The organism is Candidatus Pelagibacter sp. PS_31 (genome assembly GCF_059417865.1).
Genome location: NZ_CM182069.1, coordinates 805,368 through 920,710, shown reverse-complemented (window position 1 = coordinate 920,710; position 115,343 = coordinate 805,368). Strand labels below are relative to the sequence as shown.

The following is a 115,343-nucleotide window of genomic DNA, read 5'->3' as shown; positions in this document are numbered from 1 at the left end:
ATCTTTTTCATCAACAAGACCTGTTTTAAGAGTTTCATGTTTTAGTGTTGTCCCATTTTTTAAAGCTACCTTTGCAATTTTTGCTGCATTATCATATCCAATGTGCGGGGCTAGCGCTGTTACTAGCATTAAAGAATTATCCAGATGCTCTTTAATTCTTTTCTTGTTAGCTTTTATTCCTTTAACACAATAAATTGCAAAATTTTTAGTACTATCAGCAATAAGATCTATCGATTGAAGTACATTATGAGCAATCATTGGCTTAAATACATTCAATTCAAAATGCCCGTGCGATCCAGCAATTGTAATTCCAGTATGATTGCCTATTACTTTGGCACAAACCATTGTTACTGCCTCACATTGAGTAGGGTTAACTTTTCCTGGCATAATAGATGAACCAGGTTCATTTTCTGGCAATATTAATTCACCATATCCAGCACGTGGCCCTGAACCTAAAAATCTCACATCATTTGATATTTTCATTAATGCAACAGCACAAGTATTTAGTGTACCTGAAAAATTTACAATAGAGTCGTGAGCTGCAAGTTCTGCAAATTTATTTGGAGCTGGTTTAAAGGGGATTTTTGTATATTTAGCAATCTCTTTAACAATTTTTTTATCAAAACCTTTTTTAGAGTTTATACCTGTCCCAACAGCCGTCCCGCCTTGCGCTAAAAAATATACTTCTTTAAGTGAAAGCTCTACTCTTTCAATGCATTTTTTTAGCTGTACCTGGTAGCCTGAAAATTCTTGCCCAAGTGATAATGGTGTTGCATCTTGTAAATGGGTTCTACCAATTTTAATAATATTTTTAAATTCTTTAGATTTTTTTGCTAATTCTTTTTCTAAAATTTTTAAGTTAGGTAATAGTTTTGATATAGTCTCTTGAGCAACGGATATATGCATAGCTGTTGGAAAAACATCATTTGTTGATTGAGATTTATTTACATGATCATTTGGATGAACTGGTTTTTTTGAACCTTTTTTTCCACCCAATATTTCAATTGCTCTGTTTGCAATTACCTCATTAACATTCATATTAGTTTGTGTGCCAGATCCTGTTTGCCAAACCTTTAGAGGAAAATTTTCATCTAGTTTTCCTTTAATAACTTCATCTGAAGCTTTAATTATTGAATTAGTAATTTTTTTATTTATTTGCTTTTCTTTATAATGCACTAAAGCAGCAGATCTTTTAATGATCGCAATAGATTTTATTATAGAAATATTAACTAAAATTTTTCCAATATTAAAAAACTTATTAGATCTTTGAGTTGATGCACCCCAATACTTATCGTTAGGTACGTTGATGCTTCCAATACTGTCAAACTCTTTTCTTAATTTCATTGATTAATATATAATTAGTAATTTAATATACTTATATATTAATTATTAAAAACTTACAGGAGCTAAATGTCAAATTTTAACAAAGTAAAAACTTTTATGGAAACCTTTGGTCAAGAAGTCAAAACTAAGCCATCTTTTAGCACTGATAAGATCAATAGTCTTAGATATGATTTAATAAAAGAGGAATTAGAAGAGCTTAAAGAAGCAATGGAAAATAAAGATCTTTTAGAAGTTGCAGATGCTTTAACAGACATATTGTATGTAACTTATGGTGCCGGACATGCGTTTGGTATTGATCTTGATAAGTGCTTTGAGGAAGTGCAAAACTCAAATATGAGTAAGTTAGGTGAAGATGGTAAACCAATTTATAACGAATCTGGAAAAGTTATGAAGGGCCCTAAATATTTTAAACCTGATCTAACTAAATTTATAAATTAGTAGGGGCGTTCTGTTACCCGGTGCCCCAGACCGTGCTTCTATAATTAACCTAAGTTAATTATGCAGCAATAGCGTAACTTTCGTTAGCATTTAAAGTTTAGCCCGTTACGGTGGAACAATCCCGAACGAAAGAATAGCCTTTAGTCACCCGTCGATCCTATTTCACCCCCGTAAGTTGTAAATGGTGGAGGTGGTGGGTACTGCCCCCACGTCCGTAATGGTTATTACGAAATTCGTTTATCGTCGTAGTTGGCAAGCCAACACTATTAATATAAAAGCATTTGAAAGAGATTCAATAAAAAAAAATTCAAAAAAAATGAAATTAACTACAGAACAAGCGCAAGAGATCAAAGATCAACAATCTCAAGAAAATAAAACAAAAAGAGTTACCGCGCCTGCACTTGAAAACATTCTTTATGAGGCAATGCCTGCACTAGATCATGGCTTTGTAAGGGTAGTAGATTATATGGGTGATGACACATCAATTGTTCAATCAGCTAGAGTTTCTTATGGAAAAGGTACTAAAAAAGTTTCAACAGACGCAGGCTTAATTAAATATTTAATGAGACATTGGCACAGCACTCCATTTGAAATGTGTGAAATCAAATATCATGTGAAGCTTCCAATTTTTATTGCTCGTCAATGGATAAGACATAGAACAGCAAATGTTAATGAGTACTCAGCTAGGTATTCAATTTTAGATAAAGAATTTTATTTGCCATCTGCAGAAAATTTAGCAGCTCAATCTTCAAGCAACAGACAAGGTAGAGGTGATGTTATTGAAGGTGAACAAGCAAAAGAAGTTTTAGAACTTTTAAAAAATGATGCTGACAGAACTTATGATAATTATGAAATGATGTTGAATGAAAGATTTGACGGATCAACTATTGATGAAAATAAAAAAGGGTTAGCAAGAGAACTTGCAAGAATGAATTTAACTTTAAACACTTATACCCAGTGGTATTGGAAAACTGATTTATTAAACTTAATGAATTTTTTAAGATTAAGAGCTGATAGTCATGCTCAGTATGAAATAAGAGTTTATGCTGACATCATGTTAAACACTGTTAAGAAATGGGTACCTATAACTTATGATGCATTCATGGATTATAGAGTAGGGGGCACAGAAGTTTCAGCTAAAGGAAAAATTATCATTCAAAAACTTATTAAAGGTGAAGATGTTAATCCTGATAGTGCAGGCTTATCTAAAAGAGAATGGAATGAGTTGATGATTGCTTTTGATTTGAAAAATAAAGTTGTTTAAAAATTAATGAATTAAAATGATCAAACTTAAGTATCGTCCAGAAATCGATACATTAAGAGCAATAGCTGTATTAGCTGTAATAATTTATCACGCAAATTTTTATTTATTTGGTAATCTAGTTTTTTCAGGTGGATATTTAGGTGTTGATATTTTTTTTATAATCTCTGGATACTTAATAACTTCTATAATTTTAAAAGAGCTAATAGAGAAAGATAGTTTTTCATTTAAAAACTTTTATATAAAAAGAATTAAAAGAATATTACCAGCCTTATTATTTGTAATGCTGGTGTCAATCCCTTTCTCTTGGATCTATTTATATCCAACTGACCTAGTAAGTTTTTCAAAATCAATTTTATATTCTTTAGGATTTACCTCGAATTTCTATTTTCATTTTTCTGGCCTAGAATACGGATCTCCTGAGGGCTTATTGAAACCTTTTCTACATACCTGGTCCTTATCAGTTGAGGAACAGTATTATATTCTATTTCCAATTGGGCTAGTGCTTGTATTTAAGTTTCTAAAAAAACATCTTCTTTATTTTTTTTTAATTTGTTTTGTTATCAGCTTATTATTGGCTGATTGGGGTAGTAAAAATTATCCTTCAGCTACTTTTTATTTTCTACATACAAGAATCTGGGAATTAATTCTAGGTTCATTACTCGCATATTACGAAATTAAACTAGGTCATAGAGGGCAAAACAAAATTCTCTGTCAAATATTCCCAATTCTAGGTTTAACGTTAATTGTTTATTCATTTTTTTCTTTTGATGGCAAAATTTTTCACCCATCATTTTACACATTGATACCAGCAATAGGTGTTAGCTTAATTTTATGGTTTAGCTATGAAGACAATTTTATACTAAAGATATTATCCTATAAAGTATTTGTTAAAATTGGTTTAATCTCTTATTCCCTATATCTTTGGCATTATCCAATATTTTCATTTGCAAATCATTTAGAAATTTTTTTTAATAATAATTTAGAAAAATTTTTATTAATATTATTGACATTTATTTTATCAATATTCACATATTATTTTATTGAACAACCAGTTAGAAAAAAAGTTTCTCTAAAGATTATCATTTCTTCATTAACAATAATTTTTTTCATTATTGCGACTTATTCGGTATCCGTTATTACAATGGAGGGGTTTACTAATAGATTGAAAGTAAAAAATTACCAAAAGAAACATACCTTTCTTTATTTAGAGCAAGATAATAAAGCTTGTTTTGGCAGAATTTGCAATTTTGGATCAAAAGAAAAAAAAATAATTTTGTTAGGTGACTCACATTTGGGAAGTCTTGCATACGATCTTTATGATAAAACTAAATCTGACTATTCCTTTTTAAGCCTTACTAGTGCAGGATATTTTCATTTAAAAAATGTTAACCAAATAAACAAACATTCAAAAAAAATTAATATAGATTATGATAATTTAAGAATTAAAATTGATGAGATTTTAAAAAAATCTAAAGATAATATAATAATTTTAGGTGGTGCAACTTCGTTATATTTTTATAACAAAAGAATAGAAGATAGAGCTTTACATTGGGATAATCTTTTTGTTGATAAAAAATCTAAAAAACATAACCCACAAGTTGTTGAACAAGCTTTCATTGATATTATTGATGAATTATCAAAAAATAATGAGGTGATCCTCTTATACCCTATTCCTGAAATGGGTAGAAATTTACAGAAAAAAAAATTTGAAAATATGGTCAGAGTATTTAACTATAAGTATTCAGATTTTTTAAAGCAGAATAAAGAAGTAATTGAATTTTTTGATAGCATAAACAAGCCCAGAGTTCATAAAGTTTATTCATATAAAGCATTTTGTAACAAAGAATCTATGCCTTTATGTTCAACTCATGATAAAAATAACTTTTTCTTTTATGATGGATATCATCCTTCACTTATAGGTGCAAAAATGATTAATGATTTAATTATTAAAAAAATTAATTATCTAAATAAGTAGCTCTTATTTTTTTAGCAAAGTCTAAATATATTTTAGAGATTTCATGTTCAGGATTAGCTTCTACAATTGGTTTTCCTTCATCGCCACATTTACCAACTTCAGGATTTATTGGAATTTCTCCTAGGAATTCTTTTTCAAACTCTTCAGCAGTTCGCTTAACTCCACCTTCACCAAAAATTTTATATTTTTTCCCATCATCACCAGTGAAATAGCTCATGTTATCAACTAAACCTAAAATTTTAACTCCAAGCTTGTCAAACATTTTAATCCCTCTTTTAACATCAAGAAGAGCTACTTCTTGAGGAGTTGAGACAATAATTGCTCCATCCATCTTAATTTCTTGAGAAAAAGTTAATTGGGTATCTCCAGTTCCTGGAGGCATATCAACAATGATAAAATCTAAATCTTTCCAACCAACTTTTTGTGTAAAGGTTTTAATTGCACTAGTAACCATAGGTCCACGCCAAATCATTGGTGTTTGCTGGTCTGCAAGAAAACCAATGGACATACATTGAATGTCATATTTTGTAATTGGAGTTAAGGTTTGACCATCACTTTTTGGTTTTTCATTAATATCAAACATCTTTGGAATTGATGGACCATAAATGTCAGCGTCAAGTAAACCAACTTTACAGCCAATTTGTTTTAATGCTAAAGCAAGGTTGGTTGCAAAAGTTGATTTTCCAACTCCTCCTTTTGCACTTGAAACAGCTATTGTAAATTTTGTTCCTAAAATTGGGTTCTTTGTGAACTTTCTAGGTTCCAGTTTTTTTTTCATTGCGTCACTTAGTTCTGGCTTTTTATCTGTCATATTTTTATCATTACTTGTTTTTTGTGAGAAAGACATTATATACTTTGTCATATGTCAGACGATTTTCAAGGTAGAGGCGGAAGCCCATGGGGAACACCTCCAGGAGGAGGAAATGGTTCGGGAAAAGGACCTACACCACCTGATGTAGATGCAATTATTAGAGATATTCAAAGTAAAATAAATAAATTTTTACCTGGTGGAAGTTCATCAGGAGGAAAACCAATTATATTAGTTCTAATTATTTTAGCCTTCGTATGGTTAGCAAGTGGCCTATATAGAGTACTTCCAGATGAACAAGGTGTTGTCCTTAGATTTGGTAAGTTTATTAAAACTACACAACCAGGATTAAATTATCATATTCCTTTTCCAGTAGAGGCTGTTGAAACACCAAAAGTTACAAAAGTTAATAGAATGGATATTGGTTTTAGATCTGAAAGAGAAAGTGGTTTTTCACAAGGTGGAGGAGTGGCAGATATCCCTCAAGAAAGTTTAATGTTAACAGGGGATGAAAATATTGTTAATATCGATTTTTCAGTATTCTGGATAATTAAAGATGCAGGAAAATTTTTATTTGAGGTCCAAGACCCAGAAAGCACTGTGAAAGCTGCTGCAGAAACTGCAATGAGAGAAGTTGTTGCTAAAAGTAATATTCAATCAATTTTAACTGAAGGAAGAGCTAAAATTGAAATTGAAACACAAGAAATTATTCAAAAGATATTAGATGAATACAATAGTGGTATTCAGGTAACTCAAGTACAAACGCAAAAAGCAGACCCACCTAATCAGGTAATTGATTCTTTTAGAGACGTGCAAGCTGCAAGGGCGGATATGGAAAGATCAAAAAATGAAGCCGAGGCTTATGCAAACGACGTGATCCCAAGAGCTAGAGGAGAAGCTGCAAAAATTATGCAAGCAGCTGAAGCTTATAAACAACAAGTGGTTGCTCAAGCAGAAGGTGAAGCTAGCAGATTCGTATCTATCTATGAAGAGTATGCAAAAGCAAAAGAAGTTACTCAAGAAAGAATGTACTTAGAGACTATGGAAAAAGTTTTAGCTGATATTGATAAAGTAATTATAGAAAAAAATGCAGGTTCAGGTGTGGTGCCGTATTTACCATTACCAGAGCTAGGTAAAAAAAAGGCAAGTAACTAATGAAAGTACAAAAAATTTTATTACCAATAATTATTGCAGTAGGAGCGTTAGCGTTTCTATCTATGTTTATAGTTAAAGAGACAAACCAAGCGATTGTTCTTCAATTTGGTGATCCTAAAAGAATTATTACAAAACCAGGTTTAAATTTTAAAATTCCTTTTATTCAAAACGTAGTTTTTCTAGATACAAGAATTTTAAATTTAGATACACCACCAGAAGAAGTTATTGCATCAGATCAAAAACGTTTAATTGTTGATGCATTTGCAAGATTTAGAATTGTAGACCCTTTAAAATTTTATATTTCAGTTGGCAATGAAAGAGTTGCAAGATCAAGACTAGCAACAATTATTAACTCAAGACTGAGAAATGTACTAGGTCAGCAAGAATTACAAACTTTACTTTCAAAAGACAGAACTAAACAAATGGCTTTAATACAAGAAGGTGTAAATACTGAAGCTGAAAGTTTTGGAATTAAAATAGTAGATGTTAGAATTAAAAGAGCGGACCTTCCACAAGCAAACAGTGATGCAATTTATAGAAGAATGCAGACTGAAAGGGAAAGAGAAGCAAAAGAATTTAGAGCAAAAGGTGCTGAGATGGCAGTTACAATTACTTCAACCGCAGACAAGGATGTTTCTGTAATTTTAGCAAATGCTAATAAAGAATCTGAAATCATGAAGGGTCAAGGTGATGGTGAAAGAAATAAGATCTTTGCAGAAGCCTTTGGAAGAGATGCAGAATTTTTTGCTTTCTACAGAGCGATGCAAGCCTATGAAACTGCTTTAATTGGTGGACAGACATCTTTAATTTTATCACCTGACAGTGAATTCTTTAAATTTTTTGGTAACATAAAACCTAAAAATTAATCTAAAATAATGAGAGAGCTAATTATAGCTTTTGGACTTTTTCTTTTTATAGAAGGAATTTTATATGCCTTATTTCCATCAAAAATGAAAAGTATGTTAAAAAAAATGGAGATGATAAAAGATTCACAATTAAGAAGTGGTGGGTTAATTTTTGCAGTTATAGGTTTTATAATTATTTGGTATATAAAAAGTTAAAATGAACAGAATTAAAAAATTATTTATTATATTTTTTGCAATAAGTTTTGCATCACAAGTATTAGCAAAAGACGCACCAGCTTCATTTGCGGATCTGGCAGAAAAATTAATGCCATCTGTTGTAAACATTTCTACAACGACAACAGTTACTACAAATTCTAATCCATTTCCTGGTTTTCAATTTCCCCCAGGATCACCTTTTGAAGATATGTTCAAAGAATTTGGAACACCTCAAACAAGGAAGTCTGCTGCACTAGGCTCAGGATTTATAATAGAAGAGAGTGGAATTGTAATCACTAACAATCATGTTATTCAAAATGCAGAAGATATTTTAGTTCGAGTTGATGGTGATAAAGAATATAAAGCAACAGTTGTTGGTGCTGATCCCTTATCTGATATTGCAGTCCTTCAAATAAACTCAAAAGAAAAATTTGCACCAGTTAAATTTGGAAATTCTGATCAAGCGAGAATTGGTGATTGGGTTATTGCAATCGGTAATCCCTTTGGCTTAGGAGGAACGGTTACTGCAGGAATAATATCAGCAAGAAATAGATCAATTGGTCTGTCTCGTTATGAAGATTACATTCAAACTGATGCATCAATAAACTCAGGAAACTCAGGCGGACCTTTATTTGATATGAATGGTGATGTAATTGGAATTAACACAGCAATTTTGGGTAAAGGTGGCTCTATTGGGATAGGTTTTTCGATACCATCGAACGATGCAAAAAGAGTTGTAAATCAATTAATAGAATTTGGTGAAACTAAAAGAGGATGGCTGGGTGTTAGAATTCAGGTAGTTTCTCAAGAAATTGCTGAAGTTGAAAAATTAGATGAACCTAGAGGAGCATTAGTTGCTAGTGTTGCAGAAAATAGCCCATCTGACAAAGCAGGAATTAAAGCAGGAGACATTATATTAGAGTTTAATAACACTAAGATTAAAGAGATGAAAGAATTACCAATAATTGTTGCACAAACAGAAGTTGGTAAAACTGTAGATGTTAAAATCTGGAGAAATAAAAGAGAGATTACTAAAAAAATTAAACTAGGAAGGCTTGAAACTTCAGAGGATTTTAAAGTAGAAAAAAAAGAAACCAAAGAAGAAACACCTGAAATTTCTGAAATTAAATCTTTAAAAATAATTGTAAGACCATTGAACGATGAAGATATTGAGCAAAAAAAATTACCCAATCAAACAACAGGTTTAGTTATAACAAATATTGGAAAAAATAGCCCAATAGATTACTTAAATGTTGGAGATGTTATTGTTGAAGCTCAAAAGAAAAAAATAAAATCTACTAAAGATCTTGAAGATATTGTAGGCACTGTTTTAAAATCTAATCAAAAAACTATTTTGATTGTAATTTATAACAATCAAAACCAAAGAAGATATATTGGTGTTAAGCTAGATTAATAATGGACAAACAGTCCAAAATTATTCTGATTTCAGGACCGACTGCATCAGGTAAATCAAATTTAGCTGTTAAGATTGCAAAAAAAATTGAAGGAGAAATCATCAATGCTGACAGTATGCAGGTTTACAAAAAATTAAAAATATTAACTGCAAGACCCAACAAGCAAGAACAAAAAAATATTAAACATCATCTATATGGATTTGTTAATTTAAATGAAAAATTTTCAACTGGACAATGGTTAGAACTCACAATTAAAAAAATTAAAAATATTCAAAAAAAGAAAAAAATTCCAATTTTAGTTGGTGGAACAGGTCTATATTTTCAATCATTAATCAACGGACTAGTTAAAATTCCAGAGATACCCCTTAAGTTTAGAAACAAAGTTAGACTAATGTCTAAAAAAGAAGGACAAAAAAAATTTTATAAAAAACTTTTAAAACTTGATCCTAAAATTAAAGACAAATTTGATCCAAATGATACTCAAAGATCCATAAGAGCTTATGAGATTAAATCTTATACAAATATATCTATGTATGATTGGTTAGCTAAGACTAAATCTGAATTTAAAGATAGTGATTTTTTAAAACTCTATATTGAAACAAAAAGAGAAAAACTTGTTGAAAGAATTAATTTAAGAACTTCTAGCATGGTAAATAGTGGAGCCATTTCTGAAGTTAAAAAATTTCTTAATCTAAAAATTAAAAAAGATCAGAGTGTAAACAAGGTAATTGGGATTGCCGAATTGACACAGTATCTAAATGATGAAATTACCTTGGATGAAGCAGAAGAGTTAATATCAATTAAAACAAGACAATACGCTAAAAGACAAGCGACTTGGGCAAGAACTAGGATGACATCGTGGATTAAAATTGATCCAATCAAATTAGATGGTTATATAAAAAAATTAAAAAAATCTTCTCTTAAACTTGACCAATTAACATAAAGTCCGATAGATTGCCTGGATGCCAAAATTATATTCAGGAGCAGAGATAGTATTTAAGTGTCTTGAAGACCAAAAAGTTGAACATATTTTTGGATATCCAGGTGGAGCAGTTCTTCCTATCTATGATGAACTAAAAAATCATCCAACTATAAAACATATTTTAGTTAGGCATGAACAAGGAGCAGGTCATGCTGCAGAAGGTTATGCAAGATCAACTGGAAAACCAGGTGTTGTATTGGTTACTTCAGGACCGGGTGCAACAAATGTTGTAACCGCATTAACCGATGCATATATGGATTCAGTTCCTCTAGTTTGTATTTCAGGACAGGTACCTACACACTTAATTGGAACAGATGCCTTTCAAGAATGCGATACTACAGGAATTACAAGACCTTGCACCAAACATAACTGGTTAGTTAAAGATATAAATGATTTGCCAAGAATTATGCATGAAGCCTTTGAGGTTGCAACAACAGGAAGACCAGGACCAGTATTAGTTGATATTCCAAAAGATATTCAATTTGCAAAAACAAAATACTCAAAACTAAATAAAGATAAAAAAGTTGTTACTAAAAATTTAAATAGATTTAATCAAAAAGACATAGATCAACTTATTGATTTAATGAGTAAGTCTAAAAAACCAATATTTTATACTGGCGGTGGAGTAATTAACTCAGGACCCAAAGCAAGTGAATTATTAAGAGAACTAGTTTCTTTAACAGGGTTTCCTATAACCTCAACTTTACAAGGCCTAGGTGCTTATCCTGGAAATGATAATCAATTTTTAGGAATGCTTGGAATGCATGGAACTTATGAAGCTAATAATGCAATGCATGACTGTGACTTATTAATTAATATTGGTGCAAGATTTGATGATAGGATCACAGGAAAAATAGATGAGTTCTCCCCTAAATCAAAAAAAGTTCACATTGATATAGATCCATCTTCAATCAATAAGATAGTTAAAGTTGATTTATCAATAGTTGGTGATGTATCAGATGTAATCAGTTTAACGACTAAAACATTAAAAAAGAAAAAATTAAATCTAGAAAAATCTAATAAACAAAAAATTTCAAACTGGTGGCTACAAATTGAAAAATGGCGTACTAAGCAATCTTTAAGTTTTGTGAACAGCAATACAATTATTAAACCTCAGTATGCAGTTCAACGATTGTACGAATTAACAAAAAATAGTGACACTTATATTACAACTGAAGTCGGACAGCATCAAATGTGGGCAGCACAACATTATAAATTTGATAAACCTAATAGATGGATGACATCTGGGGGTCTTGGAACAATGGGTTACGGATTACCAGCAGCTATTGGTGTTCAGGTAGCTCATCCAAAAAAACTAGTGGTAGATATAGCAGGTGAAGCCTCAATTCTTATGAATATGCAGGAGATATCAACGGCAGTTCAGTATAATTTGCCAATAAAGATATTTATTTTAAATAACCAATATATGGGAATGGTTAGACAGTGGCAGGAGCTACTACATGAAAAAAATTATTCTGAAAGTTATTCAAAAGCTTTACCAGATTTTGTTAAATTAGCAGAAGCTTATGGATGTGTTGGTATTAGAGCAAAAGATCCAAGTGAATTAGATGAAAAAATTGAAGAAATGATTAACACAGATAGACCTGTTATTTTTGACTGTCTTGTAGATCAAGGAGAGAATTGCTTTCCAATGATCCCATCAGGAAAACCTCACAACCAAATGCTTTTAGGTCCAAAGGATCAGGATGCAAATAAAATTACAGGAAAAGGAAAAGCGTTAGTTTAAATGGTAAAATCTAAATCCGCATATAGCACACCAAGTAAATTTGGAAAAATTGATACACACATTATTGTTGTATGGGTTGATAACGAAGCAAGTGTTTTATCAAGAGTGGTAGGGCTATTTTCAGGTAGAGGATATAATATTGAATCCTTAGCAGTTGCTGAAGTTGACCATAAAAAAAATCTTTCTAGAATTACTATTGTTACAACAGGGACACCACAAGTTATAGAACAAATTGTATTGCAGCTCAAAAAATTAGTTCCAGTGCATAATGTTGTTAATTTTAAAAGAGAAGATAAAAAAGTGATATTTAAAGAAATGGCCCTATTAAAAATTGTTGCAAATTCTATCAAAATTAAGAAAGCTTTAAATGCTTGTAAAAAGTATAATCCAGTTATATTAGATCAGACAAATAAATCTGCTGTAATTCAAATTACAGCATTAAGAAGAGAAATAGATAGTATGATAAAGAATTTAAAACCACTTGGTCTTGTCAGCGCCTCAAGAACTGGAGCGGTAGCAATGACTAGAGGTGCAGAAATTTTAAATTAATTACCAATAGGAGAAAAAAAATGAAAATGTTTTATGAAAAAGATGCAGATGTAGATTTAATTAAAAGTAAAAAAATAGCAATTTTTGGTTATGGGAGCCAAGGACATGCACATGCACTAAATTTAAAAGATAGTGGAGCCAAAGAAGTTGTTGTAGCGCTTAGAGATGGTTCAGCAAGTAAAGCAAAAGCGGAATCAAAAGGATTAAGAGTAATGAATATGTCAGATGCGGCTGAATGGGCTGAGGTTGCAATGATATTAACTCCAGATGAATTACAAGCTTCAATTTACAAAAATCATATTGAACAAAGAATTAAAGAAGGCACAAGTTTAGCCTTTGCTCATGGATTAAATATTCATTACAAACTTATTGATGCTAGAAAAGATTTGGATGTATTCATGGTTGCACCAAAGGGACCTGGGCATTTAGTTAGAAGTGAGTTTGAAAGAGGTGGTGGGGTACCATGTTTATTTGCTGTTCACCAAGACGGAACAGGTAAGGCAAGAGATCTTGCATTATCTTATGCATCAGCAATTGGAGGTGGAAAATCTGGTATTATTGAAACAACTTTTAAAGACGAATGTGAAACTGATTTATTTGGAGAACAATCGGTTCTCTGTGGTGGACTAGTAGAACTGATTAAAAATGGCTTTGAAACTTTAACTGAAGCGGGCTATGAGCCTGAAATGGCATATTTTGAATGCCTACATGAAGTAAAGTTAATAGTTGATCTAATTTATGAGGGTGGAATTGCTAATATGAATTATTCCATCTCTAATACAGCAGAATATGGTGAATACGTATCAGGTAAAAAGGTTGTAGATAGCGAAAGCAAAAAAAGAATGAAAGAAGTTTTAGCTGATATTCAATCTGGTAAGTTTACTAAAGATTGGATGAAAGAATGCGAAGGTGGACAAAAGAACTTTTTAAAAATGAGAAAAGATCTTGCGGATCATCCAATTGAAAAAGTAGGTGCTGAGCTAAGAGCTATGATGCCTTGGATTGGTAAGAAAAAATTAATAGATAGCGATAAAAGTTAAGATAAAACTAGTCTACAATTAAAAACAAATAATGAATAAAATTTTTAACAGATTAAATTTAAATTCATTTACTTTAAGTTTATTAGTCATTGTTATTATTCCTTTAAATTTATCAAGAACTAATGATTATGTTTACCCTTTAGAATTATTTATATCTTTGATGTTAGTAGCTATAATTTTAAGTTTAATTTTAATCGTTTTTTCTATTTTAATTTTAAATATTCCCCCTAAGTATAATATTTATTCTACTTTTTCATTTTTAGTGGGATTTTTATTATTGTGGGTATTTATGATGGGAAATTTTTTTCCCGTAACAGGAGTACCTGGTCCATTTAGCTTAGATTTATCAGTTAGATTAAGATATATAATTTTACTTAAAGTAGTCTTTTCTTTTTTATTTTATTTTTTTTTAATAAAGAAAGATAAAAATAATTATTTTTTTAGGTTTATTTATTTTTTTGTTTTAGCAAACATAATATTTTTATTTTTAAATATTCAATATGATTATAAAAATAAAAATTATAAATATAGCTTAAGTGAATTTGGTAACAAAAACTTAATCGTTTTAAGTTTTGATGGAATTTCAGGCCATAAGATATATGAAGAAGTAATCAAAAATAAAGAACTTTATAAAAATCTAAAAGATTTTAAATTTTATAAAAATACTGTTACAGGAGCTCCACACACTCAGCCTTCAATAAACCTTGAGATTAATGGAAAATTAGAAAATAATTATTCAAATAATATTTTAAATCAAAAAGATATAAATACTCTAGTTTATGGCACCTATACCACTGCCCTTTCAGACAAAAGTAAAGGAGTTTCGGTGAGTTTATTGCAAGATTATAGTACAGCTTTCAAAGTAAATAATTTTTTCCAAAGTTTCATAATTTCATCCACTGGAAGATGGGGCACACCAGCATTTGTAATTTTAATAGAGCCATTAATATATACACAAATATATTTAGACTTTATAAATCTAATTTCTTTTAATAATAATAACAAGCCTAACCCGTATAACTTTTTTAAATCATTTTTAGGTGTAAATTTATACGAATACGACGAAATTTTTGACAATGTAACCTATAATGAAAATTTAGATAATGTTATACGTATGTATCATTTTAACTTTAGTCATTGGCCGATTAAAGTTAATGAAAATTGTAAAGAAGTAAAATCGCTTGATGATAGAATAAGTTCTTATGATCATGAGTCTATTGTGATAAAATGTATATCAAAAAAAATAATTAAATTTTTAAATAATTTAAAAAATAATAAAGTATACAATAACTCGATGATAGTTATTAAATCAGATCATGCAAAACCAAACTGTATAGAAAGAACTCATACAAAAGATAACATATCTGATTTTTTTGGACAAAGAAAATGTAACAAATACTATAAGGATTACCCTTATACAGAAAAATTAAATAATAATTTTTATTGGGGTTTTGGAAGATATAAGCCTTTCATTATGATAAAAGATGTCAATCAGACGAAAGATGAGGTTAAAATCTCAAACAAGCAAGTTTTTTTGCATGATTTAAGCCCAACTTATTGTAAGTTTTTTTTTGAGTCTGATAAATGTGATTATTTAAATAAAAATAACCTTGTAGAAGATGAGGAACAATTTAGCATAAATAGTTATGATATTTATATTCCAAAATTAGAATATCCATTTCTTACCACACAATCTTACGCTCTAAAAAAATATACAATGTCAAGTGATGCAACCTTTTTGGATTTTATAAAGTTAAATAAAATTAATTCAAATGATTAAAAATTTATTTAATATTGATTTATCAAAAAAAAGCATTAAAGATAAATTATGATAAATTGTAGAGTATTAACTTTAATCTTTGTATATCTATTTTGTAGCATATCAAATGCAAATGCTTATTTAGATCCAGGAACTGGAAGTATTATTTTGCAAGCAATTTTAGCATTTATTGCTGGAGCAGCTGTTACCGTTTCTCTATGGTGGATGAATTTTAAAATATTTATTAAAAAAATTTTTAGATTAGACAAAAAAAATATTAATGAAGACACTAAAGAGGATAAAAAATAAAAATATATATCAAGAAATTTTTATAAATTGCATAATTAATAACTTTAAAGATAATATTTTTAATTTGAGAATGTCTAAGCAAAATAATTAAACTAAATAATACAAGTGTTAAAAAATTTTATAGAATCATTAATAGGGTTAATAAAATTTATTAAACTCAGTAAAGAAGAAAAAGAATTCGTTTTTTATAGTGAGTCCAGATTTTATAGAAATTATTATTTTGATTTAATTTTAAATTTAAAAAAAATAAATCAAAATAATATAGTTCTTATTACATCAGACAAATATGATTTAAAATATTTTAAAAATGAAATAAAATGCATATATATAGGTAATTTTTTTATATTAACTTACTTTTTTAAAACTCTAAATTGTAAATTTATGATTATGACACTTACAGACTTGGGTAATCATTTTCATAAATCTAAATTATGTAAATATTACGTATATATTTTTCATTCAATGGGTAGCACTCATCAACAATACACTAATCAAGCTTTTAAAAATTATGATATAGTCTTAGCTAATGGAGCATATCAGTCTAAAGAACTAAAATTAACAGAAATAAAATCTGGCTTTCCTAAAAAAGAAATCATTAATTCAGGATATATATTTTTAGATAATCTAATAGCAAAAGCAAATTTAAACTTAAAAGAATCTAAACATATTTTATTTGCACCATCTTGGAATTATAATAAAGAAAATCTATTTGATGATTATAGTATTGATATTATATCGTATCTATTATCGGAAGATTTTAAAATAACACTAAGACCACACCCCGAACATTATAAAAGATCCATCAAAACAATTAATAAAATTAAAAATTTATTTTCAACTAATCAAAATTTTATTTTAGATAAAAACTCTAATAATTTAAATTCATTAGAAAAATCTGAAATTATTATAACTGATAACTCAAACATAGTTTTTGAATATATGTTTGTTTTTAAACGACCTGTTATATATGTAGACCATAAAAGAAAAGTACATAATATTGATAAAGATAAAATTAATATATCTACTATTGAAGAAGAATTTAAATCAACATTTGGTAATATAATTAATGCTAATGATTTAAAAAATTTACCACAATTATGCAAGCAACTAATAATAAAAAAAAATATATTTGATCAAAAAGTTGATATATTTGCTAAAGAATATTTATCAAACATTGGTAATTCTGCATTTTTTGCAGCAAATTATTTAAATAAAAAATCGAAATCCAAATAAATACTTCCTAACGTTTAAAAGTAAATTTTATTTAAGTTGTTTTGGAAATAATATTGTAAATGTCTTTAGCATCAATTTTGACTGGATTATTACCAAGTCTTAATAAATTTATGCCTTTGATTATTTCTTCAGAGCTTTGTTTTATATCTATATTAAGTTTTTGTAGATCATCTTCCAATTTGGCTTGTTTTTTAATTGATATTATTTTTGAACTAAAATTATTAATATTTTTTACATCTAACAAATTAAATATTAAATCAAATCTTTGTTTAAGATCAAATGAAGTTTCTGATCTTTGCACGTTTTCATAATTAAATTTAAAAAACTTTTCAAAAAATAATCCCACAGCATGGCCGTGACTTATATTAAATAAAGAAGTAAACGGATAAGATGTAGCATGTGGAACAGTAGTTTTGGATATACTAATTGCTTTTCCAGCTAAATTAGAAGCTATACTCATTTCAGTGGCATTTTTTAGATTAGGTTCATTTAAAAATGAAATATAGCTATTTACAGAAATTCTTAAAGATTTTGAAGCATATTCTACACTTTGATCGTTTGATTTTTTAGAAACTAATGACTCTAAAGCTTGTGCAATAGCATCAAAACCAGCTGATGCTTTTATTTTATTTGGTGCTGACATTAAAAACTCTGGTATTAAAAAAAAATTATCAGGTAATAAAATTTCACTCTCAAAAGAATGCTTAATACCATCCACATAAATAACAGCATTAGAAGTAACTTCAGCACCAGATCCAGCTGTAGTTGGTAATACAGCTAATTTCGTATACCTCTTTTTAAATGGATAGCTGTAGTTAACAATTAAATCAGCAAGATCATCTCTGACGTCTACAACGTTAGCAATTTTAGCGTAGTCTATGACCGCACCACCACCTACTGCCAATATCAAATTGGGTTTAAAATCTTTAATTGCATTTATAATATCAATTAATTCTTCTAAAATTGGTAGCTCTGAATTTTTATAAAATAATTTAGTTTCTTTGTTATTTAACAATTCTTTAAAAAAAATTTCTGCACCAGATGTAACAAAAGATTTTTTACCACACAAAACAAAGATCTTTCTAAAACTAGTGTCATTGATAAACTTTTTTATATCTTCAGTAGAATTAATCATTTATTTCATAAATAATTTTTTGATCTTGATTAGATCAGTTGGTCTAGGTAGTTTTTTAATTTTACTATTAGAAACTTTAACCTCTAAAAAACCTAAACTATTTCCACGTAAAAAATTCTTAATATCTTTTTTTAAATTTTTATCATTTTTGATAGAATAAAATTTTTTAAACCCTAGGCTTTTCGACAATTTTTCAAAATTTATATCATTTGCGTGTGTATTTTGACCTCCTACAGAATCGTGAGAATTGTTATTAAGTAAAATATATTTGAAATTTTTATTAGCAAAAGTTCCAGCAGTTTTAATAGCACCAAGATGCATTAAAATAGATCCATCACCATCAATACAAACAGTCTTTTTTTTACTAGATAAAGAATAGCCTAATGCAACAGAAGCTGCATGACCCATTCCACCAACCATATAGAAATCGCTACTATTCTTAATTTGATATTTATCTCTTAAATACATTAGTTCTCTAGAATTGTATCCTGTACTTGAGATAATTTTTGTATTTTTTTTTAATGTTTGTAATAAAGTTTTTAAGAAAAATTCCTTATTTAGATTGTAAAAGTCTTTTTTTTTATTTTTTCTTTTAATTTTTTCTAGTGTTCCTTGTTCAATTAAACATGCAACAATACAATTATTTCTTTTTGCTATTTTAATTTGCTTATCAAATTTTTTTAAATCCACACTGGATCTAACAATAGTATATTTGATATTCAAAAGTTTTAAAATACTTTCAGTAATTTTACCTTTTACATTATGTTGTGGTTCATCATTAACTCTAGGTGACCCTCTCCAGCCAATAATAAGAATAAGAGGTATTGAGTAAACTTTTTCATGTGCAATGGAAATTAATGGGTTTAAAGCATTAGACAGACCAGAATTTTGCATATAAATGCACGGCATATTTTTTGTTGAAAGATAATGGCCGATACCCAATGAAACAGCAGACCCCTCATTTGTAGCAATAATATGATCTTTCTTGGTTTTACTTTGTAGACGATATGAAAGTTCTTTTAAAACACTATCAGGAACACCTGTAAAAAAATTAACATTATTTTTATTAAGTAAGCTAATTAAAGAATTAACTTTAATCATTTTTAATTAAATTGATAATTTCTTTGATTGGAATTATTTTTTTTTCTATTTCAAAAGCTCTGCTATTTTCAAGAATTTTTCTTGCTGTAAATTGCATGGCGGGATAAGCAGCTCTTAACAACTGGTTTGCATAAATAACAAGTTTAAAGCCATTTCTAATTAAATCTTTTTCATAAACCTTAGAATATGTTGAGGGTACAGACACTAGGGGTATAAAATTTTTACTTTTTCTAAATTCTCTTGCGAATGAAAATATTTCAGCTGGAGTTTTTTCTTTACTATGAATTAAAATGGCATCAGCACCTGCTTTGGAGTATACCTCAGCTCTTTTTAGGGCATCTTTCAAGCCCTTACCAACTATAAAACTTTCAATTCTTGCTATCACCATAAAATCATTATTTTTTCTAGATTTACAGATTTGTTTAATTTTTTTAGCAAAAAGTTCTGGTTTATCCTGTTTTGTATCTCTTTGGTTTTTAAATAATGAATTTTTCTTTAGACCAATTTTATCTTCCATAATTACCGCAGAGGCTCCTAATCTTTCTAAAGATCTTACTAAAAAAGGAAGGTGTTCTAACTGACCACCATTATCGGCATCAAAAACTAATAGTTTAGACGTAACTTCCATCATGTTGTTTAATGAGGATAGTCTTGTAGAAAAATCTACAGATGAATTATCAGGTTTACCTTTAGTCGCAGAGTCAGTTAGGCTTGATGACCACATCCCATCAAATTCATTTTTTTTATTTTTTTTTATTACTGAAACATTCTCAATAATCAAACCTGTAAGAGAATTATGAGATTCAAGAATTCTTACTATATCTTTAGAATTAATTAGTCTTTTTAATCTTGATACTCGGTTTTCTGGAGAAAGAACTTCTGATATTTTATTTTTAATTATCGTTGATGAAATATTTTTTGTATATTTTGGTTCTATTAATTTACCAGACCATTTTTTCAATGCTTTAAGTACTCCATCTCTTGTTTTTTTTTGAATACCTGTTTTCCAGTCATCTCCATGAACTACATAATTGGGCTTGATAAGGTTAAGATTATAAACATAATCTAGTGTTTTTTGAGGAATAATTTGATTCACATACTTTATATTCTCAAGAACAACACTTCGCTGTTTAAAATTTAGATAAGGAATACCTTTATACGATGCAATAGCTTCATCTGTTAATAACCCAACTATTACATCACCGTATGAATTTGCTATTTTAAGTATATTGATGTGTCCCTCATGTAAAATATCTGCGGATAAACCGACATAAACTTTTTTTTTTTCATTTTTAAAATAATTTATTTTAATGTTTATATATTAATTATTACATACGTCCATAGATCACGATCAATATAAAACCAGTAGCTAGCCAATAATATTTCTGAGGTATATTGGATTTTCTCTTGCTTATTTTTGGCTCTTCTTCAAACACTCAATTGAATCAATAACTCCATGATAGTTATTAAATCAGATCATGCTAAGCCAAATTGTATAGAAAGAGCTCATACAAAAAATAAATTGTCTGATTTTTTTGGAAAGAGTTGTAATAAGTACTATAAAGATTATCCCTATACAGAAAAAATAAATAAAAAAAATATCGGAAAAGATGAGGGGTTATTTAGCATAAATAATCGTTCCTTTTTAGGAGAATTATGGCTGCTTATTTCTAAAATTGGGTCCATTTATAATTAATGTTCGAGTGACCTAAATTGATCATAAATTCTTGAAATTTTATAAATATTTTGCAATATCTATTATAGATTGTATTATGATTTTTCTATAATTATTGGCTATGAGCGACAAAGATAAAGTTTTTATATTTGATACTACGATGCGAGATGGTGAGCAGTCACCTGGTGCATCAATGAGTATTGAAGAAAAAATTCAAATTGCAAGAATTTTTGATGAATTAGGCATAGATGTAATTGAAGCCGGTTTTCCAATTGCATCCCCTGGTGACTTTGAGGCTGTAACTGCAATAAGTAAAATTCTAAAAAATTCTATTCCATGTGGATTATCAAGAGCTAGCAAAAAGGATATAGATGCATGTCATGAAGCATTAAAAGCTTCCCCAAGATTTAGAATTCATACTTTTATTTCCACAAGTCCATTACACATGAAGCACAAATTAAATAAAACTCCAGAACAAGTTTTGGATGCAATAAAAGAAAGTGTAACTTATGCAAGAAATTTAACAGATGATGTTGAGTGGTCTTGTGAAGATGGAACTAGAACAGACATGGATTTTATGTGTAAGATAGTTGAGACAGCAATCAGCAGTGGAGCCAAAACAATAAATATTCCTGACACTGTTGGTTATACAATTCCATCAGAATTTACTAAAATTATCACAACTTTAAAAAACAAAGTTCCAAATATAGATAAAGCTATTTTATCTGTTCACTGTCATAACGATTTAGGATTAGCTGTTGCAAATTCTTTGGCTGGAGTTCAGGCTGGTGCAAGACAAGTTGAATGTACAATTAATGGTATTGGAGAAAGAGCAGGTAATGCTGCACTTGAAGAAATTGTAATGGCGATAAGAACAAGAAATGATTTAATGCCTTTTACAACAGGAATTAAAACTGAATTATTAAGCAAAGCTTCAAAAGTTGTCTCTAATGCAACGTTTCCAGTTCAATTTAATAAGGCAATTGTTGGAAAAAATGCTTTTGCTCATGAAGCAGGTATTCATCAAGATGGAATGCTTAAAAATAGAGAAACTTATGAAATTATGACACCAGAGAGTGTGGGGGTTAAGAAAACTTCATTAGTAATGGGTAAACATTCGGGGCGACATGCTTTTAAAGAAAAGTTAAATGATCTTGGTTATGCAGATGTAACTGATGACGTAATCCAATCTGCTTTTGGTAAATTTAAAGTTTTAGCTGACAAGAAAAAACATGTTTATGATGATGATATTATGGCCTTAGTTGATGATAGTTTAATTTCAGACAATAAAATTAATGCAATAAATTTAAAGTCTTTAAAAGTTTTTGCAGGAACAGGTGAGCCTCAAAAAGCAGAAATGACACTTGACGTTTATGGAGAAGTAAAATCAACATCAGAAACAGGTGATGGTCCTGTAGATGCTATTTTTAAATGTATAAAAGTTTTATATCCACACGACGTTAAATTACAACTTTATCAAGTACATGCGGTTACTGAGGGAACAGACGCTCAAGCTACAGTAAGTGTTAGAATTGAAGAAGAAGGCAAAACTACAGTTGGACAAGCTGCTGATACTGACACATTAGTAGCGTCAGCTAATGCTTATTTAAGTGCTTTAAATAAAATGATTATTAAAAGAAAAAAAACTGTTCCAATGGAGCATGAAACTCAGAAAGTGAAGGGAATATAAGATGGCTAATTGGTTTAAAAGTATAACTAACGTTTGGAGTCAAGATATGGCGATTGATCTTGGAACCGCTAATACACTTGTTGTTTTAAAAGGACAAGGAGTAGTTTTAAATGAACCCTCTGTAGTAGCCATTGCTGAGAATATGGGAAAAAAAACTGTGTTAGCTGTAGGTGATGAAGCAAAGACGATGCTTGGAAGAACACCTGGTAACATTAGTGCTATTAGACCTTTGAGAGACGGAGTGATTGCAGACTTTATAGTTACCGAGGAAATGATTAAACATTTTATAAAAAAAGTTCACAAAAATAAAACTTTTGCAAACCCAAGAATTTTGATCTGCGTTCCAACAGGGTCAACACCAGTTGAAAGAAAAGCTATTCAAGATAGTGCGTTAGCAGCAGGTGCAAGAAGAGTACAATTAATTGAGGAACCTATCGCTGCAGCAATTGGTGCAGGTCTTCCAATCTCAGAAGCAACAGGATCAATGGTTGTTGATATTGGTGGAGGTACTACGGAAATAGCTGTTATGTCACTGGGAGGTCTTGTTTATTCTAAGTCATTAAGAGTAGCTGGAGATGCAATGGATACAGCTTTAGTTAATTATATGAGAAAAGAATACAACTTAATGATTGGAGATAGTACTGCTGAAAAAATAAAAAAAGAAATTGGTACAGCTATACCATCGAACAGCAATACTTATGCTGTTAAAGGTAGAGATTTAAGATCAGGAACACCTAAAGAAGTAAATATTACTGAAGAAGATACAGCAGAAGCTTTAAATGATATTTTAAAAGAAATGGTGAATGGGATAAAAGATGCTCTTGAAAATACTCCTCCTGAATTATCAGCTGATTTAGTGGATATGGGTTTAACTTTAACAGGCGGTGGGGCTTTATTAAAAAATATTGATAAAAGATTCTCAAAAGAAACTGGATTGCCAGTTTTTATAGCAGATGATCCGTTAGCATGTGTTGCAATTGGGACAGGAAAAGCGCTAGATCAAGAAGAAACATTCTCTACTATGTTATCTGAGTATTAGAAATAATGGAAACAAGCAGAGATGATTTTATAATTGCATTAAGATCTGCTTTTTTAAAAAAAGGAACACAGCAAAGATTCTCATTATTAAGTTTAATATTTTTTTCTATAGTTTTTTTAATTTTGGGCAGTTTTAATTTTAAAATTATAAACTATGTAAAAATAGGCATTAAGGAAGTAGTTTATAGATCGTCTTTTATAGTTTCTGTGCCAGAAAATTTATTAAAAGATAGTTATCTTACAATCCAAAATTACCAAAAATTTTATAAGGAAAATGAAAAAATTAAGTCTGAACTAGAAATTTTAAAAGCCAAAGATTTATTAAATAAATTTATAATTTCAGAAAACCAAAGGTTAAAAAATATTGTTGATGATTATTTGGTTAAATCAGACACTATAATTGCTAAAGTTTTAAGTGATAAAAGTAGTCCATACTTAAGATCAATCATCATTAACAAAGGCAGTAAACATAAAATAAACCTTGGAATGGTTGTAATAGATGGTGAATATCTTGTTGGAAAAATTGTTGAGGTTAACTATTCATCATCTAGGGTATTATTACTTTCAGATTTGAATAGTAAAATTCCAGTCATAGTAGAACCGAACACAGTATTTTCTATACTTTCAGGGACGGGTAAAGATTATGGGATAATTCAGTATAGCAAAAAATATGAGGATATCAAAAATGAGTCCGTTATTTACACTTCGGGAGCAGGCAGTTTATTCAAGGCTGGAATACCTATAGGAAGAATGAATATTAATAACTTGAGTGATGAAAAAAAAGTAGATTTTTTTTCAGATTTTTCTCAATTAAGATTTGTAAAAGTTGTTTCATTTAAAAAAAATGAGAACAAATGACAGAGTTAAGAAATAAAAATTTTATTAGAATAATATTATTAAAAGTACCCTTAATTATACTTTTCGTATCTGTTTTAAATGATTATGATTTTAATTATTTGGGTTTAAAATATTTTTCATTTAATTTTTCATATATTTTAATTTTTTACTACAGTCTAAAAAAAACTGAAAGTTTAGGATATACCTATATTTTTATTGCAGGTTTGTTTAACGATGTTGTGATAGGAACTCCAATTGGATTAAGCAGTTTAATGTATTTAATACTTTGTGGAGCAGCATCCTATCTTAGAAATATTACTTTAAGACCAAGTTTACTAAAAGATGGTATATTTTTTCTTTTAACAATTTTAATTATAAATTCATTATTGTTTTTATCTTTAAAATTTATTTTTAATTATGAGTTAAATTATTTTGAACAAATAATAAATATTGCATTCACTTTTTTGTTTTATTTTTTATTTTCAAATTTATTTAATTTTTTTGAAAATTATGTAGTGAGAAATAATAATGCTGGGTGAAGATTTTGGTGTAAAAAAAGTTCACACTATTAATAGAAGAATGTTCATTATTGGTGTTGCCAAGTTAGTTGTATTTACTGGAATAATTACTCGATTATTTTCATTACAAATTACAGAGAATAAAAAATATTTAACTCTATCTGACAAAAATAGGTTACGTGAGTGGAGATTACCTCCAATTAGAGGTGAGTTTTTAGATTATTTTGGAAATATTATTGCTGGAAATTTAAAAGTGTATCAATTGCACGTAATTCCAGAGGAAGTAGAAAACTTTAAATATTTGATGGTAAGGTTAAAAGATATTTTATCAATCACTAATAGTGATTTTAAAAAAATAATAGACCAAAAAAATAAACAAAAACCTTGGGAAACTATAATCATTTCTAAAAATTTAACATGGGAGCAGTTTACAAAAATAAATTATTACTTACACGATTTAGTAGGAGTCAAACCAGTTCTATCTGTATCACGAAACTATCCCTTTAATGAAAGTTATACACATGTTTTGGGCTATGTTAGTGAAGCAAGTGAAAAAGATATTCTAAATAATGAAATTATAAGAAGCACACATGTACCAGGACTCAAAGTAGGAAAAAATGGTTTAGAAAAAACTTTTGAAGATGAATTAATTGGTACGAATGGTATCCAAAGGTATGAAGTTAATGCCTATGGAAAAAGAATTAGCCAACTTGATCATACCGATGGATTAAATGGCAAAACAATTAAACTGACAGTAGATACAGAAATTCAAAAGTTTTGTAATGAGCTTTTAAAAGGTGTAGCTGGCTCAATAAGTGTAATGGATATTTATACGGGTGAAATAGTTGCTATGCAATCTTCACCATCATTTGACCCTAATCTATTTCTTTTTGGAATTAATCAAGATGATTGGCAGTTAATTAGAAATAATCCATTAAAACCATTAGTTAATAAAACTTTATCTGGTTTGTATTCACCAGGCTCAACATTCAAACCAATGGTAGCTTTATCAGCACTAGAAAATAAAATTATTGATGAAAATTTCAAAGTTAACTGTACAGGAAAAATTGAAATGTATGGACAAACTTATCATTGTTGGAAAAAAAAAGGACATGGCATTGTAGATTTAAAGAGCGCAATGAAACAGTCTTGTGATACATATTTTTATGAAATTGCGAGAAAACTTGGTGTAGATCGATTAAAAGAAACATCTATAAAATTTGGCCTTGGTGAAAAAGTTTTAAATGAAACATTTAGTATTGAGAAAAAAGGGTTAATTCCTGACACTAAATGGAAAAAAAATAATTTAGGAAAAGGTTGGGTTATAGGTGAAACATTAATCACAGGTATTGGACAGGGTTATACTCAAACAACACCTCTACAATTATGTCAAATGACAGCTCAGCTTGCAAATGGAGGATTTAAGATTTATCCAAAAATAACAGTAGACGAGGATAGTAAAACTGCAGAAGAAATTAGATTCATAATGAATAAAAACAAAAAACAATTAAATAAAAAAGACAGTGGATTAAAAGATACAACAGAAGAACTTTTAGAGTTTTTAGATAAAAAAGAACATGAAACTTTATTTAAAAGTTCTAAAAATATAAACTTAGTTCGTGAAGCGATGTTTGCATCTACAAATGAGGTCAGAGGGACTTCTTATAATTCACGTATCGAAGATCCCAAATACCAATTTGCTGGGAAGACAGGAACATCACAGGTTAAAAGAATAACTGAAGCTGCAAGAGAACTTGATTTAAGTACTTCTGAAATTCCATATAATGAGAGGGATCACGCTTTATACATAGCTTTTGGTCCATATAAGAATCCAAGATACGCATTAAGTATTGTTATAGAGCATGGTGGATCAGGAAGCTCGACCGCTGCACCGATTGCAAAAAAACTATTTAAATTAATTGTAGATAGACATGAGCTAAGAGAGAAACAAACTAAACAAAATGATTTAAAAATATAAATGCAATACAACTCATTTAGTACACAAACCACTTTTTTTCAAAAATTAAGAAATTTTGATTACATTTTGTTAATTTGTATTTTATTGCTTGGGTTAATTAGTGCTTTGTCCATGTTCTCAACAGATGGGGGGCAAATCTTATTTCATAGTAAAAGTCATATTTCAAAATTTTTAATTTTTTTCACAATGATGATTTTTATGTCATTTTTTAATATTAAATTTTGGCATTACTTTGCTTACTTTTTTTATATTGTAGTTTTATTTTTTCTAGTCTGGGCTTCTTTATATGGCATTAAAGCTTCAGGATCACAAAGATGGATTAATTTATATTTTATTAATTTACAACCATCTGAATTAATGAAAATTGCAATAATATTATGCCTTGCTAAATATTATCACCGTATACAATTGAATAAAATTAATAGTTTTCAAGTTATGTTTGTTACTTTGGTAATTTTAATTTTACCAATCATGCTTGTTATTACTCAACCTGATTTGGGAACTTCAATTTTAATTGCTTTAAGTGGATTAGTTGTCATATGGCTTGCAGGAATTAATATTAAATATTTTGTTTATTCATTTATAACTTTATTAATTTCAATGCCTTTTGCCATTGCTTTTTTAAAGCCTTATCAAAAGCTTAGAATTTTGACTTTTCTTAATCCAGATAGGGATCCTCTAGGTGCAGGTTACCAAATTATTCAATCTAAAATAGCAGTTGGATCTGGAGGTTTAACTGGTAAAGGTTTTTTAAAAGGAACTCAAAGTTATTTAGAATTTTTACCAGAAAAACATACAGATTTCATTTTCACTTTATTTGCTGAGGAGCATGGTTTTTTAGGTTCCCTAGTTTTATTGTTAATTTATATAATCATTATTTATAGAGTATTAAGAATTGGTGCAATCTCGAGGAGTTATTTCGCTAAACTTTTTTGCTACGGCTATGGGTCTGCAATATTTTTTTATGTAACAGTAAATATGTCAATGGTTTTAGGTTTACTGCCTATCGTTGGGTCTCCACTGCCAATTATGTCATATGGAGGGTCTTCAATGCTTGCAACCATGATTGGATTTGCAATTGTTATGAGTGCTAAAATTAATCATAAACAGCTAATAGCGTAAGTATTTTAATGTTTTACTTGTCGAATTTGTCGCGAGAATATTTAATTTTAAGAATTATATAAAGTGTCATGGAAAAAAATTTAAAAATTGGAATTGTTGGTGCTGGTATACAAGGTATTTCAAATGCTTTATTTTTACAAAAAAAAGGTTTTAGTGTAACAATTTTTGATAGAGATGAACCGGGAAGTCCTGCTGCATCCTACGGTAATGCAGGTCACTTTTCTCCATATGCATCTGTTCCTATAAATAGACCTGATGTATTAACTGATGTCCCTGCAATGCTTTTAAGTTCTACAGGTCCACTTGCTTTAAAATGGAACTATGTTCCAAAAATGATGCCTTGGTTTTTACAATTTATAAGAAACTGTACTACAAAAAGAATGATGCATACCGCTAAAAACATGCATCAAATTTTAGATTTAGCATTACCTGCTTATGATGAATTATTTGATGAAGTAGAGCTTGGAGGATTGGTTGAAAAAAAAGGTATTTTATATATTTGGAACGATCAAAGTTTAAAAAGTAGAGAACTAGAGATTAAAGTTAGAAATGAACTGGGGGTTGATCAACAAGTAATTACTCCAAAAGAAATTCATGACTTAGAACCGAATATAAAACCTATCTATCATGGAGGTGTTTATTATCAATATGGCAGACATGCGAGAAACCCTAAGAAAATTCTTTTAAAACTTTATGATCTTTTTTTGAAAAAGGGAGGTAAGTTTTTAAAAATGAATATTAAAGACATAAATTTTAATGATGAAAAGCCAGTTATAAAAGCTGAAACGCAAAGCTTTTTATTTGATAAAATTGTTATTGCCTGTGGTTCATTTTCAAAAAAATTAACAGATAATTTAGATGAAAAAATACCTCTTGATACTGAAAGAGGGTATCATGTGCACTTTAAAAATTGCGATCATCTTTTAAGTAGACCCGTAATTTTCCAAAATAGAGGATTTGGTATTACACCGATGGAACAGGGACTTAGAGTTGTAGGTACGGTTGAATTTGGTGGATTAGACAACCCATTATCAAAATCAAGAGTTAAAAATTTAATCAATAATGCAAAATACATGATGGGTGATTTACCCGAACATGAAGATGAGTGGCTTGGTTTTAGACCTACATTACCAGACTACTTGCCTGTAATAGGACCTTCAAAAAAATATAAAAATGTTTTTTATTGCTTTGGTCATCATCATTTAGGATGGACATTAGGACCTATTTCAGGGAAAATAATCTCTGGAATGATTGCTGAAGAAAATACAAACTTAGATTTAAAGCCATATAGCTCTCTTAGGTTTAGCTAAGTGATAAATAAAAATAATGTTGCTTATATTTTTTTATTTTTAGCAGCTTTATTTTGGTCAGGAAATTTTTTAGTTGGAAAATTTGCTAGTCAATATCAAGTACCTCCATTTTCATTAAATTTTTATAGATGGCTTTTTGCTTGGTTGATCTTAGCTCCATTTACAATTCAAGAACTATTTAACAAAAGAAGTTATATTTTAGAAAATTATAAATATTACACAATTCTCGGAATAACAAGCGTCACTATCTTTAATTCAATTGTCTATTATTCTTTAAACTTTACGCAAGTAATCAGTGGAGTGTTGATGATATCAACAATACCAGTGATGATCATTTTCATTTCTTCAATTTTAAAAATTGAAAAAACTAATACTTTTCAAATAATGGGCGTTACATGTTCTTTTATTGGAGTTGTTTTAATTATAACCAAAGCAAATCTTGGAATATTAATGAATTTAGACTTTAACAAGGGCGACATCACGATGGTTTTTGGAATGCTTTCTTGGGCTACTTATTCAGCTCTTTTAAAGAAAAAAAAACACGAACTATCTCAACTAGGTTTACTAGAAGTAGTAATTTCATTTGGCTTTATTTTTTTAATACCAATTTACTTTATAGAGTATCAAATGGGCTTTAGAATTGTTTTAAATCAAAACTTTTACATGATTTTATTTTATGTAGTTCTATTTCCAGGTCTTGCTTCTTTTATTTTTTGGATAAAGGGAGTTGCTTTAATTGGTGCTAACAGAGCAGGTGTTTTTTTACATATGATGCCTATTTTAAGTGCAATTATGGCAATGATTATTTTTAATGAAAAATTTATGTTTTATCATATGTTGGGCGCAATATTTATTTTAACAGGAATTCTTTTATCAAACAGAAAGATTAAAAATGCTTAAAGTTGCTATCTTAGATGATTACCAAAACGTGTCTCACGAATTTGTTGATTTAAAAAAATTATCTGGCAAATATGAATTTAAAATATTCAGTGAACTCTTTGAAGATGAAGCAGATGCCATAGAGCAATTATCAGACTTTGAAGCATTATTGATAATGAGAGAGCGAACTCCTATTACTAAAAATTTAATCGATAATTTAAATGATCTTAAATATATCATTACCAGTGGTTCAAGAAATAAAGCAATAGACTTAGCTGCTGCTAAAAAGAGAAAAATTACTGTGTGTGGTACTGACATTGATTTTGCAGGCACAACAGAATTAACCTGGGGTTTAATCTTAGGGTTAGCTAGAAATTTTAAAGAAGAAATTGACAACATGTACCAAGGTTACTGGCAAACCACTATTGGGTTTGAGCTTAAAGGAAAGATTTTGGGGTTAATTGGACTTGGAAGAGTTGGTTCACAAGTTGCTAAAATTGCTAAAGCTTTTGGCATGGAAGTTATGGCTTGGAGTGAAAATTTAAACTTGGATACCTGTAAAGAACTTGGTGTCCTTCCATGCAGTAAAGAAGATCTATTTCAAAATTCTGATTTTTTATCGATCCATGTGCAAGGTGGAGAAAGATATAAAGAGTTAATAAAACTAAAAGAATTAGACTCAATGAAAAAAACTGCTTTTTTAATTAATACATCTAGAGGATCAATTATTAATGAAGATGATTTAATTATAGCATTATCAACCAATGTTATTGCTGGAGCAGGACTTGATGTTTATGAAAAAGAACCTCTACCAGAAGGAAATAAATTAAGATTTTTACCAAATGCATTGTTGATGCCACATGTTGGCTATGTAACAGCAGAAAATTATAGTATATTTTATACACAGATGATTGAAGGATTAGAGGCTTGTGTTGCAGCTAAACCCTTAAGAGTGATAGAAAACTAATCTATAGGTCAGTTTTTATAATGAAAAATTCAAAATCTAAATTTCTTAATTTTGTAAAAAAATACCCATTATTTAAAAATTTTTATTATTTTTATAATATTTATATTAGAAATTATAAGTTTTTAAATAATAGCTCTCAGTTTGGAGAAGAAAAATTTATTCTAAGTTTTTTTAATAAAGCACATAAAGGAAAATTTGTAGATATAGGCTGCTTTCATCCAACAAGACATAACAATACATATAAAATGTATAAGAGTGGATGGCGTGGAATAAATATAGATTTAAATTCTTTAACTATAGACCTTTTTAATTTTGCAAGACCAAAGGACATTAATATAAATGCAGCTATATCTGACAATGAAGAAAATAAAACGCTATATTTTGTTGATGAATTGAATACACAAAATACTTTAGAAGCAAACCATCTCTTATTTTTAAAAAATCATCACAATCTTAAGAATGAAGAAATATCTAAGCTAAAAATAAGAACAAAAAGGCTAGATAAGATATTAGATAGCTATAATTATAATGATATTGATTTTATGAATATTGATGTTGAGGGACATGAATTAAATATTCTTAATTCAATTGATTTTTTGAAATATAAAATTAGATTTATTTGTATTGAAATGATTGATCATAATGATCAAGCAAAACTAATTAATGAAAAATTAAATGAAATATTAGAGAGAAATGGCTATATTCTTGAAAAAAAAATAGATTTTAATTTTATATTTAAAAAAAATTAATTATGATAAAAAAAATTAATAAAGATCTTTCTGCTGAACAAAAATTAATTTTGTTTGAAGATGGTACAGAAGCACCAGGCACGAGCGAATTAAATCGCGAGAAGAGAGAAGGAAGCTATCATTGTGCTAATTGTGGTGAAAAATTATTTGACTCAAATGCCAAATATGAAAGTGGTTCAGGTTGGCCTTCATTTTATCAATCGTTACCGGATGCATTTGAAACTAAAACAGATACTCTATTAGGTTATGAGCGGGTAGAATATCATTGCAAAAAATGTGGCGGACATCATGGTCATATCTTTGAAGATGGACCTAAACCAACTGGTAAAAGATACTGTAATAATGGTGTTTGTCTTACTTTTAAACCTAAAAACTAATTTATTTTAAAAGTTCTAATAATTTATTTTCTTTTTCAAGAGCCCTAACATCATCGTAACCACCAATATGATTATCATCAAAAAAGATTTGTGGGATAGTTCTTTTTCCATTAGCTTTAGTAATCATTTCATCCATTGCTCCATCTACTGTTGCAATGTTAATTTCTTTATATTCAACGTTGTTTCTAGCTAATAATCTTTTTGCTGCATCACAAAAATTACAAAGTGGACCTGTATAAATAGTTACAATTTTCATATCTTATAAATAATCATTCTTTTTAATTTTACTAGTAATTTCTTTTCTAGAGTATTCAAATTTTTTTCTATGTTTAATACTTTTTTGATTAACTCTTTTTCTCCACAATCTAAAAGAAACAGGTTTTATAGAGCGCCTCATAATCTTGATTACTTCGCCTTCTGTCTTTCCAGTTTTTTGCTCTATTTCTTCAAAGGTAATCCGGTCAGCCCAAGCAGCCCAGATGATCCAGTCAGGATCTGATACATGAGGTTCTGGATTTTTAACCCTAGTTATAGGGGTGTGACCTTTTTTTTTCATAAATACGTTATATTTGAAAAAAATGGTTAATGCATTTTATTTCAGCTCATGATATTATCATTTTTAAGATAGTCCTATTTAGCCATCTTTAGCTCCCGGTTTTATTTAGGACTATCCAAACAACAAAATGCTTCCCTTAAATTATTTTCTTTTTTTACAGATTATTTTATTTTTATTTATCACTCCTGGCACACCTAGAATTGTAATCATTTCATATTCCATGAATTATGGAGTTCAAAAATGTATCTGGACAGCTCTTGGAGATGTTACAGCAAATATTATTCAAGCCACTTTAGTAATTTTTGTTTTAGGATCTTTTTTTGTCGATAATCCAAACTTTCTAAATACTTTTAAGTGGATTAGTATAGCTTACTTACTTTATCTCGCTTATGATATTTATAATTCAAGACCAAAAGATATAAGTTCAAATAATATTTCGTCAAAAAGCTTCTTTTCTTTTTTTAAAGATGGTTTTTTAGTTGCAGGAACAAGTCCAAAAGCTTGGATGTTTTTTCCTTTAATATTCCCACAGTTTATAGATTTTAATTCAAATTATATTGTCCAATTTATAATTTTAATTACAACATATGCAGTTTTAGATTTTTTATCTTTAATTACTTATGCTGTTCTTGCTAGAAAATTAATTGTTTGGATAAAAGCAAACCCAAAAGTTATTAATACAATTTCAGCGTGTGTATTGATATTAATCGCTTTAATCATATCATTTATTCAAAACTATTAGGTCACACTTTTGTCTTAAGGACTTGCTTGTAATTACATTTAAGGGTTTAATATTTTTAAATTTAAAAAAACTAATAGAGGAAAATAAAAATGAAAATCAGAAATATAATTATTACTTTGGTTTCTGCAATTGCTCTTTTAATTTCAGCTTCAACAATATCTTTCGCGAAGGTTGTTGGGGATAAAATTATTTTAGGTGCAGCTATTTCATTGACTGGAAAATACTCATCAAATGGTGTTCATACTCAAAACGGCTATAACTTAGCAGTTGACAGAATAAATGACATGGGTGGTATTAAGGTTGGTGGAAAAACTTACAAGTTTGAAATCATTTATTACGATGACGAGTCAAACTCTGGAAGAGCAGCACAACTTGCAGAAAGATTAATTCAACAAGATGGTGTTCAATATATGCTTGGACCTTATAGCTCAGGTTTGACTAAAGCTATGGCCCCTGTAACTGAAAAATATCAAGTTCCTATGGTTGAAGCAAACGGTGCGTCTAGATCGTTATTCACTAAGGGTTATAAATATTTATTTGCAGTACTAGCTCCAGCTAACTTATATCTTGATGTAGCAATTGATCTTGCAGTTGAAAAAAATGGTGGAAAACCAGTTAAGATTGCAATGGCATTTGAACAAGACGCTTTCTCTCAAGATGTGAGATTAGGTATTCTTGATGCTGCTAAAAGAACAGGTTCTAAAATCATTATAGATGACAAGTTACCAAAAGAGCTTAACGATATGGCTGCTACTTTATCTAAAGTAAAAGCTACTAATCCGGACGTTCTTGTAGTTTCAGGTCATACTAAAGGTGCTTTGACAGCTGTTAGACAAATCTCAGAGATGAAAGTTGATGTGAAAATGTTAGCAATGACTCACTGTGATGCTGCTAAATTATCTAAGCAACATGGTAAAGCTTCTGAGTACGCGCTTTGTGCTTCTCAATGGCATAAGTCTCTATCTTATACGGATAACTTCTTTAAAGATGGTATGACGTATGATGCAGACTTTACTAAAGCTTTCGGATATGCACCGCCATACCAAGCTGCAGAATCTTCTGCTGCTTTATTAGTTTTTAAAGATGCGTTTGAAAGAGCACAATCATTTGATACTAAAAAAGTTAGAGATGCTTTAGCTGCAACTGACATGCAAACTTTTTATGGAAACATAAAATTTGCTGAAGGTGGTCAAAACGTATCTAAGCCAATGGTGCTTTTCCAAGTATCATGTAACGATGATGGTAGTAAGTGTGAAAACAAAGTTGTTGCTCCTACAAAATGGGCATCAGCTGAGTTGGTGCACCCAATTCCATCTTGGTCAAAAAGATAATACCTAATATGTAAAATGCTCCCTAGAAATAGGGGGCATTTTTTTATAAATAATAGAAAATAAAATTTATGGATTTTTTAATTTTCCAAGCCCCTATTTTAATGGTTCAAGCCTCAATGGACGGAATACTACTTGGTATTCTTTTTGCATTAATTGCTTATGGAATGGCTCTGCAGTGGGGAGTAATGAATATAATAAACATTGCTCAAGGAGAATTAGTAATCATGGGTGGATACATCGCTTACTTCATGTATTTATCAGGAATTCACCCAGCCTTTGGAGTAATTGTATCACCAATCATTATGTATTGTGTTGGTTGGGGAATGTACAAGCTTGTTATTAATAAAGTGGTAGACAAGGATTTATTTACATCAATTCTTGCAACTTTTGGAATTAGTATTTTAGCACAACAATTAATGAACTTTGCATTTGGTGCAGATGTAGTCGTTGCTCAATCAAATTTTGGAACAACAATGTTGTTTGATAATTCAGTGACACTACCTAATGCTAAGATATTTTCAGGAGCAATTTGTGTGATATCGGCAATCATTCTTGTCATCTACATGAAAAAATCAAAATTAGGCAGAGCTATTAGAGCAACCGCTCAAAATGCAAGAGCAGCTAAAATTTTAGGTGTTGATACTGAAAAAGTTTATGCAGCAACTTTTGGAATAAATGCAGCGCTATGTGGAATAGCAGGAGCATGTATTGCAATCACATTCACGTTGCACCCTTATACAGGACTACCTTACACAGTTAGATCTTTCATGATTGTAATTATTGCAGGACTTGGAAATTTACCAGCTGTTGCAATATCTGGTATGGGCCTTGGAATATTTGAGGAATGGGCAGATTATCTACTTGGAACAGAATTTAGAATAGCAGCTGTATTCTCGTTACTCGTATTAATCCTTGTTTATAGAAGATTTAAACTATCAAGAAAAAGAGAATATCTGAAATAATGAGTAAAAATACATTTCTATATGCAGGTTTAATAATTCTTGGTTTGGCTGGAGCATTCATATTCCCAGCTTATAAACTTCAGATGTCGTTTCTTTATATTTTAATTGTACTTGCGATGACTTGGGATGTTCAAGGGGGACAAATGGGTTACAACACATTTGGTAATATATTATTTTTTGGTGTTGGAATGTATGTTGCTTCAAGCACACAAATAGCAATGTTTTTTTCACTAGCTGAGTGGACAGATGCAGGGGGAGAAAAAACTTTTGTTCACACTATCCCACAATTTTTTCAAGGGTTTGGAGCTGGAATATTGTTAGCTGGAATTATTCCAACAATAATTGCAGGAGTAATTGGTTATGGAATTTTAGGTTTAAGAGGACACTACTTTGCAATTTGTACATTAGCTTTAGGAATAGCTGCTGGTGAAATTGCTGGTGGAATTGAAATTATTGGAGCAGGACAAGGTATGACAGTTCCAGTTTGGCCAAAAGGTTTTGGAACGAATGCATCATCATCACAGTTTATGTACTATTTAAGTTTTGGTTTAGCAGTTGTAACTTTTATTACTTTAAAGTGGGCTTACAGCACAAGATTTGGATTAGTTTTAAACGCAATCAGAGACAATGAAGATAAAGCTGAAGCAATGGGTATTCATACAATGAGATATAAAATTATAGGTTGGATGGTATCAGCTTTCTTTGTTGGAATTGCTGGGGGACTAATGGGTCACATCAATGGTTATATTGAACCTACAGAAATTGCTTTTGCAGGACCTACATTTGGAGTGTTCATGGTGTTAATGGCAATTCTTGGTGGTAAAGGAACTTTATGGGGACCACTAGTTGGTGCTGTTTTATTTCATTTATTTAAAGAAGGTTTTTGGACTTACTTCTTAGGCTGGCAGTATGTAGCTCTTGGAGTTTTAATTATTGTAATCGTTGTTTATTTTCCTGAAGGATTAATGGGATGGTTAAGAGAAAAATATCCTGAAAGATTTGGAGAAGTAATTGATGAAGCTGACCGAAAGGCACAGGTAGAATTAAAATAATGGCCATATTAGATATATCAAATGTAAGTAAATCTTTTGGCGGTGTTAAAGCCAACGTAGATATCTCTATGTCAGTTGAGCAAGGTTCAATTGTAGGACTGATCGGTCCAAATGGTTCTGGAAAAACTACTTTATTTAACTCAATAGTTGGAACCTATCCAATTGATGGTGGATCAATTAAATTTAACGATAGAGAGGTATCTGAGTTACCAGTACCCGTTATTGCTAAACTTGGATTACTTAGAACTTTTCAGCAAACTCGAATTTATGGAAAATTAAACTGTATTCAAAATATGCTAATCAGCCACAAACCTGAAAACGATGGGATTTTAACAGTTTTCCAAAAAATACCTTCAGATTTAACTGATAAAGCAGAAACATTATTAAAGTTTGTAGGACTTCATCAAAAAAGAAAACTTAGAGCAGGAGATCTTTCTTTTGGTCAGCAAAAATTATTAGAACTAGCAATGGCCTTAATGAATGAGCCTAAAATGCTCTTGTTGGATGAGCCAACAGCTGGAATTAATCCAACATTAATTAATGGAATTATAGATCGTTTAATTAGTGTTAATAAAGATTATGGGATTACCCTGTTAGTTATAGAGCACAATATGAAAGTAATTATGAATTTAGCACAAAGAGTTTTTTGTTTAGCACATGGTCAAATGTTGGCAAACGGAACTCCAGATGAAATTAAAAATGATAAGCGTGTGCTAGACGCTTACTTGGGAGCGCAATAATGTCAAATCAATATGATGTATTAGGAAAAGCACCAGGACCTGAAGAATTAAAAAAACTATCTCCAGACAATAATCATGTAACGATTAAAAATTTATCTGCTGGTTATGGTAAGATGGAAATTTTACATGATTTTGATTTGTGTGTAAGTAAAGCTCAATCCCTATGTTTAATTGGTCCAAATGGTGCTGGAAAATCTACAATTCTTCACTCTATTTATGGATTTACAAATATCTTTTCAGGACAAATAGAAATTGATGGTAAAGAAATTACGCATCTAACCCCAGCAGAAAAACTTAAGTCATGTGGAATAGCATATATCTTACAAGATAATTCAGTCTTTCCAGATATGACGGTTGAAGAAAATTTACTAATGGGTGGTTATGCTAAAGAAAATACAGACGAGTCATACCAAGAAGCAGAAAGAATTTTTGAAAAATATGAAAGATTAAGAAATAGAAGAAATCAACCAGCAAAAGTTTTATCTGGTGGTGAAAGAAGACTATTAGAAATTTCTAGAGCACTAGTTATGAAACCTTCTGTATTACTTGTTGATGAACCTTCAATTGGATTAGAGCCAAGATATATAGATATGGTTTTTGAAATATTAAGAGACCTTCAACAAACTGAAAAGAAAACTATTATCCTAGTGGAACAAAATGCAAAAAAAGGATTAGAGTTTGCAGATATTGGTTATGTTTTAGTATCAGGACAAACTGCTATTGCTGGCAAAGGGGATGATTTATTAAAAAATCCTGATGTTGGTAGATTATTCCTTGGCGGTTAATGATTAATAAAGAATTTTTCTTTAAAGGTTTCAAATCTATTTTAGCTCCAGACAGTCCGGCCCTTGCACTTGGATGCTGTTTTATAGCAATTGGGGCACTTCTTAAAAATTTAGGATTTAATATTCAAGAAAGTATTTTTTCAACGATGCTTACTTATGCTTTGCCTGGATCATTAGTTATGGCAGAGTCGTTATTAGTTGGAGCTTCATTATTAAATATTTTTTTAGCTGTTTGGTTTGTTAATGCTCGTCTTTATCCAATGGCTGTTTCTTTGTTTCCATTAATGATCCACAAAAGCCAACCAAAATGGAAATATTACTTTTCATGTCATTTTATAGCAGTATCTGCATGGCTAATTATGAAAAGTAATTACAAAAGTATTGAAAAAAAACATAGAATTGATTTTTGGATTGGAATTGGTTGTGCTACTTGGACTACAGCAGTAATAGGAACTTTTATAGGATTTTACGCATCTGATTATTTGGATAAAAATATGATGATGGGCTTAGCAATTTTAAACCCAATTTATTTTTTATGCATGATGGTTGGGGCAATGAAAACTATTCAAATTACAGCTGCAGTAATTTTAGGTCTGATATTAGGACCAATTTTTTATTTTCTATCTCCAGAGTGGTCAATTTTATTAGGAGGACTTGTTGGTGGAACAATTGCTTATTTTATAGGAGAGCTAAATGTCAACTAGTGTATTTCTTGCAATCTTAGTCACGTCCCTTGCAACTTTCTCTTCAAGGTTTTTAGGTGCAATTTCTTCACAAGGAATAAAAGAAACTTCAAAATTATTTAAATGGTTTAATTGTCTTGCCTACTCAACACTAGCTGCATTAATAGCAAGAACAATTATATTTCCGGTAGGTGTTTTGTCTGATGCTAGTTACTTAAGTAGAGTAACTGTTGTTTTATTTTGTTTATTTATATTTTTTATATCTAAAAGAAATTTTGTTTATCCTACTGTTATTTCTGCTATCATGATGGCGGTACTAAGTAATTATTTCTAATGGAAAATATCTCTGGAATAACAATAACAGAACATCAAAATTCAAAAAGAATAATTGACATTAGAATTGAAGATGAAATTTTAGATAAATTAATATTTCCATTCAATAAATTTGATATCACTGCCTTAGAGTACAAACCATTTACCAGATTTACTATTGCTAAAAGTTTAGATGATTTAACTTCTAATAAATTAAGCAAATTACTTAATTCAATAGTAAGAGATAGAGAAACAGGTTGTTTTATAATTGGACCAAAAAAAGTAAGTGCAAAAATTAATGATATCTTTTTAGTAAAGCTATCAACAGCAATTGCCTATTTAATTGGTAATCCAAATTATGATGCCATGGCTGGAAAATATTATGCAAGATTTTTTGTAAAGCATGAAGATAAAAGTGACTCGTACTTAAGAAAAGCTTACACAAATATGGATCTTCATACGGATGGGACATATGTTAAAGAGATCACAGATTGGCTTTTGATGACTAAAATTGAAGAACAAAATGTCCAAGGAGGAGAAACAGCAATGTTGCATCTTGATGACTGGGAACATTGTGAGGATTTATTCAATGACCCCATTGGAAAACAAAATTTTGTATGGGGGTCTCCTAAAAGTAAAAATATAGAATATAAAGTTGAACATCCAGTTTTCACAACAGATGATAACGGTAAGCCAAATATTTCTTATATTGATCAATTCCCTGAACCAAAAAATATGGATCAAGGAATTTTCTTACAAAAATTATCAGATGCTTTAGAGGAGAGTAAGAATAAAGTAATCACTAAATTAGTACCTGGATCAACCATTGTGGCTAATAATTATTTTTGGTTACACGGAAGAAAACCTTTCAAAGAAAATAAAGATTTAAGCAGAGAACTATTGAGAATTAGAGGTTCTTTTTTTATTAATTAATTCACTAATATCACTATAAAGTAACTATATTTATGAAATTAGGCTTTATAGGAACAGGTAAAATTACGTCTGCCGTTATCACTGGTATTTGCAGTTCCAGTATTTCGTATAACAAAATAATCATCTCTGAGAGAAATAAATCTACATCTAGTATTTTAAAAAAAAAGTTTAAAAAGATAACTGTTAGTAAAGATAACCAGGAAATTATTAATTCTTGTGATTGGATATTTTTATCAGTAACTCCAACAGTGGGTGAAAAAATTATTAAAAATTTAAAGTTTAGATCAAATCAAACTGTAATTAGTTTCATATCAACAATTACTTTAGCTCAACTTAAAAAAGGAATCAAAGTTAAAGCAAAAATTATAAGAGCGATACCATTACCTCCTATATCTTTAAAAAAAGGACCAGTACCCATTTGTCCACCCAATAAAAAAGTTAAAGATTTTTTTAATAAAATTGGCACAACCGTTGAAATTAAAAATGAAAAATCTTCAATCAATTTTTGGTCAACCTCTGGAATGATGGCACCCTTTTATGAATTACTAAGAGTAATGACAGACTGGTTAGTGAAAAGAGGAGTTAAACGAAATAATGCACAAAAATATATAACATCTTTATTTTTAGCATTATCAGAAGATGCAGTTGTAAACTCTAAAAAAGATTTAAAATTTTTAGTAAAAGAGTCTCAAACACCTAAAGGATTGAATGAACAAGGAGTTAAAGAATTAAGCAAAGCAGGTTTTTATAAATCTTTAGAAAAGACACTCAACAGTATACATAGAAGATTAAATAAATAAATTTCATGGATCAAGAACAGAACATCTTACAAATTGAAAATCTATCTAAATATTTTGGAGGTTTGGCTGCAGTGTCAGATTGTTCATTAAAGATTAAGAAAGGATCTATTACAGGAATTATAGGACCTAACGGCTCAGGCAAGACCACCTTGTTCAATCTAATAGCTGGAAATTTAAAATCCTCACAAGGAAAAGTATTGTTTAATAATGAGGATGTTACTGACGTTCCTTCATATGAATTATTTTCTAAAGGAATTTTAAGAACTTTTCAAATAGCACATGAGTTTACTAATCTTTCTGTGCTTGAAAATTTAATGATGGTTCCTGCAAATCAGTCAGGTGAAAATTTAATGACTGCTTTATTAAAACCAAGTTTAGTTAGAACGGAAGAACTTAAAGTTAAACAAAAAGCCCAAGACGTAGTTGATTTTTTAAATCTGACTCATTTATCAAATGAATTAGCTGGAAATTTATCTGGAGGCCAAAAAAAATTATTAGAACTTGGAAGAACCATGATGGTTGATGCAAAATTAGTATTACTTGATGAAGTAGGTGCTGGTGTTAATAGAACACTGCTTAAAGATTTAGGAACTGCTATTCTTAAGTTAAATAAGGAAGAAGGTTATACATTTTGTATGATCGAACATGATATGGAGTTTATAAGTAGATTATGTAACCCTGTTATTGTTATGGCAGAAGGTTCAGTTTTATTTGAAGGGACTGCTGAAGAAGCTAAGAAAGATGAAAAAGTTATAGAAAGCTATTTAGGCAGAGGATCAAAGATAAAGGATGAGAACTAATGGCTTTTTTTGAAGGTTTAAAAATGACAGGTGGTTATGGTAATGGACCTGATATCATCAACTCTTGTTCAGTTAATGTAAACAGAGGCGAAATAGTTTCAATTCTTGGACCTAATGGTGCTGGTAAATCAACAGCCATGAAAGCAATGCTTGGTCTTTTAAATTTAAAATCTGGTTCAGTTATAATTGATGGCAAAGATATTTCAAAACTTTCACCACAAGATAGGGTGAGAGAAGGTATTTCATTTGTACCACAGACAAAAAATGTATTTTCTGGAATGAGTGTTGAAGAAAATTTAGAGATGGGAGCTTATTTAAGAGATGACAATTATCAAAATATTATAGAAGAAATTTATGAACTATTTCCAATACTTAGAGAAAAAAGAAACCAATTAGTTGGTGAATTATCTGGAGGTCAAAGACAACAAGTGGCTCTTGGAAGAGCATTAATGATAAAACCATCTGTATTAATGTTAGATGAACCCACTGCTGGTGTTTCTCCAATAGTAATGGATGAATTATTTGATCATATCATCAAAGTAAAAAGAACTAATGTTGCAATTTTAATGGTTGAGCAAAATGCTAAACAAGCGCTTAATATTTCTGATCGTGGATATGTACTAGTTACAGGTGAAAATAAGTATTCAGGAACAGGAAAAGAATTATTAAACGACCCAAGAGTAAGAAGCTCTTTTTTAGGTGGATAGTATGGAATTCTTAAACGCAATTATATTATTATTAAATTATATTTTTATGCCAGCTCTTACGTATGGCTCTCAACTAGCACTAGGTGCAATATTTGTAACTTTAATTTATGGAATTTTAAGGTTTGCTAATTTTGCAACTGGGGACATGATGGCTTTTGGTACGATGGTCACCATATTATTTACTTGGTATTTTCAATCACTTGGAATTTCTTTAGGTGTTTTACCAACAGCGTTACTTGCCATCCCTTTTGCAATTGTTTTAACAATTGGATATATGCTCTTAATTGATAAATTTGTTTTTAGATATTATAGAGTGAGCAAAAGTCCTCCTGTTCAACTTGCAATGGTTAGTATTGGTGTAATGTTTGTAACTCAAGCTGTTGTTAGAATAATAATCGGTCCATCAGATCAGAGGTTTTTTGATGGAAAAAAATTTATTATCAAAGCAGGTGAGTTTAAAGAAATGACAGGACTTAATGAAGGTTTAGCAATTAAATCTAGTCAGGTATTAACTATATTTGTAACAATTGTATTGGTTTCTATTTTATTTTGGTTTTTAAACAAAACTAAGACAGGAAAAAGCATGCGTGCTTATTCTGATAATGAGGATTTAGCTTTATTGTCTGGAATTGATCCTAAAAGAGTAGTTATGATTACTTGGATTATTGCAGGAATTTTAGCGACAATTGGTGGAGCTTTATATGGATTGGACAAAAGTTTTAAGCCATTTACCTACTTTAATAACATGTTGCCAATTTTTGCTGCAGCAATTGTTGGAGGTATTGGAAACCCGTTTGGAGCATTTTTAGGAGGATACGTCATAGCATTTTCAGAAATATTCCTAACTTATGCTTATAAAAAATTCTTTATGTATGTTTTGCCAACAAGCATGGAGCCAGAAACCTTAGTTCAGTTATTATCAACAGATTATAAATTTGCTGTCTCATTTTCTATACTGGTGATTGTCTTACTTTATAGACCTAATGGAATATTCAAAGGGAAGGTACTGTGAGAAAGCATTTAAATGTAATTATAGCTTACGCAATCATGTTGGGGCTTATTATTTTAGTTGGAATATTTCAATCTTGGAATGTAGCTCTATCAATTTTTAACATGTGTTTAATTTCTGCTGTAATGACTATGGGGGCAAATATTCAATGGGGGTATGCAGGGTTAATCAATTTTGGTCTAATGGGATATGCGGCATTAGGTGGATTAGCTGCAGTTTTAATTTCTGTTGAACCTGTACAAGAAGCATGGGTTGCGGGAGGTTTTAGTATTCTAATGTCTTTATGGTTAATTGTTGCAATGGTCCTTGCAATACGTTTTGTATTAAAAAATTTTGAAAAATCTAAAATTAGAACTTATGGTATTGCTACAATTATTATTGCTGGAATTATAATTATAAGAGTTACATCAGAGACAAGTATTGAAGCTATTGAAAATGTTAACCCAGCAACAACAGGATTTCTTGGTGGATTAGGATTGCCAATTATGTTTTCTTGGATCGTAGGTGCATTTTTTGCAGCAGGTCTAGCATTTATAGTTGGTAAAGTTGCTTTAGGTTTACGTGCAGACTATTTAGCTATTGCCACACTATTAATATCAGAAATAGTTATAGCCATAATCAAGCATGAAGATTGGTTAACAAGAGGTGTTAAAAATGTAATTGGACTGGATCGACCAGTGCCTTATGAAATTGAACTCCAAACTAAAAAATGGTTTATAAATTTAGTTGCAAAATTTAATTCTGGGAAATTAGATTTAATCTCCAGTATTACTGATAAACAATCAGCTCTTAACCAATTAGTAATTGAGGGATCATCAGTTTTTGTAAAACTTTGTTATTCAGGTTTATTTTTAATTGTTGTTATAGCCTTGTTAATAGTAACTCAAAAAGCTCTTTACTCTCCATGGGGAAGAATGATGCGTGCGATAAGAGACAATGAAGAAGCTGCTAATGCAATGGGAAAAAATGTCGTCAAGCAACATTTATTAATCTTTATTTTAGGCTCAGCTATAGTTGGAATTGCTGGTGCTATGTTAGTCACTCAAGATGGTTTATTTACTCCAGGTAGTTACCAACCCATGAGATATACTTTTTTAATCTGGGTTATGGTTATTGTTGGAGGAAGTGGGAATAATTTTGGAGCAATTTTAGGAGGTTTTGCAGTCTGGTTTCTATGGATTGAGGCAGCGCCAATTGCATTATTTTTGATTAATTTATTTACAGCAGGTTTAGCAGATACACATTCATTAAAAATTCATTTAATTGAAAGCGTTCCTTACTTTAGATATTTAATGATGGGGATGGGTCTTCTGTTGATCATGAGGTATAGACCTAAAGGTATACTTCCTGAAAAAATCGAAATAAAATAAACTTTATTATGAAATATATTTTATTAGGGATGGCTCTAGGTTTTGCTCTTTATCTTAGTGATAAATACATTTTTTAATGAATAAAAATTTATGGCTGCTAATTTTAAGTCAAATTTTTGCTTTTACAGCAGCACCCGTAACAGTTTTCTTAAGTGGAATAATTGGCTCTCAGTTTAGTCCAGTAAAATCTTTAGCAACTTTACCGATGGCTTTATCAATTGTTGGTATTGCAATTTTTGCAATCTTTGCAGCAAAGGTTATGAGTATAATTGGTCGAAGAGCAGGCTTTATGTTTGCTTCTGTAGTGAGCTCCTTATCATCTGTTCTAGCGGCGTACGCAATAATTATTGAAAGCTTTATCCTTTTTAATTTTTCATGTTTTTTACTTGGTGCAGGAGTAGCCTTTAGTCATCAATATCGTTTTGCAGCAGTTGAGACTGTTAAAAAAGATATGGCACCAAAAGCTATTTCAATAATATTATTAGCAGGAATAGGTTCGGCTTTTATAGGACCAAATGTTGCTAATATAACAAAAGGTTTTATAGCCGAACATTTATATGCCGGATCTTATATTGCGCTTGCTGCTTTAACTCTTACTTCAACAATTTTTCTATTATTTTATGAGGATGGACATAAACCCAATCATGTTAACAAGAAAATCAAACGTAGTTATTTGGAGTTAATTTCTCAACCAAGATTTCTACAAGCATTAGTGGCTTCGGCATTTGCTTATGCAGTGATGTCATTTTTAATGACTGCAACTCCAATAAGTATGCATGTAATGGAAAAAATAAGTTTAACTAAAACAGGTTTTGTAATTCAACTTCATATCGTAGCTATGTTTTTACCTTCATTGATAACAGGTAATTTGATAAAAAAATTTGGACATAGTAAAATTATGTACGTTGGTGTTGTTTTATTTTTTATAACAATTTTGACTAGTTTATTTGAGCAAAATTTTATTAATTATTTAATTGCATTAATATTTTTAGGATTTGGTTGGAACTTTTTATTTATATCTGGAACAAGTTTACTAGTTTTATCTTATAGAGAGGATGAAAAATTTAAAGCACAAGGCTTTAATGATTTAATTGTTTATTCAATTCAGGCAGTAGCAAGCTTATCGGCTGGAGTTTTTTTAACCTTAACAAGTTGGACAACAATGAATTTAGTTTGTATAATATTTTTAGTAATAATTGTTTTATCAACATTAAGAGCAGACTTTAAAAAAAGAAAATAGAGTGGATTTTTTATCTAATCTTCAACTGAGTTTAATTGAAATCTATTTTGTAATATTTACCGTATTTATTGCATCTATTATAAGAGGTTTTAATGGCTTTGGCTTTTCCGCAACATGTATTTCTGGCTTTTCTTTTATTCTTCCAGCAATAGAGATAGTCCCAATTATTCTAATACTTGAGGTTATTATTAGTATTTTTATGGTTCCATATATATGGAACAAAATAGACTGGAATTTTGTTTTAAAATTATTGATAGGAATAATCATTGGGTCACCTATTGGGCTTTATTTATTGAAGTATTTATCTCCAGATACAACACACCTGTCAGTTTGCGCATTAGTTATATTTTTTTCATTTTTATTAATGAAAGGATATGAGAATAAAAAAATTAATAATAATTATGGAAAGCTTATTACTGGAATAGTCTCTGGAACATTAAATGGATTAACCACATTAGGTGGAATGCCTGTGGCACTTTTTTTATTAGTTACAAGTATTCAACCAGCAGTAATTAGAGGTTCATTAGCAGCCTTATTCTTTTTAACAGATATTTATGCATTTACTCTTAGTTTTTTTGCAGGAATTGTAGATCTCACAACTATTTATAGAACTATTCCACTGATTATTATTTTGCCAATAGGTGTTTATATTGGTGATAAATTTTTCGTTAAAAGTAAAGAGGAAACTTATAGAAAAGTTGTTTTTTATTTTCTTATATTAATTTCGATATTCGGTCTTTTTAGGATTATTAGTAATTTTTAAATAAAAAAACCCCCAGCAATTTTCACTGCTGAGGGTTTTAAAATTAAGATTTTAATTATCTTTGTTTTTTATTTTTGAATTTTCCACCTTTGATTTCTTTTTCTAGGAAAGAACCTTCAGCTTCACCTACGTTAGTAAAAGTAACACCAGTTGCACCTTCGTAGTCAACTTTTTTACCTTTAGCTAGTAAGTCTAAACCTTTTTTAAGTTCACCTGGGTAAATCTTAGTACCAGGGGCATTAGCAACATCCATTACATTTTTTGCAATAGAAGCTCTATCTGCTGATCCACCTGCTTGCATCGCAAGAACGATTAAAGCTGCCGCATCATAAGATTCACCAGTGTAAGGTCCAGATGAGTCTATACCTGCTGCTTTAGCAACAGAGGCAAAAGTACCTGCTGTTTTTTTATTCATTGAACCAGGAATTGAACCAAAAGATTTATTTAAATCTTTTCCAAAAGCTTCAGTTAATGAGTCACCGATCATACCATCAGATAAAATAAATTTATCAAATGCTCCAGAGTCTAAAGAACCTTGAATAATTCCTTTTCCACCTTGGTCTAGGTAACCAATTACTGCTACGGCATCACCACCTGCTGAAGCTAAAGTTGCTACTTCAGATGAGTAATCTGCTTTACCATCTTCGTGTGCAGATACAGTTGTTACTTTAATACCATGAGCTTTTACAGCTGCTTCATAAACATCAGCCAAACCTTTTCCATAGTCATTATTAGTGTAAGTAATTGCTACACTTTTGATTTTTCTGTCTTTAGTAATATCAGCTAAAATCTGACCACCTCTAGCATCAGATGGGGCTGTTCTAAAAAAGAAGCCTTTATCATCTAAAGCTGTAAGTCCTGGAGAAGTTGCTGAAGGTGAAATCATTACTACACCATTTGGTACAGCAACATTAGATGCAATAGCACCAGTTACACCTGAACAGTCAGCACCCATAATTGCTGCAACACCTTGTGCAATAACACCTTCTGCTGCTGCTGTTGCTGCTGCTGAATCAACACAAGTTGAATCTGCTCTTACTACTGAAATAGTTTCTCCACCTAATAGTGAACCTGAATCAGAAGCTTCTTTAAATGCAAGCTCTGCTGATGCAGCCATAGCTGGTGTTAGAGATTCAATAGGACCAGTAAATCCTAAAATGATTCCCATTTTAACTTCTGCGAATGTATTCGTTGTAAAAGTAGAAACGAATATAAAAGCAGCAATAAATAGTTTTTTCATTATTTTCCTCTTTGATTGTTAACAATTTATAAAAATCAAATTAAAGACTATTTAAACAAATTTTCAATAGGAGAATTATTTAATTTTTTGAAGCCTATATACAGAAAATATTATAATTAAACCGCCAATCGCACTAAGTAGAGTTGGGATTTCTCCGAATATAAAGAACGTTAGGATTAGGCCAAATACTGGAAATAAAGAATAAAAGGGCATAATTTTATTTACTGAATAAAATTTATATAAATAAAATAATGAGGTGTGTGCAATTACAGAAACCATCACCCCATTATGGAGTAATAAAAGCCAAGTATAAAAATCAATATTTAGTAATTGATAAACTGTGTTTCCTTCAAAAAAAATGGAAAAAAGAAAAAGCAGTATAAAACCAGTAAAGCCCATAACTGTGTTGGTTAATTTAACATCTATATCTTTAATATATCTAGAAAACACATTCGCAAGACCATAGAAAAAAGCAGAAATTGCACAAAGAAAAATTGCAAAAATTTCACTTTTTAAATTTGGATCATAACCAATTAAAAAAATTCCAAAAAAAGAAATAAATATTAATACCCACATTTTAGGAGTTACCTTTTCACCTAAAAATAAAGAGCTTGCAAGAACTGCAAAGGGTATTGCTAGTTGAGCTCCAATAATTATAGGAGCAACCATAGTTGCTTTTTGCAGAGATAAATTTAAAAAAATAAAAACACCAAAGCCCATTGATAAAGAAAAACCTGCTAAAGGCAGATAGTATTTTTTGTTTGGGATTTTAAATTTACAAAAAGGAACAAGACAAACAAAAAGTATAAACATTCTCAATGAGGCTGCCAATACAGGGGTGAGGGATGTGTTTAATGCAAGTTTATTAATTGGATAAGAACTTCCAAAAAGAAACATGATAAATAAAACTAAAAAATAATGTCTGACAGTCAAAAAATTAACCCATTGTAAATGGATCAGTCATTGGTTTATCCGATGAATTTAACCATGTGGTTTTTATTCTTGTGTATTCTTTAATTGACTCAATTCCTGCTTCTTTTCCATATCCACTATCTTTAATTCCTCCAAACGGGGCCATGGGTGAAATTAACCTATAAGTATTTACAAAAGTAATTCCAGCTCTAATTGCTTTTGATATTCTCAAACCTCTTCCGAAGTTTGAGGTATAAACTCCAGAAGATAAGCCATATTTATTATCATTCATTAATTTAATCACATCCTCTTCTGTTTCAAATTTCATAACAGATAAAACTGGACCAAATAATTCATTCTCTGCTGTAGGCAAATTATGATTTTCACACTCAATAATTGTAGCTGGAAAATAATAAGCTTTACTAGATATATTGGACCTTTTTCCACCGCATCTAATTTTTCCACCTTGCTCAATTGTAGCTTTGATATTTTTTTCTATATTTTCTAGTTGTTTATAACTATTTAAAGGTCCCATTTGAGTTTCATTATCCATAGGAGCTCCTAATTTTATTTTTTCAGCCTTAGCTATTAGCTTATTTAAAAAGTCATCATAAATTTTAGATTGAATGTAAAGTCGTGATCCTGCAATACAGCTTTGACCACTTGCACCAAAGATACCAGCAGTAATTCCATTTAGTGCGTTCTCTTGTTCGGCATCATCGAATACGACAACAGGACTTTTTCCACCAAGTTCTAAGCTTACTTGCGATAAATTTTCTGCAGAATTTTTAACAATATGTTTTGCAGTTTCAGGACCACCTGTAAAAGCAATTCTTTCTACAAGGTCATGTGTAGTTAGAGCTTTACCACAAGGCTCACCTAGACCAGTAATTATATTTACAACACCTTTGGGTATACCTGATTTTTCAACTAGTTTTGCAAACTCTAATAATGTTACAGGAGCTAGTTCAGAAGCTTTTATTACAACTGTATTACCCATTGCTAATGCGGGTGCTAGTTTTACTGCAGTTAATAACATTTGGGAGTTCCAAGGAATTATTGCAGCAACAACACCAATAGGTATTCTAGTAGTTGTTACTTGCATGTCTGGTTTATCAATTGGGACAACTGTTCCCTCAACTTTATCGGCTAGTCCTGCAAAATAATCATAATATTCAGCAATATAGTTAGCTTGTGTTTTTGTTTCTCTAAAAATTTTTCCTGTATCAATTGTTTCTATTGTACCAAGATGTTCAGCATTTTGTCTTAATTGATCTGCAAGAGATCTTAAGTATTTAGCTCTTTCTCTTGGGTGTAAATTTGACCAAGATTGTTCAAAAGCATTTTGTGCGGCCTTAACTGCTTTATCTACGTCCTTTTCGTTAGCTTCAGGGACAGTTGCCCAAACTTCGTTGTTTTCTGGATTTACAGTTTCTATTTTTTTTCCAGACTCTGAATTAACCCATAGTCCATTTATATACATTTTAAAGTTTTGAATTTTTGTCATTTATTTATTAATAAAATTTTTAAGATTGATATTAACATCATCTGCGCACTCTATACTACAAAGATGTTTTCCATTATTTATCTCAATAAAACTTGAGTTTATTAAATCATTAGATAAGGATTTTGACATCTCGACAGTAGATCCTGAGTCATTTGAACCTGTCATCACAAGGGTCCTAGTTTTAATATTTTTAATTATATCTTTATTATCCTCATGATAAGCAAATAACTTGTAAGCTTTTAAAAAGTTTAAATGATCTTTTTTATTTTTTGTTAAAATTTTTATAAATTGATTATAAGTTTCTGGATGATCATTTAAGTATTGATCAGTAAACCATCTTTTTAGGGCTTGTTTTGAAATAGGTTTGTTTAATTTAGCCTGTTCAAATCTTTCTATAACTAAAGACCTTTGTTCTGATGTTCTTTTATATGTTGTGCCTATTACAACAAGGCTATTTAGTTTGTCTTGAAATTTAGAGGCAAAATTTAGCGCAATTAAAGAGCCTAAAGAAAAACCGACAAGATTAATCTTATCCACTTTCAAATATTCTAATATCGATTTTAGTTGGTTTGAAAAATCATCTAATGTTACATCTTCTTTATTAAGAATAGTTTTTCCATGCCCCAATAAATCATATGTAATTATTGAATATTCTTTGAAAGCTTCAATTTGGGGTTCCCACATCCGCTGATCAAGTCCAACTCCATGAATAAAAACTATAGGAACTGTATTATTATCAATAAATGAATAATAATTTTGATTGGGATCAAAATTTTGAAACATTAATTTATTTGGGATCTATTCCCATTTCTTTCATGTCTTGATAACGATCACCTGTTCTAGCATGAGCTCTACCTGTGGAGGCTCCACCAATTGCTATGACAATTTCATCATCAAAAGGAGCATCATGAATTGTGAATTCATGAGTTAAATAATAAGGCCTTAGACCTGAATCTGTTTTATGCATCATTGGAATAGACATTTTTGATCCAGCTGGACCTCTGGTATTGGTAAAACTCAAATAAGATGTCCCCCCAACTGCATCTCTAAATTTATTACCAAATCTTAATGTATGAATAAATGCGGATGCATGCTCAATTTCACCATCAAGCCCGACCGTACCAGCTTTTCCATATGCTAAAATTTTTTCAGGTGAGCCAATCTCTTTTATAAGCTCTGGAACTAAAATATCACCTAACTTAGGTGCTAAATCTAAAATTATTGGTTTAAGATCATCAACAAAACCTTTTCCATTCCATGGATTTTTAAATACAGCAGCAACAGAAACCATTAAAACTGGTTCTTTAGCTTCTTTACCGCCTTCAATAAAAGTCTTATCTACAAATTTTGTAAACTTTCTAAGCTCTAATTTCATTAACTTGCCTTTTCTATACTTGAATTGTCTAAATTAATCTTTGGTATAACTTCATCATTAAACAACTTTATACTTCTCATGCAAGCTTCATGATCTATTCCAGGAAAATTAGACCAAACTTGAAGGTTTTGTAAATTTAATTCAGACTTTAATTCATTTATTTTATTAACAACATACTCCGGTGTTCCAAATAATAAATTTCTTTTATGTAGAAAGTCATAATTAAGCAAATCTAATTTGTGATTTGTTTCTGGCAATTCTTCTCCTGGATCCATATGATTACCCAAACCCCTCCAATGACAAACCCACTTCATGTAATTAATAATATGTTCGCCAGCTAATTTTTCAGCTTCTTCCATAGTTTCTGCAACAAACATATCTCTAACTAAAGATATACCTTCTCCAAGCGGTACTTCTCTATTTTCAGTTTTTGATTTTGCATCTCTATAAATTTCAAATCTAGTTTTTAAAGCTTTTACAGTTGGTATCCACATTATGGTGTTCAATCCATTTTGCGCTGCCCATTCAATTGATCTTGCACCATCAACAACCTGCCATATAGGTGGATGAGGTAGTTGTTTTGGTTTTGGTACTATACTAATTTTTTTTATTTCATTAGTTTTTGTATCAAGAAATTCTTCACTAGGTGGACTCATGTCATGTTGCCAATTAAATCCAGGTGTAGGGTAGTTATAAAATTCACCTTGGTGACTAAAAAATTTTTCAGTCCATGCTTTTTTCATTATGGTTAATGACTCATCAAACAATCTAAAATTTTTTGCCTGATCTTTTAAATCAGCCTCTTTGTTCATGTTGATAGCTTCTCTTCCATATATTCCTCTACCAATACCAACATCAACTCTTCCACCTGACAACTGGTCTAGTAAAGCAATGTCTTCTGCAAGACGGATAGGGTTATGAAATGTAATTACATTGCAAGCTTGACCAATTCTAATTTGTTTAGTTCTTGCGGCTGCATCCACACCCATCATTAAAGGATTTGTACAAGACTCCATTCCTTCATGATTAAAGTGATGTTCGGTATACCAAATAGAGTCCCAATTATTTTCATCACAGTAAGTAGTGATTTCTTGGGTTTCATTTAATAATTGATCGTATGGTTTATGGTTCCAGTTAGTAGTGTTACAAAAATATCCAAATTTCATTCAAATCCCCTTAAATAGTTAAATTTAAAGACGACTGATCCCACTTTCGTATTCTTTAGTGTTTAAACTTTAGTAACGACGAGTTATGTACGCTTTTTTGAAACTTTATTTTAACTAGACTCTTTATTCAATATATATTTAATCCAAATATTACAGATAATTTATGAAATTAAACAAGGTTGAGCCAAAATACATTTCAAAATCGAACCCAAGAATTGGTCTTATAACGCTGGGTAGTGATTTTAGAATTGAAAAGGATTTTAATAACGTGATCTATGGAAGAGATATAGATCTCTATGTTAACCGGATTCATTGTTATAACCCTCTAACCAATGAAACATTAGCTAAAATGGCTGATGACATTACCGATGTTACGAAAGATATTTTACCAGATCAAAAAATAGATTGTGTTGCATATGGTTGTACGTCAGGGACAGTTGCTGCTGGGTATGATGTGATAAAAGATAAAGTAAATTTAGCTAAGCCTGAAGCAAAAGTGACAACTCCTATAACTTCTGCAATTAAAGCTTTAAATGTAATGGGTATTAATAAAATCTCTATCTTTACACCTTATACAAATACAATAAACGACTCTGTAGTTAGTTACTTTGAAAAAGAAAACGTATGCGTTAATTCTTTAACTTATTTTGATATTGCATCTGATTTAGATATTGGAAAAGTTGATGAAGACTATTTATTTGAAGTTTTATCCAAAATAGATCTAGAAGATAGTGATGCATTATTTGTGTCTTGCACTGCATTGCCAGTCTTATCAATAATAGATCAACTTGAAAAAAAATTGAACAAGATAGTTTTATCAAGTAATCAAACATTAATTTGGGACACTTTAAACTTAATTGGAAATAAAGATCCAGTTGTTGGGTTTGGAAAAATTTTTGAAGTTAATTAGAAATATTGTTTAAAAGTTTCATTAATCGATAAGACACCATAATCATTTAATCCACCAATAATTAACTGAAGTGCTACTATTAAAATAAAACCAAGCCCTACATAGGCTATCCATAAGTTTTTTTGAATATAATTAGCTAAATAAGTAGCTAATGCTCCAGTCAATACCACAGATAAAACAAGACCAAATATCATGAAGCCAAAATGACCTTTTGCAGCACCAACTACCCCAATAACGTTATCAAAACTTATTGTAATATCTGCAAATAAAACTTTATAAATACTTTTTACAAATGAAGGTTCTGTTGATTTTTTTACTGGTGATTTAATCTTATTCTTCATTTCAACTAAATCTTTTCTTAAATCATTAACAATCCAAATTAGAAGTAGTCCACCTAAAATTTTAATATAATAAAATTCAAATAAGTAAGTAGCAAAAAGAGCAAAAATAATTTTAAAAACTAAAGCTCCAGCAACACCCCAGAGAATTATTTGCTTTCTATTTTTTGGTACAAAGTTAGCAGCAATTAATCCAATAATAATAGCATTATCAGCTGCTAAGATGATATCTATAAATATGATTTGAGTTAAAATTATGAATTCTTCGATCAAGATTTTTTTATAATATTAAATAATTATTTTAATTCAATGTTTTAATATTTAGACTTCTTTGATCCGTCGATAATTTCTTTTAGTTCCTCATATTCTTCACAATTACAAGATTTTAAAACTTCTAACCTTTCTTTAGCCATATCTATTCGGTTTGTAACTACATAAAGCTCACCAAGGTACTCATTTATTCCATTATGATTAGGTTCAATTTCTAGGCCTTGTAAGTAAAATTTTTCACCTCCTTCAAAATCTCCAAGTTTTCTAGTAGTAAAACCTAAATAATTTAAAGTATCTGCCTGCAGTGGTTTTTCATCATTAGATTTTAAAAGAAGCTTTTGTGCTTTAGCATATCTTTCTTGTGCTTTGTCAGTTTTTCCTTTTTTTTCATATTTCTTAGCTGAGTTAATCAAATTTTTTGCTTTTGTGTAGTCTGAAGCTTTAGGAGTAGAATCGCTATCACTGCTACTTCCTGCTGCAAATGAATTATTAGTGAGAGCTATAATTATTAGTAAAGTATAAATAAGTTTTTTCATATTTTAATTAAATTTATCCATTTTATTTAAAGGTTTTAGTTCTAAGCCATTATCAACTAAATTATCTCTGATAGATTTTGCAGTTGCCAATGAGCTTGCATTATCACCATGTATACAAACCGAGTCAATCTCACAAGGTATCTGTTTACCACTGAGACAATTTATTGCCTGATTTTTAACCATGCTCAATACATGGTTTTTTGCTAATTCAGGGTCAGTGATTAAAGCGTTTGGTTTACTTCTAGAAATTAAATTTCCATTATCTTCATAATTTCTATCTGCAAAAATTTCACAAGCTATTTTCAAACCATTTTTCTTAGCAGCAACTTCCATTTGCGAACCCGTTGGTACCAGATAAATAATATCCTTATTAAGCTCTTTTATTGCCACTGCTAGAGTTGTAGCTAATTCCAGGTCTTCACAAGCCATGTTATTAAGAGCCCCATGGGGTTTAATATGAGTAACATTTTCATTATATTTTTGAGCAATTTTTTGTAATATTTCATATTGGTCAAAAATTAGTTTTTTTATTTCTAAGGAGCTTAAATTCATTCTTTTTCTTCCAAAGTTTTCAGGATCTTTAAATGATGGATGGGCACCCAAACTAACACCATTTTTTTTTGAAATTTGAATAACCATCTCCATTGTTTGTTCATCACCTGCATGGTAACCACATGCAATGTTGGCAGAATTTACAATATTGAGTAATTCTGGATCATTCTCGATAGAATGAAACTTAGATTTTTCTCCTAAATCACAATTGATATTAATTTCCATACTCTTTACTCTCTAGTATAACATGGCATGGTTAAAAATATATCAAATCTTGGTGATGCAGCGGTATATTGCGATTTTGGCTCAGAAGTTAATGAAAAAATAAATGGAAATGTCATAGATTATTTTCACCATATATCAAAATTAATAAAAGATAAAAAAATTGAAGGAATAATTAATTTAACACCCTCTTATAATAAATTAATCATTAATTTTGATTTATCTATAACCAACTATAAAAAAATTAAAAATTTTATAGAAGGTTTAACTATTAGTAGAGATATTAAAGATAATAATCAAAAAATTAGAATACCAGTTTGTTGTGATGATGAGTATGGACTAGATTTTTTGAGGCTAACTAAAAAATTGAATATAAATAAAGATAAAATATTAGAACTATATTTTGGTAAAGAATATTTTTGCTACATGACAGGATTTATTGCTGGTATGCCTTTTCTAGGAGATGTTAATAAAGGTATCAGATGCGATAGATTGGAAACGCCAAGAGTAAAAGTTCCAAAAGGCTCTGTTGCCATAACCGAACAATTTACAAATATTTACACTTTTGAAAGCCCTGGTGGCTGGAATATTATCGGCAACACGCCAAAAAAGGTTTTTGATAAATCAAATTTATTAGATCCAACCTTAATTAAACCAGGCAATAAAGTGATCTTTTATCAAATTTCTAAGGAGGAGTATCTAGACTGGAATGAGTAGTTCATATTTTGAAATTATAAGATCAGGAGTTAACACAACGATTCAGGATAGAGGAAGAAATCACATGTATTATGTGGGTATTACTGTAAGTGGGGCAATTGATCAAAGAAATTATAAACTAAGCAATAAGTTAGTTGGTAATAATTTAGATGAAGCTGTTATTGAATTTGCTTATCAGGGTCCACTTCTAAAATTAAAAAATGGGAAAATTAATCTTAGTGTTACTGGGGATGTGCTTTTCAAGATAATTAGAAAAAATTCAAACATTGAAAATGGTGTTTGTTATAAAAACTATATTTTAGAAGACGAAGATCAAATTGATTTAATATCAACAAAAAATACTGCTTATGGATATTTATCAATTAGTGGGGGTTTAGAATTGAAAAAAACTTGGAATAGTTATTCTATAAATACCAAGGCGAATGTTGGTCCAAATAATGGAAAAAAATATTCTATAAAAGATAAAATTTTTATAAAAAATTCTGATTTTAAAAAAATTGAAGAAATAGAAATTGATTATAAAGAAGTTCCAGATAATATAATTAGAGTTATTAAAGGTACCAATTTTGATTATTTTTCAAAAGAGGCTCAAAATAATTTTTTTAACAAAGAATTTTCAGTTACAAAATTAGCAGATAGAATGGGCATTAGACTTAGTGGTCCTAAGTTAGAAAACATTGTTAGCTCTAATATAAAATCTGAAGGTCTTGTAAAAGGAGTAATACAAGTACCTGCTGATGGAAACCCTATTGTAATGTTGTCTGATCACGGAACTATAGGTGGATATCCCAAAATAGGTGTTGTTATTTCAGCAGACTTAGATCGAGTAGGTCAATTAACACCAGGCACTATTATAAATTTTAAGGAAGTAAGTCTTGAAGAAGCTCAGAATATATTTAAAGCATACACAGAGGATACAAATAAATATTTAAATGAATGTAATTAATAAAATTCCAGGTCCTATATTAGTTTTTATGGGAGCTTGCTGCTTAAGTTTTGGAGGCTTGATTGTTAAATCATTTGAAGGATCAACCTTATGGCAAATATTATTTTGGAGATCTTTATTTTTTTCGCTTACAGTCTTACTTTTTTTAATAATTACTTATAAAAAAAAATTATTTAAAGCGTTTTACGATTCAGGTTTACCAGGACTTATTGGTGGAGTTATTTTATCATTTGGTTTTTGTGGGTACGTCTTTGCGATGTATAATACAACTGTTGCCAATACTAATTTTATTATTTCGACACAAATACTTTTTTTAGCAATATTTGGTTATTTATTTTTAAAAGAAACAATTTCATCTATTACCTTAGCTTCAATTATTTTAGCAATTACGGGTGTCCTATTAATGGTAGGTAATTCTTTATCACCGGGAGAGATGTCTGGAAACTTAGCGGCTTTTAGCATGCCAATTACATTTGCAGTCTTAATTATAATTGTTAGAAAATTTCCTACAGTTGACATGGTGCCAGCTCAATTTATAGCTGGTGTGAGTTCATGCTTTATTGGATTTTTATTATCTGAGAAGCTTATGATTTCTTCACATGATATATTTTTAGGTTTTACAGCAGGTTTTTTCCAAGTAGGATTTGGTTTTATATTTATAACTATGGGTGCACGTAGTACACCATCTGCAATGGTTGGTATAATCATGCTATCCGAATCTGTGTTGGGACCAATGTGGGCCTTTTTATTTGCAGCTGAACGACCTTCTTTATTTACTTTAATCGGAGGAGGAGTAATTCTTTTTGCTGTATTATTGCAATTTTACTCACTACTTTTTTCAAATAAAAAAGAAAAAATTATTAATTGACTCTGTTACATATCTGGTAGATTATTCTTATATACGGGAGAGACTACAAACAATCGTAGCGCCGAAGGAGCAACCACCCAGGAATCTCTCAGGCAAAAGGACCGTAACATATTAACTCTGGAAAGAGATTAAGTTCTCGCCGACGGAATAAAACTCTCAGGCAAACATACAGATGGGTACAGTAAGTTAATATGGATATTTTAAAAACCGCACTTTACAGTTTACATCAAAAGCATGGAGCTAAGTTTGTTCCATTTGCTGGGTATCAAATGCCAATTCAATATTCTAAAGGAATTATTGAGGAACACAAAAGTACAAGAGAAAATGCAGGTATTTTTGATGTGTCCCATATGGGTCAGTTATTCATTAAAGGAGATGATAAGTTGGCAAAAGATCTTGAAAAAATTTTTCCAGCTGAATTGAGTAAGGCTAAATTAAATCAATCCAAATATAGTTTTTTAATGAATGATGAAGCAGGAATTTATGATGATTTAATTATCACAAAAGTTGAAGGTGGTTTTAACATTGTATTAAATGCTGCTTGTAAGAATACAGATTTTAAACTTTTAACTAAATTGTTAGAAGATAAGTATGAAATGATTTTAAGTGAAGAGCTATCGCTTATAGCAATTCAAGGTCCTAAAGCAGTCCAAATACTAGAAAAGATAATCAATGGAGTATCAGATCTAAAATTTATGAATGGTGATACGTTTAATTATCTTAAAGAAGAAGTTTATATCACAAGATCAGGGTATACCGGTGAAGATGGATTTGAGATATCGATCAAAAATGAGAACGCAGAAGTGTTTGTGCAAAAACTCATAGATGAAGGGGCTAATTTAATTGGATTAGGTGCCAGAGATACCTTGAGACTGGAGGCGGGACTTTGTTTGTATGGTCATGACATGGATATTAATAAAAGCCCAGTAGAAGCAAATTTAAAATGGGCGATATCAAAAAAAAGAATTCTTGAGGGTGGATTTATTGGATGCGAAAAAATTAAATCTCAAATAGAGAAAGGAGTAAGTAAAATCCGCGTAGGTATTAAGCCAGAAGGAAGAATTATAGCCCGTGAAAAAACTTCAATATTTAGTGAGGATGATAAAAATATTGGAGAAATTACAAGTGGAACTTTTGGACCGAGTGTTCAGGCCCCAGTTGCAATGGGTTATGTAGAAAATTCATTTTCTAAAATTGATACTAAGGTTTTTTTAGAAGTGAGAGGAAAAAAATATCCGGCAATTATAAGTAATTTGCCATTTTATAAAAAAAGTTATGTGAAAGGAGCTAGTAAATGAGTGAAGTAAAATATTCTAAAGAACACGAGTGGATAAAGTTAGATGGAGACACTGCTGTTGTAGGAATTACACAACATGCAACCGAAATGCTAGGAGATATTGTTTTCGTAGAGTTACCAGAAATAGGATCTTCAGTAGTTAAAGATGGCAATGCTGGAGTTGTAGAATCTACAAAGGCTGCAAGTGATATTTATACTCCTGTATCTGGAGAAATTATTGAAAATAACCAAGCCATTGTTGACGATCCTGCAAAAGTTAATTCTGATCCAGAAAATGAAGCATGGTTTTTTAAATTAAAAATTACTGATAAGTCTGAAATGGATTCATTAATGAATAAAGAAGAATACGAAAAATTTTCAAAAGAAAGTGGTAGTTAAATGTTAAAGAATGCTCAAAAAGATTTTATACAAAGACATATAGGTCCATCTATTGATGAACAAAATGTTATGCTTAAAGAGTTGGGATACCAAAATCTTGATGATTTAATAAAAGATACTGTACCAGAAAAAATTCTTCTTAAAGATGATTTAGATATTGGTGATCCAAATTCTGAATATAAAGCACTTAGAAAATTAAAAGATATTTCTAAAAAAAATAAGATTTATTCTAGCTTTATAGGAATGGGTTATTATGGAACTTATACTCCCTATGTAATACTTAGAAATATTTTAGAAAATCCAGGATGGTATACTTCTTATACCCCTTATCAGCCAGAAGTAGCACAAGGAAGATTGGAAATGTTATTAAATTTTCAACAAATGATAATTGACTTTACTGGAATGGATATTGCTAATGCCTCTCTTTTAGATGAAGGAACAGCTGCAGCGGAAGCTATGGGATTGAGTTATAGAATATCTAAGTCTGAATCTAAAAAAGTTTTTGTTTCAAAAAATTGTCATCCTCAAACAATTGATGTTATTAAAACAAGAGCTGAACCTTTAGGCCTAGAAATAATAGTTGGTGACGAAGATAAAGATATTAAAGAAGATATTATATGTGGTATCATTCAATATCCAGGAACTCTTGGAGATATTAAAGACCCAAGTGAGGCTATTAGTAAAATACATAAATTTAATGGAAAAGCTGTTTTAGCATGTGATTTGTTAGCACTTGCTAAACTAAAAACACCTGCTGAGTTAGGTGCCGATATTGCTGTTGGTAGCTCACAACGTTTCGGAATTCCAATGGGTTATGGTGGTCCCCATGCAGCATTTTTTGCTACAAAAGATGAATATAAAAGATCTATGCCAGGCAGAATAGTAGGTGTGTCAGTAGATAGACATGGAAAAAAAGCATATAGACTTGCCCTTCAAACAAGAGAGCAACATATAAGAAGAGACAAAGCTACAAGTAATATTTGTACTGCACAGGCACTTTTAGCAATAGTTTCTGCAGCTTATGCTGTCTATCATGGTCCACAAGGAATTAAAAAAATTGCAGAAAGTGTCTCTCAATTAACTAAAAATTTTGCAGATAAACTAAAGCAATCTGGTTATGAACTTTATTCAAATGAATTTTTTGATACGGTAACAATAAAAACTCTAGATAAAACAGAGAAGATATACAAAAATGCTTTAGATCAAGGAGTAAACATCAGAAAAGTGAATTCTGAAATGTTAGCAGTATCTTTTGATGAGAGAAAAAATCTTTTTAGAGCAAATCAGTTACTAAAAATCTTTAATTGTTCAGAAACAATTAAAGAGTCTATGAATGAAAGTTTATCTAATATTCCAAAAAACCTATTAAGAACTTCAACTTATTTAGATCATCCAGTTTTTAATAGTTATCATTCAGAAACAGAAATGCTTAGATATTTAAAAAAATTAGAAGACTCTGACATTGCTTTAAATAAATCTATGATTGCCTTAGGCTCGTGCACTATGAAACTTAATGCAGTTGCAGAAATGATACCAGTTACCTGGAAAGAATTTTCACAGCCACATCCTTTTTCTCCTGTAGAGCAAATGGATGGTTATAGAGAATTATTTACAGATTTGAAAAACTGGCTGAGATCAATTACTGGATTTTCTGGAGTTTCATTGCAACCAAATGCTGGTGCTCAAGGAGAGTTTGCTGGTCTAATGGTAATACGTAAATTTCATGAAAAAAATGGTGAAACAAATCGTAATGTTTGTTTAATTCCAAGTTCAGCGCATGGCACAAACCCGGCTAGTGCTCAAATGGTTGGTATGAAAGTAGTTGTTGTTAAATGTGATCAATATGGAAACGTAGACTATGAAGATTTAAAAAATAAAGCTGAAGAACATTCAGAAAATTTAGCTGCCCTTATGGTCACTTATCCATCAACACATGGTGTATTTGAAGAAAAAATAACTGACATATGTGAGTTAATTCATAATCATGGCGGACAAGTTTACATGGATGGAGCTAACTTAAATGCATTAGTAGGTATTGCAAAACCAGGAAATTTTGGACCAGATGTTTGTCATATAAATTTGCATAAAACATTTTGTATACCTCATGGTGGTGGTGGACCTGGTATGGGACCAATAGCCTGTAAAAAACATTTAGAAATATTTTTGCCAAAACATTCTGTGATAAAAGATTGTGGTCCAGTAACTGGAATGGGAGCGGTATCTGCAGCTCCTTGGGGTAGCTCAAGTATCTTATCGATTTCATGGATGTATATAAAGATGATGGGTTCTGAAGGCCTAAGAAAAGCATCACAAGTTGCAATACTAAATGCAAATTATATTGCCCATAAATTAAAAGACTCTTTTCCAATTTTATATAAGGGTAAAAGTGGCAATGTAGCTCATGAATGTATCATTGATATTAGAACGATAAAAAGTGAAACAGGGATCACCGAAGAAGATATTGCAAAGCGATTGATTGATTTTGGCTATCATGCTCCAACAATGTCTTGGCCTGTTGCTGGTACAATGATGATTGAACCTACAGAAAGCGAAAGTTTGAGTGAAATTGATAAGTTTTGTTCTACTCTTATAAAGATAAAACAAGAAATAGATAAAATTCAGTCTGGTGAATATGACAAGACTGACAACCCATTGAAGAATGCGCCACATACTCACGTTGAATTAACATCCAATAAGTGGGATCATAAGTATGAAAGAGAAGAGGCCGCTTATCCTTCAGAGTTTTTAAGAACAAATAAATATTGGCCTCCAGTTGGTAGAGTAGATAATGTTTATGGAGATAAAAACTTGTTTTGCACATGTCCATCTATGGAAGAGTACGAAGACACAGCAGCTTAGATATTTACTACGATGAAAATTGCTGTAGTAGGTGCTGGTATATCAGGATTAAGTGCTGCTTATTACCTATCTAAAAAACATAAAGTTGATTTATTTGAAAAAGAAAATCAATTTGGGGGTCACGCAAATACAATAAAGGTTGCTTACAACCCTAACAAAGAAATTCCAATAGATATTGGATTTATGGTTTTTAATAAGCAAACATATCCAAATTTAATTAATTTTTTTTTAGAAAATAAAATAGAGATTGAAAAAAGTGATATGTCATTTTCTGTTACTGTAGAAAATAGTGGATTAGAATATTGCGGAAAAGGATTAGGTGGAATTTTTTCTAATAAAAAAAATTTATTTAATCCAAAATTCTTAAAAATGTTTTTTGAAATTTTAAGCTTTTATAAAAACTGTGAAAAAATAGAAATTAAAAAAATTAGCTCAATAACATTAGGGGAGTATTTAACAGAAATAAAAATTTCAGAATATTTTATTAATTATCATATTATACCAATGGTATCTGCAATATGGTCGATGCCTCCATATGAAGCAAAACAAATGCCATTATCTTTTTTTCTAAGTTTTTTCAAGAATCATGGGTTGTTTAAAATTAAAGATAGACCTCAATGGTTTACGGTTACAAATCGGAGCAAAACTTATGTCGATAAGATAATAGGCCAAGTTAGTGGTGAACATTTTAAGAATTACAATATAAATAAAGTCACCAGAAATGATTTAGGCGCTAAAATTTTTTATGGGGAGGAAAATGAGTTCTTTGAATATGATAAAGTTGTAATAGCAACTCATGCAGACGAAGCATTAAAGGTAATTGATAATCCAACACTAGACGAGGAGACAATATTAAGGAAATTTAAATATAGAGCAAACACTGCAGTAATACACTTTGATGAAAGCGTTATGCCTAAAAATAAAAAAGCATGGTGTGCTTGGAATTCTTCAATGGATTCAAATAATAATGAAAAGACAGCTGTAACATATTGGATAAATCAGTTACAAAATTTAAAGATAGATAGAAATATTTTTTTAACAATAAATCCATTTAAAGAAATTCCAAATGATAAGATATTTAAAAAAGTAGCATTTACTCACCCTTATTACGATACAGAAGCATTAACCAATCAAAGTAACCTGCATAAAATTCAAAATAAAAAACATATTTTATTTTGTGGTAGTTATTTTGGTTATGGTTTTCACGAGGACGGAATAAAGTCCTCTATTGATATGCTAAAAACACTTAATGATTAAAAATTCTTATATTTATACAGGAAATGTAATTCATAAAAGATTTAAGCCCAAAATTCATAGTTTTAATTACAATGTATTTTCACTTCTTATAGATTTATCGGAAATAGATTTACTACACAAAACTTTAAAGATATTTTCATACAATAAACTAAATATTATTAGTTTCTTTGATAAAGACCATGGAGCAAGAGATGGCAGCTCTCTTAAGGAATGGGTTTTAGATAATCTTAGAAAAAATAATATTGATACTAACGATGTTCATATTAAACTTTTATGTTACCCAAGAATATTTGGATATGTATTTAATCCATTAAGTGTTTTTTATGTCTACGACAAAAATTTTGATCTAATATCTATTTTATATGAAGTAAAAAACACATTTGGCGAGCAACATGTTTATGTTTTTAAAACCAAAAAAAATCAAAATCTGATTCAACATATGTGTAAGAAGAAATTTCATGTATCTCCATTTATAGAAATGAATTGTATTTATTTTTTTAGACTATTGAAACCTGGTAATAAAATATCTGTAATAATTGATCTGAATGATCCAGTTGGCAAAGTATTATATGCTTCACAAGATGGTATTAAAAGTGAATTGACCAATAGAAACCTACTTAAATCTTATTTAAAACATCCATTAATGACATTCAAAATCATTATAGCGATACATTATGAGGCATTTAAATTATGGACAAAAGGAATTAAATTTATAAAAAAAAATTAAATATTAAGAATAATATTACTATCGAAAACTAATGTTAATTTACAAAATTTCAGATTTGATTGTGTTTAGTGCATTAAAAAATATTAAACATGGTTTTCTTGAAATTAAAAAAGTAAATGGTGAAGTTTTAAAGTTTGGCAACCCTGATGAAAATTTAAAAGTTTTTTTAGAAATTAAAGATGAAAACCTAAATTATAATTTGATTAAAAGTGGAAGTATTGGTTTGGGAGAGTCTTATATGAAAGATCTTTTTATAACAAATAATCTTTCTGATTTGATTGAGTTAACAGCAAAGAATATAAAAACCATTTATAAATTTTCTGGAATCTTCGATTTGCCTTTTATCAATTTTATTAAAAATAAAATTATAAAAAATACTAAAAATAGAAGTAAAGAAAATATTGCCAAACATTATGATTTAGGAAATGACTTTTTTTCATTATGGCTTGATAAAACCTTAACCTATTCCAGTGCTATATTTGAAAGCCCCAAACAAGAACTTTTTGAAGCTCAGAACAATAAATATCAAAAACTAATTGATCTTATAAGACCCTCAAGTGGCAATAAAATTTTAGAAATTGGTTGTGGTTGGGGTGGTTTTGCTGAGTATTTAGGTACTAATTATGATGTTAAATTAGATTGTATTACTATTTCCAAAAAACAATATGAATTTGCTAAAGAGAGAATTCATCGATGTGGACTTAATGAAAAAGTAAATATTCAAATTAAAGATTATAGAGATTTAAAGGATAAATATGATCATATTGCATCAATAGAAATGATTGAGGCTGTAGGTCAAAACTATTTAGATAGTTATTTTAATACAATTAAAAATAATTTAACACCCTCGGGTACGGTAGGTATTCAAGCCATAACTATCGATGATAGTTTATTTAATAGATATAAAAATAGAAAAGATTTTATACAACAATATATTTTCCCAGGTGGTTTTTTACCCTCAAAAAGTGAATTACAAAATTATGTTGATAAAAATGGATTAAAATTTGGTGAGTATAATTCATATGCAAATCATTACTCCGAGACTTTGATTATTTGGAGAGAAATATTTAATAAAAAATGGGACTTAATTAAAAAACAAGGCTTTGATTTAAAATTTAAAAAAATGTGGGAATTTTACCTTTCATATTGTGAAGCTGGTTTTAAATCAAAAAACATAGACTTAATTCAATTTTCACTACAAAATAAATAACTATAGGAGCTACATGATAAACTTAAAGATAATTAGATTAACAGTGTTAATATTTGCTTTATTCTTTACAGCAAGTTGTATAAACAATAACTCTATGAAACCGACAGATTTTAAAAATACTGAACCAACTATGACTATAGAGCAATATTTTAATGGTCCGGTTAAAGCATGGGGTCTATTACAAGACCGTAGTGGTAAAGTTACTAGACAGTTTAAAGCTGATATGACAGGTAGTTTTGAAGGAGATATTTTAACTCTTAAAGAAGATTTTTATTGGACAGACGGAGAAAAACAAAATCGTATATGGAAAATTAAAAAGATTGATCAAAATTATTACGAAGGAACGGCACCCGATGTTGTGGGTACAGCTAAAGGTTATCAATATGGATCAGCTTTTAAATTTGAGTACGATTTAATGGTCCCATTTAAAGGAAAGAATATTAAAGTTTCTTTTGATGATTGGATTTTTAAACAGGATGAAGATGTTGCAATTAATCGAGCTACACTTACAAAGTTTGGATTTAAAGTTGGTGAATTGACAGTTTTCTTTAAAAAAAATTAATAATCAATTTTCTTCATACCTCTAGCAACTAGTTTAAAATACAAACTACTAGGTAGCATTTGAAGGAATTTTAAAAAATAGGTAAAGGCTTTTGGGAAATGTATTTCAAAACTTTTTTTGATTACTAATCCTTTATAAATTTCATCTGCAGCAAATTCTGGAGTTTTGATCATGGGCATTGGAAAATCATTTTGATCAGTCATAGGCGTTTTTATGAAACCGGGGCTGATTAACGAAACACGCACATTCTTCATTCTCATATCAAAGTTTAAGCTTTCAGCAAAGCTAGTAAGTGCTGATTTTGAAGCACAATATGCACCAGCTGCAGGCAATCCTCTATAGCCCGCAACAGAAGAAATTATAGATATTTGGCCATTTTTTGTCTCAGAAAAATAATCATAGATTGAATTAATTGAATTCATGGTTCCAAAATAATTAACTTCCATTATTTCTCTTATCTTGTCTAAATTGAATTTTTTCTCTGATTTTGGATCATGCATGCCAGTACCGAACACACAGATATCAATATTATTAAATTTTTTGATTATGTCTTTTGCGACCAATTTACATGCATCTACTTCAGTAACATCCAAAGGAAAAGGAAATATATTTTGATTAATTTTTTTAAGTTCATTTAATAAATTTTCACGTCTTGCAGATGCAGCAACCATCCACCCATTTTCTGCAAATTTGATTGCAAGAGCCTTACCAATTCCACTACTTGCACCTGTTATCCAAATAACTTTTTTATCTTCCATATTCTATTGTATAATAGAAATATGTTAAAAAACAAATTCTTATCTTTTTTATTGTTTGCTCTTGTAACTTTTTCTGCATCTGCAATAGGAGGTTTAGCTACCGTAGGTTTTAAAGAGCCTTGGTATTCTTTAATCATCAAACCTTCATTTAATCCACCAGATTGGATTTTTGCACCAGTTTGGACAACACTCTATTTTTTTATGACAATTGCTATCTGGAAATTTTGGCATAGTAAAAATAGAGACATGAACACTATTTACCTTTATTTCATTCATTTAATTTTTAATACAACTTGGAGTATAGTTTTTTTTGTTTTTCATAAAATAGTTTTAGCTATGATTGTATTAGTAATTTTAATCTTATTGATAATTATTCTCATAATTAGATTTAAGCGTGTCAACTTGTATAGTTATTATTTAATGATTCCTTATTTACTTTGGTGTCTCTTTGCTTTACTTCTTAATATAAGTTTAATCATATTAAATTAAAATAAATTATGGATGATGTTGTAATAGTAGGTGGTGGAATAATTGGAACTGCTACAGCTTATTTTTTATCTAAAGAAGGTAGAAAAGTAAAAGTTATAGAAAGAGACCCAACTTATAAAACAGCTTCATTTCCATTGTCCCTTGGTGGATTTAGAAGACAGTTTTTTCAAAAAGAAAACATATTACTTGGAAAGTTTGCTAGAGAATTTATTTTTCAAATACCAGAATTACTTAAAACTGAAAAAAATCCAAACCCTACAGCAAGCATGGTCACAAATGGCTACTTGTTAATGTTTGGCCCAGAGCATGCTAAGGAACAATATGAAGCCTTAAAAAATCATGAAGCTTGTGAAGCTGGAACTAAAAATATCAAAGGTTCTGAACTATCAAAAATATTTCCTTATATAAATAGTGAAGGTATTGAAACAGCAACTTATACTGACAACCAAAGTGAGGGATGGATTGATCCTTTCATGTTTCATAGCGCCTTAAAAAGTAAGGCAATTGAATTAGGTGCTGAATTTATCAAAGGCGAAGTAAAAAATATTTCTGATATCAAAGCTAAAACAATTATATCGGCAGCAGGATGTTGGACTAAAGAATTATTAAAAGATATTCCGGTAGTTCCACAAAAACACACAGTTTTTAGAGTTAAATGTCCTAAATATATTAAAGAAATGCCATTAACAGGAGATTTAACAACGGGTGTTTACTGGAGACCTGAGGGTGGAGAGTATTTAGCAGGTTCACCTAATTCAGTATTTGATGCTACTGATCTAGAACCAGCTTGGAATGATTTTGAAGAATTAGTATGGCCTGCATTAGCACAAAGAATTCCTGCTTTTGAAGAATTAAAATTAACTGGTGGATGGGCTGGTTATTATGATTGTAATAAATTAGACAACAATGCCGTAGTTGGCAAACACCCTAAATATGAAAATGTATATATGGCTTCAGGATTTACCGGTAGAGGATTAATGCAAGCCCCTGGAATAGGAAGAGCATTAACTGAATTAATTTCTACAGGATCTTATCAAACGATTGATATTAGTGATTTTTCTGTTGAAAGAGTTCTTGATAATAATGCTAGACCAGAACCGTACGTTTTATAAAAAATTAAGTTCCACAAAAAGTTTGATACTTCACATGACTATGAGGAGCAGGGGACATTAATTCTAAATCATTTTCATTAACCTGATATGGATTTTTTAAAATTTCAGTTAATTTATTAAACAAGGTTAAATCACCATTATTAGCTAATGTTAAAGCCTCTTCAATTTTGTGATTACGAGGTATTACCATTGGGTTAGAAGAACTCATTAAGTCCATAGATTTATTATGAGTGTTACCAAACATTACTAATCTTTTCATCCATTTAGTTTTCCATAAATCAAAGTCTGCATTATCATAAACTTCAGAATTCTTAATTGTCTTATTCATCAAAAAAATAAAAGTATTTGTATAATCAGCTTTTTTTTCATTCATCCAATTTAATAATTCCATAATTAAATTTTTATCTTCTTTATCTTCACCATATAACCCAAGTTTATCTCTCATCATATTTAACCATCTTATTTCATAATTTTGTTCAAATTTATCTAGAGCTTCTGTAGCTAATTTAATCGCTTCATCTTCATTGGTACTAATAAGAGGAATTAGACATTCAGCAAACCTTGTTAAATTCCATTTGGTAATTTTTGGTTGATTTTCATAGGCATACCTACCTAGTTGATCTATTGAACTAAAAACTGTTTTAGGATCATAAACATCCATAAAGGCGCAAGGACCATAATCTATTGTTTCACCAGATATAGACATATTGTCAGTATTCATAACCCCATGAATAAAACCAACACGCATCCAATCAATTACAAGTCGGGTTTGTTTTTCGATTAAAACATTTAGTAAGTCTAATGCTTTATTCTTTGATGATTTTATATTGGGGTAGTACTTTTCAATTGTGTAATTAATTAAGATTTCTAAATCACTAATATTTTGTTTTGCAGCAATGTATTGAAATGTTCCAACTCTTAGATGGCCTAAGGCCACCCTTGTAAGAATTGCACCTTGTGAAATTTGTTCCCTAACCACATCTTCACCAGTTTTAACTACCGCTAAACTTCTAGTAGTAGGTATTTTTAAAAAATGCATTGCTTCACTTATTATATATTCTCTCAACATTGGGCCTAAAACAGCCCTACCGTCACCACTTCGTGAGAATGGAGTTCTACCAGAACCTTTGAATTGTATATCAAATCGTTCATTATTTTTGGTCAGGTGTTCGCCGATTAAAACAGCTCTTCCATCACCAAGCATTGTAAAATGACCAAATTGGTGACCAGCATAAGCTTGTGCTATAGAGTTAGACCCTTCAGGCAATATATTTCCTGAAAAAATTTTTGATAAGTCGTCATCATTAATATTTGAAAAATCTAGATCTAATTTATTTGCCAGATCTTTATTTAGTATTAATATTTCTGGTGCATTTACTGCAACAGGATTGATATTTTCTTTGAATGTTTTTGGTAATCTTGAATAACTATTGTCGAAATACCAACCAATTGTCATTTTATCAATTAGTTAACTTCTGCTTGATTTTCTTTTGGTTTGATTTCAGTTTTAAATTGGTTTGAGATTTTTTGAACTTCAACTGCTGACACTTTATATTCTGCACACATTGTTTCTTCATCTTTACCATGACCGGTTACCATATTGACCATATGTTCTGGAAAATGGAATGTTGTGAATACTATGCCTTCTTTAACTTTATCTGTAACCTCTACTTTTAGAGCAACTTCTCCTCGTCCAGAATAAAGTCTTGCTATGTCACCTGTATTTAACTCTCTTTTGTTAGCATCATTTGGGTGAACTAATAATAAGTCTTCAGAAACTATATTGATGTTACTTGTACGTCTTGTCATTGTCGCAGCATTGTAATGTTGTAGAACTCTACTAGTTGTTAAAATTAATGGATATTCTTTTTTATTAGTTTCAATTTCTGTAGACTCTTTCCAATCAAAGTTTTTAAGACGTCCTTTTCCAAGTTTGAAAGTTTCTTGGTGTAAAATTTGAGTGTCAGTTCCATCTTCTTGAACTGGCCACTGTAATCCCATTTTACCAAGTCTTTCTCTTGTTACACCTTTAAAGAATGGAACGACATCTGCTATTTCTGCTAGAATTTGATCAGCGTCATATTCAGGTTGGTCAAAGCCTAATTTTTGCATCATGTCTGTTACAATTGTTCCATCAGTTTTAGTACCAGGTAATGGAGGAACAGCTCGATTAACTCTTTGAATTCTTCTTTCGGTATTAGTAAAGGTTCCATTTTTTTCTAAGAAAGTTGTTCCAGGTAATACTACTGTTGCAAGTTTTGCTGTTTCACTCATAAAAATTTCTTGAACAACTAATAATTCTAACGAGTTCATTGCCTGAACTACATGTGCACTATTTGGATCTGTTTGAACGATATCTTCTCCAATAATCCAGACAGCTTTAACTTCTTTATTAATAGCACCATCAAACATTTCTGGAATTTTTAATCCTGCTTTGGTTGGGTGAACCACTCCATATTTTTCAGTGTAAAAATTTTGAACTTTTTCATCAGCTACTTCAAAATAACCTGCACCTTGATGAGGTTGACAACCCATATCAGCTGCACCTTGGACATTATTTTGTCCTCTTAATGGGTTAACTCCAACACCTTTTCTACCAATATTTCCAGTAATCATGGCAAGATCAGCAATTAACATAACCGTCTTAGATCCTTGTTCTTGTTCAGTAACTCCTAAACCGTGGAATTCCATAGAGTTTTTAGCTGTCGCATAAGCAATTGCTGCTTCTTTAACTAACTGTTTATCAACACCAGCGACTTTCGCTAGATGATCCATATCTTGTCTCTCAATTTCTTTAATGAAATTCGCAAAACCTTCAGTTCTATCTCTAACAAAATCTTTATCATAAAGGTTTGCTTTTAATATAAAATGTAACATCATATTTAAAACAGCCACATTTGTTCCTGGTCTAAGTTTAATATGATAATCAGCAAGTTTAGCAAGCTCAGTAGTAATTGGATCTAAAACTATTAGTTTTTTTCCTTTCATTACTTGTTGTTTAATTTTTGCTCCAGTAACAGGGTGAGCATTTGTAGGATTTGCTCCTATAACCATAAATAAATCTGCGTGATAAATATCTTCTGTAGAATTAGTTGCAGCACCAGTTCCAAAAGTTTGTTGCATTCCCCAAGCTGTTGGTGAGTGACAAATTCTTGCACAACAATCAATATTATTAGTTCCAATTGCAGCTCTAATCATTTTTTGAAATACATAATTTTCTTCATTAGTACATCTTGCAGAAGAAATTCCAGCTACAGCATCAGGGCCACTTTTTTTTGTAATTCTATTTAATTCTTTTTTAATAAAGTCATATGCTTCATCCCATGATGCTTCTTCAAATTTTCCATTTCTTTTAATTAAAGGAGTTTTTAACCTATCTGGATGATCGTAAAATCCAAATGCATATCTTCCTTTAATACAAGTGTGACCTGCATTAACTTCAGATTCTTTAGGCGTAGATATTGCAACAACTTTATTATCTTTAATTGATGCTTCTAAATTACATCCAACACCACAGTAAGAGCAAGTCGTTCTAACTTTTTTATCTACTGCAACAGATTTTGATTGATAAACATCAGAGATAGCATCTGTTGGACATGTGTGTGCACAAGCACCACAAGATACACAAGACGAATCTCCAAACAATGCATCGTTGTCAGTTGTGATTTTAGACTCAAATCCTCTACCACTCATTGTTAAAACAAAAGATCCTTGAATTTCGTCACAAGCACGAACACATCTTCCACAGTTAATACAGTTATCTAAATTCATTCTCATATAATCGTGAGATGTATCTTTAGCAATACCCTTGTGTTGTTTTGGGCTGTTATATCTATGATCTGATATACCTAAATCATTTGCAACATCTTGTAGTTCGCAATTATTATTTACTTCACAAGTTCCACATTCCATTGGGTGGTCAGTTAAAACTAGTTCGACAATATTTTTTCTTAAAGCCGTTAAATTTTCATTATTTGTAAAGATGTATTGGTTTTCACCAACTGGTGTATGGCATGATGCTACAACTTTAGTTGGACCATCTTTTACAAGAGCCACCTCTACAGAACAAACTCTACAAGCACCATAAGGGGCTAAATTTGGATCATCACAAAGGGTTGGAACTTTTTTTTCACCCAAATAACTTTTTACAAAATTTAAAACAGAGGTATGGTTTGGACCAATTTCATATGGCTTTCCATCTATGTAGGCGATTTTTCTTTTTTCTGAGCTCATTAATTATCTTTCACCATATCATCCTTCATTTCATCACCAAAATATTTTAATATATTCATGATGGGAGTAGGAATTGCTCCACACAAAGCACATAAACAGCCTTTTTGCATAGTTACGAGCAGCTCATTTAGTAATTTTAATGGAATCTTAGCAGTTTTATTCTTTGCTTGATCAAACATTTCCTTACCTCTGTAAGAACCAAGTCTTCCAGGAAAGCATTTTCCACATGATTCTTCGGCAGAAAACTCAAATAAATGATGGATATATTCAACCATAGGAAAGTCTTTTGGAATACTTACTATACTTGCGTGTCCTAACATAAAACCTGCAGCAGTAAATTCTTGAAAATCTAAATTTAATTTTTCAATCTCGGTAATAGGAATTACACCTCCTAATGGACCTCCAATTTGTAATGCTTTAATGGGCTCTTTAAAACCACCACCAATATCATTTAAAACTTTTTTCATTGGTGTTCCCATTTCAACTTCATAAACACCTGGATTATTGAAAAAACTATCAAAGCAAACTAATTTGGTTCCAGCAGATTTTTTATTTCCAATTGCAGAAAACTTATCAGCTCCATTGATAAGTATACCCGTAGCTGCAGCTAATGTTTCAACATTATTCACAACTGTTGGTTTCTTGTAAAGACCTTCAGTGACAGGGAAGGGAGGTCTGACATCTACTTCAGCTCTTCTTCCTTCAATTGATGCAATCAATGCTGTTTCTTCTCCACAAATATAAGCACCTTGACCAATACAAATATTTAAATCAAAAGAAAATTTAGTTCCTAAAATATTTTCACCAAGTAAGCCTGCTTTTTTTAAAGAATTAATTGCTCCATTAATTGCTTCTATAGATTTTGGGTACTCTCCTCTTATATATAAAACACCTTCATCACTACCAATAACATAACCACAAATAACCATTCCAAATAAAACTTTTAATGGTTGATCTTCTAATAAATATCTATCAGAGAAAGCACCTGAGTCACCTTCATCGGCATTACATATAACATATTTTTTTTCAGAAGAAGCTTTTCTACAAAAATCCCATTTCATACCGGTAGGAAAACCAGCACCACCTCTGCCAGTTAAATTAGAGTCTAGGAGGGATTTAGTTATCTCTTGTTTGTCAGTAGCAATAAATTTTTTTAATTGTTCCTTAAATTGATCTAAATTAGAAAGTTTGTCATCCATTAAAAAACTAGTTGAGGCATAACTTTTAGAAAAGAATTTTTCTTGAACTATGTCTTCACCTTTAATTATTTGATCAATCTTATTAATATCGTTTCCGGCATAATTCTCACCATCATAATGAAAAGCATTATTTTCATAGCAGTGACCAAGGCAAAACATTTCACCAACTTTATCGTCACCTAATTTTTCTTGTAATTTTTTTTTAAGCGGCTCTTGAGTACCAGCACACATGCAAGCGCTTCCATTGCAAACAAAAGCTTTTTTTTCTCTATGAGAGGGTCTTAAAAATTCATAAAAACTTTCTGCACCATGTATAGTTGAGATACCCATGTTATATTCTTTTGCAATTTCCTTTATACCATCAGCATTATTTGATTTTAATGATCGTTCAGATATTTTTTCGAACAGATTATTCTTTAAACCTATTCTGCCGGATAAATTACTTATATTTTTTGACACTTATTAACCTTTAATTATCACTCTGTCTTCATTACTATAAATATTAAAACTATCTTCTTTTACAAAACCTATCAATGTAATGTCAAACTTATTAGCTAAATCGATTGCTAGACTTGTTGGCGCACCAACTCCAATTAGAATACCAATATTGGTCATTAAAACCTTTTGAACTAGCTCAAAATTTAGTCTTCCAGAGCATGTTATAAATTGGGAAGAGGGGGTTAATAATCCCTTATTTAATGAATAACCAATTAATTTATCAAGAGCATTATGTCGACCAACATCCTCTTTTATACACACTATTCCACCATCGCTTGTAAATAGGCCACTAGCATGAATGCCACCTGTCTTAGAAAACTCTGATTGATTATCCCTTAGCACAGAAGGAGATTTGATAATTATTTCTTTAGAGATTTTAGGTAAAGATTTTAAGACCTTATCTTTTTTGATAATCTCTAATGAATCTAAAGAGGTTTTACCACAAACACCACAAGATGAATTTGTTAAAAAATTTCTTTTAATCTTATCAATATCTATGTTTTCAGAATTGTTTAATGTGACAACAATTTTATTTTGAAGTTTATATTCACCTACATAATCTCCAACACTCTCAATTTTCTCAATATATTCATTTTTTTCAATAATTTTTTCGTTGAAAAGAAAACCTCTAACTAGGTCTTCATCATTACCTGGCGTTCTCATTGTTATAGAGATTATATTTTGTATCCAAGTTTCTTTAGTTTTAAATTTGATTGAAATTTCTAAAGGTTCTTCAATAGAGATTAAGTCTTCTACATTATTTAAATTATTAGACTTATATTTTTGTATTTTATATTTTGAGGTCATTGGATTAACTTAAGGGGTAGTTCTTTTTTAAAATAAATTTATTTAAGATTATTCCAAAAATTAAAATTATTAAACAACCAAAAATTATAGGATTTATTAAATATTCAAATGAAACACCTCCAATGATGACCATAATAGGGTTTCCACCTGCTGGTGGATGAACAACATCTAACACAATCATAAAAAAAATACCGAACCCAACTGCTAAGGCAATATTTATAAATATTGGTAGATCAACATAGTTTACAAACAAAATTCCTATTAGTGCAGTTATGAAATGACCAAAGAATATATTTTTAGGTTGAGCGAATGGGCTTTCAGGAAATCCGTATAGTAATACCATTGAAGAACCAAAAGAGGCCGCTAAAAATAACCCCATTGTAGTTTTATATGTGAGCAGCGTAAGAAACCCAATAGTAATAGTTGATAAAACTCCTGCGATAGATGCTTTTAAAAGTTTTTCTTTAGTAATGTTAATCATGATTAAAACTTCAATGCCTTCGATATTGTTTTAAACGGTAATAAAAGACATTCTTTTCTTGAGATATTATCTTTATTCATAATTTCTTTGAAATCATTCCATTTTTTTTCAATTTTAATATCTGTTTCATTAAACAAACCTTCAATTGAAATAATAAGAGACTTAATATCACTTATATTTTGATCAATAATCTTTTGGGACAGCATACTAACTGATGCCTGACAATATACACATGAACGGCACTGGTAACCCATATCCTTAATTTTATCATTTTTCACAATTAATCTGATTTCCATTTCGTCACCACACAAGGGGTTTTTATTTTTTGAGTGATGGGTATGATTTTTAACTATTTTGTGATTTGCTGTGTTAGATGCAATTTCGAGAATTCTTAGGTCCATTATAATTCTTTAATTAAGAGATTAATGTTTTATATTTTGATTAATGAATGATAACAATATTTTAGCTGTTGTACTAGCAGGTGGAAAATCAAAAAGATTTGGGCAAGATAAAAATTGCGTAAAACTTGGATCCAAAACATTGCTAGAGCATGTTTTGTTCAAAATTAGCAATAAATTTAAAGAAATATTGATTGTCTCAAGTAATCCATTGAAGATAGAAGAAGCAAAAAATACCACAGTAATTCCAGATTGTTTTAATGATCTAGGACCTTTAGCAGGAGTGCTAAGTTCCATGAAGTGGGTAAAAGAAAATAAAAAATCATACAAATGGATTGCAACTTTTCCATCTGATACTCCATTTTTTGATCCAATTATTATTGAAGAATACAAAACAAGAATTGAACAAAGTAAAAGCAGTTTATATTTTGTTAAATCTAACGAAAAAAGACATAATATTTTTGGTTTATGGTCAATTGATTTAATGGAAAAATTAGAAGAAGATTTAATAATAAATAATTATCGAAAAGTTGAGGAATGGGCTAATAAAGTTGGTGTGAGTACAATTGATATTAAAATAAAAAATTATGATCCTTTTTTTAATATAAATACCAAAGAAGACCTTGAAGTTGCTCAAACTATTTTAAATCTTGATAAAAATGATTGATTACAAAAAAGCAAAAAATATTTTAATAAAATCAAAAATAAACATTAAAGATGAAGTTATAAACACATCAAAATCATTAAATAGAATTAATGTTCAAGACATTTACTGTCCTGTGAATTATCCTGCAGGAACTAATGCTGCATTTGACGGTTTTGCCATTAATTCTAAAGACACATCTACGATTAATAAAAAAAATCCTAAAGAATTTAAAATTTTAAAATCAATATCAGCAGGTGATAATCCTAAATTAAATAAGGTAAAAAAATTTCAAGCTGTTGAAGTGATGACGGGTGCTCTAATTCCTAAATATTTTGATACCATTATTCCCATAGAAAAAATTGTGTTTACTAACAATAAAAAGTCTATCGTAATAAATGAAAAGATTAAAACTAATCAACATATAAGACATGCGGGATCTGATTATAAAAAAAAGGAATTAGTTATTAATAAAGGAACTATTATCCAGCCATCACATATCTTAGCCTTTAAAACATTGGGTATTAAAAGTATTAAAGTTAAAAAGAAGCTTAATATTTTATTTTTTTCCACAGGAAATGAAATTTCAAATAATGTAGATATTGCTGATTGGAAGGTTAGAAATTCAAATAGTCATTATATAAAATCTTTATCTAATAATTTTTTGTTTAATTATATAGAAGGTGGAATTTTGAGAGATAAAGATGAACAGTTTTTTAAAAAACAAATTGATAAAAATCTTAGATCAAAAATAGATATCATAATTACCTCAGGTGCTGTTTCAGCAGGTAAACATGATTTTATCCCCTCTGTAGTAAAAAAATTTAATTTATCAAATTTTTTCAAAGGGGTGGCCATTAGACCGGGTAAACCAATTTTATTTGCTAAATTTAAAGGAAGTGAAAAGGCTTTCTTTGGGCTTCCAGGTAATCCTATTTCTTCTTCCGCCTGCTTTAGATTTTTTGTATATCCCTATATTTTAAATATCCTTGGAGTTAAGGAGGAAAAACCTTTTAAAGCTAAGTTAAAAAATTCTTTCTTTAAGAAAAAAAATTTTACTAGATTTATAAAAGCAAGGCTTACTACAACTCATAATGGAAATTTAGAAATCAAGGTACTCAAAGGTCAAGAATCTTTTAGAATAAAATCTTTTGTAGAGTCTAATATTTGGGGCCTATTTAAACATGGTCAGTCAAATTTTAAAAAGAGCGAACTTATTGATTGCTATTCTCCAATTGGTTCAAATATTAATATTTTTAAATAGATCTCATTTTTATTGTAGTGCCAATTAATAAGCATTAAGTATCGAATTATGATTGAGCAAAAAAATGAAAAAATTGCAATTCCAGTAGTTTTATTAGCAGGTCTTATATGGTCCTTTGGACCTTTGGTTGTAAGATACATGGATCAACCCAATTTAGTTCCATGGCAATATATTTTTGCACGTGGTCTTACAATTTTTTTGATTTTAAATCTTTATCTTTTTTTTGAAGAGGGAAAAGATTTTTATAAGAATTATTTAAAGATTGGAATTTCAGGTATCATTGGCGGAACGGGACTAGGTATTGCAATGATTACCTTTATTTATTCAATAACAAATACTAGTGCAGCCGTTACTTTACTCTGTTTAGCTGCAATGCCATTTTTTACAGCTTTATTAGGTTTCTTATTTTTAAAAGAAAAAATTTCACTTAATGTTTGGATAGCTATATTTATTGCAACCGTTGGAATAATAATCATAGCCATTGGTAATACTGAAAAAAATTCTTTATTAGGGCTTATTTTTGGGATGACTTCTTCAATTGGGTTTTCTGTTTTTTCAGTGACTTTGAGATGGAAAAAAGAAACACCAAAATTTACAACAGTAGCTTTTGCAGGTTTATTTTGCTTTGTAGTTGCTGCAATAGTTATTTTATCTAATGATATGGTTTTCTTGTCTTCAAGTTATAACGGAGCATTATTTTCTATACATGGAACGTTAGTTTGTATGGGTTTAATTTTATATTCTATTGGATCAAAAGCAATCCCCGCTGCAGAACTTACTTTATTGTCACTAACCGAAGTTATAGGAGGAATTTTTTGGGTATGGGTTCCAATTTTAGGAATTAATGAAATTCCGTCGACTAATACGATAATAGGTGGCTTCTTTCTTTTTATGTCTATCATTTATTATAGTCTTACAATTAAAACTAATAGACGGTTTATCGCTCTTAATTAATTATAATGGAAAGACCAAATTTTTTTACTCTAAAGAATGGTGAAAAGGCTAAACTACCTTTTACAGATCAAGAATATCAAAGTCGATTAACTAAATTAAGAACCACAATGAGTAAAAATAATCTTGATATGATTATTTTAACTTCAATGCACAACATTGCTTACTATACAGGATTTATTTATTGTTCTTTTGGTAGACCTTATGGCTGTGTAGTAACAGCTAATAAAATTTCAACAATTTCAGCAAACATTGATGCTAGTCAACCTTGGCGTAGATCTCATAGTGATAATGTTATTTATACTGATTGGAAAAGAGATAATTTTTTAAAAGCAATTGTTTCAATTATTGGAAGAGACGAACCTCCTAAGAATATTGGTATTGAAAATGATCATGTAACCTTAGATGTTAAAGAAAAGCTTACGTCTATTTTTACTTTTTCAGTTTTCAGCGATGTTTCAAAAGATTTAATGCAACTTAGAATGATTAAATCTGCTGAAGAAATAGAAATTATTAAAAATGGTGCAAGAATTGCTGATCTTGGGGGCGAAGAAATTGTCAAAAATATTAAAGTTGGAGAAAGCGAGCTTGAAATTGCAATAGCCGGTAGAGATAGAATGGAGCGTGAAATTGCAAAAACGTACCCTGATGCAGAATATATGGATACATGGGTTTGGTTTCAGTCGGGACTTAATACGGATGGTGCTCATAACCCAAAAACCAATAGAAAATTAAAATCAGGAGATATTCTTTCTTTAAATACTTTCCCTATGATTTCAGGGTACTACACAGCTTTAGAGAGAACTCTTTTTTTAGATAAAATTGATGATGCATCCTTAAAAGCTTGGGAAGCAAATGTTAAAGTTCATAAAAGAGGATTAGAGCTAATTAAACCAGGTGTAAAATGTTCTGATATTTGTCATGAGTTGAATGAACTATTTGCTGAGCTTGGTTATCTTCATTATAGAACATTTGGTTATGGTCATTCATTTGGTGTCCTATCTCATTTCTATGGAAGAGAAGCAGGATTAGAACTTCGTGAAGATATAGATACTGTTTTAGAGGAAAACATGGTGGTTTCTATGGAACCAATGATCATGATACCAGAGGGTAAACCAGGAGCTGGTGGATATAGAGAGCATGATATCTTGGTTATAGGAAAAGATAATGCAGAAAACATTACTAAGTTTCCTTTTGGTCCAGAACATAATATTATCAAATCATAAATTATGAGTGAAAAAACTGTAGTTAATAGTTGGAATGAATGGGATCCTTTAAAACATGTAATTGTTGGCAAAGCTGATGGTACTTGTATTCCAGCACCAGAACCTGCATTAGATGCAAAAGTTCCAGAGGACAGTGACATGCGAGGTCAGTTTGGACCAAGAACAAAAGATACAGTTGATAAGGCAAATGAACTTTTAGACAATTTTTCAAACATGCTTGAAAAAAGAGGTATCAAGGTCGATAGACCAGACCCAATAGATTTTAGCCAAAAAACATCTACACCAGACTGGGAGGCGGAAACAATGTTTGGCTGCATGCCACCACGAGATGTGTTGTTAACTGTGGGTAGTGAAATTTTAGAGGCGACAATGAGTTATAGATGTAGATGGTTCGAGTACCTTTGTTACCGACCATTATTACAGAAATATTATAATGATGACCCTAATATGAGACACGAGTCTGCGCCAAAACCAAGGTTAACTGATGCAGATTATAGGAAAGATTATTTATCTGATAAAATTGGTATTCAAAAAAGATTAGAGTGGACTGAAGATAAGTTTTTTGTAACAACTGAAGAAGAACCATTATTTGATGCAGCAGATGTTTTAAGATTTGGAAAAGATTTAGTAGTTCAGCATGGATTTACTACTAATCTTAAAGGAATTGATTGGCTTAAAAGACATTTTAAAGATCATAGAGTTCATGCTGTTAATTTTCCAGGTGATCCTTATCCAATTCATATCGATGCAACCTTTACTCCTATTAAAGAAGGATTAATCATTAATAATCCTCAAAGAAGATTGCCAAAAGAACAAAGAAAATTATTTGAAAATAATGGATGGGAAATTATTGATAGCGCACAACCCGCACATAATGAGCCACCACCATTATGTTATTCTTCAACTTGGTTATCAATGAACGTTCTAGTATTAGATCCAAAAACTGTTTGTGTTGAAAAAAGTGAGGTATATCAGGCAGAACAATTAGATAAATTAGGAATGGAAGTAATCCCTGTTGATTTAAGAGATGCTTATGCATTTGGTGGAGGCCTTCATTGTTGTACAGCAGATGTTTACCGTGAAGGTGAATTAAAAGATTATTTTCCAAAACAATAAATATGGCAACAGTTAAAACAAAAAGAGAGCGAATAAAATTTGCTTCTGATAATGTAGCGGGCGCATGTCCTGAGGTATTAGATGCGATATTGAAAGCTAATGATGGTGATAGCACTCCATACGGCAATGATCAAATATCAGCTGATTTACAAAAGAAGTTTTCAGAACTATTTGAAAAAGATGTAATTGTTTTTCCAACTGCATCAGGAACGGCTGCTAATGCATTAGCTTTAGCAACAATGACACCATCATATGGTAATATTTATTGTCATAAACTTTCTCATATTAATACAGATGAATGTGGGGCACCTGAGTTTTATACAGGGGGAGGAAAATTAGTTACTTTAAATGGAATAAATGGAAAAATAACACCTGAAGAATTAGATCAGTCTATTACTGGTAAAGGCATTGTGCATCATACTCAACCTGCCTCAGTAAGCATTACTCAAGTTTGTGAAACAGGAGAAGTATACCAATTAGATGAGATTAAAAAGATTTCTGAAATTACGCATAAGCACAACTTAAACATGCACATGGATGGAGCACGATTTGCTAATGCTTTAACTGCATTAAATTGTACTCCTGCTGAGATGACCTGGAAATCAGGCATTGATGTTTTATCATTTGGAGCAACCAAAAATGGTTGTCTTGCAGCAGAGGCAATAATTTTTTTTAATAAAAATCTAGTGGGTAATATTGCTTTTTTAATGAAAAGAGCAGGGCATTTATTATCTAAGATGCGTTTTGTATCTGCTCAGCTTGATGCATATATTTCAAATGATGTCTGGTTAAGGAATGCAAGACATGCAAATAAGATGGGAAAAAAATTAAGTGAAGGATTAGCAAAACATAATAGTATTAAACTAGCATATCCAACAGAAGCGAACGAAGTTTTTGCAAAATTTCCAAGAAATATGATTGAGCATTTAAATTCTGAAGGCTACAAAATGAATGAAGATGAGCTTGATGGACAAGCAGTTAGATTAGTTGCTGCCTGGAATACTCAAGAGAGTGATGTGGATCAATTATTAGAGACCTTAAAAAAATCTAACTAGGATTTTGTTTTAAAAATTCAATATATTTAACAACTTCATCAAATTGTTCGTCAGGTATATCTTTATAAGAGTTCTCAAATTTCTCTTTGACACATAAAGCAACATGGGCGTAGGGGTTTCTTCCTTTAGGATGATTTGGATGGCTTGGTAACTGACCCACCAAATAATCGCCAGCTTCCTGTATCATTTTCCACAGTTTACTTGCGTTTTCTTTATCCAAGTTTAGTTTTGAGAGGTTTTGTCGATTTTAAAATTTTCTAAAGCTGAAGTAGTTACCTCTGAGTCTTGATTATTATCTATCTCTTTTTTTGCAGATTCTCTTTCTTTAAACTTTTGTTCTTTTATTAATTCTTCTTGTAATTTTAATTTTTGTTCTTGGTCAAATTTTTCTTCCCATTCTTTCAATTTAATATTTTCAATTTTTTTCTTTAATTCCTCTTGCTCTCTTATTTCTTTTAAAAATTTTTCTTTTTTTCTTCTTTCCTTTAATTCTTTGTTTTTTTGTTCTTCTTCCCTAACTCTTAAATCTAATTCTTTTCTATTTTGCTCTTCTTCTTTAAGTTTAAGCTCTTTTTCTTTTACTCTGAGATCTTTGTCAATTTGACCCAAATCTTCATCTTTTTTAATTAGTCTTTTATTTTCTATTTTAATAGACTCTTCTTTAGTTTTTAATTCTTTATCTTTTAAATTTAATTTATTATTTTCTTTTTGAAGTTTTTCTTTCAAAATTTTTAATTCTTTTTGTTCTTTTAAAATCTCATTTTTTTCTTCAAGTTTTTTTAACTTAATTTTTTTGATTTTTTTATTTTCTAAGTTTTTTCTATATTTTGAATATGCATTACTTAAAGTATTGGTGGTAATAGAAGCTAGCTTTGTTAAGCTAGACTTATTTTTTGAAGATTTAATTTTTTTTTTTTTTATTTCTTAAAGGCATTCTTTTAAAAAAATTATTTGATCAAATAAATCATGAATACTCAATAAGATTTATATTATTTTTTTTAAATGCTGTCTAAAATGAGTTCAACCTATGATTGTTATTTTATGATTTTTAATCTCTAAAGTTAACAAATTCTATTGGAAGACCAATATCAATAGCGCTTATTGCTGACATAGCCTCCTGAAGATCGTCTCTTTTTTTTCCTTCAGCTCGTAATTCTTCTCCTTGAATTTTAATCTGAATTTTAAGTTTTAATTTTTTTATTTCAGCAATAATTTTTTTTGCATTTTCTTGGCTAATACCTTCTTCTAGTTCACTAACTTGTCTGATTGATGAACCTGCAGCATTTTCTGAATTTTTAACTGATAATACTCTTGGATCTACTTTTCGTCGGATAAGATGAACCTGTAATAATTCATTAACTTGTTTTAATTTTAGCTCATCGGGAGCTAATGTGGTGATAATCTTATCTTTTCTTTCAATTGAAATATTAAGCCCTTTAAAGTCAAATCGATTACCAATTTCTCTTAGGCAGTTTGCAAGAGCATTATCAAATTCTGGGTAACTAACTTTACTGATTACATCAAATGAGGGCATAATTTTTTATTATCTAATGATTTAACCTTAACAAAAATTTTCATAATTGACTATTTGATTTATTTTGAAACTCTTTTAAGTTGCAGTTATATGGAAGATTTAGTCAAAAAATTAGAAGAACAGATCAGCTTTCTTCAAAATGAAATATCCCAAATGAGTGATGAACTGTATTCTCAACAAAAAGAAGTATCAGTTTTAAAAAAACAAGTTTCAAATCTTGAAAAAAGAATTAACGAATTAGAGAACAGTGATGAAGCAGGTATGGTTATGATTGATAAAAAACCTCCACATTATTAAATATTATTAATAATCCATGACAGAAAAATTTGACGTTATTGTAGTAGGTGCAGGTGCTGCTGGCATGATGAGTGCTATAGAAGCTGGTAAACGTGGACGCAAAGTACTTTTGGTTGATCATGCAAAAAAAATAGGAGAAAAAATTAGAATATCAGGTGGTGGAAGATGTAACTTTACAAACATACATACACACCCCAGTAAGTTTATTTCAAATAATCCAAAATTTGTAATATCAGCTTTAAAACAATACACCCAAAATAACTTCATAGATTTAATAAAGAAACATAATATTAAATTTCATGAAAAAAAATTAGGACAACTTTTTTGTGATGAAAGTGCTCAACAAATTATAGATATGTTACTTTTAGAGTGTGAGATGGCAAATGTAGTTTTAAAAAAAGATACAACAATTGATGATATTGATAAACAAAATGATAAATATTTTATAGTTGTTGGGAGTGATAAATATTCTTGTCAGTCATTAATTATTGCAACTGGCGGTTTATCTATTCCAAAAATTGGAGCAAGTAAATTTGGTTATGATATTGCTCAAAAATTTAATTTAAAAATTATTGAAACATTACCTGCGTTAGTTCCTTTAACTTTTAGTGAAAAAATACTAGCAATATGTAAGGAGCTTACTGGGTTATCTGTTGAAGCAGTTGTTTCATTTAAAAAGATTTTTTTTGAGGAGGGTATGTTGTTTACCCATAGAGGTTTGAGTGGACCCTCTATACTGCAAATCTCTTCTTATTGGAAATTAGGAGATGATATTATGATTAATTTGTCACCAAAACTAGATGTAAATAAATTTCTAAATGATAGAAAAACTTCTAATCCTAAACAAGATATAAATATTATAGTTTCTGAAATTCTTCCTAAACGGTTAGCTCATATAATCTGTAATGAAAATAATGTTAATGGAAATATATGTGAATTATCTAACAAAGTATTAGCCAGTTTGAGTAATTCTATAAATGCTTGGGCGATAAATCCAACTGGAACCGAAGGTTATAGAACTGCTGAAGTTACTTTGGGTGGTATTGATACTGAAGAAATTTCTTCTAAAACAATGATGTCTAATAAACACCCTGGATTATTTTTTATTGGAGAGGTAGTTGATGTTACTGGCCATCTAGGTGGTTATAATTTTCAATGGGCTTGGTCTTCGGGGTATGTGGCTGGCCAATATGCTTAAAGATTTGTTGCTGGTTGAACTTCTTCAGGTTTTTTTGTTTCTTCAATAAGTTCTGTTGTTGGGTTTAATTCAATACCAGCAGGTGTAATAGTTGAAGGCATAGCAATGAATTGAGAGTCTGGGTTTTCAACTGTATCTCTAATTCTCATTCTATAGATACCAAACATACCTATTAAAGCATGAAAGAAAAGTAAAAATACAAAAAAACCATTAGAACCAACAATATTCATAAATATAGAACAAAGGAATGGACCACTCATGGCACCCAGGCCAAATGTAAACTGTATACCAGCTCCAGCTGCTACAAATTTTTCTTTCGGTATATAGTCATTCGTGTGCGCACAAATCAAAGAGAACATTGGAAGACTACATATAGAAAATAATATTAAAGATATGTAAAACCAAGTTCTGTCAGTTGCTAATTCACCTGGTAAGTACATTTGACCTGATGATAGAATAGCAAGTAAAGCAAATAAAGATGCTCCAAATGTTGAAATTACTATTACTTTTCTTCTATCATATTTATCAGAAAGTTTTCCAATAGGATATTGAGATATAGCGCCAGAAATTGCTAAAAGAAAAGTTACAAGTGATATTTGAAAAATAGTAAAATTCATCGATGCCGCATATACTGCTAACAATGTAAATAGCGCTGACTGGATTGTTCCATAAAAAAGAGCACTTACCATTCCAAACGGTGAAGTTTCATAAAGTTCTTTTAAAGGCATACCTTGAATTTTTTTAAATGTAGGTGGTTTTTTTTTAGTTAAGAGAATAGGCATAAGGGCAACAGACGTAATAATTGAAACTAATATAAAGGGTTGATAATTTTCAGGTCTACTAAAGTTCAATAAAAACATTCCTATACCCATTGATCCATATAAAATAACCATATAAATTGATAAAACACTTCCTCTATTTTGATTAGTTGACCTGTCGTTCAACCAACTTTCAGCAACAGTATAAATACAAACCATACTTATTCCTGTTAAAACTCTTAGAATAAACCAAACATAAGGATTAATAAAAACTGAATGAACCAATATAACCAATGATGCTAAAGACGCAAAAGCTGCAAAAACTCTAATATGACCTACTCTGGAAATAAGATTAGGAATTATCATTGAACCTATAAAGTACCCAACAAAATAACCTGACATCATAAACCCAGTTGCCGTTAGACTAAATTGCTCTTGAACAGCCCTTACACCTAATAGGGACCCTTGAAATCCATAGGCCATCATTAAGAACCCAATACCTAAAAACAGTGCCCAAGAATTCTTTAAAACTTTATTCATAAAATTGACCGTACATATTTCTCATCTACTTTCAAATCAAGTCTTTATTATGATTAAATTATGAATTCTTCAGTTTAATAAAAGAGTGGATTGCAATAGCTGTGATGATAACAGCACCACCTTGGATAGTCTCAAGGCTGGGTTGCTCTTTAATAATCATCCATACCCAAATAGGACCAATTATTGTCTCCAATAAAAAAAACAAGTTAACTTCAGCTGCAGGTATGAATCTTGGAGCTATAGTGACTAGTACAAAAGGTATAGCAACACACATAATACACATTAATGGAACGATAATTAGATCACTATCCACCAGTGCAAAACTTTCAATAAATAGGAGAGCAAACATAGCTACAATTAATTTTCCAACAACAGCTGCTGGAATTAGGTTCTTGTCTTTTGCAGATCTGATAGTAACAGCACCTACAGCAAGGCCTAAAGCAGTTATTAAACCTAATATATCTCCAAAAAAATTACCTAATTGTAACGAATCGTAGAATATATAAATAGCAGCGGTAAAGGTTACAAATATTGTAATCCATGTTTTTCTATCAGGTAATTCTTTTAAAAATATCGCTCCAAGTATTGCTGATAACATGGGTGCCATTGCAATCATAACCAATGTGTTTGCAACATTGGTATTTTGTATTGAAACAACAAAAGTAATATTGGTTACAGAAAAAGTACCAATATAGAGCAGGCCATGATAGCCGCTTGAAAAAAGCATTTTAAAGAAATTCAATTTATAAATTAATAACATTCCTAAAAATACAGTGACAAAAGGAATAAGACCTCGATAAAAAACAAGCCCCCAAGTATCGACATTAGAAAGTCTTATAAATAAACTATCAGGAGTAATGAACATTACTGCAACAAATGCGAGTAAAGAACCTTTTTGCTGTTCAGATAAATTATTCAAGCTCCTAATCCTTTCCAAAATACTTTTGCAAGATTAATATTTGTAAGATCATAAAAAGACTTTAGTCCCGTAGGAGAAGTTACATTAATATCTCCATTTAATTTTTGGTCAATAAAATCAATACCAGAAAAATAGATTTTATTTTTTTTAAGATCTTTACCAATTAAATTTGAAATTTTGTTTTCTAATTTTGTTAATTTTATAGAAATAGGTATAGCTCCTTTACTCATGTTACTTAAAAAAGATCCCTTTTTTGGAACTCTAGAGATGGCACCACAAACTTTACCATTAATTATAAAAACTCTTTTATCTCCAAACTTAATTTTAGGTAAAAATTTTTGACACATGATATGTCCGTGTTTTTTAATAAAGTTTGTAATAAATTTAGTATTTATTTTGTTTTGAAATAAGTGAATATCATTTCCACTAAAGCTATGAATAGGTTTTATAATCATTTTTTTGTTTTTAGAAAAAAATTTATTAATTTCATTCATATCTTTTGTGAAAATTGTATTGGGCATATATTTTTGAAAAAATGTTGAATATAGTTTTTCAGAGATATTTCTAATAGATGTTGGATTGTTAATAATTTTAACTTTATTTTTTATCTTATCCAATATGTAAGTTGTTGAAATGTATTCTAAATTAAAAGGAGGATCTTGACGTATCAAAATATACTTACATTTAGTAAGTTCCAGTTTTTGTTTATTTAATATTTTAAAAAAACGTTTATTTGAATAATTAAACTCTACATAAAATCCATTAGCTATGACCTTATTGTCGATTATAGAAAGGTCTTCAGGCTCATAATAAAAAATTTTGTATTTTAATCTTTGTGCTTCAACAGCTAGAAATATACTAGTATCAGTTAGAGGTTTTAGTTTTGAAGGATGATCACCTTGAATTGCAACTATCTTATTTGTCATATAAATCGTTTAAATTTTCATTCTTAGAAAATTTATCTATCATATGATCTGCGTTTGTTGTCTTATTATCAATTAGTTTATCTAAGTGATTTAAAAATTTAGCCTCATTATCATTAGATTTATTCAAAATATCTCTGTTTAATAATCCTTTTCTTGAAATGCCAAGCAGCAATGATGACCAATGTAATAGATCTTTTCCCATTAACTCGGTATTAAAACCTTTTTTAGGTGCCTCTAGGTAGGCATTAATTATTTTGTTTTTATCCCATTTAGAAATTAATTCATAAGCTTCATCTAAGTTACCATATAAAATTCCAGTGTTAAAAGCAGGTCCTGAGCACAAACAATCCCAACCACAAGTATCCATTGATCTTAATTCTATATATTTCTTAAGTCTATTTTCTGTAAAAATTGTACTTAAGTGAGTGGTTAAATCGTCTTCGGTTGGAAGTCTGTTATTAATTTTATTAATTTTTCCATTCATGAAGTCTGAAAATGAATAATTGCTTCCTGATAAATATTCTTTTTCATTTTGAATAAATAATAAAGGAAAGTTTATTGAAAAATCTGCATATTTTTCAAAATCCATATTATCAAAAAAAACTTCAGGTAAACCACCTCTAGATGTCTCTTGCCAAACTTTTGATCGATAAGAACTGTAACTGCTATTTTTTTTTCAACTATTGAAGAATTTGCAAATAATGCAATAGATATGGGCACAATAGAATTTATTATCTTAAATTTTTTAATAAAATCTTTTTCAGAATCGTAATCTAAATTAAGCTGTGTACCACAAGTCCTATACATCATATCTAAGCTCAAAGAACCCCCATTAGGCATATCTTTAGTCATTACTTGATATCTTTGTTTTGGATTATTAGGGACTTCACTAAGGCTTGAAATAGGATCAAAACCGGCACTAACAATTTTTAAATTTAATTTTTTAGTTACTAGTTGCAACTCAAATAAATAATCATGAGACTCAGCACAAGCTTCATGAATATTGTTTAATTTATCACCTGATAATTCAATTTGATTTCCAGGCTCAAGAGTAATACTTTTTCCCTGTTTCTGTAATCCAATAATATTTTCTTTTTCCATTATTGGCTTCCAGCCAAACTCACTCAGTAGTGAAAACATTTTAAGGACAGTAGGGTAATCTACTCTTCGATTTGTTTTTTCATCAAATAAAAACTTTTCATGCTCAATACCAATTTTAAAATCTTTAATATCTTTAATTCCAGATTCAAAATATTTGATTATGTGCTCTTTATGAGTGATCATTAATTTATATATAAGGATTTAAAGTTTATTTTAAAGTCTTTATGTTTAGCTCTTCTTTATGAGAATTGTGTAATAGTTACTCTAGCTATTCGAAGCAGTGCTTAGTAATGATAATTGAGTAATTTTATCATCACCTAGCTCATCTATAGGCTTAACAGGGTATTCACCTGTAAAATAATGATCAGTTAATTGAGGGTACGTGTCATTACGTTTTTCAAATCCTATTGCTCTATACAACCCCTCAAGTGATAAAAAATCTAAAGATTTAGCACCTATATATTCACAAATTTCTTCATTTGTTTTGTTTGCTGCAAGAAGCTCTTTTTTAGTTGGTGTATCCACCCCATAAAAGTCTGGATACCTAATTTCTGGACAGGCAATTTTAACATGAACTTCTTTTGCACCAGCGTCATAAAGCATTTTAACAATTTTGTGTGAAGTTGTTCCTCGGACAAGCGAGTCATCTATTAAAATAATTCTTTTATCTTTAATTGTAGATTGATTAGCATTTAATTTTAATTTAACTCCCAAGCTTCTAATTTTTTGACTTGGTTCTATAAAAGTTCTTCCAACATAATGATTTCTAATTAAACCTAATTCAAAATTAATTCCTAAGTGTTGAGCAAATCCGAGTGCTGCAGCATTTCCTGAGTCTGGTACAGGAACTACTATATCTGCATTAATTTTATTTTCTTTAGCAAGTTCTATTCCTAAATTTTTTCTATGCTCATAGGCTGATTTTCCATCTAATAAACTATCTGGTCTTGCAAAATAAATATATTCAAAAACACAAGGCCTAACTTTTCTTGCTGGGAAGGGTTTAAAACTTTTTAACTCATTATTTTCAATCAAAACAATTTCACCATTTTCTACATCTCTTACGTACTTTGCTCCTATAATATCTAGCGCACATGTTTCAGACGCCAAGACGTAACTATCTTTTATTTTACCAATAATTAAAGGTCGTATTCCATGTGGGTCCCTAACACCTATTAATGTGTTTTGTGTGAGCATAACCAATGCGTAACCACCTTGAATTTGAAATATTGCATCAATAACTTTATCAACTGTATTGTTTCTTTTTGACTTTGCTATTAATTGAACAATTGTTTCAGTATCTGATGTTGTGTAAAAAATTGCACCATCTTCAACTAACTTATTTCTAAGTGTAACAGAGTTAGTTAAATTCCCATTATGGGCAACACCAATACCACCTGCGTTAGTATCTGCAAAAAAAGGTTGGATATTTCTTAAGGTATTTTCACCAGTAGTACTGTATCTGTTATGACCGATAGCATATTTTCCAAGTAAATTTTTTAAAACTTTTTCTTTATTAAAGTTATCTCCAACCAAACCAAATCTTTTTTCTGAATGATATTTTTCTCCATCAAATGATACAATTCCACAACCTTCTTGACCTCTATGTTGAAGAGCATGAAGACCCAATGCAGTTAGAGCAGCAGCATCATCACTATTGCTTATACCAAATACACCGCATTCTTCATTTAATTTAGGATTATAAATCTTGAATTTTTTCTTTAGAATCTTGATAGTTTTTTTCATTTGGAAACTCTTTTAATAAATAATTACTACCTTTTTCTATATATGGAAAGGCGTATGATTTATCAGTATTAATCGGCCATTTACTATAATTATATACAATATCTATAGCTGAAAATAAAAAAATACAGATTACATAACTTCGAATAAATCCAAAAAATAACCCAAATAAAGAATCGAGCCTTCCTAGTCCAACAAATTTTACCGTCTTACTAATAGCCTTATTTGCAATTAGAACAATAAAGATAACTAAAACAAAAATAGTTATGCCGAGCGTAATATCTAAGACATATTCACTATCAATTATATTTTTAAAATAAGGCTTAACTTTTGGAAATAGAATTAAAGTTACAACATAAGCCAATACCCACTTTGAAGCTGACAATAAACTTAAAACAAAACCTTTACTATAACACTTGATAACTGAAAAAATTGTAATGATTAGAAATATTAGATCTATTAAAGACACCACTTGATAAAAATCTTTTAAAGCATCAAGCATAATAATATTATTTTCCGAATGGTTTACTAATTAGCAGAAGAGAGGGCAGCAAAGTTAATACTGAAATCATTGCAAGTAACATTGCTAAACCAGTAAACACACCAAAATAAATTGTGGGTATAAATTTAGAGAAAACCAAAATTGAAAAACCAAAGACAATGGTTATCGAAGTATTGAGAATTGCAACACCTACTGTTGAGTGACAAACTTTTAGTGTTTTATTATAATCTTTATTTTTTAAAAACTCTTCTTTAAACCTATAAATGTAGTGAATACTATTATCTACTGCGATCCCTATTGTGATTGCAGCAATAGTAATAGTCATCATATCAAGGGGTATTCCAAGCAGGCCAATAATTCCTAAAATAAAGAAAGCTGCAATAAAATTAGGAACAACACCAATAAGAGATAGTTTAAAATTTCTAAATAAAATCATAAACATTGCAAAAATTCCAACCATTACTAAACCTAATGTGAGTATTTGAGATTTAAAAAGACTTTGGAGTAAATTATTAAACAAAATTAAAACTCCAGCTAACTTAAATTCCTCTTTGTTAAGTTTTAGCTTATTTTCTAGATCAAAATTTATCTGGTTTATTAAATCATTTCTTCTTAAACCATCCTGTGAGTCAATAATTCTAAGGCTTATCCTAGCTTCATTATCTTTTATGGATATATAAGGGTCTATAATATCTTTTTTTATAGTTTCTGGAATTTTTGAATAAAGCACACCCATTTCTAAGGTTCCAAGGGGCTTGTTATTATTTAACTGTGTAGCAACCTCAATAATTGAACTAAATGATAAAACCTTTCCAACTGCAGGAAGATTATCTAAATAATTATGAACATTTTGAATTTTTTCAATTTTGTCTTTTGTAAACCAGTATTTTTCATCATCTTTACTATCTTCATCATCCCAGCTTTCAAATTCATCATCTTCGGTAGTCTCTACTATGATATTTTTTGGAAATTTTAATATAATTTCTAAAGGCGTCGTGCCACCCAGTTTTTCATCAATAAGTTTCATACCTTTGTAAATCTCAGTATTTTTATTAAAATAATTTATAAAACTATTTTCAACTTCAAGCTTACCTATGCCAACAACACTTAAGGCAATAACCAAACCTGTTACTAAAAAAATTATACTTTTATTGTTAATAGAAATTTTACCAAAAAAAGAAGTAATTTTAGAGTCTGCATCTTCTTTAATCTTTACTTTATTGCTAGACATAAAGCTCAATAGAGTAGGGAGTAAAGTAAATGTGATTATAAAAGAGGTTATTAATCCTAAAGTCATCATCCACCCAAAATCAATAATAGGTTTTATGCCACTAAATACTAAAGATAGAAAAGCACATATAGTTGTAAGAACTGTATAAATAATAGGCCAAAACATCTTGCTAGTTGTCATTATAATAATTTTTAAATTATCTAAATTTGGAAAATCTTCTCTTAATTGTAGAAACCGGGTACTCATATGAATATTCATTGCCATAGTTAGAATTAACATTAAAGCAATAAAGTTTGAGGATATAACAGTAACCTTCCAGCCTAAAAGACCAAGTAGACCTGTCATAATTAAAACTGAAAAAAAGCAGCTACTAATTGGAACAATAATCCATATTAGTTTTCTAAATATAAACCACAGAGTAGCAATAATAAATAAAAGAACTCCTAGACCAAAAACAATAATATCACTTTTAATAAATGACATCATGTCATCAGTGATCATTGGAATACCTCCTAAGTATATTTTTCCAACATCTCCATAGGACTTAATAACCTCTCTTATTTGGGTGATATTTTCATGATTTTTCTTTTTTAAAGTATCTTTATATTCTTCAATTTCTTGAGCTGATTTATTTTCAATATCTTTTAGTTCATCTTTTTTTATATAAACAATAATGCCACTTGTTTTACCATCCTCACTTATTACAAAATTTCTAAAAACTGGACTATTTAATATTTCATTAAATCCTCTTTCAGTATCAACACCTTCATCTTTTAAAGTTTTAAAGCTTTCCAATCTCTCTTGAAGAGGTGCTTCTGAATTATTTAATAAAGGGATATCAAGTAGTGTAATAACACTATGAACCCAATCTAGACTTTGGATTTTATATTTTAAACTTAAAAGATTATTAATAGAAGATTCAGTAACCATTCCTTCATTGGGAGAATAAGTTAAGATTAAAAACTCTTTAGAGCCATATCTTTCAGTGACTTCTTTTAAATACTCAAGATCAGGATCCCCTTCAATTAACAAAGTATCAGATGAGGCATCTAGCCTAAAATCTTTAGAAAAATACCCAAAACTTAAGAGAGTAATTAACAGTAATATAAAAATTGATTTAGGATTTTTTAAAACAATATTTTGATAAAATAGAGACGGCATTCACAGCTAATATATTGGATATTAGTTAATTTGAGTATCTTTAAATTTAGTAAACATTGCTTCAAATTCTACCATAACATTACCCGTTGGGCCGTGTCTTTGTTTTCCAATAATAAGCTCTGCTAGATTTGACACTTCATTCATTTTTGCTTGCCATTCAGCATGCTCAACAGTTGCAGGTCTAGGTTCTTTTCTCTCTAAGTAATAGGCCTCTCTATATACAAACATTACAACATCAGCATCTTGTTCAATTGATCCAGACTCTCTTAAATCTGATAACTGAGGTTTATGATCATCTCTTTGTTCTACCGCTCTTGATAGCTGTGATAGAGCTATCACTGGAAGTTTAAGTTCTTTTGCCATTGCCTTAAGGCCTTGTGTAATTTCGGAAATTTCTTGAACTCTACCATCTCTATTATTTCCAGATCCTCTCATCAATTGAATGTAATCTACAACAATCAAATCTAAACCAAATAATCTTTTAATACGTCTTGCTCTGTTGCTCATAGCAGCGATACTGATAGCTGGCGTTTCATCTATATACAAAGGGAGTTCAGAAATATTTTTTGAAGTCTCAATAAATTTATCAAATTGCTCATCAGAAATTCTTCCACGTCTTATATCGTTTGATTTAATTCTAGATTGTTCTGCTAAAATTCTAGTTGATAATTGCTCAGAAGACATCTCTAATGAGAAGAAAGCTACCGCAGATTTTTTTCCACTTTCTTGTAGTTTTTGAGCAGCATTAAAGGCTATATTTGTTGCTAAAGCAGTTTTACCCATTGAAGGTCTACCTGCAATAATAATTAAATCTGAATTATGAAGCCCACCCAGTCTATCATCTAGGTCTCTTAGGCCAGTAGGAACGCCAACGATCCCCTCATCATTTTGATAAGCAGCTGAAGCCATCTCAATAGTTTGTTTCATCGCTTCATCAAATTTAATAAGTGATGAATTGAAAGAACCTTTTTCAGCAAGATCGAACAATAATCTTTCTGAGTTTTCAATTATATTTTGTCCATTAACATCAAGAGCATTTAATTTTGCAGCATCAATTGTATTTTCAGATATCTTAATTAGTTCACGTCTGACGAACATATCATAAATAATTCTTGAATATTCTATTGCTTGTCTTGGAGGAGTAGAAAATTTTGTAACTTTAACTAAATACTCAGGAACATTTAATTCGTCTTTTTCATTTTCAAAATAATTTTTTAAAGTTATAGGGTTTGCAAGCATCCCTTTGTAAATTAGGCTTTCAATTGCTGAAAAAATACTTTGATGCATTGGGTCATAAAAGTTAACACTAGAAACAATAGTATTTATTTCATCAAATGTTTCATTTTGAACTAATATTGATCCAATTACAGCCTGCTCTGCTTCAATATTGTTTGGAAGTTCTTTAAAAGTATCTTTAACTAGGCTGAGGTTATTTTCCATGAACAAATCTTATCTCAATTAAGATTTAAAAAAATAACAAATATATGCTGGGGAAAAAATTGTATAATTATTGAATAGTATCAGCTGTAACTACATTAATAGTAATTTCAGAATCTACTTCAGAGTGTAGAATAACTTTAACCTTAAATTTACCAATTGATTTAATTTCAGTTATTGGTTGTATCATTGAAGGTTTAATGTCTAGTTTGTCATTTTCTAATATCAGTTTTGAAATTTCAGTTGGTTTAACTGATCCATACAATTCTTTATTTTCAGTACTTAATTTTTTAATTTCGTATTCTTTATTGTTAATTTGTTCAGAAATTTTTTGAGCTTCTTTTTTCTTTTCAGTATCTTTTTTGCTTAGCTCAGACTTAATTTTTTCAACTTCTGCAATATTTTCTTTTGAAGCATAAAGAGCTTTTTTATTTGATATTAAGAAGTTTCTAGCAAACCCTCTTTTAACATCTATGATTTCTCCAATAGATCCAATTCTTCTTAAATTTTCTAAAAGTATAACTTTCATTTAAATTAACGCTAAATTTCTAGCTCTCTTAATAGATAGAGAAAGCTCTCTTTGTTTTTTTTGTGAAACATTCGTAATTCTTGATGGTAAAATTTTACCATTTTCAGACATATATTTTTTTAACAATCTGATATTTTTATAATCAACTTCTGGAGCACCCTTAGCAGATAAAGGGCAAGTTTTCTTAAATTTGTATTTATTAGGTTGAAAAATACTTAGTTTTGCAAAGTTACTTTGACTACCTTTTTTTTTATTTCCTGCTCTTTTTTTTGATGGCATAATTAGTCTCTATTATATTCTTTTTTATATTCTTTTTTTTCGTATTCATCTTTCTTTGAAAAATATTTAGCCTCTAAATTAAATTTTTTAACCTTAACCGTCATATATCTTAGAAGATTTTTATCAATTGCTTCATTTTTTTCTAATTCATCAATAATTTTTCCAGGACCTTTAATCTTAAAGTGCATATAGATGCCTTTTTTATTCTTTTTAATAATGTAAGCTAAATTTAACAAACCCCAATCTTCAGTTTGTACTATTTCTCCTTCATTTTTTTCAACTATTTTAGAATATTTTTCAGTTAATTGCTTAACTTGCGCTGGGCTAGTATCTTGTCTAGCAACTATTGTGTGTTCGTATAAATTCATAATTGTTCTTTAATAAAAAGTGAGGATATACTATTATAATTATTGAATTACAACACTTAAAACCATAATAAACTTTAGATATTTAAATGTTTTCTGTTATTTTTCCAGGTCAAGGCTCACAATTAGTAGGAATGGGTAAAGACCTACATGCTAAATATAGCTTAGTTCAAGATCTATTCAAGGAAGCAGATGATACTCTTGGTTTCTCATTATCAAACCTTATCTTAAATGGTCCCAAGGAAGAATTAGACTTAACTGAAAATACACAACCAGCAATATTTTTGCTAAGTTATTCAATATTTAAGTTAATCAAAGAAGAGTTTAAAATTGATTTAGATAAAGCAAAATTTTATGCAGGACATTCTTTAGGAGAGTACTCTGCATTGACCGCAGCTGGGTCATTGTCATTTTCAGATACTTTAAAGATATTAAAAATTAGAGGTAGTGCGATGCAAAACTCTGTTCCAAAAGGAGTGGGTGGAATGGTTGCAGTTTTGGGTTCTGAAATTGAAATAATAAAAAAAATTATTGATGAGAATAAAGATAAATACGAATGCTTTATTGCAAATGACAATTCTGTAGGTCAGATCGTTTTGAGTGGAAAAATTGAAGACCTGGAGAAAATTATGGTTGATTTGAAGGCTTCAAATATTAAAAATATTAAATTACCAGTTAGTGCTCCGTTTCATTGTAAATTGATGAATAATGCAACACTTGTGATGAAAGAAGAAATAGAAAAATTAAATTTTAATGAACCTAAAAACATCCTTATTTCAAATGTAACAGGAAAAGAAATATCTAATTCGAATGAACTAAAAGAATTACTAGTTAAGCAAATTGAAAGTAGTGTTCGTTGGCGTGAGAGTGTTTTATTAATGATTGAGAAGGGTGTTACAGAGTTTATTGAAATAGGACCAGGCAAAGTTTTATCTGGATTAATAAAGAGAATTGACAAAAATGTTAAAGTTAGTGCAATAAATACAGAAGAGGATATAAAGTTAATTAATATCAATGAGTAGTTTAAAAGATAAAAATATTATAGTCACAGGTGCTTCAGGTGGAATTGGTAATTCAATAGTTGAGAAGCTAAACCAAAATGGTGCAAATATTTTAGCTACGGGTACAAGAATTGAAAAACTAGAAGAGTTAAAAGAAAAATTTAATAATATAAAAATTCTTAAATTTGATATTTCTCAACATGATAAAATCGAAGAATTTATAGAAAATGCTACCAAAGAACTAGGTGGATCTTTAGATTGCATTGTTAATAATGCAGGCATTACAAAAGATAATTTAACTATTAGAATGAGCTTAGAAGAGTGGTCAAAAGTTATAAATATTAATTTAACTTCTACATTTCTAATGTGTAAATATTCGATTAAAAAGATGCTTAAAAATAAATCTGGAAAAATTATCAATATAACCTCTGTTGTTGGGCATACTGGTAATGTTGGACAAGCAAACTATACTGCATCTAAAGCAGGTATAGTTGCAATGTCAAAAAGCTTAGCAATTGAATATGCAAAAAAAAATATTAATGTTAATTGCATATCCCCAGGCTTTATTAGTACTGCTATGACAGACCAAATAGATGAAAAATTTAAAGAAACAATAATTGCTAAAATTCCATCTAATAGACTAGGTAAACCCGAAGATATTGCTAATGCTGTTAATTTCTTAAGCTCAGATCAGTCAGACTATATTAATGGAGAAACATTACATGTTAATGGTGGTATGTATTTGGGTTGACAAAACTACTTTTTGAACTATTAACGAAATATAACAAAAAGGAACATTATGTCAGAAGATATTTCAAGCAAAGTTAAAAAAATTGTAGCAGATCACTTAGGTATTGATGAAGCTAAAGTGTTGGACGATTCGAGCTTCATAGATGACCTTGGAGCAGATAGTTTAGATACAGTTGAGTTAGTAATGGCTTTTGAAGAGGAATTTGGTTCAGAAATTTCAGATAGTGAAGCTGAAAAAATTCTTACTGTAGGTGACGCTGTTAACTTTATAGCAGGAAAAGCAAACTAGAAATTAAATGTCCATAAAAAAAGATGGGATAATGGTAATTTTATCATCCCCATCTGGGGCAGGTAAAACAACCTTAGTAAAACTCCTATCTAAAAATAAAAATTTTCATATTTCAGTTTCTCATACCACAAGAAAACCTAGACTAAACGAAATTGCAGACAAAGATTACTACTTTGTTGATCATGATAAATTCGAAAATTTAATAAAAAATGAAGAATTTTTAGAGTATGCAAAAGTGTTTAACCACCTTTATGGAACAACTAGAACACCAGTTATTGAAAAATTAGAAAAAAGTGAAAATGTAATATTTGATATTGATTGGCAAGGAGCTGATCAAATCAAGAATAAAAAATTAAATTATAAATTAATTACTTTTTTTATTTTACCTCCTAGCAAAGAGATACTATTTGAAAGATTATCAAATAGAGACATGAAAGATAAACTAATAGTAGAAGAACGTATGAAAGAGTTTAGTAGAGATGTTTTGCATTGGATTAATTATGATTACGTAATTATTAATGACAATCTAGAAGAATGTTATTCTAAAATTAGCAGTTTAATTGATGCTGAAATTAACAATGGCTCGAAAGATTACGATAAAGATTTCATTAGAAAACATGTTGAAAAACTAACCTCTTAAATCTTCATATTCTTTTACAAGTTTAAAATATACTTCTGGCTCAAGGTTTTGTGGTCTAAGATTAAGATCAATACCGAATTTTTCTGCAACTTCTTTTCCATTATCAAAAACTTGATTAAAGGGTTTTTTTAACATTTTTCTTCTTTGACTGAAGAATATTCTAGTAATTTTTTCAAGATTTTTAGGATCTTTTAATTCAAAAAAATTTTCTTTAGGAGTAAATAAAAGTAAAGAACTATCTATTTTAGGTCTTGGCGAAAAGCTTTGTGGTTTAATGTCTAATATCTTTTTTACATTTAATTTCCAGCTAGATAAAATTGATAGTCTGCCATAATTAGAGTTATTAAATTCAGATATAATTCTATCAGCAACTTCTTTTTGGAACATTAAAACGAGACTATCGAACCAAAAATTTGAGCCAATATTAAGAATCCATTTAGATAAGATTTCTGTTGATATATTATAAGGTAAGTTACCAAAGACAGATAGTTTTTGTTCCGAGATGTTACTTTCAGATACTTTTAAGATATCATCATTGATAATTTCAATTTCAGTATCAAACTTTTCTTTTAGCAATATAGCTAAATCATCATCTTTTTCTACAACATAGAGTTTCTTTGGTTTTTTTTTTAAAATGTATGTAGTTAGATTTCCACTGCCTGGTCCAATTTCCAAAACTTCCTTGTTAGTAATATCTGTTATGGATATAATTTTTTCAAGCACCTCTCTGTCTATTAAGAAGTTCTGGCCAAGACTTTTTTTTGCTTTTATGAACACTTATTTGTCCAAAAACTTTAAGGCTTGAATTAAGCTTTTTGGATCAGATAAATTCTTACCTAGCATTGAATAATTTGGACCATGATCTGGAGAAATACGAGTAAATGGTAGACCTAAAGTAATATTAATTGCATCAAAACCAAATAAAGCCTTCATAGGAGAAAGTACTTGATCATGATACATACCAATAATTACATCATATTTATTTAAAAATGATTTTGTAAATATAGTATCAGCTGGAAATGGACCATTTATTTTATTATTTTTTAATCGCAATTTCTTAATAGCTGGAATTATCACTTTATCTTCTTCAGAATTTTTAAAATTACTCTCACAGTGTGGATTTAAACCTGTTATTGCTATCCTTGGCAGTTTATTAAATTTTGTTTTATAAAATTTATCAATAAGCTTAACATGTTGATATATCTTTTGTTTTGAGATTTGTTTGTGAACATCTTTTAAAGGTAAATGTGTTGTAAGTGGACTAACAGATAGTTTATTATTAAATATAAGCATCACAACTTTATTGTTATTTTTTGTTTTTTTCGCTAAATACTCAGTAATACCTAAAGCTTTACCTTTTAAAAAAGATTTTTTTGAAATTGGTCCATTAATAAATTTAGATAATTTATTTCGCTTGATAATTTTTAATGCTAACTCAAAAGAGTTTTTTATGTAATCATTAGATTTACTAGAAATTTTTTCAAAGCAACTTTTAAATTTATACTCTACATTAATTAAGTTAATTTTTTTATTATCTAGTAAATTAAATTTTTTAAAATTTTGATCAATAGTATTGATTTCAAAAAAAAATCCTAATTTAATCATTTGTTGCTCAAGTAATTTTTTTGAAGCAATAATTATTAAAGGGCTTTTATAATGATGGGCTTGAATGCTTTTAAAAAATATTTCTAAAAAAATGCTATTTGGCTCACCTGCAACAATTAATATAGGTTTATAATTCATTTATGAAACTATTAATTTTTATTTTTTCATAAAATATTTTTGAAAATTGATCTAGTTGTTTGCTGGTCTCAAATTGAATCATCTTATTTAACTCTTCATCTTCATTTATTATCGCATTTTCATATTTAATTTCCTCTATTTTTAAAATTAAAAATGAAGAACCTACTTGCAGAGGAGATGTGTATTGGCCAACTTCTAGTGTTTTTAATTGTTCTAAAATTTTTGTTGATAATTTCTGTTCCTCTATCCATCCAATTTTACCTCCAAATTTTGAGCTGTCCGATATGCTGTATATATTGGCAGTGTTTTTAAATCCTATCTCGCTTATACTTTGATTAATATTTTCTAATTTTTTTTCAAAATTTGAGTTATTTTCTATGTCAAATAAAATCTCAGATAGAGAATATTTTTTTTGCTTTTTTGTACTTATTAATTTTTTTACTTTTTCTTTTAGTTGATTTCTATCAATATTAATTTGATCAATATATCGATCGTATATCAATTGATTCCATAATATTTCTATTTCAATTTTTTTTTGGACATAGTTTAATGATATTTTGTTACTTTGCAGGTATTCTTTAAATTCTTTTTTATTCTTCATATTTAAGTTTCTATAAAAATTTTCTAGATAATTATCAATATTTATATTTATTGTTTTTAAGTCAAAATATTTTATTAATTCTATTTTTTTTATTTTTTCTCGAAGTGCTGACTCTTTTGATAGTTCGATAATTTTTTGTTTTTCTAAATTTTTTAATTGATTATTAAGTGATACTAAATATCGGTATTCTTTTTCTATGTCAGAATTTGTTATAATTTCATTATTGACTTTGTATACGATGTAAAAATTTTCAGCAGTACTTGGTTTAAAACTTATTATTAGCAATAAAAATAAAAATAAAATAAATTTTACTTTAGGCATTATTTTTTAAGATTTGGAGACTTTGTTTCTCCAAATGGGATTATAGTTAAATTTAGATATATACTTTCATTTGCTTTTAAATCTCTATCTGTATAATAATCTTTATTATATTGAATTGCTGCAATTAAGCAGTCATTTCTATATTGATACATTAAATTGTAAAACTCTGTTGCATTGGTCTTCTTGTTTTCTCTTGTTTCAAAAATAAAGCTACTTGTTTCTTTAAAATTGTATGAAGTTTTATTTGATAAATAACTATCTTTATTTATACCATTGTTTTCGTTTAGATATTCAAAAGTAGTTACAAAATTATTAATTTTGAATTCATTTTTTAACATTTGATAATTTGTATCTTTTAAATTTTGATCTTGAGTAAATTTATAGTTAAGACTAAAAAAATCATTGGGGTTATAATTCAGTTCTCCCATTATATCTGAGGTTTTATTGCCCAGTGAACTATTTACAGGTAAATTTTGATCATCTTCTAATTTAAAAACGTTAGCAACTTTTAAGTTAAGAACCTCTCTTTCAGAAGAATCGTTATTATAAAATTCAGTACCAAAGGTTAACGATCCACCTCCCTCAACGGAGTCACTTGATCCAAGTCTATTAAGAGCAAAAACATTACTCACATCAATTCTTTTATCTTCATTTCTTGCATTCTTAGAATTGTTAGGACTATATCTGGCTGAAATAATAGGCTTGAGCATGTTTGAGTAATCGTTAGTCTTTTTTTCCATTGGATAAGAAGAATTGAATTCAATCAAAGTTGCAATTTTTGAATCAAGGTTATTTTTATAATTTTTTGAATTATCACTGTCCGTATTAATATTTTTGAATAAAATATTATAATTATTTTTTAAGCCCACATTAGTAAATCTAGGGTAAGAACTATAAAGAAAATCATTAACAATAACCTTTTCAAAAACATTAGTATCATAATTTTTAATGAAGCCACTTGAGTCTAAATTAAAGCTTCCGGATGTTAACATGTCTGAGTAGAGATCTTTTTTAAGATTGTAGCTAGGATAAACATATTCATATTTGTCTCCATCTGGTACATCACTTAGATTTTCGTAGATTATAAAATCAGCCTCCAAACTTAAATCTTCTTTTGAAGCACTAAATTTAATTGTAGACGTTAAAGTTCCAGTGTCATTGTTTATAAGAGGAGAGTCTAATTTATAATTTTTTAGATATGTATCCTTAGAAGTAAATTGTAAATCAGCTGATAAATCTAGATTATTAAAATACTTTGAGTTTAATTTTTTTTGACTATTTGAAAAAAAATGACTTTGAGAAGAATTATCTTTTTCACTTAACATACTTAAATCAATAGTATGTTTTGAAGTTGCATTAACTACCCTATATTCAGATTGTGCAAGTATTTTATTCGTTGAATAAAGTCGTGGAGCAAATGTTAAATCTCTATTGTTAGAAAGCACATGAAAATATGGCAGTGTAAATGCTGAGCCAGTAGAATTAGACCCTGTAAAAGAAGGCATCAAAAATCCAGATTGTCTTTTTACAGTTGGGTCAGGATGAAAAAACTTTGGAAAATAAAAAACAGGTTTATCATAAATTTTTAACCATGCATTTTCATAATTAATTGTCTTTTTTTTTTATCATGTGTAATTTTTGAAGCTAAAAATTCCCAGGGTGGACAATCGTCATTTTTTTTACAGGTTGTAAAAACACCTTTTTCTATAATAGTTTTATCATTGTCACTTTTAACAGTTTTACCCTTTATTCTTGGATCATTGTTTTCAGCTAAATTATTAAAATCTAAAAATATGTCCTTTCCAATTAATTTATTGGTTAATAAATTTATATATGCTTTTTCAATATAATATTTGTTATTTTGCACATCTAAAATATTTGCTCCAGATATTTTTAGCAAACTATCATTTAAAGTATAAGTAAACTTTTCTGAAGTAAAATTATTTAAAGCTTTATCATAAAAAGTAGATCTGACATTTGAAAAAATTGTTTCTTCTATTTTGTTATAAGAAACCTCTTTAGATTTAAATGTAACAATGTTTACAAGGTCTTTAATTTCAACATTTCCTATTGCCTTAATTAATGAAATTTTTTGATCGTAAATTAATTTATCTGCATTAATTTCAATATTTTTTTCAGGTAAAATAACCTTTGCTTTATTAGCAATTAATATTGACGAGCTTTTATCAAATTTAAAACTTTGACCATCAATTTTTATATTAGAAGACTTGGAGTATGCAAAACCTATTCCAGCATTTATAATACTCCCATTATTAGTAATATTTAAATCTGAAGTGCTAAAAATAATTTCATTTGCGTAAGCTTTATTATTAATAATTAAAACTACAAAAAAAAATAAAAATATTAAAAATTTTGAGTTATTTTTCATTTAACCTTACAATTCCAATTAAACTAAAGAGTATCAATATCATAAATGGAAGATATGTTGATAATATAATTGGTATTTTACCATTTTCCCCCATTAGATAAGACAAATAAGACAAATAATAAACAATTACCGAAAATAATATCCCCGACAATAAATGAAAAATAATAGAAGTGTTCCTTTTATTATTAAACATTATTATTGAAGAAAGAATTGTCATAATCGAGATAAATAATGGGAGAGAATAAAGCTTATGCAAATGAATATTAACTTCTCTGGTAGAATTTCCTAAAGACTTGTAATCATTTCTTAATTTTAGTAATTGAAAAAAATTTAAAGAAGACAAATTATCAAACAAACTATTTATTTTTTTAATATCAAAGTGTGTTTTAATAAAATATTTTTCATTAAGTTGCGTAGTTTTATTATCCTTAAAAAGTATTGGCTTAGATAAAATCCATTCATAACTGGAAATATCAATTTCTTCAGAATTAATTATATGAACTAATTGAAAATTATTATCAAACTCATGAATCGAAACATTGAATAATGAATTATTTGATATTTCATCTGCATTAATAATATATATTTTATTATCAATCTCATCTTTAATCCAAAGACCACTTTCTTTAACAACTGCCAAATATTTATCATCATTTGAGTATGAATTTTTTATATCAAAATAAATAAACTGTAATTTAGCAGATATTGCATAAAATATAGTTATTAAAATAAAACCAAATAGAAGTGATGTAATAAATAATGTTTTTAAAATTCTGATATTGCTTAATCCATTAATCTTTAAGATCTCAAGCTCATTTTTATCAATTATATCTAGAAAAAAAAATTGAGTTCCAATTAAAAAAATAAAAGGAAAGATTTCAAAAAGAGTAGCTGGAGCATTTAAACTACTCAATATTATTGGAAAAAAAATGTTTGTTTGAAGATCTTTAAAAAAATTAATTTCTTCAAATAAATTAAGAATAAAAATTAATGCTAAGAAAATAAAAAAAACATTCAAAATTTTTTTTGTAAAAAGTAATATTAAATATAATTCAAAAGTTTTAATCATCAGTAATTTTTCTTTGATCTAATATATGCAAAAAAGTACAAGCTAAGAATTGAGAAAACTGGAAAAGTTATAAAAAAATATTGTCCAAAAATATTATTAGATGAGTACCTTAAAGACATTTCAGAAACAATTATAGCAACAATACCAATAAAAAATATTATATATCTATAAAGAGTAAATTTTTTATTTTCTTTTGATATAAAAAAAATAAGACATGCTATGAGAGACAGCAGAAGCAAGTATATAGGCTTATAAAACCTTTTAAAAAGTTCTTCTTTAATATTTTTAATAGAACTTTCCTGGCAAGTTAAAATCTCACTTTTGAATTGATTTACTTTATTTTGATTGTAGTAATTTAAACACTTTAGCAAAAGTCTACTGCTTAATTCCTGAATTTTGGGATAGGAAGTGCTTTTACTTCCATACTGAGTTAAATTAAAATCTATTTTTTCAAATGAAAAATTGTTATTTTTAGATCCCGCTATATTAATTACATTTCCATCAGATAGCTCTAAATATTTTTTATTTTCTAATTCTTTTATAAAACCTCTCTTGGCATAAATAACTTTTGAAATTGAAGTATTTCTTTTATCTACCTCTTTAAGATAAATATTATTAAAAACTCCTTTTGGTTCTTCTGACTCGATAAATATAGTTAAGTTTTTTACCACATCTATGAATTTACCTTCTTGAAAAAGAGATGGAAAAAAATCAATATTAGAATTTCTTATGAAATTACGAGCCTTATCCTGACTGTTAGGTGAAACATATGCCCCTATGATTATTTGAAAAATAACAAAAATTAATGAAAAAACCATAATTACTCTAATAAATTGATATTTACTTATGCCTGCAGTCCAGAAGATAATTAATTCATTCTTTAATTCATATCTGTTAATTTGATAGAACAAGGAAACAAAGAAAATAAAAGGTAAAATTCTATGAATAATTTTTGGAAAGTTAAATAAAGTATATGAGAGATAAACTTTAAAACTATGTCCGTCCTCCGTTATAAAATCTAGATAATTAACTGCTTGAATTACCCATACAATTAAACCTAGAGATAAACTCATTAATATAAAAAAAAAGAAGGTATCTTTTAAAAAATGAGCAAATAATAATTTTTTCATTGTAATGTAATAAATTTATTCATATATAGCATCCATCTATCTCAGATTGTATTTAAAAATTTATGTCTATTAAGATTAATTATTTAGAGAAACTTGCTAATAAACCATTTGAAAATCTTGTTTTATTTGTTGATGAGAATTTCAATATTAAAGATCTTAAAAAATATATTTCAAATTCTGAATTTTTATACATAGCTGACCTACTAAAAAATAGTGATTTAAAAAAAGATCTTCTTTTATTTAAAGTTAATTCAAAAAAAACAGTATTTTTAGTGTCTATTAAGAAAAATATTAAAATATCGGATATAGAAAATTTGGGAGCTAAATTTAATAGTTACATTAACTATGATAAGAAAAATGAATACTTTGTAAACTCAGATACAATCAACAGCAAAATAAAAAATTTTGTAGGTTATTTTATTCATGGATTAAAATTAAAATCCTATGAATTTAATATTTACAAATCTAAAATAAATAAAAAAATTATTTCTATAAATGTTATAGGAAAAAAGAATAAAATATCTACTCAAGATCATTTAAGATTTAAAGCTATAGAAGAAGGAAGTTTTTTTGCAAGAGACCTTGTGTCTGAACCAGGAAACATTTTACACCCAGATGAATATGCAAAAAGAATAAATGCACTTAAAAAATTTGGATTAAAAATAAATATCTACGATGAAAAAAAATTAAAAAAACTTGGAATGAACGCCTTACTTGGCGTAGGGCAAGGTAGTATTAGAGGATCATATCTCGTAACAATGGAATGGAATGGAGCAAAAAATAATTCTAAGCCTTTAGCATTTGTTGGAAAAGGTGTTTGTTTTGACACTGGAGGTTACTCTTTAAAACCAGCAAAGTTTATGGAAGATATGACCTATGATATGGCAGGTTCAGCTACCGTAGTGGGATTAATGAAAAATTTAGCAATAAGAAAAGCAAAAATAAATGCTGTTGGTGTTGTAGGGCTTGTCGAGAATATGGTTAGTGGAAACGCTCAAAGGCCTGGAGACATTGTAAAATCTTACAGTGGTAAAACAATAGAGATATTAAATACAGACGCTGAAGGTAGATTAGTTTTGGCTGATGCTTTAACCTTTACTGAGAAAAAATTTAAACCTAAGTTTATGGTTGATCTAGCAACTTTAACAGGGGCTATCATAGTTTCATTAGGTTCTGAATATGCGGGTCTATTTTCAAACGATGATAAATTATCAAAACAGTTGTTAGAAGCTGGAGATAAAGTTGAAGAAAAATTATGGAGAATGCCATTACATAAAAACTATGACAAACTTATAGATTCAAAAAATGCAGATATGCAAAATATCAATTATGTAGGTGGTGCAGGATCTACAACTGCAGCACAGTTTTTACAAAGATTTATTTTAAATAAAACACCTTGGGCTCACTTAGATATAGCTGGTATGGCATTTTCAAAATATGGAGGTGCTTTAAATTCGGGTGGTGCGACTAGCTATGGAGTAAGATTATTAAACCAACTAATAGAGGATAATTATGAGTAATATAGAGCAAACACTATCAATCATTAAACCTGATGCTGTTGAAAGAAATTTAGATAATGAAATCAAAGAAATGTTTACAGAAAAAGGTTTTAAAATTATCAAAGATAAAAAAATTCAGATAACAAAAGCAGAAGCGGAACAATTTTATAAAGTTCATGAAACTAAGCCTTTTTATAATGATTTATGTGCTTATTTGTCTTCAGGACCGATAGTTGTGATGGTGTTAGAGAAAGAAAATGCAGTTTTGGGCAATAGAGAATTAATGGGTGCAACTAACCCAGAAGAAGCTGCAGAAGGAACTATAAGAAAAAAGTATGGAATTTCTATTGATAAAAACTCTGTACATGGTTCCGATAGTGTTGAAAACGCTAAAATTGAAATTAATTTTTTCTTTAAAGATTAATTAAATATTTTTTTTATAGCCGCTGGATAGAGGTTGTGCTCTTGTTTTAAAACTTTTTTAGCTAAAGAAATAGAAGTATCTTTTTTTGAAATTTTAACTTTCTTTTGTAGAATTATTTTTCCAGAATCAAGTTTTGCTGTTACAAAATGAACAGTACAACCAGCTACCTTATCTTTATTTTGTATTGCTTTTAAATGAGTATTAAGCCCCTTATATTTTGGCAGTAAAGAAGGATGTATATTAACTATTTTTCCTCTAAATTTCTTAATAAAACCTCTAGATAAAATTTTCATAAAACCTGCAAGGCAAATAAACTTTATATTTTCTTTGTTTAATAAATTTAATATTTTTGCTTCAGCAATTTTGTAGTTTTTAAAGCTTGATACATATTTTTTTATATTAAATTGATTTGAAAATTTTAAACCTTTGGCTTTTGAAGTGTTTGAAAAAATTAAATCTATGGATATTGGTGAATTTTTTATTTTAGAAAATTTTATTAAATTTTTTAAATTACTTCCAGTTCCGGATATAAATACTGCTGTTTTAATCTTTTTAGGACCAGTCAATTTTACCATTAAGTTTAACTTTATATTTTCCTGTAGTTATTTTTCCAATAACATAGGGTTTAAATTCCTTTGTAAAAAATTTAGTAATTTTATTTAAGTTTTTAGGATTTACTATTAAACAAAAACCAACTCCACAGTTAAATGTTTTTAACATTTCTTCGTCATCAATGTTGTTTTGCTTCAACCATTTAAAAATTTTTTTAGTTCTAACTTTATTTAAATCTAAATCAGCGACTAATTTATCTGGAATAACTCTCTTAATATTATCTGCTAGGCCACCTCCGGTAATATTTGCACACCCATTTAAAAGATTATTATCAATTAAATTTAGAACTTCATTGACATAAATTTTTGTAGGTCTCAGTAATTCTTTTTTTAAAAATGAATTTTTTTTTAGATTAATCTTTTTTTTATTAAGCACATGCCTAACTAAAGAATAACCATTTGAGTGCACACCGCTCGATGGTATAGCCAATACTAAGTCATTTTTTTTTATATTCTTCTTTGATAATATTTTTTTTTCATCAACCAAACCTACCGCAAAACCTGCTATATCGAATTTACCTTTTTCATAGGTACCTGGCATCTCTGCTGTTTCGCCACCAACCAATTCACAGCTTGAAATTTTACAGCCTCTTACTATTCCTTTGAGGATCAATTTTAATTTGTTTAAATCAATTTTATTAATAGAAATATAATCCAAAAACAAAAGTGGTCTTGCTCCTTGAACAATTAGGTCGTTTACACTCATAGCAACTAAATCAATGCCAATTGTGTCATATTTATTGAGTAAATTCGCAATCTCTACTTTTGTACCAACACCATCAGTGCAAGCTACAATTTTAGGATTTTTAAGATTTTTTGGAATATTAGTTATAGAGCCGAAGCCACCAATATTATTAAACTTTTTTTGGCCTTTTTTGTTTGATGATATTGACGATATAAATTTAACAAAATTATCAGCAGCATTTATGTTTACACCACTTTTTTCATAGGTAAATTTTTCTTTTTTCATTAGTATAGTATATGCAAATAATTAATAAATTTTATAAATTACTGAATGTATATATTTATTTTATTTCATTCTCTCTATTAATAGTATTTTTTTCCACAACTTATTCAAATGCAAATGCATTTAGGGTATCTAAAATTGAAATATCCTCTCCATTTGAATTAAATTTTAAAAAAAATAACGTTATTGACAAAGGATTTCAAACTTCCTTTTTTGATTTGATTTCAATGATTACAACCTCTGGTGATAGAAAAAAGATTAAAAATGTTTCTATAAAAGAAATTAAGGGCATGATTGATTCTTTCACCATTAGTGATGAAAAATTTATAAATAATGAGTATTTTGCAAATTTAGAAACAACATTTAATAAAAAAAAAATTCTTAAATTTTTAGAAAATAAAAATATTTTTCCATCAATACCCCAAAGAAATAAGGTCCTATTATTTCCTATCCTTATAGAAACTAAAAATAACAATATATATCTTTTTAATAACAATATTTTTTACGATAAATGGAATGAACAAAAAAACTCTTATGATTTGTTAGATTATTTATTACCAAGTGAAGATATTGAAGATTTGATAGAGTTACAAAAAATCTCAAAAGATATTGAAACTTATGATTTTTCAAATCTAATTAATAAATATGATATTAAAGATAATATAATTTTAATAATATATAAAGAAAGCAACAGAATAAGAACACTTTCAAAAATTAATTTAAATAACAGCTTGAAAATTCAAAATAAGAACTATCCCAAATTAGATATTTTGAATAATAATGACCTTTCTAATATTGTTGAAAATTTAAAACAGCTTTATGAAGATCAATGGAAAAAAAATAATGAAATTAATACTTCCATAAAACTTCCTATAACAATATCTATTAATTCCAAAAAAACTAAAAAAATTATAGAGTTGGAACAGGTGCTTTATAGTTTAGATCTAGTTTCTGACTTTAGTATTTTGAATTTTAATAGCGAGATTATTCAATATAAAATTACTTATAATGGCACTCCTAATATATTTTTAAATGATATGAAAGAAAAGAACCTTGATTTAGAAATGAAGAATAATATGTGGATATTAAAATGAAAAATTTAAATCAATTATTATTAGATTTTAATTATGAACAAAACTTTAAAGATGATGATTTTTATGTTGGAAAGAGTAATTTTTATGCTTTTGAAATGATTAACAAATGGCCAAAGTGGGAAAAAAATTTTTTAAACATTAATGGTGAAAAATTTTCAGGAAAAAGTCACCTGGTTAATATTTTTTTGAAAAAATTTAATGGCATTAGAATTGATGTTAATTCATTAAATGACGAAAACATTAAATCCATTAAACCTTACCAAAATATTGTTTTAGAGGATTTAAATTTAAATATAAATGAGAAGCTGATTTATTCACTTTTTAATATAATAGATCAAGATAATAAGTTTTTGATAGTCACATCAATGAAACCAATATCTGAGATCAATTTTAAACTTGAAGATCTTCGATCTAGAACAAAGAACTGTCTTTTTGCAAATATTCAAAACCCTGACGATGAGCTAATGTTTGCATTAATATTAAAAAATTTATCAGACAGACAAATTACTTTAGATAAAAAGCTGATTAACTTTATTATTAAAAGAATTGAGAGATCGTATGGCAAAATATTTGAATTCATATATAAAATTGACAAGATTAGTTTAAAAAAAAAGAAATCTATCGATTTTAAAATTATTAATGAAGCTCTTGAGGAATAAGTGAATAAATATAGAACACATACATGTAGTGAGTTAACAATAGATAGTAGTGGTAAAGATGTTGTTTTATCAGGCTGGATAAACAAAAAAAGAGATCATGGAAATTTACTATTCATAGATTTAAGAGACAATTATGGAATGACTCAATGCATCATAGATAAAAGTAATGAAAATTTTAATTCATTAGAAAAAATTCAATTAGAAAGCGTAATTAAGATAAATGGTAAGGTTGTAGAGAGAACAAAAGAAACTATTAACACTGATCTTCAAACTGGAGAGATTGAAGTTAATATAAATTCATTTGAAGTGTTGGGTACTTGCAAGGAGTTACCAATGCCAGTTTTTAGTGACCAAGAGTATGCTGAAGAAATTAGACTCAAGTATAGATTCTTAGATCTAAGAAGAAAAAAAATTCATGACAATATTATCTTAAGGTCAAAAGTTATCTCTTTTATCAGAAGCGAGATGTCTAAACTTGGGTTTTTGGAATTCCAAACACCAATATTAACATCCTCTAGCCCTGAAGGTGCAAGAGATTTTTTAGTACCAAGTAGACTAAATCCTGGAAAATTTTATGCACTGCCACAAGCGCCACAACAATTTAAACAACTTATTATGGTTTCTGGTTTTGATAAATATTTTCAAATAGCTCCATGCTTTAGAGATGAAGATGCAAGGGCAGATAGAAGTCCAGGTGAATTTTATCAGCTTGATTTAGAAATGTCTTTTGTTGAACAAGAAGATGTCTTTCAAGTTGTTGAAAAACTAATAGTCAATGTTTTTAAAAAATTTTCTGAAAAAAAATTGATGTATGAAAAATTTCCAAGAATACCTTATGAGGAATCTATGCTTAAGTATGGATCAGATAAGCCAGATTTAAGAAACCCATTAATAATTTCAGATTTATCAAACATTTTTACACGTGATGATGTTACGTTTGAGATATTTAAAAAGCTTGTAAAATCTGGTTCTAAAGTGAGATGTATAGTAACAAAAAATACAAAAGATAAACCTAGGAGTTTTTTTGATAATATTGATAAGTGGGCAAAAGAACAAGGGGCGTCTGGTCTTGCTTATTTTACAATTGAAAAAGAAGAAAATATTTCAGCAAAAGGACCGGTGGGAAAATTTTTTTCTAAAGAAGCACTAGAGGAAATTATGAAAATCACTGGAGCAGAAATAGGGGATAGTATATTTTTTGCTTGTGGCAAAATAAATGATGTTGAAAAAATAACCTCTTTGGCTAGAGATAAAATTGCTAAAGATTTAAAATTAATTGATGAAAATACTTTCGCATTTTGTTGGGTTGTTGATTATCCAATGTTTGAAAAAAATGAAGTAACTAATAAAATCGAATTTAGTCACAATCCGTTTTCAATGCCTCAAGGAGACTTAAAAGATATTGATTTTGATAATCCTCTTAATATTAAAGCCTACCAATACGATATTGTTTGCAATGGGATAGAGCTATCTTCTGGTGCAATTAGAAATCACGTGCCTGAATTGATGTATAAGCTTTTCTCGATTGCTGGATATCAAAAAGAACAAGTTGATGAAAAATTTAGTGGAATGATCAATGCTTTAAGTTATGGAGCCCCACCTCATGGTGGTATAGCACCTGGTATCGATAGAATTGTAATGTTATTAGCAAATGAAAAGAATATTAGAGAAGTTACAATGTTTCCAATGAATCAAAATGCTCAAGACTTAATGATGAACGCTCCATCAAACATTAACGAAGAGCAACTTAAAGAGCTTGGTTTAGCTTTAAAACTGAAAAAATAATATTACTTTTTACCTTTTAAGCTTATCTTAACGTCAGATAGATCAACAAGATTTTTTTTGTAGTTATTTCTAACAAAACCTTTGCTAGTAACATCTTTTATAATCTTAAGTAATTGATTTTGATCCTCAGTATTTTCTTCCTCAGGTAAAGATCTATCTGATCCACCAATTGATGGAGTGTGAGCAAGATCTTCTCTATTTTGATATGAAATTGCTAATTCTCTAAAAATATAATCAAGTATTGAAGAAGCGCTCATTATTCTGTCATTACCGTGTACTTTTCCAGATGGTTCAAATTTAGTATCAACATAAGCACTGATGAACTCATCTAAAGGAACGCCATATTGAAGACCAAGTGAAATTGCTATTGCAAAATTGTTCATCAAAGCTTTTACCAGTTCACCCTCTTTACTTGTATCTATGAAAATTTCTCCAATTTTACCATCTTCATATTCACCAGTGTGGAGATAAACTTTATGGTCTCCAATTGTCGCTTTTTGGATGTAACCTTTTCTTCTATCAGGCATACTAA

119 protein-coding genes, 1 other RNA gene, 1 pseudogene and 1 riboswitch (2 of these 122 cut by a window edge) are annotated in these 115,343 nt (G+C 29.4%); of the genes and pseudogenes, 72 read left to right on the top strand and 49 right to left on the bottom strand.

The features are described 5' to 3' along the window. A protein-coding gene (gene fumC, locus AC5SLN_RS04935) for a class II fumarate hydratase (RefSeq protein WP_494593030.1) crosses the window boundary here: on the bottom strand, window positions 1-1,344 show its 5' portion. It extends 45 nt beyond the left edge of the window; only the first 1,344 of its 1,389 coding nucleotides appear in the window; the start codon lies at window positions 1,342-1,344; its stop codon lies beyond the left edge, outside the window. 66 nt (window positions 1,345-1,410) lie between these two features. Here fumC and AC5SLN_RS04930 point away from each other — a divergent pair, with 66 nt between their 5' ends. Next, window positions 1,411-1,782: a pyrophosphohydrolase domain-containing protein gene (locus AC5SLN_RS04930; protein ID WP_494591466.1), complete on the top strand. Its 372-nt coding sequence runs from the start codon at window positions 1,411-1,413 to the stop codon at window positions 1,780-1,782. On the opposite strand, the gene ssrA is transcribed toward AC5SLN_RS04930, so the two are convergent. Further along, window positions 1,781-2,082, bottom strand: a transfer-messenger RNA (tmRNA) gene (gene ssrA / locus AC5SLN_RS04925). The genes AC5SLN_RS04930 and ssrA overlap by 2 nt on opposite strands. A 16-nt stretch (window positions 2,083-2,098) precedes the next feature. On the opposite strand from ssrA, the gene thyX reads away from it, so the two are divergent. After that, window positions 2,099-3,046 (top strand): FAD-dependent thymidylate synthase, encoded by a 948-nt coding sequence (thyX, locus tag AC5SLN_RS04920; protein ID WP_494593029.1) that lies wholly within the window; start codon window positions 2,099-2,101, stop codon window positions 3,044-3,046. 16 nt (window positions 3,047-3,062) lie between these two features. Continuing rightward, complete coding sequence (locus tag AC5SLN_RS04915) at window positions 3,063-5,021, top strand: acyltransferase family protein (RefSeq protein WP_494593028.1); 1,959 nt, start codon at window positions 3,063-3,065, stop codon at window positions 5,019-5,021. Here the strand turns inward: AC5SLN_RS04915 and AC5SLN_RS04910 are convergent. Continuing rightward, window positions 5,002-5,883 carry an Mrp/NBP35 family ATP-binding protein gene (locus tag AC5SLN_RS04910; RefSeq protein ID WP_494593026.1) on the bottom strand — a complete coding sequence of 294 codons (882 nt, stop codon included), beginning with the start codon at window positions 5,881-5,883 and terminating at the stop codon, window positions 5,002-5,004. The genes AC5SLN_RS04915 and AC5SLN_RS04910 overlap by 20 nt on opposite strands. Here AC5SLN_RS04910 and hflK point away from each other — a divergent pair, their 5' ends adjacent. From hflK to AC5SLN_RS04855, 11 genes are all read left to right on the top strand, one after another. After that, complete coding sequence (gene hflK / locus AC5SLN_RS04905) at window positions 5,884-6,984, top strand: FtsH protease activity modulator HflK (RefSeq protein ID WP_011281404.1); 1,101 nt, start codon at window positions 5,884-5,886, stop codon at window positions 6,982-6,984. Next, window positions 6,984-7,850 carry a protease modulator HflC gene (hflC, locus tag AC5SLN_RS04900; RefSeq protein ID WP_018414329.1) on the top strand — a complete coding sequence of 289 codons (867 nt, stop codon included), beginning with the start codon at window positions 6,984-6,986 and terminating at the stop codon, window positions 7,848-7,850. The genes hflK and hflC overlap by 1 nt, the downstream gene beginning before the upstream one ends. Before the next feature lie 9 nt (window positions 7,851-7,859). Then, entirely contained in the window at window positions 7,860-8,045 is a 186-nt protein-coding gene (locus AC5SLN_RS04895) for a DUF2065 domain-containing protein (RefSeq protein WP_271479618.1), read from the top strand. Window position 8,046: 1 nt separating this feature from the next. Further along, window positions 8,047-9,459 (top strand): Do family serine endopeptidase, encoded by a 1,413-nt coding sequence (locus tag AC5SLN_RS04890; RefSeq protein WP_494593024.1) that lies wholly within the window; start codon window positions 8,047-8,049, stop codon window positions 9,457-9,459. Window positions 9,460-9,461: 2 nt separating this feature from the next. Continuing rightward, window positions 9,462-10,403 (top strand): tRNA (adenosine(37)-N6)-dimethylallyltransferase MiaA, encoded by a 942-nt coding sequence (gene miaA, locus AC5SLN_RS04885; RefSeq protein WP_494593022.1) that lies wholly within the window; start codon window positions 9,462-9,464, stop codon window positions 10,401-10,403. A gap of 19 nt (window positions 10,404-10,422) precedes the next feature. After that, window positions 10,423-12,189, top strand: a complete 1,767-nt coding sequence (locus AC5SLN_RS04880) for an acetolactate synthase 3 large subunit (RefSeq protein WP_494593021.1) — start codon at window positions 10,423-10,425, stop codon at window positions 12,187-12,189. Further along, window positions 12,190-12,738: an acetolactate synthase small subunit gene (gene ilvN / locus AC5SLN_RS04875; RefSeq protein WP_494593019.1), complete on the top strand. Its 549-nt coding sequence runs from the start codon at window positions 12,190-12,192 to the stop codon at window positions 12,736-12,738. It abuts the gene before it with no gap. A 20-nt stretch (window positions 12,739-12,758) separates the two neighbouring features. After that, window positions 12,759-13,778, top strand: a complete 1,020-nt coding sequence (ilvC, locus tag AC5SLN_RS04870; RefSeq protein ID WP_494593017.1) for a ketol-acid reductoisomerase — start codon at window positions 12,759-12,761, stop codon at window positions 13,776-13,778. A 31-nt stretch (window positions 13,779-13,809) separates the two neighbouring features. Further along, on the top strand, window positions 13,810-15,558 hold the full coding sequence (locus tag AC5SLN_RS04865) for a hypothetical protein (protein ID WP_494593015.1): 1,749 nt from the start codon (window positions 13,810-13,812) through the stop codon (window positions 15,556-15,558). A gap of 48 nt (window positions 15,559-15,606) precedes the next feature. Next, a complete protein-coding gene (locus AC5SLN_RS04860) occupies window positions 15,607-15,846 on the top strand; it encodes a hypothetical protein (protein ID WP_494593013.1) in 240 nt (79 codons plus the stop codon). Between the two features lie 381 nt (window positions 15,847-16,227). Then, window positions 16,228-17,079: a CDP-glycerol glycerophosphotransferase family protein gene (locus tag AC5SLN_RS04855; RefSeq protein ID WP_494593011.1), complete on the top strand. Its 852-nt coding sequence runs from the start codon at window positions 16,228-16,230 to the stop codon at window positions 17,077-17,079. 31 nt (window positions 17,080-17,110) lie between these two features. Here the strand turns inward: AC5SLN_RS04855 and AC5SLN_RS04850 are convergent, their stop codons facing one another. The 3 genes from AC5SLN_RS04850 to aepX are packed head-to-tail and all read right to left on the bottom strand — an operon-like array spanning window position 17,111 to window position 20,621. Continuing rightward, window positions 17,111-18,214, bottom strand: a complete 1,104-nt coding sequence (locus AC5SLN_RS04850) for an iron-containing alcohol dehydrogenase (protein WP_494593009.1) — start codon at window positions 18,212-18,214, stop codon at window positions 17,111-17,113. Beyond that, complete coding sequence (aepY, locus tag AC5SLN_RS04845) at window positions 18,215-19,315, bottom strand: phosphonopyruvate decarboxylase (RefSeq protein WP_494593008.1); 1,101 nt, start codon at window positions 19,313-19,315, stop codon at window positions 18,215-18,217. Further along, window positions 19,308-20,621, bottom strand: coding sequence for a phosphoenolpyruvate mutase (gene aepX, locus AC5SLN_RS04840; RefSeq protein WP_494594199.1), 1,314 nt, complete (start codon window positions 20,619-20,621; stop codon window positions 19,308-19,310). The genes aepY and aepX overlap by 8 nt, the downstream gene beginning before the upstream one ends. Window positions 20,622-20,771: 150 nt before the next feature. Here aepX and AC5SLN_RS04835 point away from each other — a divergent pair, with 150 nt between their 5' ends. From AC5SLN_RS04835 to msrB, 12 genes are all read left to right on the top strand, one after another. Continuing rightward, window positions 20,772-21,011: a hypothetical protein gene (locus tag AC5SLN_RS04835; RefSeq protein ID WP_494593007.1), complete on the top strand. Its 240-nt coding sequence runs from the start codon at window positions 20,772-20,774 to the stop codon at window positions 21,009-21,011. Between the two features lie 100 nt (window positions 21,012-21,111). Continuing rightward, window positions 21,112-22,680 (top strand): 2-isopropylmalate synthase, encoded by a 1,569-nt coding sequence (locus AC5SLN_RS04830; protein ID WP_494593005.1) that lies wholly within the window; start codon window positions 21,112-21,114, stop codon window positions 22,678-22,680. A gap of 1 nt (window position 22,681) precedes the next feature. After that, window positions 22,682-23,719: a rod shape-determining protein gene (locus tag AC5SLN_RS04825; RefSeq protein ID WP_494576495.1), complete on the top strand. Its 1,038-nt coding sequence runs from the start codon at window positions 22,682-22,684 to the stop codon at window positions 23,717-23,719. Window positions 23,720-23,724: 5 nt separating this feature from the next. Further along, window positions 23,725-24,576: a rod shape-determining protein MreC gene (mreC, locus tag AC5SLN_RS04820; RefSeq protein ID WP_494593003.1), complete on the top strand. Its 852-nt coding sequence runs from the start codon at window positions 23,725-23,727 to the stop codon at window positions 24,574-24,576. Then, the gene (locus tag AC5SLN_RS04815) at window positions 24,573-25,094 is read left to right on the top strand and encodes a rod shape-determining protein MreD (protein ID WP_494593002.1); all 522 of its coding nucleotides are present in this window, start codon (window positions 24,573-24,575) and stop codon (window positions 25,092-25,094) included. Before mreC ends, AC5SLN_RS04815 begins: the two co-directional genes overlap by 4 nt. After that, window positions 25,084-27,051, top strand: a complete 1,968-nt coding sequence (gene mrdA / locus AC5SLN_RS04810; protein ID WP_494593000.1) for a penicillin-binding protein 2 — start codon at window positions 25,084-25,086, stop codon at window positions 27,049-27,051. Before AC5SLN_RS04815 ends, mrdA begins: the two co-directional genes overlap by 11 nt. Beyond that, complete coding sequence (gene rodA / locus AC5SLN_RS04805) at window positions 27,052-28,173, top strand: rod shape-determining protein RodA (protein ID WP_494592998.1); 1,122 nt, start codon at window positions 27,052-27,054, stop codon at window positions 28,171-28,173. A gap of 68 nt (window positions 28,174-28,241) precedes the next feature. Beyond that, on the top strand, window positions 28,242-29,483 hold the full coding sequence (locus tag AC5SLN_RS04800; RefSeq protein WP_006997916.1) for an NAD(P)/FAD-dependent oxidoreductase: 1,242 nt from the start codon (window positions 28,242-28,244) through the stop codon (window positions 29,481-29,483). Further along, window positions 29,484-30,383, top strand: a complete 900-nt coding sequence (locus AC5SLN_RS04795; protein ID WP_006997917.1) for a DMT family transporter — start codon at window positions 29,484-29,486, stop codon at window positions 30,381-30,383. Beyond that, window positions 30,376-31,329 carry a D-2-hydroxyacid dehydrogenase family protein gene (locus AC5SLN_RS04790; protein WP_494592996.1) on the top strand — a complete coding sequence of 318 codons (954 nt, stop codon included), beginning with the start codon at window positions 30,376-30,378 and terminating at the stop codon, window positions 31,327-31,329. The genes AC5SLN_RS04795 and AC5SLN_RS04790 overlap by 8 nt, the downstream gene beginning before the upstream one ends. 20 nt (window positions 31,330-31,349) lie before the next feature. Beyond that, window positions 31,350-32,078 (top strand): FkbM family methyltransferase, encoded by a 729-nt coding sequence (locus AC5SLN_RS04785; protein WP_494592994.1) that lies wholly within the window; start codon window positions 31,350-31,352, stop codon window positions 32,076-32,078. A 2-nt stretch (window positions 32,079-32,080) separates the two neighbouring features. Next, window positions 32,081-32,455: a peptide-methionine (R)-S-oxide reductase MsrB gene (gene msrB, locus AC5SLN_RS04780; protein WP_494592991.1), complete on the top strand. Its 375-nt coding sequence runs from the start codon at window positions 32,081-32,083 to the stop codon at window positions 32,453-32,455. A 1-nt stretch (window position 32,456) separates the two neighbouring features. Here msrB and grxC read toward each other — a convergent pair whose 3' ends face one another. Both grxC and AC5SLN_RS04770 read right to left on the bottom strand, forming a co-directional pair. Further along, on the bottom strand, window positions 32,457-32,711 hold the full coding sequence (gene grxC, locus AC5SLN_RS04775; protein WP_494592989.1) for a glutaredoxin 3: 255 nt from the start codon (window positions 32,709-32,711) through the stop codon (window positions 32,457-32,459). A gap of 3 nt (window positions 32,712-32,714) precedes the next feature. Next, a complete protein-coding gene (locus AC5SLN_RS04770; RefSeq protein WP_271479643.1) occupies window positions 32,715-33,011 on the bottom strand; it encodes a TIGR03643 family protein in 297 nt (98 codons plus the stop codon). 127 nt (window positions 33,012-33,138) lie between these two features. Between AC5SLN_RS04770 and AC5SLN_RS04765 the strand changes: the two genes are divergently transcribed. From AC5SLN_RS04765 to AC5SLN_RS04690, 16 genes are all read left to right on the top strand, one after another. After that, the gene (locus AC5SLN_RS04765; protein WP_494592987.1) at window positions 33,139-33,753 is read left to right on the top strand and encodes a LysE family translocator; all 615 of its coding nucleotides are present in this window, start codon (window positions 33,139-33,141) and stop codon (window positions 33,751-33,753) included. A gap of 89 nt (window positions 33,754-33,842) precedes the next feature. After that, window positions 33,843-35,084, top strand: coding sequence for an amino acid ABC transporter substrate-binding protein (locus tag AC5SLN_RS04760; protein WP_006997923.1), 1,242 nt, complete (start codon window positions 33,843-33,845; stop codon window positions 35,082-35,084). Window positions 35,085-35,152: 68 nt separating this feature from the next. After that, window positions 35,153-36,046, top strand: coding sequence for a branched-chain amino acid ABC transporter permease (locus AC5SLN_RS04755; protein ID WP_006997924.1), 894 nt, complete (start codon window positions 35,153-35,155; stop codon window positions 36,044-36,046). Then, entirely contained in the window at window positions 36,046-37,098 is a 1,053-nt protein-coding gene (locus AC5SLN_RS04750; RefSeq protein WP_494592985.1) for a branched-chain amino acid ABC transporter permease, read from the top strand. The genes AC5SLN_RS04755 and AC5SLN_RS04750 overlap by 1 nt, the downstream gene beginning before the upstream one ends. After that, entirely contained in the window at window positions 37,098-37,838 is a 741-nt protein-coding gene (locus tag AC5SLN_RS04745; RefSeq protein WP_006997926.1) for an ABC transporter ATP-binding protein, read from the top strand. The genes AC5SLN_RS04750 and AC5SLN_RS04745 overlap by 1 nt, the downstream gene beginning before the upstream one ends. Continuing rightward, complete coding sequence (locus AC5SLN_RS04740) at window positions 37,838-38,623, top strand: ABC transporter ATP-binding protein (RefSeq protein ID WP_494592983.1); 786 nt, start codon at window positions 37,838-37,840, stop codon at window positions 38,621-38,623. Before AC5SLN_RS04745 ends, AC5SLN_RS04740 begins: the two co-directional genes overlap by 1 nt. After that, on the top strand, window positions 38,623-39,327 hold the full coding sequence (locus AC5SLN_RS04735; protein WP_494592981.1) for an AzlC family ABC transporter permease: 705 nt from the start codon (window positions 38,623-38,625) through the stop codon (window positions 39,325-39,327). The genes AC5SLN_RS04740 and AC5SLN_RS04735 overlap by 1 nt, the downstream gene beginning before the upstream one ends. Continuing rightward, window positions 39,317-39,640, top strand: coding sequence for an AzlD domain-containing protein (locus AC5SLN_RS04730; RefSeq protein WP_011282332.1), 324 nt, complete (start codon window positions 39,317-39,319; stop codon window positions 39,638-39,640). Before AC5SLN_RS04735 ends, AC5SLN_RS04730 begins: the two co-directional genes overlap by 11 nt. Beyond that, window positions 39,640-40,551 carry a glutarate dioxygenase GlaH gene (glaH, locus tag AC5SLN_RS04725; RefSeq protein WP_011282331.1) on the top strand — a complete coding sequence of 304 codons (912 nt, stop codon included), beginning with the start codon at window positions 39,640-39,642 and terminating at the stop codon, window positions 40,549-40,551. The genes AC5SLN_RS04730 and glaH overlap by 1 nt, the downstream gene beginning before the upstream one ends. A 32-nt stretch (window positions 40,552-40,583) precedes the next feature. Further along, window positions 40,584-41,351 (top strand): pyrroline-5-carboxylate reductase, encoded by a 768-nt coding sequence (locus AC5SLN_RS04720; protein ID WP_494592979.1) that lies wholly within the window; start codon window positions 40,584-40,586, stop codon window positions 41,349-41,351. Window positions 41,352-41,356: 5 nt separating this feature from the next. Beyond that, window positions 41,357-42,151 (top strand): ABC transporter ATP-binding protein, encoded by a 795-nt coding sequence (locus AC5SLN_RS04715; RefSeq protein ID WP_011282329.1) that lies wholly within the window; start codon window positions 41,357-41,359, stop codon window positions 42,149-42,151. Beyond that, a complete protein-coding gene (locus AC5SLN_RS04710; RefSeq protein ID WP_011282328.1) occupies window positions 42,151-42,858 on the top strand; it encodes an ABC transporter ATP-binding protein in 708 nt (235 codons plus the stop codon). The genes AC5SLN_RS04715 and AC5SLN_RS04710 overlap by 1 nt, the downstream gene beginning before the upstream one ends. A 1-nt stretch (window position 42,859) precedes the next feature. Next, window positions 42,860-43,870, top strand: a complete 1,011-nt coding sequence (locus tag AC5SLN_RS04705; RefSeq protein ID WP_494592977.1) for a branched-chain amino acid ABC transporter permease — start codon at window positions 42,860-42,862, stop codon at window positions 43,868-43,870. Window positions 43,871-43,905: 35 nt separating this feature from the next. Then, window positions 43,906-45,237 (top strand): branched-chain amino acid ABC transporter permease, encoded by a 1,332-nt coding sequence (locus AC5SLN_RS04700; protein WP_494594197.1) that lies wholly within the window; start codon window positions 43,906-43,908, stop codon window positions 45,235-45,237. Between the two features lie 76 nt (window positions 45,238-45,313). Beyond that, complete coding sequence (locus tag AC5SLN_RS04695) at window positions 45,314-46,477, top strand: MFS transporter (protein WP_494592975.1); 1,164 nt, start codon at window positions 45,314-45,316, stop codon at window positions 46,475-46,477. 1 nt (window position 46,478) lies between these two features. Continuing rightward, on the top strand, window positions 46,479-47,240 hold the full coding sequence (locus AC5SLN_RS04690) for a sulfite exporter TauE/SafE family protein (protein ID WP_271616801.1): 762 nt from the start codon (window positions 46,479-46,481) through the stop codon (window positions 47,238-47,240). Between the two features lie 55 nt (window positions 47,241-47,295). On the opposite strand, the gene AC5SLN_RS04685 is transcribed toward AC5SLN_RS04690, so the two are convergent. From AC5SLN_RS04685 to AC5SLN_RS04660, 6 genes are all read right to left on the bottom strand, one after another. After that, window positions 47,296-48,480 (bottom strand): ABC transporter substrate-binding protein, encoded by a 1,185-nt coding sequence (locus AC5SLN_RS04685; protein ID WP_006997938.1) that lies wholly within the window; start codon window positions 48,478-48,480, stop codon window positions 47,296-47,298. Between the two features lie 75 nt (window positions 48,481-48,555). Beyond that, the gene (locus AC5SLN_RS04680; RefSeq protein WP_034400316.1) at window positions 48,556-49,413 is read right to left on the bottom strand and encodes a DMT family transporter; all 858 of its coding nucleotides are present in this window, start codon (window positions 49,411-49,413) and stop codon (window positions 48,556-48,558) included. Between the two features lie 4 nt (window positions 49,414-49,417). Further along, the gene (locus tag AC5SLN_RS04675) at window positions 49,418-50,899 is read right to left on the bottom strand and encodes an aldehyde dehydrogenase (protein WP_494592972.1); all 1,482 of its coding nucleotides are present in this window, start codon (window positions 50,897-50,899) and stop codon (window positions 49,418-49,420) included. Further along, window positions 50,900-51,682 (bottom strand): alpha/beta fold hydrolase, encoded by a 783-nt coding sequence (locus AC5SLN_RS04670; protein ID WP_494592970.1) that lies wholly within the window; start codon window positions 51,680-51,682, stop codon window positions 50,900-50,902. A 4-nt stretch (window positions 51,683-51,686) separates the two neighbouring features. Next, on the bottom strand, window positions 51,687-52,274 hold the full coding sequence (locus AC5SLN_RS04665) for an amino acid synthesis family protein (protein WP_494592968.1): 588 nt from the start codon (window positions 52,272-52,274) through the stop codon (window positions 51,687-51,689). Next, entirely contained in the window at window positions 52,274-53,440 is a 1,167-nt protein-coding gene (locus tag AC5SLN_RS04660) for an LLM class flavin-dependent oxidoreductase (RefSeq protein ID WP_494576445.1), read from the bottom strand. Before AC5SLN_RS04660 ends, AC5SLN_RS04665 begins: the two co-directional genes overlap by 1 nt. A gap of 163 nt (window positions 53,441-53,603) precedes the next feature. Between AC5SLN_RS04660 and AC5SLN_RS04655 the strand changes: the two genes are divergently transcribed. Continuing rightward, on the top strand, window positions 53,604-54,350 hold the full coding sequence (locus AC5SLN_RS04655; RefSeq protein WP_494592966.1) for a maleate cis-trans isomerase family protein: 747 nt from the start codon (window positions 53,604-53,606) through the stop codon (window positions 54,348-54,350). Here the strand turns inward: AC5SLN_RS04655 and AC5SLN_RS04650 are convergent. Genes AC5SLN_RS04650 through AC5SLN_RS04640 form a run of 3 tightly spaced genes read right to left on the bottom strand, consistent with a single transcriptional unit; the run spans window position 54,347 to window position 56,271 of the window. Continuing rightward, a complete protein-coding gene (locus tag AC5SLN_RS04650) occupies window positions 54,347-54,961 on the bottom strand; it encodes a YjbE family putative metal transport protein (protein WP_006997251.1) in 615 nt (204 codons plus the stop codon). The genes AC5SLN_RS04655 and AC5SLN_RS04650 overlap by 4 nt on opposite strands. Window positions 54,962-55,002: 41 nt before the next feature. Continuing rightward, a complete protein-coding gene (locus tag AC5SLN_RS04645) occupies window positions 55,003-55,494 on the bottom strand; it encodes a tetratricopeptide repeat protein (protein WP_494576441.1) in 492 nt (163 codons plus the stop codon). A gap of 3 nt (window positions 55,495-55,497) precedes the next feature. After that, entirely contained in the window at window positions 55,498-56,271 is a 774-nt protein-coding gene (locus AC5SLN_RS04640; protein WP_494592964.1) for a 5-oxoprolinase subunit PxpA, read from the bottom strand. A gap of 27 nt (window positions 56,272-56,298) precedes the next feature. Between AC5SLN_RS04640 and AC5SLN_RS04635 the strand changes: the two genes are divergently transcribed. From AC5SLN_RS04635 to AC5SLN_RS04590, 10 genes are all read left to right on the top strand, one after another. Then, on the top strand, window positions 56,299-56,985 hold the full coding sequence (locus tag AC5SLN_RS04635) for a 5-oxoprolinase subunit B family protein (RefSeq protein WP_494592963.1): 687 nt from the start codon (window positions 56,299-56,301) through the stop codon (window positions 56,983-56,985). Next, on the top strand, window positions 56,978-57,931 hold the full coding sequence (locus AC5SLN_RS04630) for a 5-oxoprolinase subunit C family protein (protein WP_494592961.1): 954 nt from the start codon (window positions 56,978-56,980) through the stop codon (window positions 57,929-57,931). The genes AC5SLN_RS04635 and AC5SLN_RS04630 overlap by 8 nt, the downstream gene beginning before the upstream one ends. Next, window positions 57,918-58,799: a DMT family transporter gene (locus AC5SLN_RS04625; RefSeq protein ID WP_011281851.1), complete on the top strand. Its 882-nt coding sequence runs from the start codon at window positions 57,918-57,920 to the stop codon at window positions 58,797-58,799. The genes AC5SLN_RS04630 and AC5SLN_RS04625 overlap by 14 nt, the downstream gene beginning before the upstream one ends. 24 nt (window positions 58,800-58,823) lie before the next feature. After that, window positions 58,824-58,913: riboswitch (glycine riboswitch) on the top strand. A gap of 77 nt (window positions 58,914-58,990) precedes the next feature. Beyond that, the gene (gene gcvT, locus AC5SLN_RS04620) at window positions 58,991-60,097 is read left to right on the top strand and encodes a glycine cleavage system aminomethyltransferase GcvT (RefSeq protein ID WP_494592959.1); all 1,107 of its coding nucleotides are present in this window, start codon (window positions 58,991-58,993) and stop codon (window positions 60,095-60,097) included. Beyond that, window positions 60,094-60,474 (top strand): glycine cleavage system protein GcvH, encoded by a 381-nt coding sequence (gcvH, locus tag AC5SLN_RS04615; RefSeq protein WP_006997244.1) that lies wholly within the window; start codon window positions 60,094-60,096, stop codon window positions 60,472-60,474. The genes gcvT and gcvH overlap by 4 nt, the downstream gene beginning before the upstream one ends. Continuing rightward, the gene (gene gcvP, locus AC5SLN_RS04610) at window positions 60,475-63,333 is read left to right on the top strand and encodes an aminomethyl-transferring glycine dehydrogenase (protein ID WP_494576431.1); all 2,859 of its coding nucleotides are present in this window, start codon (window positions 60,475-60,477) and stop codon (window positions 63,331-63,333) included. Window positions 63,334-63,345: 12 nt separating this feature from the next. Beyond that, window positions 63,346-64,590 (top strand): NAD(P)/FAD-dependent oxidoreductase, encoded by a 1,245-nt coding sequence (locus tag AC5SLN_RS04605; RefSeq protein ID WP_494592957.1) that lies wholly within the window; start codon window positions 63,346-63,348, stop codon window positions 64,588-64,590. Continuing rightward, entirely contained in the window at window positions 64,583-65,317 is a 735-nt protein-coding gene (locus tag AC5SLN_RS04600; RefSeq protein ID WP_494592955.1) for a DUF1365 domain-containing protein, read from the top strand. Before AC5SLN_RS04605 ends, AC5SLN_RS04600 begins: the two co-directional genes overlap by 8 nt. A gap of 31 nt (window positions 65,318-65,348) precedes the next feature. After that, entirely contained in the window at window positions 65,349-66,527 is a 1,179-nt protein-coding gene (locus AC5SLN_RS04595) for a class I SAM-dependent methyltransferase (protein WP_494592953.1), read from the top strand. A 13-nt stretch (window positions 66,528-66,540) separates the two neighbouring features. After that, on the top strand, window positions 66,541-67,089 hold the full coding sequence (locus tag AC5SLN_RS04590) for a DUF3833 domain-containing protein (RefSeq protein WP_018413933.1): 549 nt from the start codon (window positions 66,541-66,543) through the stop codon (window positions 67,087-67,089). Here the strand turns inward: AC5SLN_RS04590 and AC5SLN_RS04585 are convergent. Further along, window positions 67,086-67,847 (bottom strand): SDR family NAD(P)-dependent oxidoreductase, encoded by a 762-nt coding sequence (locus AC5SLN_RS04585; RefSeq protein WP_494592951.1) that lies wholly within the window; start codon window positions 67,845-67,847, stop codon window positions 67,086-67,088. The genes AC5SLN_RS04590 and AC5SLN_RS04585 overlap by 4 nt on opposite strands. 21 nt (window positions 67,848-67,868) lie before the next feature. On the opposite strand from AC5SLN_RS04585, the gene AC5SLN_RS04580 reads away from it, so the two are divergent. Both AC5SLN_RS04580 and AC5SLN_RS04575 read left to right on the top strand, forming a co-directional pair. After that, window positions 67,869-68,336, top strand: a complete 468-nt coding sequence (locus AC5SLN_RS04580; protein ID WP_011281859.1) for a TspO/MBR family protein — start codon at window positions 67,869-67,871, stop codon at window positions 68,334-68,336. 8 nt (window positions 68,337-68,344) lie between these two features. Continuing rightward, complete coding sequence (locus AC5SLN_RS04575) at window positions 68,345-69,448, top strand: NAD(P)/FAD-dependent oxidoreductase (protein ID WP_271486788.1); 1,104 nt, start codon at window positions 68,345-68,347, stop codon at window positions 69,446-69,448. 4 nt (window positions 69,449-69,452) lie between these two features. Here the strand turns inward: AC5SLN_RS04575 and AC5SLN_RS04570 are convergent, their stop codons facing one another. The 6 genes from AC5SLN_RS04570 to AC5SLN_RS04545 are packed head-to-tail and all read right to left on the bottom strand — an operon-like array spanning window position 69,453 to window position 77,067. After that, complete coding sequence (locus tag AC5SLN_RS04570; RefSeq protein ID WP_494592949.1) at window positions 69,453-70,904, bottom strand: protein adenylyltransferase SelO; 1,452 nt, start codon at window positions 70,902-70,904, stop codon at window positions 69,453-69,455. A gap of 8 nt (window positions 70,905-70,912) precedes the next feature. Beyond that, complete coding sequence (gene fdhF / locus AC5SLN_RS04565; RefSeq protein ID WP_494592947.1) at window positions 70,913-73,681, bottom strand: formate dehydrogenase subunit alpha; 2,769 nt, start codon at window positions 73,679-73,681, stop codon at window positions 70,913-70,915. Continuing rightward, complete coding sequence (locus AC5SLN_RS04560; RefSeq protein WP_494592946.1) at window positions 73,681-75,339, bottom strand: NADH-ubiquinone oxidoreductase-F iron-sulfur binding region domain-containing protein; 1,659 nt, start codon at window positions 75,337-75,339, stop codon at window positions 73,681-73,683. The genes fdhF and AC5SLN_RS04560 overlap by 1 nt, the downstream gene beginning before the upstream one ends. Before the next feature lie 3 nt (window positions 75,340-75,342). Continuing rightward, a complete protein-coding gene (gene fdhD / locus AC5SLN_RS04555; protein ID WP_494592944.1) occupies window positions 75,343-76,185 on the bottom strand; it encodes a formate dehydrogenase accessory sulfurtransferase FdhD in 843 nt (280 codons plus the stop codon). Window positions 76,186-76,189: 4 nt separating this feature from the next. After that, a complete protein-coding gene (locus tag AC5SLN_RS04550) occupies window positions 76,190-76,666 on the bottom strand; it encodes an HPP family protein (protein ID WP_494576415.1) in 477 nt (158 codons plus the stop codon). Between the two features lie 2 nt (window positions 76,667-76,668). Then, window positions 76,669-77,067: an iron-sulfur cluster assembly scaffold protein gene (locus AC5SLN_RS04545; RefSeq protein WP_006997229.1), complete on the bottom strand. Its 399-nt coding sequence runs from the start codon at window positions 77,065-77,067 to the stop codon at window positions 76,669-76,671. A 43-nt stretch (window positions 77,068-77,110) separates the two neighbouring features. On the opposite strand from AC5SLN_RS04545, the gene AC5SLN_RS04540 reads away from it, so the two are divergent. Genes AC5SLN_RS04540 through AC5SLN_RS04515 form a run of 6 tightly spaced genes read left to right on the top strand, consistent with a single transcriptional unit; the run spans window position 77,111 to window position 83,319 of the window. After that, on the top strand, window positions 77,111-77,731 hold the full coding sequence (locus AC5SLN_RS04540) for a molybdenum cofactor guanylyltransferase (RefSeq protein WP_494592942.1): 621 nt from the start codon (window positions 77,111-77,113) through the stop codon (window positions 77,729-77,731). Then, window positions 77,724-78,971 (top strand): molybdopterin molybdotransferase MoeA, encoded by a 1,248-nt coding sequence (locus tag AC5SLN_RS04535; RefSeq protein ID WP_271627089.1) that lies wholly within the window; start codon window positions 77,724-77,726, stop codon window positions 78,969-78,971. Before AC5SLN_RS04540 ends, AC5SLN_RS04535 begins: the two co-directional genes overlap by 8 nt. Window positions 78,972-79,019: 48 nt before the next feature. Continuing rightward, a complete protein-coding gene (locus AC5SLN_RS04530) occupies window positions 79,020-79,925 on the top strand; it encodes a DMT family transporter (protein WP_494592940.1) in 906 nt (301 codons plus the stop codon). Between the two features lie 5 nt (window positions 79,926-79,930). Continuing rightward, window positions 79,931-81,148 (top strand): aminopeptidase P family protein, encoded by a 1,218-nt coding sequence (locus AC5SLN_RS04525; protein ID WP_006997225.1) that lies wholly within the window; start codon window positions 79,931-79,933, stop codon window positions 81,146-81,148. Window positions 81,149-81,151: 3 nt separating this feature from the next. Then, entirely contained in the window at window positions 81,152-82,264 is a 1,113-nt protein-coding gene (locus tag AC5SLN_RS04520) for a serine/threonine protein kinase (protein ID WP_494591360.1), read from the top strand. A gap of 2 nt (window positions 82,265-82,266) precedes the next feature. Then, a complete protein-coding gene (locus AC5SLN_RS04515; RefSeq protein ID WP_494592938.1) occupies window positions 82,267-83,319 on the top strand; it encodes a threonine aldolase family protein in 1,053 nt (350 codons plus the stop codon). Here AC5SLN_RS04515 and AC5SLN_RS04510 read toward each other — a convergent pair. From AC5SLN_RS04510 to AC5SLN_RS04500, 3 genes are all read right to left on the bottom strand, one after another. After that, a complete protein-coding gene (locus tag AC5SLN_RS04510) occupies window positions 83,312-83,539 on the bottom strand; it encodes a hypothetical protein (RefSeq protein WP_494592936.1) in 228 nt (75 codons plus the stop codon). The two genes, AC5SLN_RS04515 and AC5SLN_RS04510, sit on opposite strands and share 8 nt — an antisense overlap. A gap of 2 nt (window positions 83,540-83,541) precedes the next feature. Continuing rightward, window positions 83,542-84,045, bottom strand: a complete 504-nt coding sequence (locus AC5SLN_RS04505) for a hypothetical protein (protein WP_494592934.1) — start codon at window positions 84,043-84,045, stop codon at window positions 83,542-83,544. A 322-nt stretch (window positions 84,046-84,367) separates the two neighbouring features. After that, window positions 84,368-84,853: a YajQ family cyclic di-GMP-binding protein gene (locus tag AC5SLN_RS04500; protein WP_494592932.1), complete on the bottom strand. Its 486-nt coding sequence runs from the start codon at window positions 84,851-84,853 to the stop codon at window positions 84,368-84,370. A 90-nt stretch (window positions 84,854-84,943) separates the two neighbouring features. Between AC5SLN_RS04500 and AC5SLN_RS04495 the strand changes: the two genes are divergently transcribed. Continuing rightward, a complete protein-coding gene (locus AC5SLN_RS04495) occupies window positions 84,944-85,150 on the top strand; it encodes a SlyX family protein (RefSeq protein ID WP_020169202.1) in 207 nt (68 codons plus the stop codon). A gap of 16 nt (window positions 85,151-85,166) precedes the next feature. Next, a complete protein-coding gene (locus AC5SLN_RS04490) occupies window positions 85,167-86,348 on the top strand; it encodes a BaiN/RdsA family NAD(P)/FAD-dependent oxidoreductase (RefSeq protein WP_494592930.1) in 1,182 nt (393 codons plus the stop codon). Here AC5SLN_RS04490 and AC5SLN_RS04485 read toward each other — a convergent pair. The 12 genes and pseudogenes from AC5SLN_RS04485 to rpsF all read right to left on the bottom strand — a co-directional run bounded on the left by AC5SLN_RS04485 (window position 86,345) and on the right by rpsF (window position 97,842). Beyond that, the gene (locus AC5SLN_RS04485; RefSeq protein ID WP_494592928.1) at window positions 86,345-87,646 is read right to left on the bottom strand and encodes an MFS transporter; all 1,302 of its coding nucleotides are present in this window, start codon (window positions 87,644-87,646) and stop codon (window positions 86,345-86,347) included. The genes AC5SLN_RS04490 and AC5SLN_RS04485 overlap by 4 nt on opposite strands. A gap of 58 nt (window positions 87,647-87,704) precedes the next feature. Beyond that, window positions 87,705-88,565: a DMT family transporter gene (locus tag AC5SLN_RS04480; protein ID WP_494592926.1), complete on the bottom strand. Its 861-nt coding sequence runs from the start codon at window positions 88,563-88,565 to the stop codon at window positions 87,705-87,707. Beyond that, on the bottom strand, window positions 88,562-89,491 hold the full coding sequence (gshB, locus tag AC5SLN_RS04475) for a glutathione synthase (protein WP_494592924.1): 930 nt from the start codon (window positions 89,489-89,491) through the stop codon (window positions 88,562-88,564). Before gshB ends, AC5SLN_RS04480 begins: the two co-directional genes overlap by 4 nt. Further along, window positions 89,481-90,101: pseudogene (locus AC5SLN_RS04470) on the bottom strand (glutamate-cysteine ligase family protein); the annotation flags it as partial. The gene gshB and the pseudogene AC5SLN_RS04470, both read right to left, overlap by 11 nt. Continuing rightward, window positions 90,047-90,775 (bottom strand): glutamate-cysteine ligase family protein, encoded by a 729-nt coding sequence (locus tag AC5SLN_RS04465; protein WP_494592923.1) that lies wholly within the window; start codon window positions 90,773-90,775, stop codon window positions 90,047-90,049. The pseudogene AC5SLN_RS04470 and the gene AC5SLN_RS04465, both read right to left, overlap by 55 nt. A gap of 81 nt (window positions 90,776-90,856) precedes the next feature. Then, entirely contained in the window at window positions 90,857-92,338 is a 1,482-nt protein-coding gene (gene purF, locus AC5SLN_RS04460) for an amidophosphoribosyltransferase (protein WP_494592921.1), read from the bottom strand. Then, window positions 92,292-92,837: a CvpA family protein gene (locus AC5SLN_RS04455; protein WP_494592919.1), complete on the bottom strand. Its 546-nt coding sequence runs from the start codon at window positions 92,835-92,837 to the stop codon at window positions 92,292-92,294. Before AC5SLN_RS04455 ends, purF begins: the two co-directional genes overlap by 47 nt. A 7-nt stretch (window positions 92,838-92,844) precedes the next feature. Further along, the gene (locus AC5SLN_RS04450; RefSeq protein WP_494592917.1) at window positions 92,845-95,229 is read right to left on the bottom strand and encodes an efflux RND transporter permease subunit; all 2,385 of its coding nucleotides are present in this window, start codon (window positions 95,227-95,229) and stop codon (window positions 92,845-92,847) included. Between the two features lie 21 nt (window positions 95,230-95,250). Then, window positions 95,251-96,669: a replicative DNA helicase gene (locus AC5SLN_RS04445; RefSeq protein WP_006997211.1), complete on the bottom strand. Its 1,419-nt coding sequence runs from the start codon at window positions 96,667-96,669 to the stop codon at window positions 95,251-95,253. A 67-nt stretch (window positions 96,670-96,736) separates the two neighbouring features. Beyond that, window positions 96,737-97,195 (bottom strand): 50S ribosomal protein L9, encoded by a 459-nt coding sequence (gene rplI / locus AC5SLN_RS04440; RefSeq protein WP_271741424.1) that lies wholly within the window; start codon window positions 97,193-97,195, stop codon window positions 96,737-96,739. Then, complete coding sequence (gene rpsR, locus AC5SLN_RS04435) at window positions 97,196-97,474, bottom strand: 30S ribosomal protein S18 (protein WP_006997209.1); 279 nt, start codon at window positions 97,472-97,474, stop codon at window positions 97,196-97,198. A 2-nt stretch (window positions 97,475-97,476) separates the two neighbouring features. Next, window positions 97,477-97,842, bottom strand: coding sequence for a 30S ribosomal protein S6 (gene rpsF / locus AC5SLN_RS04430; protein ID WP_006997208.1), 366 nt, complete (start codon window positions 97,840-97,842; stop codon window positions 97,477-97,479). An 86-nt stretch (window positions 97,843-97,928) separates the two neighbouring features. On the opposite strand from rpsF, the gene fabD reads away from it, so the two are divergent. Genes fabD through gmk form a run of 4 tightly spaced genes read left to right on the top strand, consistent with a single transcriptional unit; the run spans window position 97,929 to window position 100,519 of the window. After that, complete coding sequence (gene fabD, locus AC5SLN_RS04425) at window positions 97,929-98,861, top strand: ACP S-malonyltransferase (protein ID WP_494592915.1); 933 nt, start codon at window positions 97,929-97,931, stop codon at window positions 98,859-98,861. Further along, window positions 98,854-99,591 (top strand): 3-oxoacyl-[acyl-carrier-protein] reductase, encoded by a 738-nt coding sequence (gene fabG / locus AC5SLN_RS04420; RefSeq protein ID WP_011281882.1) that lies wholly within the window; start codon window positions 98,854-98,856, stop codon window positions 99,589-99,591. The genes fabD and fabG overlap by 8 nt, the downstream gene beginning before the upstream one ends. 48 nt (window positions 99,592-99,639) lie before the next feature. Next, window positions 99,640-99,879: an acyl carrier protein gene (locus AC5SLN_RS04415; protein WP_006997205.1), complete on the top strand. Its 240-nt coding sequence runs from the start codon at window positions 99,640-99,642 to the stop codon at window positions 99,877-99,879. 7 nt (window positions 99,880-99,886) lie between these two features. Continuing rightward, a complete protein-coding gene (gene gmk, locus AC5SLN_RS04410; RefSeq protein ID WP_271486705.1) occupies window positions 99,887-100,519 on the top strand; it encodes a guanylate kinase in 633 nt (210 codons plus the stop codon). Here gmk and rsmA read toward each other — a convergent pair. The 7 genes from rsmA to AC5SLN_RS04375 all read right to left on the bottom strand — a co-directional run bounded on the left by rsmA (window position 100,508) and on the right by AC5SLN_RS04375 (window position 107,772). Beyond that, complete coding sequence (gene rsmA / locus AC5SLN_RS04405; RefSeq protein ID WP_494592913.1) at window positions 100,508-101,296, bottom strand: 16S rRNA (adenine(1518)-N(6)/adenine(1519)-N(6))-dimethyltransferase RsmA; 789 nt, start codon at window positions 101,294-101,296, stop codon at window positions 100,508-100,510. The two genes, gmk and rsmA, sit on opposite strands and share 12 nt — an antisense overlap. Next, window positions 101,297-102,262, bottom strand: a complete 966-nt coding sequence (locus tag AC5SLN_RS04400) for a 4-hydroxythreonine-4-phosphate dehydrogenase PdxA (RefSeq protein WP_494577657.1) — start codon at window positions 102,260-102,262, stop codon at window positions 101,297-101,299. It lies immediately after the preceding gene. Then, the gene (locus AC5SLN_RS04395) at window positions 102,252-103,184 is read right to left on the bottom strand and encodes a peptidylprolyl isomerase (RefSeq protein ID WP_494592911.1); all 933 of its coding nucleotides are present in this window, start codon (window positions 103,182-103,184) and stop codon (window positions 102,252-102,254) included. Before AC5SLN_RS04395 ends, AC5SLN_RS04400 begins: the two co-directional genes overlap by 11 nt. Then, window positions 103,184-104,689 (bottom strand): LPS-assembly protein LptD, encoded by a 1,506-nt coding sequence (locus AC5SLN_RS04390; protein WP_494592909.1) that lies wholly within the window; start codon window positions 104,687-104,689, stop codon window positions 103,184-103,186. Before AC5SLN_RS04390 ends, AC5SLN_RS04395 begins: the two co-directional genes overlap by 1 nt. Window positions 104,690-104,769: 80 nt before the next feature. After that, window positions 104,770-105,573 carry a hypothetical protein gene (locus AC5SLN_RS04385; RefSeq protein ID WP_494592908.1) on the bottom strand — a complete coding sequence of 268 codons (804 nt, stop codon included), beginning with the start codon at window positions 105,571-105,573 and terminating at the stop codon, window positions 104,770-104,772. Then, window positions 105,563-106,642, bottom strand: coding sequence for an LptF/LptG family permease (locus tag AC5SLN_RS04380; protein WP_494592906.1), 1,080 nt, complete (start codon window positions 106,640-106,642; stop codon window positions 105,563-105,565). Before AC5SLN_RS04380 ends, AC5SLN_RS04385 begins: the two co-directional genes overlap by 11 nt. Next, window positions 106,642-107,772 carry an LptF/LptG family permease gene (locus AC5SLN_RS04375; RefSeq protein WP_494592904.1) on the bottom strand — a complete coding sequence of 377 codons (1,131 nt, stop codon included), beginning with the start codon at window positions 107,770-107,772 and terminating at the stop codon, window positions 106,642-106,644. The genes AC5SLN_RS04380 and AC5SLN_RS04375 overlap by 1 nt, the downstream gene beginning before the upstream one ends. 62 nt (window positions 107,773-107,834) lie before the next feature. On the opposite strand from AC5SLN_RS04375, the gene AC5SLN_RS04370 reads away from it, so the two are divergent. After that, window positions 107,835-109,292 carry a leucyl aminopeptidase gene (locus AC5SLN_RS04370; RefSeq protein ID WP_494592902.1) on the top strand — a complete coding sequence of 486 codons (1,458 nt, stop codon included), beginning with the start codon at window positions 107,835-107,837 and terminating at the stop codon, window positions 109,290-109,292. Next, entirely contained in the window at window positions 109,285-109,695 is a 411-nt protein-coding gene (gene ndk, locus AC5SLN_RS04365; RefSeq protein WP_494592900.1) for a nucleoside-diphosphate kinase, read from the top strand. The genes AC5SLN_RS04370 and ndk overlap by 8 nt, the downstream gene beginning before the upstream one ends. Here the strand turns inward: ndk and purN are convergent. Both purN and purM read right to left on the bottom strand, forming a co-directional pair. Beyond that, complete coding sequence (purN, locus tag AC5SLN_RS04360) at window positions 109,692-110,270, bottom strand: phosphoribosylglycinamide formyltransferase (RefSeq protein WP_494592898.1); 579 nt, start codon at window positions 110,268-110,270, stop codon at window positions 109,692-109,694. The genes ndk and purN overlap by 4 nt on opposite strands. Next, window positions 110,248-111,276, bottom strand: a complete 1,029-nt coding sequence (purM, locus tag AC5SLN_RS04355; RefSeq protein ID WP_494592896.1) for a phosphoribosylformylglycinamidine cyclo-ligase — start codon at window positions 111,274-111,276, stop codon at window positions 110,248-110,250. Before purM ends, purN begins: the two co-directional genes overlap by 23 nt. An 11-nt stretch (window positions 111,277-111,287) precedes the next feature. Between purM and AC5SLN_RS04350 the strand changes: the two genes are divergently transcribed. The 3 genes from AC5SLN_RS04350 to aspS are packed head-to-tail and all read left to right on the top strand — an operon-like array spanning window position 111,288 to window position 114,811. Next, window positions 111,288-112,367 carry a hypothetical protein gene (locus AC5SLN_RS04350; protein ID WP_494592894.1) on the top strand — a complete coding sequence of 360 codons (1,080 nt, stop codon included), beginning with the start codon at window positions 111,288-111,290 and terminating at the stop codon, window positions 112,365-112,367. Then, a complete protein-coding gene (locus AC5SLN_RS04345) occupies window positions 112,364-113,026 on the top strand; it encodes a P-loop NTPase family protein (RefSeq protein ID WP_011281890.1) in 663 nt (220 codons plus the stop codon). The genes AC5SLN_RS04350 and AC5SLN_RS04345 overlap by 4 nt, the downstream gene beginning before the upstream one ends. Beyond that, a complete protein-coding gene (gene aspS / locus AC5SLN_RS04340) occupies window positions 113,027-114,811 on the top strand; it encodes an aspartate--tRNA ligase (protein ID WP_494592891.1) in 1,785 nt (594 codons plus the stop codon). Window positions 114,812-114,813: 2 nt separating this feature from the next. On the opposite strand, the gene AC5SLN_RS04335 is transcribed toward aspS, so the two are convergent. Further along, window positions 114,814-115,343 carry the 3' portion of a TSCPD domain-containing protein gene (locus AC5SLN_RS04335; protein ID WP_006997190.1) on the bottom strand. 292 nt of this gene lie beyond the right edge of the window, so the window shows 530 of its 822 coding nt (coding positions 293-822); its start codon lies beyond the right edge, outside the window; the stop codon is at window positions 114,814-114,816.

Coding starts and splice junctions, on each gene's coding strand:
- AC5SLN_RS04930 (WP_494591466.1), top strand. CDS start 1,411: ATGTCAAATTTTAACAAAGTAAAAACTTTTATGGAAACCTTTGGTCAA.
- thyX (WP_494593029.1), top strand. CDS start 2,099: ATGAAATTAACTACAGAACAAGCGCAAGAGATCAAAGATCAACAATCT.
- AC5SLN_RS04915 (WP_494593028.1), top strand. CDS start 3,063: ATGATCAAACTTAAGTATCGTCCAGAAATCGATACATTAAGAGCAATA.
- AC5SLN_RS04910 (WP_494593026.1), bottom strand. CDS start 5,883: ATGACAAAGTATATAATGTCTTTCTCACAAAAAACAAGTAATGATAAA.
- hflK (WP_011281404.1), top strand. CDS start 5,884: ATGTCAGACGATTTTCAAGGTAGAGGCGGAAGCCCATGGGGAACACCT.
- hflC (WP_018414329.1), top strand. CDS start 6,984: ATGAAAGTACAAAAAATTTTATTACCAATAATTATTGCAGTAGGAGCG.
- AC5SLN_RS04895 (WP_271479618.1), top strand. CDS start 7,860: ATGAGAGAGCTAATTATAGCTTTTGGACTTTTTCTTTTTATAGAAGGA.
- AC5SLN_RS04890 (WP_494593024.1), top strand. CDS start 8,047: ATGAACAGAATTAAAAAATTATTTATTATATTTTTTGCAATAAGTTTT.
- miaA (WP_494593022.1), top strand. CDS start 9,462: ATGGACAAACAGTCCAAAATTATTCTGATTTCAGGACCGACTGCATCA.
- AC5SLN_RS04880 (WP_494593021.1), top strand. CDS start 10,423: ATGCCAAAATTATATTCAGGAGCAGAGATAGTATTTAAGTGTCTTGAA.
- ilvN (WP_494593019.1), top strand. CDS start 12,190: ATGGTAAAATCTAAATCCGCATATAGCACACCAAGTAAATTTGGAAAA.
- ilvC (WP_494593017.1), top strand. CDS start 12,759: ATGAAAATGTTTTATGAAAAAGATGCAGATGTAGATTTAATTAAAAGT.
- AC5SLN_RS04865 (WP_494593015.1), top strand. CDS start 13,810: ATGAATAAAATTTTTAACAGATTAAATTTAAATTCATTTACTTTAAGT.
- AC5SLN_RS04860 (WP_494593013.1), top strand. CDS start 15,607: ATGATAAATTGTAGAGTATTAACTTTAATCTTTGTATATCTATTTTGT.
- AC5SLN_RS04855 (WP_494593011.1), top strand. CDS start 16,228: ATGATTATGACACTTACAGACTTGGGTAATCATTTTCATAAATCTAAA.
- AC5SLN_RS04850 (WP_494593009.1), bottom strand. CDS start 18,214: ATGATTAATTCTACTGAAGATATAAAAAAGTTTATCAATGACACTAGT.
- aepY (WP_494593008.1), bottom strand. CDS start 19,315: ATGATTAAAGTTAATTCTTTAATTAGCTTACTTAATAAAAATAATGTT.
- AC5SLN_RS04835 (WP_494593007.1), top strand. CDS start 20,772: ATGATAGTTATTAAATCAGATCATGCTAAGCCAAATTGTATAGAAAGA.
- AC5SLN_RS04830 (WP_494593005.1), top strand. CDS start 21,112: ATGAGCGACAAAGATAAAGTTTTTATATTTGATACTACGATGCGAGAT.
- AC5SLN_RS04825 (WP_494576495.1), top strand. CDS start 22,682: ATGGCTAATTGGTTTAAAAGTATAACTAACGTTTGGAGTCAAGATATG.
- mreC (WP_494593003.1), top strand. CDS start 23,725: ATGGAAACAAGCAGAGATGATTTTATAATTGCATTAAGATCTGCTTTT.
- AC5SLN_RS04815 (WP_494593002.1), top strand. CDS start 24,573: ATGACAGAGTTAAGAAATAAAAATTTTATTAGAATAATATTATTAAAA.
- mrdA (WP_494593000.1), top strand. CDS start 25,084: ATGCTGGGTGAAGATTTTGGTGTAAAAAAAGTTCACACTATTAATAGA.
- rodA (WP_494592998.1), top strand. CDS start 27,052: ATGCAATACAACTCATTTAGTACACAAACCACTTTTTTTCAAAAATTA.
- AC5SLN_RS04800 (WP_006997916.1), top strand. CDS start 28,242: ATGGAAAAAAATTTAAAAATTGGAATTGTTGGTGCTGGTATACAAGGT.
- AC5SLN_RS04790 (WP_494592996.1), top strand. CDS start 30,376: ATGCTTAAAGTTGCTATCTTAGATGATTACCAAAACGTGTCTCACGAA.
- AC5SLN_RS04785 (WP_494592994.1), top strand. CDS start 31,350: ATGAAAAATTCAAAATCTAAATTTCTTAATTTTGTAAAAAAATACCCA.
- msrB (WP_494592991.1), top strand. CDS start 32,081: ATGATAAAAAAAATTAATAAAGATCTTTCTGCTGAACAAAAATTAATT.
- grxC (WP_494592989.1), bottom strand. CDS start 32,711: ATGAAAATTGTAACTATTTATACAGGTCCACTTTGTAATTTTTGTGAT.
- AC5SLN_RS04770 (WP_271479643.1), bottom strand. CDS start 33,011: ATGAAAAAAAAAGGTCACACCCCTATAACTAGGGTTAAAAATCCAGAA.
- AC5SLN_RS04765 (WP_494592987.1), top strand. CDS start 33,139: ATGCTTCCCTTAAATTATTTTCTTTTTTTACAGATTATTTTATTTTTA.
- AC5SLN_RS04760 (WP_006997923.1), top strand. CDS start 33,843: ATGAAAATCAGAAATATAATTATTACTTTGGTTTCTGCAATTGCTCTT.
- AC5SLN_RS04755 (WP_006997924.1), top strand. CDS start 35,153: ATGGATTTTTTAATTTTCCAAGCCCCTATTTTAATGGTTCAAGCCTCA.
- AC5SLN_RS04750 (WP_494592985.1), top strand. CDS start 36,046: ATGAGTAAAAATACATTTCTATATGCAGGTTTAATAATTCTTGGTTTG.
- AC5SLN_RS04745 (WP_006997926.1), top strand. CDS start 37,098: ATGGCCATATTAGATATATCAAATGTAAGTAAATCTTTTGGCGGTGTT.
- AC5SLN_RS04740 (WP_494592983.1), top strand. CDS start 37,838: ATGTCAAATCAATATGATGTATTAGGAAAAGCACCAGGACCTGAAGAA.
- AC5SLN_RS04735 (WP_494592981.1), top strand. CDS start 38,623: ATGATTAATAAAGAATTTTTCTTTAAAGGTTTCAAATCTATTTTAGCT.
- AC5SLN_RS04730 (WP_011282332.1), top strand. CDS start 39,317: ATGTCAACTAGTGTATTTCTTGCAATCTTAGTCACGTCCCTTGCAACT.
- glaH (WP_011282331.1), top strand. CDS start 39,640: ATGGAAAATATCTCTGGAATAACAATAACAGAACATCAAAATTCAAAA.
- AC5SLN_RS04720 (WP_494592979.1), top strand. CDS start 40,584: ATGAAATTAGGCTTTATAGGAACAGGTAAAATTACGTCTGCCGTTATC.
- AC5SLN_RS04715 (WP_011282329.1), top strand. CDS start 41,357: ATGGATCAAGAACAGAACATCTTACAAATTGAAAATCTATCTAAATAT.
- AC5SLN_RS04710 (WP_011282328.1), top strand. CDS start 42,151: ATGGCTTTTTTTGAAGGTTTAAAAATGACAGGTGGTTATGGTAATGGA.
- AC5SLN_RS04705 (WP_494592977.1), top strand. CDS start 42,860: ATGGAATTCTTAAACGCAATTATATTATTATTAAATTATATTTTTATG.
- AC5SLN_RS04700 (WP_494594197.1), top strand. CDS start 43,906: ATGTTGGGGCTTATTATTTTAGTTGGAATATTTCAATCTTGGAATGTA.
- AC5SLN_RS04695 (WP_494592975.1), top strand. CDS start 45,314: ATGAATAAAAATTTATGGCTGCTAATTTTAAGTCAAATTTTTGCTTTT.
- AC5SLN_RS04685 (WP_006997938.1), bottom strand. CDS start 48,480: ATGAAAAAACTATTTATTGCTGCTTTTATATTCGTTTCTACTTTTACA.
- AC5SLN_RS04675 (WP_494592972.1), bottom strand. CDS start 50,899: ATGACAAAAATTCAAAACTTTAAAATGTATATAAATGGACTATGGGTT.
- AC5SLN_RS04670 (WP_494592970.1), bottom strand. CDS start 51,682: ATGTTTCAAAATTTTGATCCCAATCAAAATTATTATTCATTTATTGAT.
- AC5SLN_RS04665 (WP_494592968.1), bottom strand. CDS start 52,274: ATGAAATTAGAGCTTAGAAAGTTTACAAAATTTGTAGATAAGACTTTT.
- AC5SLN_RS04660 (WP_494576445.1), bottom strand. CDS start 53,440: ATGAAATTTGGATATTTTTGTAACACTACTAACTGGAACCATAAACCA.
- AC5SLN_RS04655 (WP_494592966.1), top strand. CDS start 53,604: ATGAAATTAAACAAGGTTGAGCCAAAATACATTTCAAAATCGAACCCA.
- AC5SLN_RS04645 (WP_494576441.1), bottom strand. CDS start 55,494: ATGAAAAAACTTATTTATACTTTACTAATAATTATAGCTCTCACTAAT.
- AC5SLN_RS04640 (WP_494592964.1), bottom strand. CDS start 56,271: ATGGAAATTAATATCAATTGTGATTTAGGAGAAAAATCTAAGTTTCAT.
- AC5SLN_RS04635 (WP_494592963.1), top strand. CDS start 56,299: ATGGTTAAAAATATATCAAATCTTGGTGATGCAGCGGTATATTGCGAT.
- AC5SLN_RS04630 (WP_494592961.1), top strand. CDS start 56,978: ATGAGTAGTTCATATTTTGAAATTATAAGATCAGGAGTTAACACAACG.
- AC5SLN_RS04625 (WP_011281851.1), top strand. CDS start 57,918: ATGAATGTAATTAATAAAATTCCAGGTCCTATATTAGTTTTTATGGGA.
- gcvT (WP_494592959.1), top strand. CDS start 58,991: ATGGATATTTTAAAAACCGCACTTTACAGTTTACATCAAAAGCATGGA.
- gcvH (WP_006997244.1), top strand. CDS start 60,094: ATGAGTGAAGTAAAATATTCTAAAGAACACGAGTGGATAAAGTTAGAT.
- gcvP (WP_494576431.1), top strand. CDS start 60,475: ATGTTAAAGAATGCTCAAAAAGATTTTATACAAAGACATATAGGTCCA.
- AC5SLN_RS04605 (WP_494592957.1), top strand. CDS start 63,346: ATGAAAATTGCTGTAGTAGGTGCTGGTATATCAGGATTAAGTGCTGCT.
- AC5SLN_RS04600 (WP_494592955.1), top strand. CDS start 64,583: ATGATTAAAAATTCTTATATTTATACAGGAAATGTAATTCATAAAAGA.
- AC5SLN_RS04595 (WP_494592953.1), top strand. CDS start 65,349: ATGTTAATTTACAAAATTTCAGATTTGATTGTGTTTAGTGCATTAAAA.
- AC5SLN_RS04590 (WP_018413933.1), top strand. CDS start 66,541: ATGATAAACTTAAAGATAATTAGATTAACAGTGTTAATATTTGCTTTA.
- AC5SLN_RS04585 (WP_494592951.1), bottom strand. CDS start 67,847: ATGGAAGATAAAAAAGTTATTTGGATAACAGGTGCAAGTAGTGGAATT.
- AC5SLN_RS04580 (WP_011281859.1), top strand. CDS start 67,869: ATGTTAAAAAACAAATTCTTATCTTTTTTATTGTTTGCTCTTGTAACT.
- AC5SLN_RS04575 (WP_271486788.1), top strand. CDS start 68,345: ATGGATGATGTTGTAATAGTAGGTGGTGGAATAATTGGAACTGCTACA.
- AC5SLN_RS04570 (WP_494592949.1), bottom strand. CDS start 70,904: ATGACAATTGGTTGGTATTTCGACAATAGTTATTCAAGATTACCAAAA.
- fdhF (WP_494592947.1), bottom strand. CDS start 73,681: ATGAGCTCAGAAAAAAGAAAAATCGCCTACATAGATGGAAAGCCATAT.
- fdhD (WP_494592944.1), bottom strand. CDS start 76,185: ATGACCTCAAAATATAAAATACAAAAATATAAGTCTAATAATTTAAAT.
- AC5SLN_RS04550 (WP_494576415.1), bottom strand. CDS start 76,666: ATGATTAACATTACTAAAGAAAAACTTTTAAAAGCATCTATCGCAGGA.
- AC5SLN_RS04545 (WP_006997229.1), bottom strand. CDS start 77,067: ATGGACCTAAGAATTCTCGAAATTGCATCTAACACAGCAAATCACAAA.
- AC5SLN_RS04540 (WP_494592942.1), top strand. CDS start 77,111: ATGAATGATAACAATATTTTAGCTGTTGTACTAGCAGGTGGAAAATCA.
- AC5SLN_RS04535 (WP_271627089.1), top strand. CDS start 77,724: ATGATTGATTACAAAAAAGCAAAAAATATTTTAATAAAATCAAAAATA.
- AC5SLN_RS04530 (WP_494592940.1), top strand. CDS start 79,020: ATGATTGAGCAAAAAAATGAAAAAATTGCAATTCCAGTAGTTTTATTA.
- AC5SLN_RS04525 (WP_006997225.1), top strand. CDS start 79,931: ATGGAAAGACCAAATTTTTTTACTCTAAAGAATGGTGAAAAGGCTAAA.
- AC5SLN_RS04520 (WP_494591360.1), top strand. CDS start 81,152: ATGAGTGAAAAAACTGTAGTTAATAGTTGGAATGAATGGGATCCTTTA.
- AC5SLN_RS04515 (WP_494592938.1), top strand. CDS start 82,267: ATGGCAACAGTTAAAACAAAAAGAGAGCGAATAAAATTTGCTTCTGAT.
- AC5SLN_RS04500 (WP_494592932.1), bottom strand. CDS start 84,853: ATGCCCTCATTTGATGTAATCAGTAAAGTTAGTTACCCAGAATTTGAT.
- AC5SLN_RS04495 (WP_020169202.1), top strand. CDS start 84,944: ATGGAAGATTTAGTCAAAAAATTAGAAGAACAGATCAGCTTTCTTCAA.
- AC5SLN_RS04490 (WP_494592930.1), top strand. CDS start 85,167: ATGACAGAAAAATTTGACGTTATTGTAGTAGGTGCAGGTGCTGCTGGC.
- AC5SLN_RS04485 (WP_494592928.1), bottom strand. CDS start 87,646: ATGAATAAAGTTTTAAAGAATTCTTGGGCACTGTTTTTAGGTATTGGG.
- gshB (WP_494592924.1), bottom strand. CDS start 89,491: ATGACAAATAAGATAGTTGCAATTCAAGGTGATCATCCTTCAAAACTA.
- AC5SLN_RS04465 (WP_494592923.1), bottom strand. CDS start 90,775: ATGATCACTCATAAAGAGCACATAATCAAATATTTTGAATCTGGAATT.
- purF (WP_494592921.1), bottom strand. CDS start 92,338: ATGAAAAAAACTATCAAGATTCTAAAGAAAAAATTCAAGATTTATAAT.
- AC5SLN_RS04455 (WP_494592919.1), bottom strand. CDS start 92,837: ATGCTTGATGCTTTAAAAGATTTTTATCAAGTGGTGTCTTTAATAGAT.
- AC5SLN_RS04450 (WP_494592917.1), bottom strand. CDS start 95,229: ATGCCGTCTCTATTTTATCAAAATATTGTTTTAAAAAATCCTAAATCA.
- AC5SLN_RS04445 (WP_006997211.1), bottom strand. CDS start 96,669: ATGGAAAATAACCTCAGCCTAGTTAAAGATACTTTTAAAGAACTTCCA.
- rplI (WP_271741424.1), bottom strand. CDS start 97,195: ATGAAAGTTATACTTTTAGAAAATTTAAGAAGAATTGGATCTATTGGA.
- rpsR (WP_006997209.1), bottom strand. CDS start 97,474: ATGCCATCAAAAAAAAGAGCAGGAAATAAAAAAAAAGGTAGTCAAAGT.
- rpsF (WP_006997208.1), bottom strand. CDS start 97,842: ATGAATTTATACGAACACACAATAGTTGCTAGACAAGATACTAGCCCA.
- fabD (WP_494592915.1), top strand. CDS start 97,929: ATGTTTTCTGTTATTTTTCCAGGTCAAGGCTCACAATTAGTAGGAATG.
- fabG (WP_011281882.1), top strand. CDS start 98,854: ATGAGTAGTTTAAAAGATAAAAATATTATAGTCACAGGTGCTTCAGGT.
- AC5SLN_RS04415 (WP_006997205.1), top strand. CDS start 99,640: ATGTCAGAAGATATTTCAAGCAAAGTTAAAAAAATTGTAGCAGATCAC.
- gmk (WP_271486705.1), top strand. CDS start 99,887: ATGTCCATAAAAAAAGATGGGATAATGGTAATTTTATCATCCCCATCT.
- AC5SLN_RS04400 (WP_494577657.1), bottom strand. CDS start 102,262: ATGAATTATAAACCTATATTAATTGTTGCAGGTGAGCCAAATAGCATT.
- AC5SLN_RS04395 (WP_494592911.1), bottom strand. CDS start 103,184: ATGCCTAAAGTAAAATTTATTTTATTTTTATTTTTATTGCTAATAATA.
- AC5SLN_RS04390 (WP_494592909.1), bottom strand. CDS start 104,689: ATGCCTTCTTTTACAGGGTCTAATTCTACTGGCTCAGCATTTACACTG.
- AC5SLN_RS04385 (WP_494592908.1), bottom strand. CDS start 105,573: ATGAAAAATAACTCAAAATTTTTAATATTTTTATTTTTTTTTGTAGTT.
- AC5SLN_RS04380 (WP_494592906.1), bottom strand. CDS start 106,642: ATGATTAAAACTTTTGAATTATATTTAATATTACTTTTTACAAAAAAA.
- AC5SLN_RS04375 (WP_494592904.1), bottom strand. CDS start 107,772: ATGAAAAAATTATTATTTGCTCATTTTTTAAAAGATACCTTCTTTTTT.
- AC5SLN_RS04370 (WP_494592902.1), top strand. CDS start 107,835: ATGTCTATTAAGATTAATTATTTAGAGAAACTTGCTAATAAACCATTT.
- ndk (WP_494592900.1), top strand. CDS start 109,285: ATGAGTAATATAGAGCAAACACTATCAATCATTAAACCTGATGCTGTT.
- purN (WP_494592898.1), bottom strand. CDS start 110,270: ATGGTAAAATTGACTGGTCCTAAAAAGATTAAAACAGCAGTATTTATA.
- purM (WP_494592896.1), bottom strand. CDS start 111,276: ATGAAAAAAGAAAAATTTACCTATGAAAAAAGTGGTGTAAACATAAAT.
- AC5SLN_RS04350 (WP_494592894.1), top strand. CDS start 111,288: ATGCAAATAATTAATAAATTTTATAAATTACTGAATGTATATATTTAT.
- AC5SLN_RS04345 (WP_011281890.1), top strand. CDS start 112,364: ATGAAAAATTTAAATCAATTATTATTAGATTTTAATTATGAACAAAAC.